Genomic DNA, 115343 nt, shown 5'->3' on the forward strand with positions numbered 1-115343 from the left:
CTGGCAGTTGCAGAATTTGGACTGACAACTGAGCTGCATAAATCAGCAGCTAGCAGTTGCAGAATTTGGACTGACAACTGAGCTGCATAAATCAGCAGCTAGCAGTTGCAGAATTTGGACTGACAACTGAGCTGCATAAATCAGCAGCTAGCAGTTGCAGTGGGGGGTACATCATTTTTGAGCACTGCGAAAATCAAAACCGTCATCGAAGAAATGGTTCAGCCCTTTTTTGACGAACATGGATTTGAGCTTGTTGATGTGGAATATGTGAAGGAAGGCAGCAACTGGTTTCTTCGCATCTTTGTCGACAAGGAAGGCAACATCGATATTGATGAATGTGGACGAATCAGCGAGTTTATAAGCGAGAAGCTTGACGAGAGTGATCCGATTACCGAGGCTTATTTTCTCGAAGTATCGTCGCCCGGCGCGGAAAGACCGCTTAAGAAGCCTCAAGATGTCAGCAAAGCAATCGGCAAGCATGTGTTTGTTACAACCTATGAGCCGGTAAGCGGAGCCAAAGAGTTTGAGGGTACGCTTCTTTCGTTTGACGGTGAAGAAGTTGTCATTGATATGGGCAAAAAGAAGTACACCATTCCATATGCGAAAGTGGCAAGCGCCCGTTTGGCCATCGTTTTCTAACACAATAGCCGCGCATCTGGTTTATAACTGGCATGACCTAACCACATGGTACGATTCGAAAGGGGGAACTCATTTCCAATGAGCATGGATTTTATAGAAGCACTGTCGGAAATCGAGCGGGAAAAGGGAATAAGCAAAGATATTTTAATAGAAGCGCTGGAAGCTGCTCTTATTTCCAGCTACAAACGCAATTTTAACACCGCCCAGAACGTGAGGGTTGATATTAACCGGTTTACCGGAGTGATTAAAGTCTACGCCCGCAAGACGGTTGTGGATGAGGTTTTCGATCCGCGCCTGGAGATTTCGGTTGAAGCATCACGCGAGCTGAACCCGCATTACCAGCTGGATGATATTGCCGAAATTGAAGTGACGCCGCGTGACTTTGGACGCATTGCCGCACAAACGGCCAAGCAAGTGGTAACCCAGCGTATCCGCGAAGCGGAGCGGGGGCTCATTTACAATGCGTTTATCGATAAAGAGGAAGATATCGTCAACGGTATCGTGCAGCGTCAGGATGTCCGCAATTTGTTCATTGATCTGGGCAAAGTTGAAGCTGTACTGCCGCTTACCGAACTGATGCCGACAGATAAATTCAAGCATGGCGACCGCGTCAAGTCGTTTATAACCAAGGTTGAGAACACGACAAAAGGACCGCAAATCTTTCTTTCACGTACGCATCCGGGATTGCTAAAGCGTCTGTTTGAGCTGGAAGTACCGGAGATCTATGATGGCGTTGTGGAAATCCGTTCAGTAGCCAGGGAAGCGGGCTTCCGCTCGAAGATAGCCGTTCATTCGCGCAATGACGAGGTGGATCCGGTTGGTTCCTGCGTAGGACAAAAAGGGATGCGCGTGCAAATGATTGTGACGGAGCTCAAAGGCGAGAAGATCGACATCGTCCGGTGGTCGGACAGCGTGGAAGAGTATGTGGCGAATGCGCTTAGTCCTTCCAAAGTGCTGGAAGTTATCGTATACGAGCAGGAAAAGATGGCGCGTGTCATTGTGCCGGACTATCAACTATCGCTCGCCATCGGCATTAAAGGACAAAACGCCCGGTTGGCAGCCAAGCTGACAGGGTGGAAAATCGATATAAAAAGCGAAACGCAAGCCGAGCAGGAATATGGTCGCCCGAAATCTGCAATGAGCACCATGCATCAGGATTCCGTCTCCGTCGACTAGCGTAAGCTTTATACGGCGTTTGCTGTTTGAAGCGCCTGACGCCACAGGAGGGATGGAAGATGAGACCCAGAAAAATTCCACTGCGCAAATGCGTGGCTTGCCAGGAAATGAAGCCCAAAAAGGAATTAATTCGCATTGTCCGTACTCCGGATGAGCGGATATTGATTGATTTGAAGGGCAAACAGGCAGGACGCGGCGCATACTTGTGCGGCAAAGTCTCCTGCTTCAAGCTGGCGAAGAAGACCAAGGCGCTTGACCGGGCTCTTAAACAGCCTGTTGTGATGGACATTTACGATCAGCTTGAACAGGATTTTATTGCCGTGGAGGACCGCTTTAATGCGGAAAAAGATCGGATGGATGATGATGATGATTCGGAAGGCTAAGGCCCTGTCGTCGCTGGGTATGGCGATGCGTGCAGGAAAAGTCATTTCCGGCGATGAGATCGTACTAAAGGCGGTTCGCCAAGGCAAAGCAAAGCTTGTCATTGTGGCTGGCGACGCTTCGGATAATACAAAGAAGAAATTCCAGGACAAGTGCGGAACTTACAATGTGAAGATGGTGGAGCTGTTTGACCGAATCACGCTGGGAGAATCAATCGGCAAGTCGGAGCGGGTGATCATTGCCGTAACGGAAGCGGGGTTCTCCAAGATAATTATACAAAGCTTAACCCAACCTTCGGAGGTGGAGTATATTGACTAAACAAACAGACAGTAAGGACAATAAAGATAAATTAAGGGTTTATGAATACGCAAAATCACTTAATATGAGCAGCAAAGAAATCATCACGATTCTGAAGCGTCTCAATCTGCCGGTCAACAACCATATGAGTGTTATGGAAAATGAAATGGTAGGTAAAGTCGAGGGTTTTTTCCGCGACATCAAATCCAATGCGGCTGCCAAACGCGCCCAAGAGAATGCGACAGTATCCGCAGCGGCACAATCCACTAACCGTCCAGCCCAACCGCAGCTTGAGCGCAAGCCACAGCAGAACAGCTTGCCTGCCCAGCCGCAGAATGCGGGAGCGGCGCAACAAGGCTCCACAGACCAGTCAGATGCCAACAAAAATACAAACCAGGAACGACAGGGGAATATGAACATAACCAGACCAAGTACGCCAACAGCCAGCACGAACCAGTCGCAACCGTCGCAACAGCCGCAGCAGTCTAGTCAGCCGCAGCAATCCCAGCAACCACAACAGCAGCGTCCATCTTCCTATCAAGGCAATAACCCGCGTCCAAGCGGCCAAGGCCAAGGTGGTCAGCGTCCATCCGGCGGTCAAGGAAGCAGCCAGGGCGGCCAGCGACCAAGCGGCCAAGGCGGTCAACGTCCATCAGGCGGTCAAGGAAGCAGCCAGGGCGGTCAGCGTCCAAGCGGCCAAGGCCAGGGCGGTCAGCGTCCATCCGGCGGTCAAGGAAGCAGCCAGGGCGGTCAGCGTCCGAGCGGCCAAGGTCAAGGCGGTGGACAACGTCCGTCAGGTCAAGGCAGCAGCGGCAGCCCAGGAGGCCAGCGTTTCGGTCAGAGCAGCAGCGGCGGCAGCACAGGCGCACAAGGCAGCGCGCGTTCCAATACGCCGCCGCAGAACCGTGGTACACAAGGGCGTGCATTTGACTCCCGTCCGGCACCGGGCTCGGATGACAGAGGCGGCGCGAAGAAGAAACCTGGCGGTCCTGGAGCAGGCGGCAAACGGTTTGACGACAGCCGTTCCAGCAATTTCAAAGGCAGCCGCGGCGGCAAAAACCAGCGCGGAAGAGGCAACCAGCAGCAGGAACGCAGAGAGAAAATCGACAATACGCCGAAGAAAATCATTGTACGCGGTACAATGACGGTAGGCGATCTGGCCAAATTGCTTCATAAGGATGCTTCTGAAGTCATCAAGAAGCTGATCGTCCTGGGTGTCATGGCAACCATTAACCAGGAGGTCGATCTCGATACGGTTCAACTGATCGCCAGCGAATACGGTGTAGAGGTTGAAGTGAAGATTCCGGTTGAAGAGGATGCTTTTGAAACGTTTGAAGAAACGGATGAAGCGGAGGATCTGGAATCCCGTCCGCCGGTTGTTACGATCATGGGTCACGTCGATCATGGTAAAACAACTCTGCTCGATGCCATTCGCCATACTAGCGTAACCAGCGGCGAGGCAGGCGGTATCACCCAGCATATCGGTGCTTATCAAGCCGAAATCAATCACAAGAAAATAACCTTTCTCGATACACCGGGCCATGAAGCGTTCACGCTCATGCGGGCACGGGGTGCGCAGGTAACGGATATTACCATTATCGTAGTTGCAGCTGACGATGGCGTTATGCCGCAAACGGTAGAGGCAATCAACCATGCCAAAGCTGCAGGCGTGCCGATCATCGTAGCGGTTAACAAAATCGATAAACCGGATTCCAACCCTGACAAAATCAAGCAGGAGCTGACTCCGTACGAGCTTATCCCGGAAGAGTGGGGCGGCGATACGATCTTTGTTAATGTATCGGCCAAACAGCGCATCGGACTTGAAGAACTGCTGGAGATGATCCTGCTCGTTGCTGAAGTGAACGACTACAAATCGAACCCCAACAAACGGGCTCGCGGTACCGTTATTGAAGCTGAGCTGGATAAAGGTAAAGGTCCGGTAGCACGTATTCTCGTGCAGCACGGCACATTGAAGGTCGGCGATGCCTTCGTAGCAGGCAACTGCTTCGGACGCGTACGCGCCATGGTCAATGATAAAGGCAGACGGCTGAAGGAAGCCGGACCGAGTACGCCTGTGGAAATTACGGGCTTGACTGAGGTTCCGCTTGCCGGCGATCCGTTCCTCGTGTTCGAGGATGAGCGCAAAGCAAGAGCAATCGCCGACCGCAGAGCGATCAAACAACGTGAATCCGAGCTGGGCGCCAACTCGCGCGTAACGCTTGAAGATTTGTATAAACACATTGTTGAAGGTGAAATCAAGGACCTGAATGTCATCATCAAGTCCGATGTTCAAGGTTCTTCCGAAGCCCTCAAAGGCTCGCTTGCGAAGATCGATATTCAAGGCGTCCGCGTCAAAATCATTCACAGCGGCGCAGGTGCGATTACCGAATCCGATATTAATCTGGCCTCCGCTTCCAATGCGATTGTGATCGGGTTTAACGTAAGACCAGAGCCGCAGGCGCTTGCGACAGCTGAGCAGGAAAAGGTTGATATTCGTCTCCACAGCATTATTTACAATGTAATCGACGAAATTGAGCATGCTATGAAGGGGATGCTGGATCCGATATTCAAAGAAGTCGTTATCGGCCAGGCGGAAGTCCGCAATATCTTCAAAGTCAGCAAAGTGGGTACGATTGCCGGTTGTATGGTTACTTCGGGAAAAATTGCCCGATCTGCCAAAGCCCGCTTGATCCGCGGCGGAATCGTCGTATTCGAGAGCGAGATCGAATCGCTCAAACGCTTCAAGGATGATGCCAAGGAAGTTGCGCAGGGCTACGAATGCGGAATTACACTTGAGCGGAACTTTGAACTCAAAGAAGGCGACGTGATCGAGGCCTACGTTATGGAAACAGTAGAGAGGTGATTGACCTATGGCGAAGGTTCGCGTAGGACGTGTAGGTGAACAAATCAAGAAAGAGCTGAGTACACTTATCCAGATGGAGCTTAAAGATCCGCGGATCGGCTTTATCACCGTTACCGGAGTTGAAGTGACAGGCGACTTGTCGCAGGCTAAAGTGTATTTAAGCGTACTGGGCAATGATGAGCAAAAGGAAGAAACACTCAAAGCTTTGGCACGCGGCACCGGCTTTTTACGGTCGGAGCTGGGCAAAAGAATCCGTTTTCGCCATACGCCCGAGCTGCTGTTTAAATTCGACAGCAGCATTGAGTACGGGAGCCGGATTGAATCCCTGCTCGAACAAATCAATAGCGGCAGCGGTGGCAAATGATCGCGGGGCAAGCAGCAGCTTTCCCGGCTGATTATACCAAGCAGCTGGACCAGGCTCTGCAATTCCTTCAAGGGGCAGACCGGTTTCTGATTGTTTCACATGTTCAGCCTGACGGTGATGCCATCAGCTCCACGCTGGTGGCAGGCTGGATTCTGCGTCAGCTTGGCAAGCAGTACGTCATGATGAATGAGGGAGCTGTGCCGGTAAGACTTGATTTTATGGAACAATCGGCTGCTGTTATTAATTTGAACAAAGAGCAGCCTCTCTCAGAAACGTATAACCGGATCATCGCGGTCGATTGTGCCGATTTTCGGCGCATCGGCCTCGTATCCGGTCTATTTGCCGAAGGGGCTATGCTCCTCAATATTGACCATCATCCTACCAATGACGCGTTCGGTGCAGTCAATCTGATTCGCACGGATGCAGCGGCAACTGTTGAGATCTTATACGATTTGATTATCCATGCAGGATTTGCGCTTGATTCTGAAGCGGCAACAGCTATTTATACTGGATTGCTTACGGATACGGGAGGCTTTCGCTATTCCAATACAAGCCCTTATGTGATGCAGGTGGCTTCGCAGATGCTGGCGATTGGCATTCCCAGTCATTCTATTGCAGACCGGTTGCTGGAACGTATGACCAAACCGCAGCTTTTGCTGCTGCAGCGCGGGCTTAGCCGGCTGATCTTCTCCGATGACAGCCAGATCGCATGGCTTTATATCGCCTATGAAGATATGGCGCAAACCGGAGCGATAGGCGATGATCTGGAAGGCCTGGTGAACTACGCGCTCAATGTAGAAGGCGTTGAGGTTGGCGTGTTGTTCAAAGAAACCGCAGATGGAAACGTTAAGGTAAGCATGCGTTCCTCCGGTAAAGCGGATGTTGCGGCTATCGCCAAATCATTCGGAGGCGGCGGGCATATCAGAGCAGCCGGCTGTCAGCTTGAGGGACCCCTTTCAGCTGCAATGACTAAACTGGTGAATGCGGTCAGTGAGGCGTTGGCCCAATGATGGAGGGAATTCTACCCGTTTGGAAGCCGGCTGGATGGACCTCTCATGATGTTGTTGCCAAGGTAAGAGGGATACTCCGTGTGAAAAGAATTGGTCATGCCGGCACGCTTGACCCTCAGGTTACAGGTGTCCTGCCGCTATGTATCGGACGCGCAACGCGTGTCGTTGAATATGTCCAGGAGCGGCCAAAAGCCTATGAGGCTGTTCTGCAGCTTGGTTTGGCGACAGATACGGAGGATTTGACAGGCGCTGTCATCTCGCAGGTGGACAACATTACCATTGATGAATCAGAGATCCGCCGTACACTGGCCTCCTTCGTAGGCGAGATTATGCAGGTTCCACCGATGTATTCAGCCGTTCGGGTCGAGGGGAAGAGGCTTTATGAGCTGGCTCGGGAGGGTCATATCATAGAACGCCAAGCGCGTCCCGTAACCATTTATCGGCTTGACTTGCTTGAGCTTGAGCTTGGAATGGCGCATCCCCGGATCCGTTTTTCCGTTCAATGCTCCAAAGGCACCTATATCCGCACCTTGTGCGTGGATATCGGTAAAGCGCTGGGAGTTCCTGCGGTTATGGCTGAACTTACACGTACGATGTCAGGCGGGTTCACGCGGGAGCACTGTCTGACCATGGAAGAGATTCAAAAGCTGCATGCCGCGGGAGAACTCGAGCCTAAACTGCTGCCGGCCGACTCGGCGCTGAGCCATCTGCCCAGCGGATCAGTAAATGCAGCTACCGCTCAGCATGCTTTTCAAGGCAAGCGTATTCCGTTACAAAATATTCAGACGCTGCAGCGTATAGATGACCAGTCGTTAGTTTGTCTGTATCGTGATGACGGATTGTTTCTTGGTTTATTTGAAGCAGATAAGGACACAGGCTCGTTGAAAGCGGTCAAAGTATTTACGTCCGTTTAAAATGAAGTGAAGCTCATAAAGCAGGTGTGACGGCAGTGAAAATAATCTCATTACAATATCCGGTTCAATCCTCTGAGCCCGCAAAATCAGCCCTTCCCAAGACGCTTGCCATCGGTTATTTCGATGGTGTCCACAAGGGGCATCAGAATGTCATCCGCCGCTCTGTCGAAGCTGCACGCAGTACAGGCATTGAGGCTGCGGTAATGACCTTTTACCCGCATCCGAAGGAGGTGCTGGGGCAGGGAGATCAGTATGTGAATGGCCTCACTCCATTAGAGGAGAAGATCAACCGTTTCCGTTCCCTCGGTGTGGATGTCGTGTATATCGTTCAATTCGACCTGGAATTCTCCGCAGTAACGCCGGATGAATTTGTCGAGCATGTACTGCGTCCGCTGCAGGTCAAGAAGGCAGTCGTCGGTTTTGATTTTGCATTTGGATCCCGGGGTGCGGGAAAAGCGGACACGCTTGTCGCTCTTGGCGATCCGGATATCGCTGTGGAAATCGTAGAGCCGCTAATGATCGACGGCAAAAAAGTCAGCAGTACCCTTATCCGCGAAGCGCTGGCAGAAGGCAAACTGGAAATGGCCGAGCAATTCCTCGGGGAACCCTATCATTTACAGGGAACTGTCGTCCATGGTGAAGGCAGAGGCAGCAAGATCGGATTTCCGACCGCCAACCTGGATCCGGAAACGGCTTATGTGGTTCCCCGTCAGGGTGTATATGCCATCATGGCGGAGGTGGACGGAGCGCGGATTCCCGGTGTATTGAACATCGGAGTGAAGCCAACCTTCCATGAGAATCTGACGCAACCGGTCATGGAAGCCCATTTATTTGACTTTGACGGCGACCTCTATGGCAAGTCGATTGCGATCCATTTTATTTCTTTTCTCCGCACAGAGAAGAAATTTAATTCGATTGATGAGCTGGTTGGTCAAATTCATGCCGATGCTGATAAGGCCAGAGCGATTTTGTCCCAAGGGCAGCGTTAGCCTATCATCATCTCATAAATAACCCTGCTCCATTTACTTTATATGGGCGATTATGATATACTTCTAGTCGTTGCGGAGAGATGATGCATTTTTGCACATCGCATAAGCGGCAAGAACCTTGGCTTGGCCTGCTCGATCTCACCGACGGCGGCGAGGCTAATGGCGATTATGATAAAGGAGGTGAACAAGGATGGCACTTACTCAAGAACGTAAGAATCAATTGATCGACGAGCACAAAACCCATGCGAACGACACCGGTTCTCCGGAAGTTCAAATCGCTATCCTGACGCAAAACATCGTCAATTTGACAGACCATCTTCGGGTGCACAAGAAAGATCATCACTCCCGTCGCGGCCTGCTCAAAATGGTCGGTCAACGTCGTAAGCTGTTGGCATATCTGAAAAATAAGGATGTACGACGCTACAGCGCATTGATCGAAAGACTCGGCTTGCGCCGATAAAAGATGCGAGGATAAAAGCAACCTGGTTGTCCAGCCGTCCGGGGTTCCGGTTTGGCTGCTCCGGGTTGCTTTTTGTAAATGTAACGGTATTTTGTATATAACCTCTCAAGAAACTTGCCCCATTTCTGTTATCCTAAAAAGTCTTCTTGCAGCAGGAGAACCTATATAGCTGTCGAATGAAAATCTAATAGACCATGCAGCCCGGCCCTTTATTGGCCTACCGGTTGCAGTGAGGAGGGATTCAATGTTACAACGTGTAGAAATGACGTTAGGCGGACGCCCGCTCGTGCTTGAGACGGGTCGACTTGCCAAGCAGGCAAACGCAGCAGTTACGGTTAAATACGGTGAAACTGTCGTACTCTGTACGGTCGTGGCGTCCAATGAGCCTAAGCCGCTCGATTTTTTCCCGTTAACCGTCAATTATGAAGAACGTTTATATGCGGTCGGTAAAATTCCCGGAGGATTCATTAAGCGGGAGGGACGTCCGAGCGAGAAGGCCATTCTTTCCAGCCGACTGACAGACCGTCCGATTCGCCCATTGTTTCCAGACGGATTCCGCAATGATGTGCAGATCGCCAATATCGTGATGAGTGTGGACCAGGATTGCGCTCCGGAAATCGCAGCCATGATTGGAACATCCGCAGCCTTGACGATTTCGGATTTGCCGTTTAACGGACCGATTGGCGGGGTCATTGTCGGTCGCATCGACGGGGAGTTTATCATCAACCCTACGGTTGAGCAGGAGAAGAAGAGCGAGGTTTATGTAGTCGTTTCCGGTACGAAGGATGCCATCATGATGGTTGAGGCGGAAGCGAATGAAGTGCCGGAATCGATTATTCTGGAAGCAATCATGTTCGGCCATGATGAGATCAAGAAAATCGTTGCGACGATAGAAGAACTCCATGGTTTGGCTGGTAAAACAAAAATGGAAGTCAAGCTGCACGCCAGTGATGAGCAAGTGAACGCAGCGGTTCGCGCTTTTGCGTCGGCCCGTCTGGTCGAAGCTGTCCGCATTATTGAGAAGCATGCCAGACAAGAAGCAATTGACCTTGTCAATGCTGAGACTGTTGCTCATTTCGAAGAGCAGTATGCTGATACACCGGAGCTTCTTGGCGATGTGAAAGAAGTCCTCTACGATATTGTCAAGGAAGAAGTAAGGCGTCTGATCACGCATGATAAAGTACGTCCGGATGGACGGGCATTGAGTGAAATCCGCCCTATCGATTGCGATGTTGCTATCCTGCCGCGCACACACGGATCGGGATTATTCACGCGTGGCCAAACGCAGGCGCTTAGCATTTGTACACTTGGACCGCTTGGAGATGTACAGATACTCGACGGTATCGATTTGGCTGAAACCAAACGCTTCATGCACCATTATAATTTCCCTCCATTCAGCGTAGGCGAGGCCAGACCGCTTCGTCCGCCGGGACGTCGTGAAATCGGACATGGTGCGCTTGGAGAGAGAGCCTTGTCGAAGGTCATACCTTCGGAAGCGGAGTTCCCTTATGCGATTCGTCTGGTGTCTGAGGTGCTGGAATCCAACGGTTCGACAAGCCAGGCGAGTATTTGCGCAAGCACGCTGGCAATGATGGATGCAGGGGTACCGATTAAAGCGCCTGTTGCGGGTATTGCAATGGGGCTGATCAAGGACGGAGACCATTTCGCGATTCTCAGCGATATCCAGGGGATGGAAGACCATCTCGGGGATATGGACTTCAAGGTAGCTGGAACAGCCAAAGGCGTTACCGCGATTCAAATGGATATCAAAATTGACGGTATTGACCGTGCTATTCTTGAGGAATCACTTGAACAGGCGCGTCAGGGGCGCATGCACATTCTTGGCAAAATGCTTGAGGTTATGCAGCAGCCGCGCAAAGAATTGTCCCCTTATGCTCCTAAAATCGTGATTATGAATATTCACCCGGACAAAATCCGTGATGTTATCGGTGCCGGCGGTAAAGTCATTAACAAAATCATTGACGAAACCGGCGTAAAAATCGATATCGAACAGGATGGCACTGTCTTTATCGCCTCCTCGAACGCGGAAGCCATTGATCGGGCCAAACAAATCATTGAAGGCATTGTCCGCGAGGTAATTGTCGGCGAGATTTATTTGGGAACGGTCAGACGCATCGAGAAATTCGGCTGCTTCGTCGAAATTTTACCGGGTAAGGATGGACTGGTGCATATTTCGCAGCTGTCGACTGAGCGTGTCGCCAAAGTTGAGGATGTCGTCAAAGTCGGCGATCAAATCACAGTTAAAGTGACGGAAATCGATCAGCAAGGACGCGTTAATCTTTCCCGTAAAGCAGTTCTGACGGCCGAGGCTCCTGCTCAATCGTAACAAGTATACTTACAAACCAATAATTTTTGGATATTCAAGAAGAGAGAGCCAGATTTCATCTGTCTCTTTTTATTTTGTACATAATATCAGCCGTAATAAAGAAACATCGTCCGGCAGCTCTGTTCTTCTACACCTCTTACATATTGTGGACAAAGCCATAATATGATGAATAAGAAGGGTGGGACAAAGCGATGAAGCTGAAGAAAGCGATCATAATGACGGTTTTCATGTGTGCGCTGCTGCTGGTTTTCGGGTTAAGCGGTGATTTATCGGCCTACCTGGCTGAATTGAAACAGGGAAAGGCTGCTACAGCTTTGGGAATTGATATTTCCTCAGATTCTGTCAGGCAGCAGTTGAAGGACGCTATAGAGAATGAAGCTGTCAAACGCCGCATTGCCCCTGTTGATGCCAGGCTTGACCGCGTATGGAAGGCGATTCCGGGTTATAACGGGCTAGAGGTTGATGTGGATCAAACCTATCGGCTGATGCGCGATGCGCCGGAGAACAGCCCGATCCGTTTCATGTATAAGGAAATTTCCCCAGCGATCAGCCTGGAGCAGTTGGGAAGACAGCCGATCTACAAGGGCAATCCCAATAAGCCGATGGCAGCGCTTATGATCAATGTAGCGTGGGGCAATGAGTTTCTTGAACCGATGCTCAAGACGCTGGAGGAGCAAAATGTAAAGGCGACCTTCTTTTTCGATGGGTCGTGGCTGAAAAAAAATACCGACATGGCCCGTCTGATTCAATCCAAGGGGCATGAGCTGTCCAATCATGCCTATTCTCATCCTGATATGAGCAAGCTTGACCGGCAATCCGCTTTCAATCAAATCGCCAAAACGGAAGCGCTGCTGAAGTCAACCTTCAATGTTTCCAATGTGTGGTTTGCGCCGCCTTCCGGGGATTTTAATCAGATGACGATCGAGGTGGCGGCGGAGCAGGGGTTAAAAACTGTGCTTTGGACCCTCGACACCGTGGATTGGCAGCATCCTCCGGCCGCATCGATCGTGAACAAAATCCGGACCCGTGTCGAGCCGGGATCACTGATTCTCATGCATCCCACCGATTCTTCAAGTCAGGCGCTGCCGGGTATAATTGCCGCAATCAGGCAGAAAGGACTTTCCTTAGGAACGGTCAGCGAAACATTATCCCCCACGCGGGTGCATTTAGTTGAGGCGGGGCCTTAATTTTGTTATAGTGAAATCACTGATTTTGGCGATATGAACGAGTACTGCGCTTTCGAAGTGATTTTTCTGCTTGCAGAGAAGCGGTTCCATGAAGAAAGCAGAAAACTCAAAGCAAATGCTTACGAGGCCAGTTTTGCAAGCAAAACTTTTAGGAGGAAAATAAGTGAACAATTATACACTCAGCAACGGGATGCGGGTAGTGGTGGAGTACATACCAACCTTTCGTTCCGTGGCTTTCGGGATATGGGTTAAGACGGGTTCGCGTAATGAGACGCCAGTCAATAACGGAATTTCCCATTTTATTGAGCACATGCTTTTTAAAGGAACAGCCAGACGAAGCGCGAAGGACATTGCCGATTTGTTTGATGGCATAGGCGGCAACATCAATGCATTCACAGCCAAAGAATATACATGCTATTACGCCAAGGTGCTGGATCAGCATCTGCCTATCGCGGTTGATGCTTTAGCGGATATGTTCTTTGAGTCGGTGATGGACGCCGGTGAATTAAGCAAAGAGAAGAATGTCATTCTTGAGGAAATATCCATGTACGAGGATACGCCTGATGACAAGGTGCATGATGAAGCATCACGCGCTTCTTACGGGGACCATCCGCTTGCCTACTCGATTCTTGGGCTGGAGGAGCGTCTGAATGCCATGGATGGCGATACACTCCGCGGCTATATGCGCAATCATTACCGGATCGACAACACTGTAATCAGTGTCGCGGGCAACGTCGAGGAAGGTCCTCTGCTTGAGCTGCTGGAGAAGCAGTTCGGCGGATTTAAGAATAAAGGCTCGGAAAGCATTTTGGAAGCACCTGACTTTAACGGCCAATATTTATTTCATAAGAAAAAAACAGAGCAAAATCACATCTGCCTGACCTTTCCCGGGTGCTCGATCGCCGATCCTCAGCTGTACGCGATGATTCTGCTGAACAACGCGTTGGGAGGCGGAATGAGCTCCAGGCTTTTTCAGGAGATTCGCGAGAAACGCGGTTTGGCTTATTCGGTGTACTCGTATCACTCCTCCCATGCGGATAGCGGCTTGTTTACGATTTATGCCGGAACCGCACCGAAACAAACGAAGGAAGTGCTCGATCTCACGCTGGAGCAATTGCATGACTTGGCAGCCAAGGGCCTCTCCGACAGCGAGCTGCATCGGGGCAAGGAACAGCTCAAGGGCAGTTTGATCCTCAGTCTGGAAAGCACAAGCAGCCGAATGAACCGGCTGGGGAAGAACGAGCTTATGATCGGCCGTCATTATACGCTTGATGAGATGCTGCTACGGATCGATTCTGTACAAATGAGCGATATTCAAGCCGTTACCAAGCAAATGCTCTCCGTTCCGTTTGCGGTAGCAATGGTAGGATCCAATGATAAAGCGGCTGCCGCTCTCGGGAGGGATAGTCTTGTTTCAAGTATTGTTTAAACGATTGCCGGGCAATGAAGAACTGGTGCTTCCCCGCAGGATGTCGGAATTGGCAGCGGGATTTGACCTGCAGGCGGCTGTTGATGAACCCGTGACGCTCGCTCCAGGCGAACGCAAGCTTATTCCGACAGGTTTCTCAATGGCCATGCCGGCGGAGCTGGAAGCCCAGATCCGCCCGCGCAGCGGCCTGGCATACAAGCATGGAATCACCTGCCTGAATTCACCAGGAACGATTGACGCTGATTATCGGGGAGAAGTAAAAGTGCTTCTCGTCAACCTCGGGGAGGAACCATTCGTCATCGAGCGGGGGGAGCGGATTGCTCAAATGCTGTTTCAGATCGTGCCGGCAATCAAAATTACGGAAGCAGAGGAATTGCCGGATACGGTTCGCGGAGCAGGCGGCTTCGGCCACACCGGAGTTTAACATAACTCAATATTCATCCGATTCATATTAAAAATATTACGGCCATAATAAACCCGGTGCGGATGCATCGGGTTTTATTTTGCCTGTTTTCGCCTTTGGTATCGGCAAAGTGCCAGGCCTTGGGGCTTTCAAACCAATGCGAAAACCTCAAATGGCGTATTTTCCTTTTCACCCCTTTTGGGCCTTGGCATAAGATAATCTATATCCGAGGATACGAATGTCGTGACGGATGAAGGGAGAAAGGAGTGATACCCTTATGCTGACAGGGGTTCAGGTCGTGCTGCTGGGTGGCGATGCCAGACAGCTTGAGGTTATCCGCAAGCTGACGGAGCTGGATGCGGCTGTAACGGTTGCCGGATTTGATCAGCTTCACACCCCGCTGGATGGAGCAGTACACGCGGAATTGAGCGCTGATTTATTTCCAGGCGCCGATGCGCTTGTGCTCCCGGCGGTCGGGACCGATGATGACGGAACGATTCCGGCTGTCTTTAGCGACCGCGAGCTTATTTTGGCGGAAGAACATATTGCTCTTTTGCCAAAACACTGCAAGGTTTATACAGGTATGGCGAAGCCATATTTACGTGAGGCTTGCCAGAGGCAGTCTATCGCGCTGGTTGAGCTTTTCGATCGTGACGATGTGGCGATTTACAATTCAATCCCGACAGCCGAAGGCGCCGTAATGATGGCGATTCAACATACGGACATTACCATCCACAGCTCATCCTGCATGGTGCTGGGTATTGGACGGACGGGAATGACGATGGCCCGGACGCTCCAGGGACTAGGGGCAAAAGTAAAGGTTGGCGTAAGAAGGGAAGAGCATTTTGCAAGGGCTTTGGAGATGGGTTTTGAGCCTTTTTATATCACGGATTTGCAGCAGCATGTGAGTAATATTGACTTGCTTTTTAACACAATTCCGACTATGATAGTCACAGCGCAAATTATAGCGAATTTGCCTTCGCGAGCGGTCATTATCGACCTCGCTTCCAAGCCGGGCGGAACGGATTTTCGCTTCGCTGAGAAGCGGGGCATTAAAGCGTTGCTCGCCCCCGGTCTACCAGGTATCGTCGCACCGAAAACCGCTGGACGCATCATTGCGGATTGTTTGAGTCGGTTGATTACGGAAGATACCAGGCAACGGGGGAATGCGCAATGAAATGGCAGGGCAAAACGGTAGGCTATGCCTTATCCGGTTCACATTGTACGTTTGCGGAAGTAATGCCGGTCATCCAGCGATTTGTTGATGAAGGTGCGAATGTCGTTCCGATTGTGACTCAAACACTTATGACGACAGACACCCGTTTCGGCACTTCAGAGGATTGGCAGCGGCAGTTGAAGATGATTACGGGCAATGATATTATTTCGACTATTGTAGAGGCTGAACCGCTGGGCCCCTCAAAGCTCCTTGATGTGCTGGTTATTGCACCGTGCACAGGAAATACAACGAGCAAGCTTGCCAATGCAATGACAGACAGTCCCGTACTAATGGCTGCCAAAGCCCAGATGCGTAATCTGCGGCCGCTCGTGCTGGCCATTTCCACTAACGACGGGCTCGGACTGAATGCGGCGAATATCGCCAAATTGCTTGTTTGCAAAAATGTTTATTTTGTTCCATTCGGGCAAGACAATCCGGTGCAAAAGCCGAATTCGCTTGTAGCCAAGATGGATTTGATACCCGAAGCCTGCGAAGCGGCTCTTCAAGGTAAACAGCTGCAGCCGTTATTGATTGACCGTTCCCTGGGATAAGCAGGAATGGCCGATGGCAGCTCGATTATAGAATATTTATATTCCCATCCGATATTTATTTCTATAAGCTGCGAGGGAAGAGGAAGAGATCTTTCCTCCAAGTTTCTTCCGGTATTTTAGTATGCAATTGGAGCAATCCTTGACATAAGTTTCATTTTGAGAGGAGACGACATATGTCGAATCAAAAATTGTTTAACGTTGCCGTAGTTGGGGCAACAGGCGCAGTAGGAGAACAAATTATAGGTCTGCTTGAAAAACGGAATTTTCCGATTGCCGCGCTAAAGCTGCTTTCTTCCGCACGCTCAGCCGGTACGAAGATTATGTTCAAGGGTCAGGAGCATATAGTAGAGGAAGCAACGCCGGAGAGCTTTAAAGATGTGGAGATCGCATTATTCAGCGCTGGCGGCGATGTGACGAAGGCGCTTGCCCCTCATGCAATCGAGCATGGGGCGGTCTGCATCGACAATACGAATGCTTTCCGGATGGATCCCGAAACTCCGCTTGTTGTGCCGGAAGTGAACATTGATAAAATAAGCGAGCATAAAGGTCTTATTGCAAATCCTAACTGTTCAACCATTCAGATGGTTGCCGCGCTTAAACCGCTGCTGGACCGTTACGGCATCTCCCGTATTATTGTCTCGACGTATCAGGCCGTATCCGGAGCTGGAAGCCGGGCTATAGAAGAGATGCTGCGCCAGACGCGCGAAGTGCTTGACGGCAATGAGCTTGTTCCGGATATTTTGCCGGTTGGCTCGCTCCCGGTCAAACATCAAATCGCCTTTAATGCAATCCCGCAAATCGATAAATTTCAGGATAATGGCTATACGCTGGAAGAGATGAAGATGATTCGGGAAACCAAAAAAATTCTGGGGGACGATTCGATTGAGGTAACGGCGACCTGCGTGCGCATACCCGTTGTCTACGGCCACTCGGAATCCGTTTATGTTGAATTAAAGAATGATTACGACCTTGAAGATGTCAAAAAGCTGCTGGGAGACGCCCCAGGCGTTGTTCTCGTAGATGATCCGGCCAATCAGCTCTACCCGCTGGCGACGGATGCTGCCGGTATACCGGATGTATTCGTCGGTCGTCTGCGTCGTGATTTTGGCTCCTCCCGCGGCCTCAATATGTGGATCGTTTCCGACAATCTGCTCAAAGGCGCAGCATGGAACGCAGTTCAAATTGCGGAATATATCGCAATCGGCAAATAATAGGATAAGCAGCATGGGCAGCTGGTCAAACATGAATGATCCGGCATCTAAAAAGTGCGGATACGGAGGTTTGACAATGGGCATCCTCGTCCAGAAATTCGGTGGAACCTCGCTGTCCACCGGGGAAGCAAGAGACTTTGTGCTTCGTCATATCGAAAGAGAGCGGCAACGACAGCATCAGCTTGTCGTTGTCGTCTCTGCTATGGGGCGTCAGGGTGATCCTTACGCGACGGACACGCTGCTCTCGCTTCTTCCCGATCATGGAGCGGGTTTGCCGGCCAGGGAGCGTGATATGCTTCTTGGCTGCGGCGAAATCATATCGGCAGCTATGCTTTGCGGACTTTTACGTGCACACTCGATACCTGCTGTTGCTTTGACAGGGGGTGCGGCGGGTATTTTGACCGATAATCAATTCGGTCGTGCACGAATTGTCGAAATACGTACGGAGCGAATACTCCAATTTTTGCAGGACGGCAATGTAGTGATCGTCACCGGATTTCAGGGTATGACGGAAGCCGGTGAGACAACGACGCTGGGACGCGGGGGCAGCGATACTTCAGCCACCGCGATAGGTGCCGCCTTGAAGGCGGACAGAGTCGATATCTATACCGATGTCAACGGCATATTAACGGCTGATCCGCGCCTGGTTGAGGACGCGCGCCCGATTCCGGTTGTCGGTTATACGGAAATTTGCAATATGGCCCGGCAGGGAGCCAAAGTGATTCATCCCCGTGCCGTTGAAATTGCCCAGCAGGCCCGGATCCCGCTTCGCGTCCGTTCAACCTTCTCGGAGGATGAAGGGACACTGGTGACCGACACATTGAATCTTACTCAGTCCGCGATGGTTCGCGACCGCTATGTAACAGGCGTAGCTCATGTTAGCGGAGTTACGCAAATTACGGTTCATGCGCAAGACGGGCATAATGATGTTCAGCTTCAGGTATTTCAGGCGATGGCGCGGCATCATATCAGTGTGGATTTTATTAATGTGACACCTGGCGGAGCGGTTTATACGGTTTTTGATCAGGATGCCCGGCAGGCGGTTGCGGTTTTGCAGGCGATCGGATATGCACCGATCGCAGTTAGCGGCTGCGCCAAAATATCTGTAATCGGCGGGGGAATGAACGGTGTTCCCGGGATTATGGCCAAAATCGTGGAGGCGCTAACAGCTCAGGGAATTCCGATTCTGCAATCGGCCGACTCCAACACTACGATATGGGTGCTGGTCAGCGAGAGTTTCATGGTAGACGCCTTAAGGGCCCTGCATGCGAAATTCTCGCTGCACGAATAAATGTTTGAAACGATGTTTAGGAGGAGTCATAATGGATTTCGGAAGATTGGTTACCGCCATGGTAACTCCGTTCGATGCGGAAGGAGCGATTGACTGGGAAGCGACCGGCCGCGTTGTCGATTATTTGATTGATGAACATTTGAACGACAGCATCGTGGTTTCCGGAACCACCGGAGAATCACCGACGCTGACGGATGATGAGAAAATTGCTTTGTTCAAATACGTTGTTAAGCACGCTAACGGCCGCTGCAAGGTCATAGCGGGAACCGGCAACAATGATACAGCCCACTCCCTTCAAATGACCCAGCTTGCTGAGCAATGCGGCGTAGATGGCGTTCTGCTCGTGGTTCCTTACTACAACCGGCCAAGCCAAGAAGGCATTTACCAGCACTTTAAATGTATTGCCGAGGGCACTTCGCTGCCGGTTATGCTTTATAATGTTCCTGGCCGTACGGTCGTGAGCATGACAGCCCAAACGACGCTGCGTCTGGCGCAAATACCTAATATCGTGGCAACCAAGGAATGTGCATCGACAGATCAGGTGACCCAAATAGCTGCTGCAGCTCCGGAAGGCTTCCGGGTGTACAGCGGTGACGATGGCGCGGGACTACCGATGATGTCTGTCGGCGCATATGGTATCGTCAGCGTAGCCAGCCACATTATTGGCCGTGAAATGAAACAGATGATTGAGTCCTTCGTCAACGGAGACGTTGCGGCAGCAGCCAGGATTCACGCATCCTGTCATCCGATTTTCAAAGGCTTGTTTGAACTGCCGCATCTCGTTCCCAATCCGGTTCTGGTTAAAGCAGCACTGGCGATTCGCGGCATTCCTGTCGGCGGAGTGCGCTTGCCGCTCGTGGGACCTACGGAAGAAGAGCTTGCTGCTCTTCGTGAGTTATTGAATTCTTGAGTTGCTTGCAGCTCTTTATGCAGCACTCACCAAAAACCGGTGCGTTTGCATCGGTTTTTTTATTGTCATAAATATAGCTTTAACATCGGGAAGAAACTAACTTCGACGCCGGAGAGTGGCGAGAGCCGGTTCTTCCTGCATACATGATCGAAAGTAATTCATGACGTCAGTCCGGACAGATAAACGATCCTGTTTAACCTATATTTTCTAAACAGTTCTTCGCCTTTACTTGTGTTTCATAAATTCAATCATGTATAATGGGGACAAGTGATGGTGTGCGGCAAATAATAATGAATCCTTTCCCTTGTTTTGAGCGGCATACAACAGCATAAGACACGGCTTCCTTGATAGAATGATGCGAATCTGATCAGGCAGGCTGATGTCCGCTTCTATCAGGCATTTTGCAATCGGAAGCATTCCATGTCCCGCCCAAGCATGAAGCTGGGTCACCGGACATTGTTTTGCTTTGCTTATTCACTAAAGTTTTATAAGTTTCATTAACATTTGACCATGGTTACGAAGATTTTCTTCGTAAAAAATATAACATGCTAACGAAGCGACTTTATTTCGTGAGGGTGATTGATTCTACACTTATGAATTTGGTTTTACTTCGTAAAAATTAGGAGGTACGGATACAATTGTCAAAGAAAAACAGCCAAGATAAGCTGCTCATATTTGCTTTGGGCGGCGTCGGCGAAATCGGAAAAAATATGTATGTCGTTCAGTATGGGAACGATATTGTCGTAGTCGATGCAGGTTTGAAATTTCCGGAAGAAGATATGCTCGGTATTGATATCGTGATTCCGGATATTACGTATTTAACGGAAAATAAGGACAAGGTACGGGCTATTCTTATCACGCACGGACATGAGGATCATATTGGCGGACTGCCTTATGTATTGAAGCATCTGAATGTTCCTGTTTATGCCACAAAGCTGACACTCGGATTGATTGAAGGCAAGTTGAAAGAGGCTGGTCTGCTTGGCGAAACGAAGCGGATTCTGATTAATGCCGATTCCGAAATTCAGCTCGGCACGATCAAGGCATCATTCTTCAAAACCAATCACAGTATTCCGGATTCGGTTGGTGTTTGTCTCGATACGCCGGAAGGCACGATTGTCCACACAGGCGATTTCAAATTCGACCATACGCCGGTTAATAATCAATATGCGGATCTTCAGCGTATTGCGGACATTGGCCGACGGGGCGTACTCGCTCTATTGTCGGACAGTACGAATGCGGAACGCGCAGGGTTTACACCGTCGGAGAGCATGATCGGTCCTTCTCTTGAGGATATTTTCCGCAAAGCTACACAGCGTGTAGTTATCGCTACCTTTGCTTCCAACGTGCACCGGATTCAACAGGTTATTAACGCCGCTATGGCTACGAAACGCAAAATCGTTGTCGTTGGCCGCAGTATGGTGAACGTGGTGTCTATAGCTTCTGAACTGGGTTATTTAACCATTCCGGAAGGCATGCTGATCGAGCCTGAAGAAATCAACAAGATGGCGGCTGACCGCGTCGTTGTGCTCTCCACAGGAAGTCAAGGCGAGCCCATGTCGGCTCTTACGCGTATGGCTCGTTCTACGCATCGCAAAGTGGACATCCTGCCGGGAGATACGGTTATTATTGCAGCTACGCCTATTCCAGGGAATGAGCGTTATGTGGGACGCACGGTGGACGAGCTTTTCCGCTTGGGCGCCAATGTTATTTACGGTCCGGGATCTGTTTCCGGCGTTCACGTATCCGGTCACGGAAGTCAGGAAGAATTGAAGCTGATGCTCAATCTGATCCGTCCAAAATATTTTATTCCGATCCATGGCGAGTACCGGATGCTCCGTCAGCATTCCCTGCTTGCAGAGGCGGTTGGCATCGAACGGGAGAACATTTTCATTATCGACAACGGGGATACGATCGATGTCCAGGGTGGAGTAGCCCGTAAAGGCAGCAAAGTACCTGCCGGTAATGTATTGATTGATGGTTTGGGTGTCGGCGATGTAGGAAATATCGTACTTCGTGACCGTAAATTGCTATCGCAGGATGGTATCCTCGTGGTTGTGGTTACGCTCAGCAAACAAGACGGCGCTATTTTGTCCGGTCCGGATATCATTTCCCGCGGATTTGTGTATGTGCGTGAATCCGAAGGGCTGCTTGAGGAAGCGAACCGCATCGTGACATCGACTCTGCATAAATTAATGAATGATAAGGTGAACGAATGGGCTTCACTGAAAACCAATGTGAAGGACGCGCTCGGCCGTTTCTTATACGAACAGACGCGCCGCCGTCCAATGATTCTGCCTATTATCATGGAAGTATAATGATTTTCAGCCAAGACTGATAAACATGCAAAACGGTTTTCTCCTGTCCGGTTCGTTCCGGGTGGGAGTAAACCGTTTTTTGTTATACATAAACTTGTTCTCACGAAAGCGGCAAAGGGACGTGCCAGACCGTCAATTCCGAATAAACCGTATAATAATTCTCTGTCCTTCCATACTATGCAGAGCACATGAAAGCACAGGATTGATTCCTGGCGAATAGGCATAAGGAGGACAAATCACATGCGGGAAATCGAATGGCTTCAAAAATCGGAACAGCCGGATCCTGAAGGCGGCGACCGGAAAATGGTGAATCCTACGCTGGAAACGCTGCAGCAGCTGGGACAGACGACGATACCCACAACAGAATCTAACGTATTCTGCATGACCATCATTGGGCAGGTTGAAGGGCATATGGTGCTCCCTCCACAAAATAAAACGACCAAATACGAGCATATTATTCCACAACTGGTGGCGGCGGAGCAGAATCCAAAAATCGAAGGCCTGATCATCGTGCTGAATACGGTGGGCGGGGATGTTGAGGCCGGTCTTGCCATTGCCGAGATGATTTCCTCGCTGACGAAGCCGACCGTTACTCTTGTTCTGGGCGGCGGCCATTCCATTGGCGTACCCATCGCCGTAGCAGGAATGAAGTCATTTATCGCCGAGACCGCGACGATGACCATCCATCCTATCCGGATGAACGGCATGTTTATCGGAGTACCGCAAACCTTTGAATATTTGGAGAAAATGCAGGAGCGGGTGGTACGGTATGTGACTTCACACTCGAACATAAGCACCGAGATGTTCAAAGAACTGATGTTCAAGACCGGGGAGCTTAACCGCGATATCGGGACAACCGTAATCGGGGTGGATGCGGTCAAGTATGGATTGATCGATGCGGTCGGCGGGATTGGAGTGGCGCTGCGGGAGCTGGATGGTTTTATTGCGGAACGCAAGAGAATGGGGCCGGGAGGGCTGACGCAATGACGCTGTACACGACGATGCCGCTGGAGCTTGTCCTGGATGGAATGGATGAACAGCCTGGTCCATATGTGGACATCACCATAGGCAATGTAAGAATGCAAATTGAGCCGATCTCACCGGGGATCGGTAAAATCGTCCGGCTGCTCGAGTGTCCATTGGACGCTTATTTGCAGCCGCAGTATTCACCGGGCACGGTTATTTTATTTGGCTCCCGATCTTCCTGAAACAGCTGTTTTTCTCATAGTAAAGCTTCGGGGTGGGGTTATGAGCAGTTGGCAGCTCTACCCTGGATTGGAGATTAGTAGCGGCATCCAGAGGCCTCGTATGGTATAATGGCAACCAGAGGTGACTGAAGTTGGCGAAAAAAAAGCGAAGAAGAAAGAGCTCGATTGGGACGAGCCTAAAATATGAGGTTTATGGTATTTTGTTGATTACGGTGTCCGTCATCGCGCTTTCGGGTGAAGCTACGGTAGGACGTTCATTGTCCAAACTGTTTGGACTGATGCTTGGAAAGTTTTACTTTGCCCTGGCTCTTGTAGGCATTTACGTCGGTCTGACCGTTATGATCAAACGTACCTGGCCATCCGGCTGGTCGACCCGCAAGACCGGGATTTTGCTGCTGGTGCTGGCATTTACGCTGATGAGCTCGATTACGGTAATGGATCAGAAAACAGAGCCTACCGGGGGGTTGACTTCCGGTTACATATTAAGTCAATTAGGCGGCGATATTCGTGCTTCGTTAATTGATACTCCTGTCCTGGATGACGGCAGCGTTGCTCCGAGAGCAATCAGCGGCGGTTATGCAGGGGCAATCCAGTATACGCTGCTTTATTGGTTATTTGGTTATTTTGGCGCCAAATTCATTATGATCGTCATGTTTGCCATTTCTATTATGTTGATGACAGGCCGGTCCTATGTGGATTTGATGAAAGCCCTGCGCGTCCGGGGCGGACGTTTCTGGTCGCTAATGCGGGCGAAGCTGGCTGCCAGACGATCAGCGCAGCTTGCAGCAGCTCCGGCAAGAGGGGGCAAGGGCGCAGCCCCTATTATTCAGGATGATGATTTGGAAGATGATGAGGATGATCTTTATCAGCCGCGTCCCCGGGCGGCAAGGAGGAAAATTCCTTTTTTCTCCTGGTTTAATGAAACATCGGATCCCGAGGAGCACTCAAGCAGCGACAAGGACGATTGGCAGATGGATGACGACCATCTGGTTCAGCCTGCCGGAAGCAGCCGCAGCAGAGTACCGCAGTGGAATGACGATGATGAAGAGGGCAGCGCTGAATGGCAGGCTTATAATGCCGGCAAAGGCAGTCCGGCAGTGGTGCCGGAGGTTTTTGATCCTTCAGGCGAAATCGAGCTTCCTCCTGCAATAGACAGCAGCAGGGGACTGATCGATAATACGGCTTTCCAAGGAGAAGATCTGGAACCGCATCTTGTCGATGGGGAAGAAATAGATCATGAATTTACCAGCATCTCTTCTCCAAGCTCGCCGCCCGTAAGTCCGGCAATCGAAACTGGCGAACTGGCAGAGGGCTCCGCCGCTGCAAATCCTGTTCCCCGTGTGCCTGCCGTCAAGCCTTATCAGCTGCCGTCACTCTCGCTGCTGACCAAGCCGAGCGGCAGCGGCAGAGCGGGGGAAGCTGCGGATGCGAATGACTCCCGCCGGAAACTGGAAGCTACGCTTGAAAGTTTTGGGGTACGGGCGAAGGTTTTGGATGTTGTGCGCGGTCCGGCCGTAACCCGATATGAGGTACAGCCCGCGACAGGCGTCAAAGTAAGCCGGATAGTCGGACTGACCGATGATATCGCCCTCGCGCTGGCTGCCAAGGATATCAGAATGGAAGCGCCTATTCCAGGCAAATCCGCCATTGGCATCGAGGTGCCCAACACCGAGGTATCCGTCGTCACGATGCGCGAGGTTATGGAGATGCCTGCATTCTTGAATGCGCCTTCGAAGCTGTCCATCGCCTTCGGAAGGGATATTTCCGGCCAGACGATAGTGGGAAATCTTGCGAAAATGCCCCATCTTCTCGTTGCCGGGGCGACAGGTTCGGGTAAATCCGTTTGCATTAACGGTATCATTACCAGCATTCTATACAAGGCGCGACCGGATGAAGTCAAGTTTCTGATGGTCGATCCGAAGATGGTTGAGCTTAATGTGTACAACGGCATTCCCCATCTGCTGGCGCCTGTTGTCACCGATCCGAGACGGGCGTCGCTTGCCTTGAAGAAGATCGTTGTGGAGATGGAGAAACGTTATGAGCTGTTTTCCAAGTCGGGCACGCGCAATATAGAAGGCTATAATAATCTGATGGCGGAGAATCCATCCGCGGTTCTGCCTTATATTGTCGTCATCGTGGATGAATTAGCCGATTTGATGATGGTCGCCGCCAATGACGTCGAGGATGCGATCTGCCGTCTCGCCCAAATGGCCCGTGCCGCCGGCATCCATCTGATTATCGCGACACAGCGCCCGTCCGTTGATGTCATCACCGGACTGATCAAGGCGAATATACCATCCCGGATCGCCTTTGGCGTTTCGTCTCAGGTCGATTCCCGGACGATTCTGGATATGGTTGGAGCGGAAAAGCTGCTGGGACGCGGGGATATGCTTTTCCTGCCTGTTGGAATGTCCAAGCCCATCCGGGTGCAGGGGGCGTTCCTTTCCGACCAGGAGGTGGAAGCCGTGGTAAACTATTCGCGCGGTCAGGCCGAAGCGGAGTATACGAATGATCTGGTACCCGAAGTGGATGATTCCATGCCGGAAGCGGATGAACAGATGGATGAGCTGTATGATCAGGCTGTCCGTATTGTTCTTGAAGCCAAGCAGGCATCCGTATCCCTGCTTCAGAGACGCATGCGAGTAGGCTATACGCGCGCGGCCCGGCTGATTGACCAAATGGAGGCACGCAGCATTATAGGGCCTTATGAAGGCAGCAAACCGCGTGAGGTTCTGCTGACAGTGGATCAGTATGATGCAGGAAAGATTAGCTCGTAAGTCAAATTCGTGCATAGAAGGCAATCCGATTTCTCATACTAGGAATAAGCTTCGCTTGCTTTTAGAATCCGCAAGAGAAAGGCAGATTCCAAAGATGAGAAATCGATTAATAATGGTGACCGTCGTCATCGTTCTTCTGTTGTTCGGCGCGTTCACGCTTAAGCATGGCAACAGCGGGAAAACCGCTGAAACTTTCAGCAGCGCCACGTTAAAGCCCGGATCATCCGGAAAAGATGTCAGTGAACTGCAGGGCCGTCTGAAGTATTTGGGATTTTTTGATGGCAAGGTGGATGGCCAGTTCGGGTCTACGACGAAAAATGCCGTCACGTGGTTTCAATGGAAATTCGGAATGAAATCCGATGGCGTTGTCGGGGCAAAAACCAAGCTGAAGCTTTGGGAGGCTACAAAGAGCTGGAAGCCAACCGCCGCGGACGCTCCGGCTCCTGCATCAGGCGGAGATGGCGGGAATACGGGTTCCTCGGGCGGAGGATCCAATGAAACGAAGTCCTCGAAGCTGGGACTATCCGCAAATGATTTGAAGCTGATGGCCAACGCCGTATATGGAGAATCCCGCGGTGAGCCGTACGTCGGTCAGGTTGCCGTTGCCGCTGTTATTCTAAACCGCGTCAAATCGCCAAGCTTTCCGAATTCGATATCGGGCGTTATTTTTCAGCCGGGGGCATTCACGGCAGTTGCGGATGGACAAATCTGGCTGACTCCCAACGAGAGCGCCACAAAAGCCGTCAATGACGCCATTAACGGCTGGGATCCATCAGGGGGCTGTACCTATTATTTCAACCCTGAGACAGCGACATCCAAATGGATATGGTCCCGTCCGCAGGTCAAAACGATTGGCAAACATATTTTCTGCATGTGATGCATGTTCACCCGAAGCAGCCCGTTTATGAACGCGGGTTGCTTCTTCCATTTCTCATCAGTTAGAATGGAATAGAGCTTTGAAAAATGGAATAGATTGACTTAGGAATAAGAAACTATTAGCGGAAGGGGACGCGAGGCGTGACCAAATCTGCATTTGAACGAGGACAGCTTAACCGTATACGTTTGCACGTCTTACCGACACAACGATTCAAGACATTCTCCATTTCGCTTTATATGGGGTCTCCCTTAACGGAAGCAACAGTGACAGCCAACGCATTGATACCATTCGTGCTGCGGCGCGGCACCGCTTCTACACCCGAGACTATCGCATTCCGCGAACGTCTGGATGAGCTTTATGGCGCAGGTTTCGGATTCGACGTGTACAAGCGTGGAGATTCGCAAATCATCCAGTTCCGGATGGATGTTATCAATGACCGGTTTGTTTCTTCCGAGCAGCCGCTTCTGGCTTCCTCGCTTAAATTTCTTGGTGAGGTGCTGACTGCACCGGCAGTGGAGAATGGATATTTTCGCGATAAATACGTCCAGGCCGAGAAAGAGACGCTGCGCAAACGTCTCGAAGCGATCATTAACGATAAAATCCGTTACGCAGCGGAGCGCTGTCTGGAGGAAATGTGCCGCGACGAGCCTTACCGCCTTCATCCGCTTGGCCAAATGGCCGATATTGATGCCATAACGCCGCAAAGTTTAACAGAGAGATATCAATCCTTATTATCCGAAGCTGCTTTCGATTTGTATGTGGTTGGGGATACGACGCTTGAAGAAGTCAAATCGCTTGTAGCAGAAGCTTTCCAGACAGGTTCAGGGACACCGTCGTCTTACACGATGCCGCCTGTTGCGCGTAAGGTTGCCGATGTGCGAACCGTCATTGAGCGGATGGATGTCAGTCAAGGCAAGCTCAATATGGGCCTGCGGATCAATACCTCGTACGGTGATGAGGATTACCCTGCAGCGCTGATGTATAACGGGATACTGGGCGGTTATCCGCATTCCAAGCTGTTCCTGAATGTCAGGGAAAAAGCAAGCCTGGCCTATTATGCGGCTTCCCGTCTGGATGGGCATAAAGGCATCTGCACCATACAATCCGGTATTGAAATCGATAATTTCGACAAAGCGACCGCTATCATTGAGGAGCAGCTGGCGAGCATGCGAACCGGTACCTACAGCGATCTGGAAATGAATCAGACCAAGGCGATGATTGCCAATCACCTTCGTGAGCTGCAGGACTCCGCCAATGAGATGATTGGGTTCGATTTCAATGCAATTTTAACCGGGCGCGAGCGTTCTGCAGATGAACTGATGCGCCAGGTGCAGGCGGTAACTGCCGGGCAGATTGCGGCTATTGCCCAAAAAACAGAGCTGGATACGATATATTTCCTGCGCGACGGGAAGGAGGACTAAGCCTGTGGAAACATTAGCTTATCCAGGCGTTCAAGAAACGATATACCGGGAAGTTCTGCCGAATGGACTGGAGGTTGTTATTTTACCGAAAGCAGGCTTCAGCAAAACCTACGCCACATTTTCAACGCGTTATGGTTCGGTAGACAACCGCTTTTCAGTTGGCGGAGAGGAGCCGGTGTCCGTACCGGATGGAATTGCCCATTTTCTTGAGCATAAAATGTTCGAGGAGCCAACGGGCGATGTGTTTGCCACATTCGCTTCCCAGGGAGCGTCGGCCAATGCGTATACCAGCTTTGACCGTACGGTGTACTTGTTCTCCGCAACGGAGCAGATTGAGGCGAATCTGGAAACGCTGGTGAATTTCGTACAGAACCCTTATTTTACCGATGAAAATGTGGAGAAAGAAAAAGGCATCATCGAGCAGGAAATCAACATGTACCGCGATAATGCGGACTGGCGTGTTTATTTTGGACTGATCGACGCCTTGTACAACAATCATCCGATTCACATCGATATCGCCGGAACGGCGGAATCCATCGGAAAGATTGACAAGGAGACCCTTTACCGCTGCTATGAAACCTTTTACCATCCATCCAACATGTTTTTATTCATTGTTGGAGGAGTTGATCCAGGCAAGGTGATGGAGCTTGTACGGAGTAACCAGGCCCGGAAATCCTTCGAGCCGCAGGGGGCGATCAACCGCTTTTTTGATCCCGAGCCTACATCCGTCAAGAAAGCACGCAAAACAGCTGTTCTGCCCGTATCCATGCCAAAATGCATGATCGGTTTTAAAGAGGACCCCAAGCCGCTGGAGCCGGCCGGACTTCTCCGCAAAGAGCTGACAACCAAATTGATGCTGGATGCGTTGCTCAGTTCCAGCTCTCCGATCTATAACACACTGTATGACGATAAATTGATTTCCGATTCCTTCGGTCATGAATATAACAGCAGCGAGGATTATGCATTCTCAGTGATCGGCGGAGAGACCCCAGACCCTGACGAGCTGCTGGCGCGGCTCAAGGCAGCGATTGAAGCAGCCCGTGCAAGCGGACTTCAGGAAAGTGCTTTCGAACGGACACGCCGCAAAAAGATCGGTGGCTATCTCCGCATGCTGAATTCTCCCGAAGCGATTGCCGGAGAGTTTACACGTTATCGGTTCCGCGGCGCCGATTTGTTCAAGCTGGTGCCTATATATGAGAGCATTACTTTAGAGGAAGTCAACGAACGGCTGCGTGAGCATTTCAATTGGGACCGCATGGCAGTTTCGATCGTGGCCAAAGCTCCACTTTGAAAACATTAAATGAGATGACGGTGCTCGTGACCGGGGGAAGCCGCGGGATTGGCGCGGCAGTGTCGCGTCGCTTTGCCAAGGAAGGCATGAATGTCGTGATCCATTACAATGAAGCTCATGAGGCGGCCAATGAAACAGCCAGAAGCTGCATGCTTCTTGGTGCGGCTAATGTGACCACCGTCTCGGCTGATCTGCGCTCAAAGGAGAATTTGCTGCGGATGCAGGAGAAGCTGGATGCTCGCGGCATGATACCGGATATCCTCGTCAACAATGCTGGTATATCCCATAATGGGATGCTTGCCGATGTGTCGGAGGAAGAATGGGACGACGTGATGGCGGTTAATTTAAAAGGCATGTTTTTATGTACCCAGCTTTTTATGCCCGCTATGGTAACCCAGCGTTTTGGGCGCATTATTAATGTGTCTTCGATTTGGGGGTTATCGGGAGCGTCGTGCGAGGTGCTGTATTCCACAACCAAAGGCGGTATGAATGCATTTACGAAGGCGCTGGCCAAGGAGCTTGCGCCTTCCGGCGTGACCGTTAATGCAGTCGCTCCGGGCGCTGTCAATACAGTGATGCTCGATAACCTGGAGGCTGAAGAGATTTCAGCGCTGGAGATGGAAATCCCGGCGGGAAGACTTGGACAACCTGATGAAATTGCCTCTCTGGTCTATTTTCTGGCCCTGCCGGAATCGGCGTATATTACAGGGCAGATCATCAGTCCCAACGGCGGATGGCTCACTTGACCAACTTGGAATTAACTTTGAGTTCAAGGGGTCATATGGCGAATTTTCAAGGAATCGAAACTTTATGGCGGTTAAATTCGTCGTATAAGAAAGAACCTTTGCGCGCAAAATACGTTATGTTGCCGGATAACGGCTAACACGCAGAGGAGGCGTCAAACACATGTCAAACGTCCTTTCTAATTTCGACACATGGAAAAAGTTCTTGGCCGGTCGGGTGGAGCAGGGAAAGAAAATCGGTTTGAGCGAGGAATCCATTTCGGATCTTGCTTATGAAATCGGGGCTTTCCTTGGCGAGAAGGTCGATCCCAAGAATGAGCAGGAGCAGGCGCTCAAAGAAATTTGGGAAGTCGGCAATGAAGAAGAACGCAAAACCATCGCCGGGCTGATGGTCAAGCTTGTACAAAGATCGTAAGCAGATTGCTTGCGGAAGAGCCTCCCTTGAAGGGGGCTTTTCTGCAATCTTTTATAGATGTGTTGCAGGAATATGGCGAATATTGTAGAATAATCTTTCTTGAACGATTGAACTTATTTCCTCGAATGAGGTGTCAAATTTGGAAGTTAAACAATGGTATATGGAATATAAAATACATAAAAACCGACCGGGACTTTTGGGGGATATCGCTTCATTGCTTGGTATGCTGGAAGTCAATATTGTCACGATTAATGGGGTAGAAAATAGGACGCGAGGCATGCTGCTGCAGACGAATGATGAAGAGAAGATCGAAATTCTTGGCAGAATGCTGCAAAAGGTCGACAATATCACCGTGCTGAAGCTCAGAGAGCCCAAGTTAGTTGATATATTGGCTGTACGTCATGGCCGTTATATTGAACGTGATTCGGATGACCGCAAAACATTCCGGTTTACAAGAGACGAGCTTGGGCTGCTGGTGGATTTTCTGGGTGAAGTGTTCAAGCGTGACGGCAATCAAATCATCGGGCTTCGCGGCATGCCGCGGGTAGGCAAAACGGAGTCTATCATTGCGGGCAGTGTATGCTCCAATAAACGATGGACATTCGTTTCTTCAACCTTGCTGCGTCAGACTGTCCGCAGCCAATTGTCCGAGGAAGAAATGAATCCGAATAATATTTTTATTATCGATGGGATCGTCAGCACGGTGCGTTCCAATGAGAAACATCATGCTCTTCTTCAGGAGATCATGGCTATGCCCTCAACGAAGGTAATTGAACATCCCGATATGTTTATTAAAGAGTCGGAATATGATTACAGTGCTTTTGATTATATTATCGAACTGCGCAATACGCCGGATGAAGAGATTTCATACGATCTGTTTACATCCGGATTTCATGAATTTTAAGAATAGGAGGTGTGGTCATGTCGGATTTGGGCGCTTTACTCCGCAAGGCGCGTGAGCAGCGCGGGCTGTCATTGGATGATATTCAGGATTTGACAAAGATACGCAAGCATTACCTGGAAGCTATTGAAGAAGGAAATTATTCCGTATTGCCGGGTACATTCTATGTGCGCGCTTTTGTAAAAAATTATGCCGAAAATGTTGGTCTTGATGCTGAAGAAGTGCTGCGCTTATATCAAAGGGAAATTCCATCGGCAGCTCCAGAGCAAATTGCCGAACCTGTACAGCGGCCGCGCCGCGCCCAAACCCAAGCCTCCGACCGCTGGAGCCGGTTTGGGTTCCGCGTTCTCATGTGGTCCTTTCTGCTGCTTATTGTTGTGGTTGTGTACATTTTCGCTATCAACCGACCCGGCGGGGACGGTACCGAATCTGTTGATCAAACAGGAATGACGGACAAAACGGAGCCGCCAGTTACGGGAGGCGCTGCCGATCCATCGGGGACGACCAACACGAACGAGCCTGGTCAAACCACGGACCAGGGAAATGGTACGAATACGGGCACTGATGACTCAACTCCGAATAACACTCCAGAAACGCCTGAAAAAATTGGACTGACATTAGACCGTTCTTCCGGAAAAACCGATTATTTCTTCTACTCTCCGAGCGCAGGAACGCACACTGTGACCTTCAAGCTCACAGGAGGAGGCAGTTGGGTGGGAATTAATCAGAACAGCGTATCGGGCAAAAGCCTTTACCAGAAAACCCTTCAGGATGGGGAGACCGGCTCAGCCGAAGTTGAGGGTAAAATTTATATCAATATAGCCCATGCCAACCTCGTCGAGGTGACGATTGACGGCGTTCTGATCGATGACAAGGATCAAACCGGATCTCACAAAATGCTGTTAACCCCTGCTGATGATTCCGGTGAAAACGGGCAATCGCAGGATATAGCAGAGGGAACACAGGATGACAGCCAGGAAAGTGAATAAATCAGATTGAAGACATCCAATCCTTGTGGACTTCCAGGATGGATGTCTTTTCTTATACATAAGGATCGGTTATAATACGGTTCAAGTAATAATTGGAAAAAGGAGCTGCTTACGAAAATGAGTTCGGAAAGTGCATTCGATATTGTTTCAAAGGTGGATATGCAGGAATTAGCCAATGCGATCAACCAGGCAGAGAAAGAGATTGAGACCCGATTTGATTTCAAAGGAAGCAAAAGCAAAATTTCGCTTGAGAAAGAAGACATCATGCTTGTCTCCGACGATGAATACAAGCTAAAGAGCGTCATTGATATATTGCAATCCAAAATGATCAAACGCGGCGTGCCCATCAAAAACATGGATTTTGGCAAAGTCGAATCTGCTTCCGCCTCTTCGGTCAGGCAGCGGGTTAAATTGCGTCAGGGGATTGAGCAGGATATTTCAAAAAAAATCAATATCCTTATCCGGGATTCCAAGCTGAAGGTGAAGAGCCAGATACAGGGAGATCAAATCCGGGTTACCGGCAAAAGCCGCGATGATTTACAGGCTGTAATGGCGCTGCTCCGCGGTGCGGATTTGCAAATAGAATTGCAATTCACAAACTACCGATAACTTTTTTTGCTGTGAACGTGGATGAAGTCCTCTTTAACGCCTGAGAGCGCGTGGGAAAGGACTTTTTCCTGTTTTGACACGCCTTGGGCCTTGTATTATACTTGTTGAGATAGCTTTTCGGAGGAATCTGGGGGATACATGATGACGGAACGAGTGAAAGTTGTAACATTAGGTTGTGAAAAGAATTTGGTCGATTCAGAGATTATGTCTGGATTAATCGATGAACGCGGTTATCAGCTTGTCGATCAGGCTGATGAAGCTACTGTAATTATTGTCAATACATGCGGATTTATTGACGCGGCCAAGGAAGAATCGGTTAATACGATTCTGGATATGGCGGAGTTCAAGCAGACGGGCCGGCTGAAGGCGCTTATCGTTTCCGGGTGTTTGACTCAGCGTTATAAGAAGCAGTTGATGGAAGAGATGCCGGAAATAGACGGCATCGTTGGAACGGGTGATTTTCATCACATTACCGATATCGTTGATGAGGCACTCCGCGGGAAGAGACCGGTCAAGGTAGGCAATCCTGCTTTTGACTATGACCAGAAGCTTCCTCGTCTGGTTACCACTCCCCGTTATACCGCTTATGTGAAAATCGCGGAAGGCTGCGATAATGCTTGCACATTCTGCTCGATACCGATTATGCGGGGCAAGTTCCGCAGCCGGTCTATCGAATCCATTGTAAACGAAGTTCAGATGCTTGCAGATCAAGGCGTGAAGGAAGTCAGCTTGATTGCACAGGATTCAACGAACTACGGAACGGATTTGTATGACAAATTCATGCTTCCGGAGCTTCTTAATCGTGTCAGCGAGGTGGAAGGCATTGCTTGGGTCCGGCTTCATTACGCCTATCCGGGATTTTTCACGGATGAGCTGATTGATACGATTGCATCCAATTCAAAGGTTTGCAACTATATTGATATGCCTTTGCAGCATAGTGAGGATTCCATCCTGAAGCGGATGCGCAGACCTGGCCGGCAGCGTGATACAAGGGAGCTCGTAGCCAAAATCCGCTCCAGAATTCCGGATGTCGCCCTGCGTACTTCAATTATCGTTGGTTTTCCAGGGGAAACCGAGGAAGACTTTAACCGCCTGTGCGATTTTGTCCGGGAAATGAAATTTGACCGGCTGGGTGTGTTCTCCTACTCAAGCGAGGAAGATACGCCGGCTGTCCGGCTTCCGGATCATGTGCCAAGCGAAGTGATCGAGTGGAGAGCCAATACCCTGATGGAAATCCAGCGGCAGGTATCCAAGGAAATCAGCGGCAAATACGTTGGCAATGATATTGAAGTGCTTGTTGAGCGCTACGATGGCCGCAGTGACGTCTACGTGGGTCGTTCGCCTTATGATGCGCCGGAAATTGACGGTGAAGTTTTTATTTCCAACTGCACGGCTGGAATTGGCGAAATTCAAAGAGTGCGCATTACGCATGCCTATGAATTTGATATGTCCGGGGAGGGGCTATAATCGTGAATTTAGCCAACCGGATCACATTGATTCGCATATTTTTAGTCCCGATTATTATGTTTTTGCTGCTCATCAATGTGGATTTAAAGCCGCTTAGCTTTGATGACTTCTCGATAACCTGGAATCAGATCCTGGCTGCATTAATATTTATCGTTGCGGCCAGTACGGATGGACTAGACGGTTATATCGCACGCAAGAACAAAATCGTGACTAACCTGGGCAAGCTGCTTGATCCATTAGCCGATAAGCTCCTTGTGGCGGCGGTGCTTATTTCGCTTGTCGAAATGGATAAGCTGGATGCCTGGATTGCAATTGTGATCATAAGCCGCGAATTTGCGGTGACCGGGCTTCGCCAAATTGCGCTGCTGGAGGGCAAGGTGCTGGCGGCGAGTACGTGGGGCAAGTGGAAAACAGCCGTGCAAATTACGATGATCATCGATTTGCTGCTGAATAATTTTCCGTTTACGTTTCTCGATTTCCGATTCGATCTTATTTCAAGCTGGGCTGCTGCCCTTATTACGGTCTATTCGGGAATTGATTATTTCATCAAGAATAAAAATCTTATTCCGCTTACGGAGTAGGACAATTTGTTTGTAAAGCATCATTCTCTGTCATTACATGGGAATGGTGCTTTTCATTACCTAATGGAATGGAGCGGATTATATGCGCGCTGAAATTATAGCAGTCGGAACGGAACTATTGCTGGGTCAAACGGTGAACACCAATGCCACCTATATTTCAACAGGCCTTGCCGAGCTGGGAATCGATGTCTATTTTCAGACGGTAGTGGGGGATAATGCCGTCCGTATTGTGCAGGCGGTCGAGATTGCCCGCACACGGGCCGATCTGATCGTATTTACGGGCGGACTTGGACCGACCCAGGATGACCTGACCAAGGACGCGCTTGCCGGTTACTTGAACCGCGGAATTTCGATTCATCAGCCGTCCATGGTGAAAATTGAGAATCTGTTCACTTCGCGCGGCATGCATATGGTGGAAAGCAACCGCAGGCAGGCGAATCAGATTGAAGGCAGCGATCCGCTCGTGAATGACGCCGGTCTTGCTGTAGGCAACGCTTTTATTGTCGAGGGTACTTATTATGTGCTGCTGCCAGGGCCGCCCCGGGAAATGAAGCCGATGTTTGACGGTCCGGCCAAAGCCTGGCTGCGAAGCGTAATGGGCGAGGAACGCAGGCTCTTCTCCCGTCTGCTGAAATTTGCCGGCATTGGAGAATCCAGTCTGGAGCAGGCGATTATTGATTTGATCGAGGTCCAGTCCGACCCTACAATTGCCCCGTATGCCAAAGAAGGTGAGATAGCCATCCGACTTTCCACCAAAGCGCTCTCCTTGCATGAGGCGGACTCCAGACTGGATCAGGCGGAGCTGCAGATAAAGGAGCGTGTTGGCCAATATTTGTTTGCGAACGAGGATATTCCCCTCGAGGAAGCGGTCATACGCCTGCTTAGAGTAACGGGACGCAAATTTGCCAGTGCCGAAAGTCTTACAGGAGGGCTGCTGGCTGAGCTTGTGACCACGCTGCCGGGAAGCAGCGGCGAATTCGTCGGTGGCGTCGTTACCTACACCAACGAGATGAAGCAGCTGCTGCTGGGCATCCCGTTGTCCCAGCTGGAAGGAGCAGGCGCGCCTGGCGCCATATCTGAATCAACGGCAGCACTTATGGCGGAGCGGGTGCGAGATTTGACGGATTGCGACTTCGGCTTGTCGCTCACCGGGGTTGCAGGCCCGAGTGAAGCTGAAGGCAAGCCTGTCGGTCTGGTCTATTTTGGGATTGCCGAGCGCGGCAAACCGACAATTGTGCATAAGGCGCAGCTGAGCGGAACGCGCGATATTATAAGAGTGAGATCGGTGAAGTCGCTCCTGTACAGGTTCTGGCAGCTGCTGTCTGCCGAACAGCCGGGCAGATGATGATTTATGCTTGTCAGAATACGGAAAATGAAATATAATCGTCATTAGTTGACGGAAGAACCGTGGCGAAGATCACTTTGCTGCGGTTCTTTTTTTCATTCATCGGCCGATGAAAAAAATAAGAATATATGTTCGTAAAAACTATTGTCATTAGAGGAGAAACAAGGTATCATTACATTATAAATAATGAAGGATGTGAACGCGTTGTCAGATCGTCGCGCTGCGCTTGAAACGACATTACGTCAAATAGAGAAACAATTCGGGAAAGGCTCCGTCATGAAACTCGGGGAGTCGAATCATATGAAAGTGGAAACAGTATCCACTGGTTCCCTTGCCCTGGATATTGCTCTTGGTATCGGCGGCTTGCCCAAAGGCCGGATTATTGAAGTGTACGGACCGGAATCCTCCGGTAAGACGACAGTAGCTCTTCACGCCATTGCTGAGGTACAGCGTGTGGGTGGACAAGCCGCTTTCATCGATGCGGAGCATGCTCTTGATCCGCTGTATGCCAGCAAGCTTGGCGTTAATATCGATGAATTGCTGCTCTCCCAGCCCGATACCGGTGAGCAGGGACTCGAAATCGCTGAGGCGCTCGTCCGCAGCGGCGCAGTGGATATTGTTGTTATTGACTCGGTTGCGGCACTTGTGCCCAAAGCCGAGATCGAGGGTGAAATGGGAGATTCCCATGTCGGCCTGCAGGCGCGATTGATGTCGCAAGCACTGCGTAAGCTGTCAGGCGCCATCAGCAAATCCAAGACCATCGCGATTTTCATCAATCAGCTGCGTGAGAAAATTGGCGTTATGTTTGGTAATCCAGAGACGACCCCTGGTGGACGCGCATTGAAATTCTACTCCACAATTCGACTTGATGTGCGCCGTATTGAATCCATCAAGCAGGGTAATGACATTGTCGGCAACCGGACCCGTATCAAGGTCGTTAAGAACAAGGTAGCCCCGCCTTTTAAACAGGCTGAGATTGATATCATGTATGGCGAAGGTATTTCCAAGGAAGGCAGCATTGTCGATATCGGCGTTGAGATGGATATTGTACAGAAGAGCGGAGCCTGGTTCTCGTATAACGGAGAACGTTTGGGACAAGGCCGGGAGAATGCCAAGCAGTTCCTGAAGGATCACGCTGATACTTCAACAGTAATCGAGAATCAAATTCGGGAAGCAAGCCATTTGTCAGCCGCCGCGCTCACAGCTTCTGCCGTGGATGATGAGGACGAAGACGAGCTGGATCTTGATCTCGAGTTGGAATAACTATTTACCCTTGGCTGTGAATAGATTCGGAAGAGCACCTTCGCAGGTGCTTTTCTGCATGATATAGAACATGAACTTATTTATTTGATGCCATTCATTTTAGGGAGAAGCTCAAGGGAAATGGCAGGGAAGGAGCAGCCATAAGATGAAGGATGATGAACGGGTGCAAGATGAGCAAGAAGAGCAGGAAGAACAAACCGAGGCAGGTATGTTGCTTATAACCGCTATTGAACAGGAACGCAAGGACAAGCGGCGTTACCATTTGTATATGGATGGCAATGATGAGCCCTTTACCTCTGTTCACGAAGATTTAATTGTCACGCACAGGCTTTTGAAGGGGAGGCAGATTGATCCGCATGAGCTGAAGCAGATTGTGGAGAAGGACAATGATCATCGCGCTTATATTTTGGGATTGATTTATTTGGGGCCAAGGCCACGCACCGAGAAGGAAATCTCGCGTTATCTTTCTGGCAAAGGGCTTGATGAATCCGCAATCGGCAAAGCTCTGGCGAGATTGCAAGGCGAGAGGCTGGTCGATGATATCTCCTATGCCAATCAGTTTGCCGAGCAGCGAATGCGAAGCCAATTAAAGGGAAGACGACTGCTGCAGCAGGAGCTGACGCATCGCGGCATAGCCAGCGGTACAGCTAAGGAGGCCGCTCAGGGACTTGATTCGCAGATGGAGACCGAGGTTGCAATACGCGCAGCCAAGAAGAAATGGCCTTATGTGAAAGGGGAAATCCGGGACCGAAAACGGAAACTGATGGCATTTCTGCTGCGCAGAGGATTCCCGAGCGCGGTGGTTAAACAGGCCGTTAACGAGGCAAGCCGGTCCGGTGAAGACGACGAAAACGGGCATACCCTTGACAATTGATTTTCACAAAAGATAAAATGAGTGTGTATTCCTTCTTCCAGAGTCGATTTTTCTTCCAAAAATTGATTCGAAACGATTTATTTCGTCAAAATGCTATGTATGGATCGGGTTAAAAACCGGCTGGAAAAACAAAATAGTCCCAAGCGTTTGCTTTGGTGAGCAACGAGGAGGTGAGAAGATGCCAGATTGGATTTGGATCCTGATCGCTCTCGTTGTTGGTGTGATTTTCTTTGGTATCGGGTATTTTATTCGAAAGTCAATCGCCGAGGCCAAGATTTCTAGCGCCGAGCAAGCCGCAAGTCAGATCGTTGACAGTGCGCGTAAAGAAGCAGAAGCGCTCAAGAAAGAAACAGTGGTCGAAGCGAAAGACGAAGTCCACAAGCTCCGTACCGAGGCAGAGAGAGATATTCGCGAACGTCGCAATGAGGTACAGCGTCTTGAAAGACGGCTTGTTCAAAAGGAAGAGTCGTTGGATAAAAAGATAGAAACGCTGGAGCGCAAAGAAGAACAAGTAGCCAACAAAGAGAAACGGATCGAGGAGACGCAAGAACAGATCGATTCTCTCTACAAGCAGCAGCTTAGTGAGCTTGAGCGTATTTCGAACTTGACGATGGATGAGGCCAAACAGATCATCCTGAACAATGTCGAATTGGAAGTTCGTCATGAAACAGCGCAAATGATTAAAGAAATTGAACAACAAGCAAAAGAGGAAGCCGATAAGAAAGCCCGCAATATCATTTCGCTTGCGATTCAACGCTGCGCAGCAGATCATGTGGCTGAAACAACCGTATCCGTCGTTACCCTGCCTAATGAAGAAATGAAAGGCCGCATTATCGGGCGTGAAGGCCGCAATATTCGTGCCCTGGAAACGTTGACCGGTATCGATCTCATAATTGACGATACACCGGAAGCGGTCATCTTGTCCGGATTTGATCCGATACGCCGCGAGATTGCCCGGACATCGCTTGAGAAGCTGGTTGCAGATGGACGAATCCATCCAGCCCGCATCGAAGAGATGGTCGAGAAATCGCGTAAGGAAGTGGATGAACGAATCCGCGAATACGGGGAGCAGGCTACCTTTGAGGTTGGCGTGCATGGCTTACATCCGGACTTGATCAAAATTTTGGGCCGATTGAAATATCGGACGAGTTATGGTCAAAACGTATTGAAGCATTCCATGGAAGTCGCCTATTTGACAGGACTTATGGCAGCGGAGCTAGGGGAAGATATCACGCTCGCCAAACGTTCCGGATTGCTTCATGACATCGGTAAAGCACTCGATCATGAAGTGGAAGGCTCTCATGTGGAAATTGGCGTTGAGCTGGCCAAGAAATATAAGGAACATCCCGTTGTTATCAACAGTATTGCATCCCATCACGGCGATTGTGAAGCGACATCGGTTATTGCGATGCTGGTTGGAGCTGCAGATGCTCTGTCCGCTGCAAGACCGGGAGCAAGACGTGAAACGCTCGAAACGTACATCAAGCGTCTGGAGAAGCTTGAGGGCATCTCAGAATCGTTTGAAGGCGTTGAGAAGTCGTATGCTATACAAGCAGGACGCGAGGTTCGCGTCATGGTTCAACCGGACAAGATTGATGATACCGAAGCATTCCGCTTGGCGCGTGATATTACGAAGAAAATTGAGAGTGAGCTCGATTATCCGGGTCATATCAAGGTGACAGTCATTCGCGAAACGCGTGCAGTCGAGTATGCCAAATAACAAAATCAGAAAGAAACTAGAAAAGTGGCTGCTTGTCGGCCACTTTTCTAGTCTATATAAGCGAGGTTATGAGATGAACGTCTTATTTATCGGTGATATCGTCGGCAGCGTCGGCCGCACAGCGGTCAAAAAAATACTGCCGTCGCTCAAGAGCAAATACAATCCCCATATCATCATCGCAAATGGTGAGAATGCAGCAGCAGGAAGAGGAATTACAGCCGCGATTGTTAAGGAATTATTGGATGCAGGCGTTCATGGCATCACCATGGGGAACCACACATGGGATAACAAAGATATATTTGAATGGATCGATGATCAGCCGCGTATCATCCGTCCCGCCAATTTTGCTGATGAGGCTCCTGGCAAAGGGGCAGCGATTATAAAAGCGAATGGCAAGGAGCTCGCGATTATTAATCTTCAAGGCCGGGCCTTCCTGCCTCCGATTGATTGTCCATTCCGCAAGGCGGATGAGCTGGTGGATCAGATGCGAGCGGAAACCAAATGCATTCTCGTAGATTTTCATGCGGAAGCGACCTCGGAGAAAATTGCCATGGGCTGGTATCTGGATGGCAGAGCTTCTTTTGTTGTAGGTACACATACCCATGTACAAACCAATGATGATCGGATTTTGCCTGGGGGCACTGCATATTTAACCGATGTCGGCATGGTGGGCTCCAAGGAAGGCGTTCTCGGTATGGAACGTGAAGCGGTTATTTACAAATTCAAAACGCAGCTTCCGACCCGGTTCGTCGTGGATGAAGGAGACTGGCATTTTCATGCGGCCCTGATTGATATCGATGAATCTACTGGGCAAGCGAAGCGGATTCAGAAAATACGCATGACCGAGACAGACTTGGCCATGATGTAATCATAACGGCTTCCAATGTGAATCATTGAAAATTCTCATAATTCAGAACATTTTGTAAAGTGTTCGCCAATAAAGAAGGAATTTTATTGCCTCTCTCGAATACTATTTAAATAGTGGTATCCATCCATCATTCCCGAGGAGGTACTTTACATGGACGTAAATGTATTAAAAGTTTCAGCAAAGTCCAATCCTAATTCCGTTGCAGGGGCGTTGGCGGGTGTACTGCGTGAGCGCGGAGCGGCCGAACTGCAAGCCATCGGGGCTGGTGCTTTGAACCAGGCGGTAAAAGCGGTTGCTATTGCCCGTGGATTTGTGGCTCCCAGCGGGGTGGATCTGATCTGCATTCCGGCTTTTACAGACATCGTCATTGATGGAGAAGATCGTACGGCAATCAAGCTTATTGTGGAGCCGCGATAAGGATACTGCCTAAATATTCAATTTGAAACCTGTTTACGGCGTAGACAGGTTTTTTTGCATGCAAATATGGGAAAGCTTGGGAGGAAAGCTTATATGAAAATGATACCCGCCGTTGATTTTCATTGCGATGTGCTGTGGAAGATGCTTGAAAATGACCGGTTGTCCTTCATAGATAATCCCGATTTGACGCTCGATGTGTCATTGCCAAGATTGCAGCAGGCGGATTCGATCCTCCAGATCTTTGCTATCTATGTCTCCGAGCGCAGCGAGAAAACAATGGTTCCAATCCTGCGAAGCATCGATTTGTTTCATCAAAAGGTGCTCGCGGCACCCGGTATGCGCTTCGTGCGCTCTCCGGAAGATGTGCGGAATTTGCGCAAGGACGGGGTAATCGGCGCTATGCTTTCACTCGAAGGTGCAGATGGACTGCAGGGAGATATGGCTATGCTGCGCATCCTGTTTGAGCTTGGCGTTCGCGCGGCGGGTCTGACCTGGAATAATGCCAACTGGGGGGCTGACGGTGTCATGGAGCCCAGGCAGGGGGGGCTAACGGCCAAAGGCGGAGAGTTTGTAGCGGAATGCAACCGATTAGGCATACTGCTGGATGCTTCGCATTTGAGCGAGCGCTCTTTTTGGGATGTGGTGGATGCTTCAGGCAGACCCATTATTGCTTCCCATTCCAACTCCAGGGAGATTTGCAACCATCCTCGCAATTTGTCGGATGATCAGATAAGAGCTCTTATTGCGATGGACGGATTGATCGGTATAACTTTTGTGCCGCAGTTCGTGCGTGAAGGCGGCCGCGCTGATATTAATGATGTCCTGCGGCATGTGGAGCGGATATGCGGGCTGGGGGGCGGAAAGCAATTGGTTTTTGGTTCCGATTTTGATGGTATCGATACCCATGTGGCGGGCCTATCGAATCCCGGGGAGCTGGTGAATTTGAAAGAAACGCTGCTGAAACAGTATAATGCAGAGCAAGTTCAAGATTTTTTTGCTGAAAATGCGCTTCGTTTCTTAACGAAACATCTGCCTGCCTGAATAATTATTCGCCATTCGATCTCTTTCCGGTATGGATTCCATCGAAAAGAGTTATATTAGAAAATAGCGTTTACATCTTGCTTTTTAGTACCTGTCATCATACTATTTATGAGACTCTATATAATTTCCATGAACATACAGCATGTATTTCGTTATAATTTGTCGAGAAAGAACGTTCATCAAAAAGAGGAGATGGGCATTTTGATCAGTCAATTGTCTTGGAAGATCGGTGGACAACAAGGGGAAGGCGTTGAAAGTACGGACCGTATTTTCTCTACGGCGCTCAACCGACTTGGCTACTACTTGTACGGGTATCGTCACTTTTCTTCCCGTATTAAGGGCGGGCATACGAATAACAAAATTCGGATCAGCACGAATCCGATTCGGGCGATATCCGATGATTTGGACATTCTGGTCGCGTTCGACCAAGAAAGCATCGATTTGAACGCACATGAACTTCGTGCAGGCGGCGTAGTCGTAGCTGACGCAAAATTCAGTCCCGTTCTGCCGGAGGGTACCAACGCCCGTTTGTTTCCTGTTCCAATCACATCGATTGCAGAGGATCTTGGCACCTCCCTTATGAAAAATATGGTGGCGTCCGGCGCATCCTGGGCGCTTCTTGGTCTGCCTATCGATGTATTTAATAAAGCGGTAGAAGAGGAGTTCGGACGCAAAGGTCCGGCGATCGTCGAGAAGAACGTGGAGGCGGTCAAGCGCGGCTCGGATTTTGTACTGGATCTGGCCGGTGGTCCGCTGGAGGAATTCCAGCTTGAGCCTGCAGACGGCAAGCAAAAGCTGTTCATGATCGGCAATGAAGGAATCGGACTCGGCGCTTTGGCCGGCGGATGCCGCTTGATGGCCGCTTACCCGATTACCCCCGCTTCGGAAATTATGGAATATTTGATCAAAAAGCTGCCCAAGCTCGGCGGGACTGTTGTCCAAACCGAGGATGAGATTGCAGCAGTAACGATGGCGATCGGAGCCAATTACGCAGGTGTGCGTACAATGACCGCTTCCGCGGGACCTGGCCTGTCGTTGATGATGGAGGCCATCGGCCTTGCGGGCATGACGGAAACGCCGCTCGTTATCGTGGATACCCAGCGCGGCGGACCTTCGACTGGGCTGCCTACGAAACAGGAGCAATCCGACTTGAACGCCATGGTTTACGGAACGCATGGGGAAATTCCGAAGATTGTCATTGCTCCTGCTTCGATAGAGGACTGCTTCTATGACACTATTGAATCCTTCAACTTATCCGAGGAATATCAGGTTCCGGTCATTCTGATGACGGACCTGCAGCTTTCGCTGGGCAAGCAGTCCTGCGAGACGCTTGATCTGGACAAAGTGAAAATCAGCCGCGGCAAGCTTACCCGAGACCTGCCGGAGCTTGAAACCAATCAGTTGTTCAAGCGTTACGAGCTCACGGAAGATGGTGTTTCACCGCGCGTTATTCCAGGCGACAAGAATGGTATCCATCACGTGACAGGCGTTGAGCATGACGAGACCGGGCGTCCATCCGAGAGCGCCGTCAACCGCAAGAAAATGATGGACAAACGACTTTCGAAGCTTGACAATATGCTGATCCGGGATGCGGTCCGGGCTGATGCTCCACATGAGGAAGCAGATCTGCTTGTCATTGGAATGGGTTCCACTGGCGGAACGATAGACGAAGCGCGCACCCGACTGGATAAGGATGGACATACAATCAATCACATTACGATTCGCCAAATCCATCCATTCCCTACCGATCTGGTAAACTCGTACATGCAGAGCGCGAAAAAAGTGGTTGTGCTTGAGAATAACGCGACAGCTCAGCTTGCTTCTCAAGTGAAGCTGCACGTCGGCCAAGCCGAAAAAATACACAGCCTGCTGAAATATGACGGCAATCCGTTCCTGCCTTCCGAAGTTTACAAAGCTTGTAAGGAGTTGGTCTAGAGATGGCGACATTCAAAGAGTTCCGTAATAACGTAAAGCCTAACTGGTGTCCCGGCTGCGGCGACTTCTCCGTACAAGCGGCGATTCAGCGAGCAGCAGCGAATGTGGGCCTGGAGCCTGAGAAATTGGCAGTCGTTTCCGGCATCGGCTGTTCCGGCCGGATTTCCGGTTATATCAATGCCTATGGGCTGCATGGGATCCATGGCCGGTCGCTCCCGATCGCGCAGGGTGTGAAGCTTGCCAACCGCGAGCTGACCGTTATTGCCTCAGGCGGCGACGGGGACGGCTTTGCGATTGGTATGGGACATACCGTGCATGCCATTCGCCGCAACCTGGACATTACTTATATTGTTATGGATAACCAAATATACGGTTTGACAAAGGGGCAAACTTCCCCGCGCAGCGCGGAAGGCTTCAAAACCAAGTCAACGCCTGAAGGATCGATCGAGTCGACGCTGTCCCCACTTGAAATTGCAATGTCGGCAGGAGCAACATTCGTAGCCCAATCATTCTCGAGCGATTTGAAGCAGCTGACTGCATTGATAGAAGCAGGCCTGAATCACAAAGGCTTCTCGCTGATCAACGTATTCAGCCCTTGCGTAACCTTCAATAAAGTCAACACCTACGACTGGTTTAAAGAGAATATCGTCAATCTGGAACAGTTTCCTGAATATGATTCTTCCAACCGGATGCTGGCGATGAACAAAATCATGGAGACCGGCGGCATGCTGACCGGACTGATATATCAGAATAAAGAGCGGAAAGCCTACGATGACCTGATTGTCGGCTTCAAAGAAGAGGGCTTGGCCAACCAGGATCTGACGCTGCCGCAGGATCAATTCGAGAAATTGCTTGCCGAGTTCAAATAAGACGGCGCAGCAGCTTAATGAAGGCATACAACCCATTCGGGCTGTATGCCTTTTATACAAGATAAGCGGATCAATACTTTTTAGATGAATAGGAGAATTCAGCATGAGAACAGTACCTGTAGGTGTTTCCGCCCGGCATATTCATTTATCTCCAGAAGATTTGGTCTTGTTATTCGGCGAGGGTGCCGCGCTTACCGAGTTTAAACCATTGTCACAACCCGGCCAATATGCGGCAAACGAAACCGTTGAGGTCATCGGACCAAAAGGCAGCTTCCCGAAGGTCCGCATACTTGGACCGGTACGCAGGCGAACGCAGCTGGAAGTGTCGCGTACGGACGCCTTTGCTCTCGGAGTGAATCCGCCGGTGCGGGAATCGGGCAATATTGCCGGATCTGCCGGTATTGTAATTAAAGGTCCGGCGGGGGAAGTGAAGATAGAAGAAGGCGTTATAGTGGCCGCCAGACATATTCATTTTCACACAAGCGATGCCGAGCGTTATGGAATAACGGACAAGCAGCGGTTATCCGTGCGATTGCACGGCGAAAGAGGCCTTGTGCTTGACCAGGTGATCGCCCGCGTATCACCGGACTATTCGTTGGATATGCATATTGATACGGATGAAGCCAATGCGGCCGGGGCAAAGACAGGAGATCAGGCGGAAATCATCGGATAAGAAGACTGATGATGGTACGTGAGGGCCCGAATGCGGGTCCTCATTTTTCTTTATAAACAGACGGCAGTTTGATATAATCAGGGAATGGACCGATACAATCAAGCAATTGGTGCACGTATATTGGAAGGAAGTGAAACACAACGTGAGCAAGGAGAGCCAGAACGCTGCGGAACTGCAATCCGTGAAGAGCGAAAAAGACTACTCCAAATACTTCGATTTCTCAGGCGCCAAAGTCATCAAGGAGACTGAAGGCAAGACGACATACCGGATTAAGGGCCGGGATATTACGATCAACTCTGCGCCAAGCTACAAGAATGAGAAGAGCCGCGGCAAGGAAGAGATTCAGGTGCACTACGATTTTGTTATACCTCCCCAGATTGCCAAGCTTGGTCAAGGAAAGTTTTATTTGATCGCCACCTATGGCTGCCAGATGAATGAGCATGACACGGAAGTGATGAGAGGCTTGTTCGAGGAGATGGGCTATCAGGCGACAGAAGACCGTCAGCAGGCCGATGTAATCCTGCTCAATACCTGCGCGGTAAGAGAGAATGCGGAGGATAAAGTATTCGGCGAGCTTGGTCATTTGAAGCATTTGAAGATTGAGAAGCCAGGGCTGATACTTGGCGTTTGCGGCTGCATGTCCCAGGAGGAATCAGTGGTAGGCCGCATTATGCAGAAGCATCCGTTCGTGGATATCATCTTCGGTACGCATAATATTCATCGGCTGCCGCAGCTGCTGCAGGATGCCATGTTCAGCAAGGAAATGGTCGTCGAAGTGTGGTCCAAGGAAGGCGATATTATCGAGAACCTTCCGAAGAAACGCGAAGGCATGCGGGCCTGGATTAATATCATGTATGGCTGCGATAAATTCTGCACCTACTGTATTGTACCGTATACGCGCGGGAAGGAACGCAGCCGCCGTCCGGAGGATGTAATCGCCGAAGTGCGGGATTTGGCCCGTCAAGGCTTTAAGGAAATAACGCTGCTTGGCCAGAATGTGAATGCCTACGGCAAGGATTTTGAAGATATCCAATACCGATTCGGGGATCTTATGGCGGATATCTCGAAGATCGATATTCCGCGTGTGCGCTTCACGACAAGCCATCCGCGCGACTTTGACGATCATCTGATTGAAGTTCTGGCCGGAGGCGGCAACCTGGTGGAGCATATCCATCTGCCGGTACAATCGGGCAGTTCGGAAGTCCTGAAGCGGATGAGCCGAAAATATTCGCGAGAGATGTATCTGGAGCTGGTGGGCAAAATCAAACGGGCGATTCCGGATGCCGTGTTAACGACGGATATCATTGTCGGATTTCCCGGCGAGACTGATGAGCAGTTTGAGGATACGCTGTCGCTTGTGAGCGAGGTCGGATTTCATTCCGCCTATACGTTTATTTATTCGCCCCGTGTAGGGACTCCGGCAGCCGATATGGAAGATAATATCCCCATGGAGATCAAGAAAGCCCGTCTGGCTCGTCTGAACAGTCTGATAGCCGAGCTGAGCCGGGTCAGCCATGAGAGAATGGTCGGCCAACTGGTGGAAGTGCTCGTGGAAGGCGAAAGCAAGAACAATGCCCATGTATTGTCCGGAAGGACGCGCACGAATAAGCTGGTTCATCTGGAAGGGCCCAGGGAATGGATCGGACAGTTCATCCAGGCACGTGTTACCGATTCACAAACCTGGTATATCAAAGCAGAACCGATTATAGAACCGTCTGCGCAAGAAGCGGTGTCATAGGGACAATGGCTGCGCAAAAAATTGAGGAGTTGGAATGAACATGGCAAACGAACAGACAGCAGCAAAACATGAGCATGGACACGAGCATGATCATGCGCACGGAGAAGGTTATAATGTACCTTCGTTTAATACGGAAGATATAATCGTTCGTAAAGATATTATGCTCAAAACCAAGGAATTGGCCGACATGCTGTATACTTCCGAGGAAGTTCAGCATTTCCGCCGCGCGGAGAAGCAGATTCAGGGCAATACGCGCATTCAGGATCTGATTGCGCTGATCAAGAAGAAGCAGAAGGAAATCGTAGCATTTGAAACCACGTTCAAAAATACGGATATGGTCGCCAAGATTGAAAAAGAAATAGAAGTGCTGCAGGATGAGCTGGATGGAATTCCAATTATTACGGAATTTCAGCAAAGCCAAGCGGATATCAATTATCTGCTGCAAACGGTCGTGTCCGTCATTCGTGACACAGTCGCCGAGAAAATCAATGTTGAGGATGCATCGCCTGCCGATGATCCGGAGGAATGTATCGAATAAGAAGGAACACCCGTCCCGATCCCCGCAAAAAAGCTGGCCCGATTCTTATCGGCGCCAGCTTTTCTAAAATATAAAGTTTACTGTGTTTTGCGCCGGGGGAGCAAGCTTTGCAGCGCTGCCGGGAGACAGCTGTGTTCCATCGCCGCTTTACCCGCTGCATAGAAGTAAAGCGGCGGTAAAAAAGATAGACAGACATACTTCCAAAGCTGCAGGCAAGCTGACAGGAAGGCTGCCGTTTGGTAAAATAAAGAAAGCTTTGTTAACAGCCGAAGAATTGCAGCTGTTATGAAATGGAGCAGCTTTTAACGAATGGTTTGATTGGGAGAGCGTTTCCAGATCAAGGTAAGTATAACGGCGCTGAGCGCAAATGCCCCTCCCAGCCAAAATCCGTAATCCCGGCCGAAGCCGTCATTAACAAAGCCGGCAAGAAAAGGTCCTGCGAACATGCCTATGGAATATACCGCCTGGTAGAATCCCATGGCCGTCGCCCGTTTAGACGGCTCAAACGGCTGTATGGCGAGTCCCAGCAGGAGCGGGAAATGAAGGCCCTGGGCAAAGCCGTTCAGCGCCTGTGTGGCTGCCAGCCACCCCAGTGACGGCGAGTATGCGATGGCCACCGTGAACACCGCGCTGAGCGCGAATCCGGCTGCAGCAACATTCCAGGTTCCGAAGCGGGGCGCAATAATTCGTCCGCTTAGCAGGGATGTGATTGCATGCGGCACCATGAACGCAATAACGATAATCGTGAGTTGGCCGCTTGTCGCTCCCAGCGAGGTCGCTTTCAGCGGCGTGAAGCCAAACATGGTAATAAACAGCACGCTGTGCGCCAGAATGGATAGTATGGATACCTGCAGCAGGGTCGGATTCCGAACGATCTCCCGCAAGTATTTGAGCGATATCGGGGCACGGGCGACACCGCCCTGCGGCTCTTTTACCGCAAAGGTCAGAATCAAACCCAAGAGTCCAAGTCCCACACCTGTAATAAAAGCCGCATTCCAGTTGTAAGCGCCAGCCAGCCAACCGCTTAACGTCATTCCGATCAATTGACCGATGACCGTCAGGAAGCTGATGTTGCTCATCGCTTTGGTCGCTTCATTAGCAGAGAAGTAGGCGGCATAGAGCACTGTAAAGGCAACCCAGGCGGATGCGCATACGCCGGACATGATCCTTCCAGCCAGCGGCCACATCCATGAACCCGGAATCATAAACAAGAGACAGCTCAGGGCTCCGCTCAACAGACCCAGCATCATGAAGGGCTTGCGCTTGTGCATCTTGTCCGACAACAATCCAAGTGGGAAACGGATGAACATCTGTGTAAAACCGTAACTCCCGAGCACAACACCGATCAGGATGTCCGAATAGCCGCCTTCCTTCATAAAAGGTGTTAATATAGGAACATAAACGTACAGAGTCGACCAATAAAGTAATGTAACGGCGATAAAGACAGCATGATCAAACCGGCTTAAGGCCATGCTGGTCCGGCTCAGGCGGGCGGCAGTTTCAACTTGCAAGCTGTTTCACTCCTTGGCATAGAAGGTTTTGTCTCTATACTCTATCGCATGGCGCTTAGGAGGGGCAATCCTTTTTTTATTGAAGATTTGGTTGTGCAAAGCAACTAATTACCAGGTTCAATCGTATTAATGATAGATGCTTAGCCTGGATATCCTTGTAGGACAGAGAGGAGAATGGAAGTTGAAAGTGGATCCGGAGCAGCCAAGGACCAGGAAATGGGTACGCGAGGTCAGAGACTGGTTATTATCATTAACGATCGCAGTGGTCGCAGCACTTCTCATTCAGAATTATGCATTTGCCCAAACCGAAGTTAGAAATGTGTCCATGCAGCATACCCTTTTTGAAGGGCAGCGGCTTATCGAGGACAAATTGTCCTATCATTTTGATCAGCCTAACCGTGGTGATATTGTCATTATTTCGGGGCCTGAAAGCGATAAAAGACTGGTTAAACGGGTCATCGGACTGCCCGGGGACATGCTCGATATCAAGGATGGACACGTTCTTATTAATGGAACCGTGCTGGAAGAGCCTTATGTAAAAGGGTTGACATTCAGCAACGGGTTGAGTATCCCCTATACCGTTCCGGACAAAAAAGTATTCGTGATGGGTGATAATCGCGAGAACAGCCAGGACAGCCGGGAGCTCGGCCCGATCTCCATATCAAGCCTGGAGGGCAGAGCGGTGTTCCGCTTGTGGCCGCTTAATAAATTCGGACTGCTGAATTGAATTTTTAAAAAAAGGGGGTAGACGATGCCTTTTACATTCGCGCATCCGTTATATGCAGCACCGCTGCACCGCATTGCCCCGAAATGGCTAAGTGTGACTGGACTTGTGCTTGGCAGTATGGCGCCTGATATGGAGTATTTTATTGCCATGGAGCCGTACCGTACCATCGGTCATTCCCTGAAAGGGTTTTTGCTGCTCGGAATGCCGTTGTCAATCGCGCTTGCTTTTGTATTTCATTTGGTCGTAAAGCCTGTTCTGCCAAAGTTTATGCCTGCCCGGGGAGGCCTTGATCATTTCGTTCAAAGCATGCTCAAGGATTGGCGTGTCCGTTCCTTTCGAGAATGGTCGGTCCTTCTCGTGTCGCTGTTTATCGGCTTCCTGACCCATATCTTCATGGACGGCTGGACACACACAGGAGGGTTTGTCAGCGATTTCCCTGCTTTGCGGACCATAATAGCGGGTAAAGGCGTTTACTCATGGCTGCAGTATGGATTTTCTGTTCTGGGGCTGCTTGTTCCGGCACTGGTGCTGCTCCGGCGTTATTTCGTATGGTTAAGGTCTGTTTCCCTCATCACGCTGCAGCCTTTGGCCATCCCCATGACGCGCAAATTACTATGGGGTTGTGCGGTGGTCCTTGGGGCTTTCCTGTTTCTGGCCAAGGGCCTCTCCGCCGATAATCTTGATTGGGTCGGGGTATGGATCGTGGCTCCCATGTCAGCGATGCTGTTCGGCTGGTTTGCCTCCTCGCTGCTGTATATCGCGGCCAGAAACAACCGGATCATCGCTGCTGTTGCATCACTTGTGCTTATCGGAATCACGATTCTTTCCTATAAAGCGGCACAGGTCTGGCTGGAGCATCGGCTGATGGCAAGCCGTACCATCCTGGATTGGCGGCATGTTCAGAATGAACAGCAGGTTATCTGGTTTTGCTTTTACCTGGCCTGGGCAGTTCTGCTGATTATATCCTGCATGTTATGTGTAAGGGCCAACGGCAAGAACGGAGACCAAGGAAAAGCCTTGAAACAAAGAGTAACCTTTCCCGGGAAGTACTAGACATTCAACTGACGGTTCACGAATAGAATAGAGCTTGTGCGGGCACTCTACTTTCCAAATAGTGGAGGTGTCCTTTTATGAAAAAAACAATGATTCTAACAGCGGCACTGCTGATTCTGATGGTCTGCCGTACGCACGCGGCTTCAGCTGAACCCGATTATGCCAAATGGGGAAGACTTGCCGTGAAGGAAACCATCAAACGGTATCATGCCGATATAGTGGACTATAAGCATTTGGGAAGACGAACCGAGCAGGCAGGCGTTCTCTCCGAATCTTTCCGTTTAATTGTTGATAAAGGCAACCGGAAGCTCAGTGTAAAGGTGAGCATCTGGTTCGATCGCAAGACCGAGAAAGTTATTATGATCCGGTTTACGGAGGATGGCAAGCCTGCCAAGCAGGCCGCTCATTATAAAATAATTTGAGCCTGGGAGAGTGAAGAATGATATTCACAACAACGCCGACGATTGAAGGAAAGCCGATTCAGGATTATTTGGGTGTCGTAACTGGCGAAGCCATTATGGGAGCCAACATCATGCGCGACTTGTTCGCATCCATTACCGATATTGTCGGGGGGCGCTCAGGAGCATATGAAACCAAACTGAAGGAAGCGCGCGATGTAGCCTTCAGCGAAATGTCCGCTAATGCCTCGCGTATGGGAGCCAATGCGATTGTCGGGATTGATATCGATTATGAGGTGGTCCGTGAAGGAATGCTCATGGTTGCCGTGAGTGGAACGGCAGTCCGCGTGTAGTGATGGATAAATAGAATACGCGATCAAGCATCTGCCTTTTCTGGCGGGTGCTTTTTTTGATAACAGCCGTTTCTTTTCGATTTGAGGCGTAACGCGCGTTTTACGGATGACTGGACATCGGCAGCGGACAACGGTACAATGCAAATGTGATTGCTGAATAAACTTCAATCCTGAATGGACCTATAAGAAGGAGATGCTTGTGTATGTATGGGGAAATAATGGCAAGCGAGCTTGAAACACGTCTGCGTGAAGGGGAGAAGCTGAGCGTTATCGATGTCAGAGAGCCGGATGAGTGGCAATCGGGCCATATCGCCGAAGCGGTCAGCATCCCGTTGTCCGAGTTCGTGGAGCGTGTAGGAGAATTGACTGATTTTGAGGAACCGATCTATCTGGTTTGCCGGAGCGGCAACCGCAGCGGCAAAGCCTGCGATTATTTGTCCGCTCAGGGCTACGAGGTTGTGAATATGGCTGGCGGGATGCTGAGCTGGCCTGGGGAAGTAGTAACAGGAGAGTAAGGCAAGCTTTGATAACAGGTTTGATAGCCATAGCAGTATATAAGAGGAGCATCGGCGTAATTGCCGGTGCTTTTTTGTTTGTTCAGGAACGGCGAATTGAATAAAGCCGGGATCCCGGGAGCAGCCAGCCTGGAAAGACGACGTATCGAACGGTGATGGCTCGTGAATCAGGCAAGATTATCGCCGGGATAATCATGAGGAGCGGAATTCTGCCATATAGTGAGGAATAGGACAATCCTTGACGGTTTCGCAGATAGCAGACAAAGTTTTGATCTGGGGAAGGAGGGATGCATGGTGCAAGAGTATGCCGCAGAGGAAGTGCTGGATCTACGCATTGAGGGGATGAGCTGCACCGCGTGCGCGGTCAGAATTGAGAAGGCTGTGGGCAAGATGGATGGCGTATACGGAGTCTCCGTCCATTATGCCGGAAAATCAGCCAACATCCGTGTCGCCCAAGGGCTGGTGAGCTCATCCTCCGTTATTGAGCGCATTGCCCAACTCGGGTTCCATGCGTTCCCTTTCGGCGAGGAACAGACAGGTTTATCCGAAATCGGTTCTCTGCGTATGCGTTTTATTATTTCTGCGCTGCTCACACTCCCTCTGCTCTGGACTATGGCGCATCATTACAGCTGGCTGCATGGGGTTCCCCTGCCTGTCATGCTGCAGGAGCCGCTGCTGCAGTTTGCGCTTGCATCCATCATACAGTTTTTCATCGGCATGCCTTTTTATTTTGGTTCCTATTATGCGCTGCGGGAGCGGACAGCTACGATGGATGTGCTTGTAGCCATCGGGACGACGGCTGCCTTCGGATACAGCTACTATGCGATGATGGCCGGCAAACCGCTATATTTTGAAACCTCGGCTGTTGTCATCACTGCCGTTCTGCTGGGGAAGCTGTTGGAAGCCGCTGCTTCCGAGAGGGTGATGTCGGAAGGAGAGGCATTTGCACAGCTGCAGCCCAAGGACGCGGTTATCGTGCGCGGAGGCATCCAGGAGAGAGTACCGCTTGCGCGAATCCGGACTGGCGAACATCTGCTGACTGAAGCGGGTATCCCATTACCTGCTGACGGAGTATTGCTGGACGGAGAGACGGAGATCAATGAATCCTTTCTGACCGGCGAAAGCATGCCGGTGGTGAAAACAGCCGGCGACCAGATATTTGCCGGTACGACGGCTGCGGTCTCCGGGCTGCATGTGCGAATCACAGCTTCCGGTGACGATACGCTGCTGAGCCGAATCGCGGCATTGACCCGCCAGGCCCAGTCGACCAAATCGACGATCGGCCGGAGAGTGGACCGCCTTTCCGCAATTTTCGTACCCGTCATGCTGGGGTTGTCCCTTGCAACACTGCTGCTTTGGCTGTTTGTGCTGCGCCCGGGCGACGCAGGTGCAGCGGGAATCCACGCGCTCGCGGTACTGCTGGCGGCCTGCCCTTGCGCGCTCGGGCTGGCTGCGCCCATATCGCTTGTTCTGGCCTCAGGCAAGCTTGCGCGGCGTGGAATTGTGCTCAAAGAGGCAGGCGCTCTGGAGCGTTTGGCGCAGCTGAATACGATTGTGCTTGACAAGACGGGCACACTTACCGAAGGACGTCCTGCCATTACCGCGATATTTCCGCTGCGCGGCTCCCGAAACGCGCTGCTGCGGCTTGCCGCCGCCGCGGAATCCCAGGCGCAGCATCCTTTTGCCGCGGCGATCAGAACCGCAGCGGAGCGGGCCGGGATTGACGTGCCGCAGGCGGACGCGTTTCATTCTATGCCCGGCAAGGGCATTGGGGCGGTTGTGGAGGGAGAGCAGGTCCAGATCGGCAATGCGGCCTTTGCCGCAGAGCAGGGCTGGCAAATTAGCCCGAGCACAGCCATGTTCGCCAGCCATAGGGAGCTGGCCGGCGAAACCATTATCTACGCGGCGCGGGACGGGGTATGCGCTGGCGCGTTTGCTTTCGCCGATCCGGTGAAACGGTCGGCTCCGGAGGCAGTCCGTTTGCTGCAAGCCGCGGGGGTCTCCGTCTTATTGGCGACGGGCGACCATTTGCCCGCTGCCAGGCATGCCGCGCATGCTGTAGGCATTGCGGATTTCCATCCGTCCATGCTGCCGGAGCATAAGGCGGAGCTTGTCCGCAGTCTGCAGAAGAAGGGACAGGTAGTAGGCATGGCGGGAGACGGCTGGAACGATGCGCCAGCGCTGGCCGCAGCCCATGTCGGCATGGCTATGGGCAGCGGGACCAACGCTGCGCTGGATGCGGGCCATCTGACGCTGCTGCGTCCGAGACTTACCGGTATACACGAGGCATTGGTCATCAGCCGTTTGACGGTGAGGAATATCCGCCAGAACCTTGGCTTTGCCTTTGTTTACAACATGATTGTCATCCCTTTTGCGGCCTTCGGCGGACTGGAGCCATGGATGGCGGGAACGGCGATGGCGCTTAGTTCGGTATCTGTTGTCGGCAACGCGCTTCGGCTTAACGGGCAGATGAAGAGGGCTTTGGGAAAAAACAGCGATGCCAGGAGGGTCGATCAGCAGCCTGTATAGACAAGCAGCGTATGAGAGTGATATATTTACACATGCACAACTGAATAGGATTAAAAACAGGTGCCGCAATCCGCTTTTTTGTTTAAGATTCTCTGCGATTCGGCTTAATAGGGGAAGACCGGTGAGAAGCCGGCACGGACCCGCCACTGTAAGGAGCTCCCGATGATCCGCTTGGATTCGGGCTTGCTTCAAGTCAGACTACCTGCCTGTTTTTATATAAACGCTACCTACGAGGACTTAGGGAGGTGCTTAAAGATTGGCTTTGACACGGGTTCTTATTATGAACGCTCCGCCTGACGAGGCGTTCCGTCAACAAGCCGCTGTTCGAAAGAACTAGAGCATTTCTGACATTTCCATGTCGGCGATGCTTTTTTTGATATAAGGAAGTATAAATCCCACCATACTTTGCTTATAGTTCTGAGGTGAAGAAGCTTGGCATAGCCGCCAGAAGGCCGCGGCAGCCGTTTCTTCTTAGTTTGAGTTGTACAAAATTATATTTTTTTAGGAGAGAGACGAATTGATGAATACTGTAAAACGAATATCCTGGACGAAATATTCTCTTATGCTGCTTCTCGCAGCCATGCTGCTGCTTACCGCAGCTTGCGGAAACAGCAATACCAATAACACGGGCGGGTCCGGCACAAGCGTGGAAGATCCGGCAACGGCGACAGAAACCACGGCAAACGGCGGTACGGATCAATCCGGAACGGAAGAAGCGGCCAATAACGGTGCGGCCGATGCGGAAACAGCCGCAGGAGCAACCGTTTATCCGTTGACCGTCAAGGATGCAACAGGTACAGAGCTTACTTTTGCCCAGGCGCCTTCCAGAATCGTGACGCTTGTACCAAGTGAAACGGAAATCGTTTATGCTATTGGAGCAGGCGAGCAGGTCGTGGCTGTGGATGATTTCTCCAACTACCCGGAGGATGCTGCAGCCAAAGAGAAAATCGGCGGCATGGAAGCGAATGTTGAGAAAATCGTCAGCCTGAAGCCGGACCTGGTGCTTGCTTCTTCGGGAATGAACCAGCCGATTGTTGATAAGCTGCGTTCACTGAAGCTGACTGTATATGCAAGCGATCCGAAAACGTATGATGATGTCATAGCTAAAATTACGCAAGTCGGTTCCATTATGGATAAGACCAAGGAAGCGGCTGAAGTAACCGGGCATATGCAGGACGTTCGCCAGCAGGTGACAGATGCGGTAAAGGATGCGCCAAAGCCTAAGGTATTCCTTGAATTCTCCCCTGGCTGGACGGTAGGGAAAGGCGAATTTCTTGACGAGCTGCTTACGATCGCAGGAGGCACCAATATTGCCGATCAACAGGGCTGGTATGAAATCGATCCCGAATCGGTCGTGAAAACGAACCCGGATGTGATCATCTACGCTTCCATGATCGTCAAGGAAGGCGAGAAAAATCCGATCCTCACAGGAATTGAAGGCCGTCCGGGCTGGAACACGATTGCGGCGATCAAGGACAAGAAGATTTACGAGGTCGACCAGGACCCTCTCGTGCGGGTAGGCCCGCGTCTTGCGGAAGGACTGCGGGAGGTAGCCAAAAAGCTGCATCCTGACCTGATCAAGTAAATGAAACTTAAACTGTACGTATTCGGAGGAGCAGCCATGCTCCTCCTTGTCGCATCTATTGTGGTCAGTATGTCGATCGGTTCAGCCGGACTTCCGCTGCGCAACGTATGGGGCATTCTCGTTCATCAGCTTCCCTGGATGGGCGGCGCGGAGGGCAAATGGGACGAAGGGGACATTGCTATTGTCACACAGCTCCGCCTCTCTCGCGTGCTGCTTGCAGTAATGGTCGGGGCCTGCTTATCCTTGGCCGGGGCCGGTTTCCAGGGTGTGCTGCGCAATCCGCTCGCAGACCCATTCACGCTAGGCGTGGCATCGGGCTGCGCGGTCGGCGCATCCTTCCTGATTCTCTTCGGCTATCAGACGGTTATCGGGATTTGGTCCATACCGCTGGTTGCTTTTATTACCGGCATCATAACGTTGATTATTGTGTTTGCCCTTTCGCGTGCGCGCGGAGCGGTGAATGTGGAGACCCTGATTTTATCGGGCGTGATCGTGCAGGCTTTTCTTGGCGCCTTCGTCACATTTATGGTTTCCTTGTCGCAAGGGGTTGTCAATGAAATTATGTTCTGGCTGATGGGCAGTCTGAGTGCGCGCGGCTGGGAGCATGTGCAGCTCATTTTTCCTTTTCTGATCATTGGTCTTCCTGTGCTCATCCGCTATTCACAGCCGCTTAATATGTTTGCTTTTGGCGAGCGCCACGCGGCTTATATGGGGATTGACGTGGAGCGGACGAAGATTATTGTACTTATTGTCTCTACGTTACTGACCGCTGTGGCGGTATCAATCTCCGGCGTGGTCGGGTTTGTTGGACTGGTTGTTCCGCATCTGCTGAGGCTGCTGGTCGGACCGGATTACCGTATTATTATTCCGCTGTCGGCCGTTGGCGGCGGCATCTATCTGCTGTGGGCCGATACGCTGGCGCGGACGGCGCTGAGTCCCAAGGAGATATCGCTGGGTGTAGTCACAGCCTTGATCGGAGCGCCATTCTTCGCCTATCTGTTGTACAGGCGCAAGGTGCAGCGGGGAGGGGCATTATGATCGAAGCGATCGGGCTTGAGAGATCAATCGACGGGACACGCATCCTGAACGGAATATCGTTCAAGCTGGAAGCCGGGCGGATGTACGGGATTATCGGTCCGAACGGCGTTGGCAAATCGACTCTGCTGCAGCTCTTGGCTGGCGTTGAATCGCCGACTGCCGGGAAGCTGCTTCTTGAAGGTATTCCTGCGGAGCGGTACGGCCGCAAGTCCTTGGCCAAATGGCTCGCAGTGCTGCAGCAGGGCGGCCTAGCGGCTGTTGGCTTCACAGTCCGCGAGGTAATCGGCATGGGACGGTATCCCTTCCAGAACTGGATGGGCGATGAGAAGACAGATACCGGGCCGCTGATCGATGAGGCTATTTCCGCGATGGGGCTTGACGAGCTGCAGCATCGGCGGATAGATCAGCTGAGCGGCGGGGAGCGGCAGCGCGTTGCTTTGGCCAAGGTCATGGTGCAGCAGCCAAGACTTCTGCTGCTTGATGAGCCGACTACCTATCTGGATATCGGCTACCAGATGCAGATGCTGGATACGGTAAAAAGCTGGCAGCAGGAACGCGGGATGACGGTGGTGGCTGTGCTGCATGATTTGAACTTGGCAGCCCAGTATTGCGAGGAACTGCTCGTGCTCAGCGAAGGACGAGTTGAAGCATTTGGGACACCGGCAGCTGTCATGAGCGAGGACATGATCCACCGCGTGTATGGAGCAAGGTCCGTTGTGATGCCGCATCCTCAGACCGGTGTGCCGCAGCTTCTATTGCTGCCGGGCAGAGCGTCTGCCAAGCAGGGATAAAGGAAGGGAGATAACGAAAAATGAATGAAGCGAAGCTGAATATGCTCATCCAGGGCATTGATCCTGTGAGCAAGGAGGCGGTTGAGGCTGCGGAGCAGCATCTGAGCAATCTGACCAAGCCTCCGGGAAGTCTCGGCAGGCTTGAGGCGATAGCAGCTCAAATAGCCGGAATAACCGGCGAACTGGCACCGGACTTGTCAAAGCGGGCGGTTGTTGTGATGGCAGCCGACCATGGGGTTTGCGAAGAGGGCGTAAGCGCGTTCCCTTCCGAGGTGACAGCCCAGATGGTTTTGAATTTTCTGGCAGGAGGAGCGGCAGTTAATGTTCTGGCACGTCAGGCAGGAGCGCTGGTTAGCTGCGTCGATATCGGCGTAAAGTCAGAGCTTGAACATCCGCATCTGATCAAGCGGAAGGTACGCGCGGGCACGGCTAATATGGCAAAAGGGCCAGCCATGTCCCGTTCGGAGGCCCTGCAGGCGATTGCAGCAGGCGCAGAACTGGCGAATGAGCTGGCCGCGGACGGGTATCGGATGTTTGCAACGGGCGAGATGGGAATTGGCAATACGACGGCAAGCGCAGCTATATCCGCGCTGCTGGCCGGAATGGATCCGGATGCCGCGGTCGGACGGGGGACCGGTATCGATGAAGAACGCCGCAGGCATAAGGTCGAAGTGGTTCGCCGCGCGATCACGGTCAACAAGCCGGATCCATCAGATCCGCTTGATGTGCTGGCCAAGGTCGGCGGACTCGAGATTGCCGGTCTGGTCGGCGTCATTCTCGGGGCAGCAGCCAGCCGCTGCCTTGTCCTCATTGACGGATATATTTCCTCGGCTGCCGCGCTGGTGGCCTGCCGGCTGGCGCCGCAGGCGCTTCCCTATATGCTGGGCTCCCATCTCTCCAACGAGCAGGGTCATGGCGAGCTGCTGGGACGCATCGGGATCTCGCCGATGATTCACTTGGACATGCGTCTGGGTGAAGGAACCGGGGCGGTGCTGGGTTTTCATTTTGTTGATGCTGCGCTTGCTGTAATGAGAGAGATGGCGACTTTTGAGAGTGCCGGAATCTCTCGCGGGTAAGTCCGGTTCACGAGGATGGGACAGAGAAAGGAAGAATAGCAATGGCGGTAATGATTACAGGCGGCGCACGCAGCGGAAAAAGCGATTTTGCCGAGCGCTATGCCATGCAGATGACGGACAGCGGCATCTATATTGCCACCTCCCAGAGCTGGGATGACGAGATGACGCAGCGGATAACGCAGCATCAACGCTCGCGTGAAGCGGCCGATTTTCGCTGGCAAACCATCGAGGAGCCGCTTGAGCTTGCCCCGGTTTTGCTGCGCTTGGAGAAGGATGCCGCAGAGAGAGGGCCAGACTGGCGGAGGCCTGCCGTCCTGGTGGATTGTCTGACCTTGTGGCTGACTAATTGGATGCTCCGGCTGGATGCCGCCGGACAGAATGCTTTCGCAGCGGACGCTGCCGATGAAAGAGAATACGGAGGTTTGATGCAGCCGGATACCATTGAAGCCGTTGTTGACAAGCTGCTGGCCGCGATTGCTGCATACAGTGGCCCGCTGCTGCTGGTAACCAATGAAGTGGGGAGCGGCATTGTTCCGGCTTATCCGCTCGGCCGCCGGTTTCGCGACGAAGCGGGCCGCCTCAACCGCAGGCTGGCGGCGCAATGCGATCAAGCCTTTCTTGTTGTGGCCGGTTTTGCGCTGGATTTGAAAGCATATGCTTTCCGATTGGAGGAGCGCTGAAGGTGCTGTTCTATTCGCTGCCTGAAACCCTGCTCCTGGTCGCGGCCGCGATTGTCATCGATTGGATTATTGGCGATCCGAAATGGCCGACGCATCCGGTCATCTGGATTGGGAAGTTCATCAGCGCCCTGGAGAAACGGCTATACCCGACAGGGGCGGAGCTTCCTCCGCTTACGCTGAAGGGGCGGGGGATTCTGCTTGCGGCAGTCACCACGCTGTTGTCTTTCGCCATCATGTGGCTGATTACGGCTGTGGCGGATTGGATCCACCCTTGGATGGGATATGCCGTATCTTGCTGGTTTATTTCCACGACGATTGCTGTAAAGGGGCTCAAGGACGCCGCGATGCAGGTTCATCGTCCTCTTGTGTCGGGGGATCTTGAGCAGGCGAGAAAATACGCTGGCTATATCGTCAGCAGGGATACCAAGGCGATGACGGAAGCCGACGCTGCCAGAGCTGCGGTGGAAACGGTCGCGGAGAATACCGTGGATGCGTTTGTTTCTCCTTTATGCCTCGCCCTCATCGGGGCGGCTCCGCTTGCGATGCTGTACAGATCGGCGAATACACTGGATTCCATGGTCGGCTACCGCAATGACCGCTATCTTTATCTGGGCTGGGCGTCCGCCAGGCTGGACGATATCCTGAATTTCATTCCGGCCCGGATATGCGGACTGCTGCTGGCTCTGGCTGCCTGGCTGACGCCAGGCTTGTCGGCAGGCAGAGCGCTCGGAGCGATCCATATTTTTGCCAGCCTTCATCCAAGCCCAAACAGCGGAATTCCCGAATCGGCTGTCGCAGGAGCGCTGGGGATCGAGCTTGGCGGGCGCAATGTTTATTTCGGAAAAGTCAGCGAACGGGCGCGTCTAGGTTGGCCCTTGCGGACTCTCGAAGCAGGGGATATTATCCTGACCATCCGGCTGCTTTATCTGGTAAGTCTATTTTGGTTTGCGGGGGTGGTTCTGCTATGGTGCGGGATTCGCTGAAAGCGCAGCTGCAGGCTGTCGGGGCCGCTTTTCAATTCATGACACGTATTCCGGTTCCCGTTGAAATTCCCTTCACTCCTGCCGTACTGGCAAGAAGCACAGTCTATTATCCGCTTGTCGGGCTTGTGATAGGAGGCATTACCGCTGCTGCCGGATGGCTTCTGACGCTGGCTGTTCCCGCACTTCCAGCTGCCGTATTAATCCTACTGATCTGGACGGCGCTCAGCGGCGCTCTTCATCTGGACGGACTGATGGATAGCGCGGATGGCGTGCTCAGCCATCGCCCGAGGGAGCGGATGCTGGACATTATGAAGGACAGCCGGGTTGGGGCTATGGGCGTCATGGCTGCTATTTTTCTGCTGCTGCTGAAATTTGCCACGCTCTCGGCGCTTCTGGAGGGTGAGGGCGGGTGGGTGGAGGCTGCGCCTCTAGTGGTTATGGTATGCGGCTGGAGCCGGCTGTGGGTGGTGTGCTCGATGGCGGGATGGCCGTTCGCCAGACCGGGCGAAGGGCTTGCCGTGTTATTCCGGGCGGTGTGCAAAAAGCACGTAACAGCTGCGTCTGCAATGCAGCTTACTTTTGTTATCATTATCGGCATTGCGTGCGGCTGGTCATGGCTGGATATCGGACTGATTTTCCTTGTCCACGGGGGGCTTGCGCTGTTTTGCGGGACGTTGCTTTCCCGGTACTTCACCCGCAAATTAGGCGGATTGACCGGTGATACCTATGGTGCGCTCAATGAAATATTGGAATGCATGCTGCTTTTTGCCCTGCTTTGGCTGGTTCGATAGCTGAGGCTGCTGCGGTCAGCGAGGCAGTCAAAGTTGGACTGATCCATCATTAAATAATATCTTTGCTCATATAAGGAGGCCAGTCCTGGATGCTGGAGAGATTCGGTCATGGCGGAGACCTGTTAACCGCCCAGGAGCTGTTCGGCATCGGGGCCGGGAGCTTTACCGATTTAAGCGCCAATATGAACCCGCAGGGTCCGCCTGCCTGTGTTGCCAGTCTTCTGGCGGATTACGCACGAACGATTGGACATTATCCCGATCCCGCAGCAAGAGGGCTCATTCACAAACTTGCCAATCATCACGGGGTAAGCGGGAGCGCAATTCTGGCTGGCAACGGTGCTGCGGAGCTGATCGACCTGACGGTGCGGCTGCTGCGGCCAAAGGTGACGATCGTGACTGCTCCGAGCTTCGTCGAATACAGCGATGCTGCCATAAAATGCGGAAGTGCCGTCAAGAAGCTCGCGCTTTCGGAGGAAGAGGGATTCAGGCTGACGCTGCAGCAGGTATCCGATATGCTTGCTTCCCTGCGCGCGGAGGGAGTCGGCGCCGGGGAAGCATTATGGTTTCTGGGCTCTCCCAACAATCCGACCGGCCAGCTGTCAGATCCTGCGATTATCCGGGAGCTTCTGGGAGAAGGCGAGAGGGTTGTCGTGGACGAGGCTTTTATGGATTTTGTTCCGGAGGCGGCGGCATTCAGCTTACTAAAGGAAGCGGCCATTCATGCGAATTTGATCGTCATCCGTTCACTGACCAAATTCTACGCGATTCCCGGTATTCGATTGGGCTATATGGTCGCAATTCCGGCAACGATTGACCGGCTCAAGGCGCTTCAAGTGCCCTGGAGCGTTAATTCGCTGGCTCAGCAAATCGGCGAAGCGGTGCTTGGCGAGATGGAATACCGGCGAAGCACCATGGATTGGCTTGCGGAGGAGCGCCCATGGCTGGCCGTGCAATTGAAGCGACTCGGTCTGGCGGTTTACGAAGGAGCCGCAAATTACATTTTATTTGCATTGCCGCGGCAGCATTCGCTTGATGCAAAGTCCCTTCAGCAGCAGCTGGGGCTTCGCGGCATACTGATCCGTGACGCCTCGCTCTTCGACGGTCTGGATGAGCGCTACTGCCGGGTAGCGGTGCGGTTCCGGGAGGATCATATCCGGCTGCTGGAGGCGTTGAAGCCTTTGCTGGAACGGGGATGAACGGAACGCTTGAGAGGACCTGTTACCGAATATATAAATACCCGGACCGGTGCAAATTGGATGAGCAGGAGTATACTCGCCGATCAGATCAGTCTGCAAAAAAAAGAAGGGACAGGTGAAGATGGACGACGACAAGGCATTGCCGAAACAAGCGCGAACCATTATGCTGCAGGGAACCGCTTCAGATGTGGGCAAAAGCCTGCTTACTGCTGCCCTGTGCCGCATTTTCAAAGAAAACGGCTGCCGCGTGGCACCCTTCAAATCACAAAATATGTCCTTGAACTCCTATGTGACCTGGGACGGCAAAGAGATTGGCAGAGCACAGGGCATGCAGGCAGATGCCTGCGGGATTTTGGCCACAACGGATATGAACCCGATTCTGCTGAAGCCCAAGAAGGAAATGGTGTCGCAGGTTGTTCTGCACGGCAAGCCGCTGGGGGATTATGCAGCCGCCGTATACCGGGAGAAGTTTCTCCTAAGCGCCGGACCCATTATACAAGAGTCGCTGCGCACGCTGCGCGGGTCTTATGACGTTGTCGTTCTGGAAGGCGCCGGAAGCCCTGCGGAAATCAATCTGAAGGATCGGGACATTGTGAATATGAAGGCTGCGAAGTGGGCGGAAGCGCCTGTCATTCTCGTGGCGGATATTGATCGCGGCGGCATGTTCGCTTCCATCGTCGGCACGCTCGAGCTTCTGGAGGAGGACGAGCGTGAACGCGTCTGCGGGTTTATCGTAAACAAATTCCGCGGCGATGTTTCGCTGCTGCAGCCCGGGCTGGATTGGCTGAAAGCCAAAACCGGCAAGCCGGTGCTTGGCGTGGTGCCTTATCTGCCGGATGTCGGGCTGGAAGATGAGGATTCGTTATCGCTTGATAATGCGGTAAGGGGAATGGCGGCGGCAGCTCAGGCATACCCCGCTGCAGAAGCTCAAGGCAAACTGGATATCGCCGTGCTTCGTCTGCCGCATATTTCGAATTTTACGGACGTTGATCCGCTGCGCAGCGAGCCGGATGTACAGCTTCGGTTCGTCTCCTCGGCGCAGCAATGGGGCGAGCCGGACGCGGTAATCATCCCCGGCAGTAAAAACACGGTCGATGATCTGCTATATTTGCGTGAAAGCGGGCTCGCCGCGCGTCTGGAGGAGCATGTCCGCAGCGGCGGGTATGCAGTCGGAATATGCGGAGGATATGAGATGCTCGGAGAACGGCTGCTGGACCCGCTTCATACCGAATCCGACCGCGGCGAGACTCATGGCTTTGGCTGGTTTGGTTTCGACGTGACGTTCGCCGCTGAGAAACGGACGGAGAGAGTGAAGGGGAGTGCCTGGCTTCCCGGCCTGGAGCGCGATTATCCAGTGGAAGGCTTTGAGATCCATACGGGCCGGGTGAATTGGCGCACGGTTGGGGCTCTGGTGGAAGCCGGAAGCAGGATATCTTCAGGAGGACGGCTCAACCCGGCGGAACGAAGGCCTTTTAAGCTGATACCCGCCGTGCTGGAGGCATCAGGTAATGGAGCGGTCCGGCTGCCCCGGCAGCCGGCAGGAGAAGGCCAGCTGACTCGGTACGAGTCGGAAGGCGTAAGATCCGTCGATAAAGTGAACCAGCTGTCAAGGCGTCTTTCGGATGGCGGACAAGCCTGCGGTGAAGAGGCTCACCTGTCCGGGCGTCATTCGGTTGGTGAACAAGCTTGCGGTGAAGAGGCTCACCTGTCCGGGCATCAGTCGGATGGTAGACAAGCCTGCGGTGAAGAGGCTCACCTGTCCGCGCAACAGTCGGCTGGGGAACAAGCTTGCGGTGAAGAGGCTCAATTGTCCAGGCATCAGTCGGATAGTGAACGAACCGTCGGTGAAGAGGCCGCCTTCGAGTATGACGGCTGCGTATCTGCGGACGGCCGCGTATGGGGAACCTTTCTGCATGGCGTGCTGCATAATGATGATTTCCGCAGAGGCTGGTTGAATCTGCTGCGCTCGGTGAAAGGCTGGGAGCCTTTATCCGTCGGCGTACGTGTCAATGAGCTTCGCGAGGAAGCGTTCAACCGGCTTGCCGTTCATGTGAGGGCGCATGTGGACATACCAAAGATCATAGCCATTATGGGACTGAAGGAGCCGGAGACAGACAGAGGAGGCGAAGCGTAAATGCCCCAGCCTTTTCGAAGTGCGGATAGACGCAGTTATTTATCGGAGTGCTGGCGGGAGATCCAGATCAGGCATGTAGAAGATGCGATTATCATTACATGCGCCAGGCCGCTGGAGACGATCAGCAGCGCGGTGCTCGGCGGTGGTTTCTCGATAACCGAAAGGATCATCAATTGGAAGGTTCCGCTCGCCTATGACTGTTCGGATCCTGTACATGATCTGCATATGATGCTGAGCGAGCGGGGATATCCGCCGCAATCCACGGTGGGTCTGCTGACAGCTGCGAAGCTGACGCATGCCTCCATTACCGAGATGAGGGGCGATGAATTCACCATCGTATGCTGCACCACCGCAGGCACTAGCAATGCGGCAAGAGCAGGATTGCTTCGCCCTGCCTTCTCCTCCTATACAGCGGGAACGATAAATTCGGTTGTGCTGATTGACGGACGGATGACGCCGCCTGCAATGGTGAATGCCGTGATTACCGCAACGGAAGCCAAGGCGGCTGCGCTCGCCGACCTCGGTATTGCCGATTCGCTTCATGGCCTTGCCGCCACAGGCACGACAACCGACGCGATCGTGATTGGCGCAAGCCAGTCGGAGCGTTATCTCGGACTTCATGCCTATGCTGGAGCAGCGACAACAATTGGCAATGCGGTTGGACGAATGGTTTATGAAAGTGTGTACGAGGCTGTCTCAACGCAGAAGGAATAGCATGCCTTCTGGAACCGTCCTTGAATATGGATAAGAGGCGTCTTACCTTTATGACCAGCCTGTCAATCTTGCGGGAAGCACAAAAAGAGCAGGAACCGCGGTTCCTGCTCTTAATTTAGATTGCATAACATTCATAAGTGGCGGAGCTGACGGGATTCGAACCCGCGGTCTCCTGCGTGACAGGCAGGCATGTTGGGCCACTACACCACAGCTCCATGCAATAAGACAAGGCATATCATACCATGCCAGCCTGCCCATGTGCAATGTCTTTTTATTTATTATATTTTTAGAAAGTGTCTAATGGGCGATACGTCGCTTGCATGGCATGATTGATTATCTCTTCCGGTTGTGAAACACTATAATAGAAATATTGATTTGACCATAAGCATGGCAGCCATGCTGATTTGATAGAGGAGAATGAAATGGATGGATCTTCAGCATACAAATCATGTCAATGAGGTGCTCCCGATCGATGCCCTGCTCCCGGAGTTGAGGGAACATCTGTCGATCGGGCACAGCGCGGTGCTGATTGCCGCTCCCGGCGCCGGGAAGACAACGCGTGTCCCGCTTGCGCTTCTGGATGCGCCATGGCTTGGGGGACAGCGTATCTTGATGCTGGAGCCCAGGCGTCTGGCGGCCCGCGCGGCGGCCCGCTACATGGCAGCTTCGCTTGGCGAGCAGCCTGGCGAAACCGTCGGCTATCGGGTAAGAATGGACACGAAGGTGGGGCCGGCAACCCGTATTGAAGTCATTACCGAGGGCGTGCTGACACGAATGCTTCAATCGGATCCTTCGCTAGAGGGCGTCGGGATTGTTATATTTGACGAGTTTCATGAACGCCATCTGCATGCCGATCTGGGACTTGCACTCTGTCTTCAGATGCAGTCGCTCTTGAGGGAGGATCTGCGGCTGCTTGTCATGTCCGCCACACTGGAAGGAGGGCGGGTATCGGCATTGCTCGGCGGCGCTCCGGTTGTCCGCAGCGAGGGACGCGCTTTTCCGGTCGAGACGCATTATGCTCCAAAACGGCTGGAGGGCCGCATCGAGGAAGCTGTCGCACGAACCGTAACGGACGCTGTCCGAAGTCATGACGGGGATGTGCTTGTCTTCCTGCCCGGGGCGGGCGAGATCCGCCGTGTCCAGGGACTGCTTGGCGGGGCATCATCGGCACTTGGAGCCTATGTGCGGGTGATGGCGCTCCACGGCAGCATGCCCTCGGAGGCGCAGGATCTGGCGATTGCCGCATCCCGGCCGGGCGAGCGTAAAATTGTACTGGCTACCACCATAGCTGAATCCAGCGTGACGGTGCGGGGTGTGCGTATTGTTGTCGACAGCGGTCTTAGCCGGGTGCCGAGATTCTCGCCGCGGACGGGCATGTCGCGGCTGGAGACGGTTGCTGTTTCGGCCGCGTCTGCCGATCAGCGGCAGGGCCGGGCAGGGAGGGAAGCGCCGGGCGTCTGCTACAGGCTGTGGACGGAGCATGAGCACCGGCAGCTGAGGCCGCAGAGCGAGCCGGAGCTGCTGGAATCCGATCTGGCACCGCTGGCGCTGGAGCTGGCGGTTTGGGGCGCTGCCGAGCCGGACGATCTCGCCTGGCTCGATCAGCCTCCGGCTGCGGCGTATGCGCAAGCGAGGGAGCTGCTGCGCGAGCTTGGCGCTTTGGATGCCGGGAACAAGCCAACCCGGCATGGCCGGGCTATGGCCGAGCTTGGCATGCATCCGCGGCTGGCCCATATGGTGCTGGAGGCGGACAAGCTGGGCTATGGCGCCACCGCCTGCGAGCTGGCTGCGCTGCTCAGCGATCGTGATCCGCTTCGCAGCACTGTCCGCAGCATTGATATGCGGCTGCGGCTGGAAGCGCTGCATGGCCATCCTCCGGGCGCAATGGATGATGCGGTGATGAGGCGAATTGCCTCCGAAGCCCGGGAATGGAGGCGGGCGGCGGGGATTTCTCCCCCCGCGGCAGGCGCGAATTCCGCTGCCGGCGGTGTAGACAGCTGCGGGCTGCTGCTGGCGCTGGCCTATCCGGACCGGATTGCTCAGCGCCGCAGCGACGGCCGCTTCCTGCTTCGCAGCGGGCGCGGCGCAGTCGTCCGGGAGCTGCAGCCGCTGTCGGGAGCGGCCTATCTGGCTGCGGCCGAGCTTGAAGACAGCGGGACGGACAGCAGGATGCTGCTCGCCGCACCGGTCACCCTGACAGAGCTGGAAGAGATAATGGGCAAGCAGATTATTGACGAAGCCGAAGTGCTATGGGACCGTTCGGCTCAAGCTGTCCGCGCCAGGCGCAAGCGGCGGTTGGGCGCGCTTGTGCTCAAGGAAAGCCAGCTGGCTGATGCGGATCCTGCCCTGGTAGCCCAGGCGCTCATGAACGGCATAGCCGAGCTTGGGCTCGAGGTCCTTCCCTGGACGAGGCAAGCCAGACAGCTCCAGGCCCGTATTGAATTGATGCATGCGCATAACGGAACCTGGCCTGATGTTTCCGACCAATCGCTTCTGGCAGGGATGCAGAAGTGGCTCGCCCCTTATATTGGCGGGATGCGCAGCCGATCGGATCTGGCAAGAATCAATCTGGTGCCGATCCTCGAATCCCAGCTTTCCTGGCAGGAGCGTCAGGAGCTGGACCGGGAAATTCCGACCCATATGACTGTGCCCAGCGGCTCGCGCATTCCCGTCGATTACAGCAACCCGGCAGCTCCCGTGCTCGCTGTCCGCCTGCAGGAGGTGTTCGGCTGGCAGCAGACGCCCCGGATTGCCGGCGGCAAGCTGCCGCTAACGATCCATCTTCTGTCGCCCGCCCAGCGTCCGGTGCAGGTGACAAGCGATCTGGCAAGCTTCTGGCAGGGAGCCTACTTCGAGGTCAAGAAGGATCTGAAGGGGCGTTATCCCAAGCATTATTGGCCGGATAACCCTCTTAAAGCCCAACCGACGAACCGGACCAAACCGCGGATGTAAGAAAATACTTGTAATCGTTTAAAATTCGGAGGTTCAAAGAATGCAGCTGCTTGGGCTTTATCTGGTCATTATAAATATAATTGCGTTTGTTCTTATGCGGGTGGACAAATCCCGCTCCGCAAGCGCACGCGGCCGCAAACACCGCATTCCCGAACGGAGGCTTCTGGGAATCGGAGCAGCCGGCGGCGCACTCGGCGGCTGGCTGGCTATGCGCATGTTCCGCCACAAAACGAAGCATATCGCTTTTGCAGCAGGCCTGCCTGTCATGGTTGTGATTCATGCCGCCATCCTGATAGCAGTGTACCGTTACCTCATCTAGCAAATCATAAGATGAGAACGGGCAGGCGGGAAAGCAGCTCATGGTGGATCCGGAGCATAACGCCGCAATTCAGAGGTTCTGCTGCTTAAACGTGCTTATTTGCTGTATCAGGCTGCCGGATATCTTCATTATCATTGACTGCCGGCTCTATATATGCTATATTTCTAATTCGTGTTATAAGCGATTGATTCCCATGGCTAGAAGCCTGATGCGGAGACCTCATAAAGAAGAACGAACAAGCCGCATGCGAATGCGGCTTTCTTGACCTTATCGAATTTATAGCGCTTCATTTCTATAAATTCCGTTCAGGTTTGAGGTAGAATCCTGCTTTGCACCGAAGAGGTTGGCGTCAGCCGTCTTGCCCCATGTCTCATGCCGGGTCTCAAGGATCAACAACTATAAACTTTCAGGAGGGTAACTGACATGTCTGTTCAAAGTGCCTTTCAAGACGAAGCGGTGCGGATCGACGAGGTGCTCCGGCACATTCGCGGCCAGCTGCTTGCGATCGGGCCCCGTTACACGGGCAATGATTTTACGGAACAAATGCTGCAATTGCAGCGCGAACAAAGGCAGCAGCGGCTGGAGGTCGCCGAGCGCGAGCCTTATTTTGGCCGGATCGATTTCCAGGAGCATTCGCACAGCGATCCCAAGCCGCTCTATATCGGCAAAGCCGGCGTGGCGCACGAATCGAGCAAGGAGCTGCTGGTGGTGGACTGGCGGGCTCCCATTGCGAGCCTGTTCTACGCGTTCAGCGGAGGGGAAGCTCCGGTAGCCTATGAGTCTCCTGAAGGGGACGTAGAGGGAACCGTTCATCTTAAGCGCAATCTGATGGTCCGCGCCGGAGTGCTGGAACGAGTCGTTGACAGCTATATAAGAGGCCAGGAGGAAGAGTCGGTCACGGATGAATTCCTCTTGTACCGCCTTGGCGAGAACAAGGACAACCGGCTCCGGGATATTGTCTCGACCATTCAGCAGGAGCAGGACCGGATTATCCGGACGGAGAAGAACAAGACCGTCTTTATCCAGGGGGTAGCGGGAAGCGGAAAGACGACGGTTGCCCTTCACCGGCTGGCCTATTTGCTGTATCGGTATGCGGACCGGATTCGGGCCGAGCGGATGGTTATTTTTGCGCCCAACAGGATGTTTCTCGATTATATCTCGGGGGTGCTGCCGGAGCTCGGAGTCGGTGATATTCTGCAGACAACCTACAACGAGTGGGCGATCGAGCGGCTCGAGAAGTCGGTCCGTCTGGACGAATCGACGGATACGATGGCGTACTGGTTCGAGCATCCGCGGACAAGGGAAGAGATGGAGCAGGCTCCCGGCCGCATCAAGGGAAGTCTGGCGTTCAAGCAGGTTGTGGACAGCAGGCTGCAGCAGCTGGAGTCGACGCTCCTGCCGGAGCTTCCCTTTGAGCCAATTGACGGTCTGACGCTTCATCCCGAGGCGATTCGTGAATGGCTGCTGATCGAGGACAGCTATGAACCGTTTATGAAGCGCCGCGAACGGCTCGTTAACCGGATCAAGCGATGGCTGGAATCGGAATGGAAGGCGCGCCGCTTCACGGACCGCCAGCTGAAGAGCAAGGCCAATACAAGGCTGAATGCCTACTGTAAAAAGATTTCCTCCTATACCGCCGCACAGCTGTATGGCGATCTGCTGGGCACCCCGGAAGCGGCTGAGCTCATTCCGCTCAAGGCGCGTACGGCAACAATGAAAGCGCTGAAGCAAAAGCTCGTGCAGCCGGAGGATCTGGCCCCGCTCGTTTATATTCAACTGCGGCTGTACGGTCTGGATCAGCCTGTTTACGATCATATCGTAATCGATGAGGCCCAGGATTACTCGCCCTTCCAGCTGGAGGCATTGAAGCTGTGCCAGCTGCACTCTTCAATGACCATCCTTGGCGATTTGCAGCAGGGGATTCACCGGTATGCGGGCATTACAAGCTGGACCGAGCTGACAAATGTGTTCGATGAGCAAGAGCAGGGCTATTTCGAGCTGGACCGCAGCTACCGTTCCACGATGGAAATTATTGATTTTGCCAACCGTATTCTCGGAAGCATGGGAGACGGTGTGAAGCCTGCCGTTCCGGTATTCCGCAGCGGCGAGCCTGTGGAGACGATAGAGCATGGGACGGACAGGGGGCGACTCGCGGAAGCTGTGCGAACCGTGCGGGATTGGCAAGAAGGAGGCAGCTATCGCACCGTTGCGGTACTTGCCCGAACTGCCAGATCCGCTTTGGAGCTGGCCGAATATTTCGCAGCGGAAGGAATCGAGGCCTCTCTGATCCAAAGCAGGCAGGAGGCCTACGGAGGCGGTCTGACCATTGTACCGGCTTACTTGGCCAAAGGGCTGGAGTTTGACGCCGTTCTGATTGCCGACGCGGACGCGGCAAGCTTCGGAGACAATGACGCGAAGCTGCTTTACGTGGCCTGCACCCGCGCGCTTCACAAGCTGAAGCTGCTGCACCGCGGTCCGCTTACGAATCTGCTGGCAGCAGAAGGATGATGCGGTTTTTTACCCATAAGGCGGTAACAAAACCTGAAGCTGGCGGACATGAACTGTATGCCGGCTTCAGGTTTTGTTAATGATGATTGGGGAGTGGGAAATGAATATGGAACTGGATTATTTGCTTCGCGTAGTAATAGCAGGCGCCTGTGGAGCGATTATCGGGTACGAGCGGAAAAGCCGGATGAAGGAAGCGGGCATCCGGACCCATTTTATTGTGGCTGTGGGCGCTGCGCTGATGATGGTCGTTTCCAAATACGGATTTCAGGATCAATTGAATTGGGATAATCTCTCTCTTGATCCCGCGCGGATAGCCGCACAGGTCGTCAGCGGGATCGGTTTTCTGGGAGCCGGAATGATTTTCATGCAAAAGCAAACGGTGAAAGGACTGACAACAGCCGCGGGCGTTTGGGCGACTTCGGGCATTGGCCTGACGATTGGAGCCGGGCTCTACACGGTGGGTGTCGGTGTCACTCTGCTGATCTTCATCGGACAAAAGCTGCTCCACCTGAAGCTCAGCTGGCTGAGAAGTCCGCGAACCGAGCAGGTTTTCATCCGGGCGGACAACGAGACCGGCATGCTGGACCTCATTTTGCAGGAAATTGAGAAGCAGGGCATCCGGATTGCCGGTTTTCATGTGGTGAAAAATGAAGCGGCCGAAATCGAGATCGATATCCAAATGATACTGCCTCCCTCATTCCAGATCAATCAGCTGATTCTTGTTATTCAGAATTTACCGGCTGTGCGTACCATTGATTATCAGTAAGGGTCCGCCGCACAGCAGAGGAGTTGCTATGCTTCATGACGATTGAAACAAAAGAGGAGCTTGTAAGCGTCCTTGCGGAAATCGAGAAATGGGAAAGCTCGCAGAAGGACCTCTGGTTCTGGGAAAAACTGGGTCGGCTTCCCTTCGTGCTGCTGGACAAATTAACCCCGCGTTTTCTGCAGGACAAAATCGGGTTGGCCATTGACGAGATCGGCAGCTTCGTCCAGCCCGGCGGAAAATATCTGATCGCCGAGAATATGGTGCTCCGCAAGCTTGGTGTGGATACGCTGGAGGAAGCTGCGTCCAGCCCGCTTGCGGTTATGGACAAGTCCGCGGAAGAAATTTCGCAGAGCAGGGCAGCCTTTGCCACCGTTCAGGGAGCGACGACGGGAATTGGCGGCATCTTCACATTGGCCATCGATATTCCGGTGCTGCTGGGCATTTCGCTCAAAGCGATTCAGGAGGTTGCGGTCAGCTACGGCTACGATCCCAGGCTCAAGGAAGAACGGGTATTTGTAATCAAATGCCTCCAGTTTGCTTCCTCCGACATTGTCGGCAAAAAGGCGATACTGGAGCAGCTCGGACATTTCGGCCAGCCGGAATCCCATAATCAGATGGCTTCGCAGATTCAGGGCTGGCGGGAGGTTGTGGCCACCTACCGGGACAATTTTGGCTGGAAGAAGCTGTTTCAGCTCATTCCCGTGGCAGGTATCCTGTTCGGAGCCTTTATCAACCGGGGCATGCTGAAGGATGTGGCGGAAGCGGCAACAATGCTGTACCGCAAACGCCGGGTGCTGGAGCGGTTGAACGCGTTTGAGGATGTCCAGCATTAGAAAACCGCGGAGCCGCAAATGAAATGGGAGAAGCCAGGTCAAACCCCTATGGGTTTCCTGGCTTCTTTTCATCTCAATGCAGGCAGATGATGATCCGCCAGCTGCTCCTGTTGCATTTCTTATACCCGGGGACGCGAAAGCCTTTGAAAATAGCGTACTTGCGGTCATAAGGAAGAAAACAGCACTGGAATCCGGCTGAAAAATTATGCTATGCTATTGGCTTGGGTTTGCAGCTCCGACACAGCAGTTATTTACAAGTGCTGCAAGCAAGTTATTATGAGCCGCAAAGGGGAAGGACGCACCTATGGATTTTATTGTGCATCATCTATCTTTTTTTGTTATTCAGGCAGACGGAGCGGATAATGCCGCCAAGACGTTCAAGCATTTTCAAACCATGGACCAGCACGATTACGCCGACAGTGAGCTGAAAGCTTTTCTGGATGGCGAGTTTCAGCGGATATGCAAGCGCAAGGCGGAGCGCCATCCCAATACGGAGAACGCGCCAACCAAAATCGGACGATTTATCGCTGAACCCGGATATGATCTGGACAGTAACCCGAACTATAATTTGTTTCAGCGGCTTCGTGAAGCGGATAACAACCAGGATTACCATAGCTACGCGGATGAGCTTGTCCGTCTCTATATGGATGCCGCAGCCGTCCGCGGAGGCGCATTGATCGTTGTGAAGGCAACGCCGAACCGGCATACGGACGAGCCCCTGCTGTTTATCCTGAAATGCGATTTTGAACCGAAGATAGCCCGGATCTCGGATGAGAAAAGCCTGATTTCACATGTGGAAATGGCCATCAGCGCACGCAATATGAAGTCCATTCAATATCCCTTCATGCCGGAGGAGGGGATGCTGGAGCCCTGGGAGCTGAAAATCCATCAAGCCTCGCATGCCCGGTATTTCGAGGATTTTCTGCGGTTTGTAAGCTACGAGAAAGCGATGCCGGAGCTGATGAGCGAACAGATGATTACCATGGTGCATGACTATATGGATGAGAAGTGGCAGGGCCAGGACGGCGAGGAGCGGGAGCAGGAGGCTCAGCGCTTCGAGGCATGGGCGGCAAGCGAGAAGAGGGAGCTGCAGGAGAGCTGGACCCATCAGCAGGTTGCAGCGGCCGCGGAGCAGCTGGTAGAGCAGCAGCCGAACCTGAGCGTGGCCTTCAAGCTGGATGGCGTTTCGGTCAAGGGACCGCTGTCGGAATTCGGGCGCGCGATTCATTTTGCCACATATAATGGCCGATATATTGCGCTCATTGAAGGCGACGCGTTTCAGTTTGACCGCAGCGTATCGCCGGTGGAGCTGCTGCAGCCACCGGATTTGCTCGAAGTGCTGGAGCTGGTTGGTCGTGCACAAGAAGAGCGGAAGAGCGGCGATAGCCAGCAGGCAGATATAACTCGTCCAGAAGACAACGAGCTGCCATATTAACAGTCGGTCTCATCCATAGCAGCAGGGGGTAAGGGGATTCCGGAATGACCGGGATTTCCTTTTTTTATGAGAAGTATAGCGCTTAACCTTTTGATCCCCCTAAGGGTGCGAATCAACTTTATACCCATATAATAGGAAAATAATTGTTTCTTCCAGTCTCTATTGAATTCATCACTCGACAAACCGATAAAAGAAAGAGCAGCCCTTTTTTAAGAAGCACGGCTCTTCCTTGTCTAAAAAAATCGGGCTTGTTTTACATTTTCCGAACAACTACAATCTGTATTGACAGCAATCGAGTGTATGCGACAGATTCATCTCGCATCCTTGATACACTTCATAAATGATGAACAAGCCAATTTGAAATTGGCTGCAATATGATGTCTTACGCTCGAACATGGCATAGGGGTGAATACAATTGAAGGCGATACTGGTTGATGATGAAGCGCTGGCAAGCCACTATTTACGCAGACAATTGGAGAAAATCGGGGGCATACATATACTCGCTGAATTACGGGACGCGCAGGAAGCGGTCGATCAGGCGGAGAGCCTTAAACCGGACGTCGCTTTCCTGGATATTGATATGCCGGCTCTGGGCGGTATTGAAGCGGCTGAGATTCTGCAAATGCGCGATCCGAACCTGAAGGTTGTGTTCGTTACCGCATACGACGATTACGCGATCAAAGCCTTTGAGCTTAACGCGATCGATTATCTGCTAAAACCGGTGAATGCCGAGCGGCTGAAAAGGACTGTGGAGCGGCTGCAGCTCTCATTGCCGCAAGCTGTGGCAGCCGGTAGGCCTGAAGCGTCCGATATTCAACCCGTATCACCCGTCTCAGCTTCACCGGCTATGCTGCGCTGCTTCCAGACGCTGGAGCTTGACAACGGCAAACTGGAGTCCATTCCGTGGCGCACTTTTAAAGCGCAGGAGCTGTTCTCCTTCCTGCTTCTGCACAGGGAGCAGCTGATCCGCAAGGATATGCTTCTGGAGCTTCTATGGCCGGAGGTCGATTACAAGAAAGGCTATACCCAGCTCTACACAACTGCCTATCAGATCCGCAAAACCATCGCGGCGCTGGATGTCACGCTTGTTTTGAAAAGCAATGAGAAGGGCTACAAGCTTGAAGTAAACGGGCTTCCCCTTGATATCGAGGTGTGGGAGCAGGGCGTAATGGGGACACCGGCGCTGACGAAGGATACGTTGGATCATCATCTTGCCCTTACGGAACTGTACCGCGGCGACTATTTGGCGGATTACGATTATTTATGGGCCGAGAGTGAACGCCAGCGCCTCCGCTATTTATGGTTCCGGCATACATCGGAGGTGGCGATGCTGCTGGCGCAGGTGAATCGCGTATCAGAAGCGATCCATCTCTACAACCAGCTGTTAGACAAGTTTCCCCACGCCGAAGAACTCCACTTCGAATTGATGAAGCTGTACCGGCAGTGCGGGGATGCGGAAGCGGCCAGAATTCAATACGGCAAGCTGGTGCAGATCCTGGCCGAAGAGGTGGGGGGAGCGCCGCGGGCAGACATCATGGAATGGATAGGCGCCTGAAGGCGACTGTATGAGGTTCATACCATTAACTTCAGGCAGCTATCAGGAGAACAAACGCAGCGCCGGATTCCGGTGCTGCGTTTGTTTTTAAGCTTAGCTCCGCCGCAAGGTTCATGAAGCGTTCCACAATCTGTTATAATCAAGAAAAAACAAAGGTGGAGGAATCAACGTGGACAATGTCTTTTTCATAGAGCTGGGTATGGGTACCGACTTGCATGGACAGAACATCACGAAAGCGGCAGTGAGAGCCGTTCAGAATGCAATCCACCACAACTCTATGCCGGGTCTCCGCTCCGTGCTTCCGGGCAATGATTTGCAGGCGATGAAGGTTCATGTCAGACTGGCCGTCCCCTGCGACCGTGAACGACTGGACGAGGAAGCGGTCAGATCGGAGCTCCCATATGGTCAGGTTACGATTGAGATCGTCGACGGCGGAATGGTAACTTCAAGCGGAATTGTGCTGCCGGATAAAGAAGACAAGAATGATCTGATCTATGTTGTTATCGCTTCGGTAGAGGTAGGGTATTAACTGCCGGTACAGACGCCCCAACGACGGCAGGACTGACAGGAAGGACAGCAGACAGGATTTGAATCCTGTCTGCTGTCCTTTTTTTGACCGAGCCTCCCGTTAAACTTGTTTTCGTTCAGGAATGCCTGTCATCTTAACTCATCCCGCGGCAAAGTGGCATGCGCATTGGAGGACAGTGTCATTGCTCACAAATAATCGGGTCTTCGGGGATTGACCTTCACCCCGGGTCAACGCTTACCGTACTTGTGAAGGCCATGCGGAAATGGCTTACTCTATGAAGCGTTAGGGAGAGTGGTTGCATGCGGACGTTGATTAAAGGCGGTACGATCTTGACGATGGAGACTGGAGCCCAGCCCTTTCAGGGAGATTTATGGATTGTGGACGAACGGATCGCATCGGTAGTCAGGTATCCGCACAAAGCCGGGGAAGGCCGGGGAAGGACCGAAGAGCAGAGAAGGGAGAATTCACAGCCGGATAGGATTATAGAAGCGAAGGGAATGGCCGTAATGCCCGGCCTTGTCAATTCCCATCAGCATACGCCCATGAGCCTGCTGCGCGGATTTTCGAATGATTTGAAGCTGATGGACTGGCTCGATCAGAAGATGCTGCCTGCCGAGGCCAACATGAACCGGGAAGATATCTATTGGGGAGCAAAGCTGGCCATGGCCGAGATGATCCGTTCGGGAACGACTGCCTTTGCCGACATGTATATCGAAATGGACAGCATCGCAAATGCCGTGGCAGAGACGGGGATGCGGGCGTCTCTTACCCGGGGGCTGGTGTTTATGCAGGATGACGGCGGAATCCGTATGCGGGAGGCAGTGGATCTGATCGACCGCTGGTCAGGAGCGGCGGACGGCCGCATAACGACGATGATCGGTCCGCATTCACCCTATCTGTGCCCGCCGCAGCCGATGCAGGAGGTGATTGCCTTTGCCAGGGAACGCGGAATTCCGGTTCACATCCATTTGGCAGAGACCCGGGAAGAGGTTGTACGCATTCGGGAAAGGTATAACCTGACACCTACGGAATACTTGCATCAGCTTGGGCTGTTCGATTCGCTGCATGTGCTGCTTGCGCATGCGGTTCATTTGACGCATAAGGATATTCGTCTGCTGGGCGGGATGAAGGGAGGAGTCGCTCATAATCCGGTCAGCAATCTGAAGCTGGGATGCGGAATCGCTCCTGTCAGCGAACTGCTGAGGCAGGGTGTTGCGGTGGGGCTTGGTACGGATGGCGCGGGCAGCGCGGCAACGCTCGATATGTTCGAGGAAATCAAGGCGGCTGCCTGGCTGCAAAAGCTGGATTTTGGCGATCCAACGCTTCTGCCGGCCGCTCAGGCACTGCGTATGGCAACGATAGAGGGCGCAAAGCTGCTGCGTATCGATGGGGATGTGGGAACGCTTGAAGCCGGGAAGCGGGCGGATCTGATCCTGATTGATCTAAAGAAGCCGCATCTGCAGCCCATCCATGATGCTGAAGCACTGCTGGCATACAGCGCAAACGGGGCGGACGTCGACAGTGTACTGGTTGACGGGGTACTGTTGATGCAGGGAAGAAAGCTGCTGACGATAGATGAGGATGAGCTGTACAGCCAGGTCGCGAACAGGGCTGCCAGAATTGTCAAAGGTGTTTAGCGTTTGTCCTTATTCTTCGTTCATGTTCTGTTCATAAATTGATCTTATACTACATTTCAAAGCGGCGCCGGCGCTCCATCTGCAAGGTTATGGAAGTGCCCGTTGGCTGATGTTGACGAAACAGCCGGTTAACGCCATTATTGGAATAATTGATCATGAAAGCACGAACAGTATATGGATATGAGCTGGAACAGTTATAGGATATCCTCTTGTTCATCTTATAGCATGTATAAGTTTTACTCCTCTTTATGTCTATAAGGTCTATGGGAAGAAACTAACTGCGCCGCCAGAAGGACAACGGCAGCCGTTTCTTATTACGCGGGCAGGAATCGGAGATGAATGGAAGATATGACGAAGCTTCTGATTGTAGATGATGATCCGCATATCCGCGAGCTGGTGTGTCTGTTTTTGGGTCGCGAAGGCTTTGAAACCATTGAAGCTACTGACGGCGTGGAGGCGCTGGCGCTGGTGGAGAAGGAGCGGATCGATATGGCCATAATCGACGTGATGATGCCTAATATGGATGGCTGGCAGCTGTGCCGGGAGCTTCGGGATTATGCGGATCTGCCGGTTCTCATGCTGACGGCCAAGGGAGAAACCTCGCAGAAGGTCAAAGGCTTCGAGCTTGGAGCAGATGATTATCTGGTCAAGCCCTTTGAGCCGCTGGAGCTGATTGCCCGTGTCAAAGCGCTGCTTAAGCGTTACCGGATCGCCACCTCCCAGACGGTACAGATTGGCGAGGTCCAGCTTAACCGCAGCAATCTTGAAGTCATTGCAGGCAGCTGCAGCATGACGATCCCGCTCAAAGAGTTTGAGCTGCTGTTCAAATTAGCCAGCTATCCGGGTAAAACATTCTCCCGCGAGCTGCTTATTGAGCAGCTGTGGGGATTCGATTATGAAGGCGATGAGCGGACCGTCGACGTTCATATCAAACGGCTGCGCGAGCGGTTCCCCGAGGAGCAGTGCCGGTTTCGCATTCAGACGATACGCGGGCTCGGCTACCGGCTGGAGGTATAGCCATGCCGAACTGGCTCAGAGTGGTGTTTGGCCTGCTTGGTTTCTTGCTTATGATTTCAGTCAGCTGGAGCATCGCCTATACCGTGGTTAGCTATGTGGCAGAGAAGGGAAACGAGTCTGAATCGCTTGCCATCATCCAGCATGACGGGGAGATGATGACTGGCTTGGCTGCGGCCGGGCAGCCGGTCTCTGACCAGGTCTGGAAACAGATTGCAGGGCATAACGGGTACCGTATTCTGATTGCGGATGAAGCCGGCAAAGTCCGGATCTATGGCAGCAAAGCCGACCGTTTTCCCGAAAACCTGGAGGAGCAAGATATCCGGGCTGTACTCGCCGGAGGCATCGTCAAGCATATCAAGCGGCCGAATCTGTTCAAGACGGCGGTTGCCACAGTCGGCCAGCCGTTCGCCGTGCAGGATAAACAGCTGGCTTTGTTCATTCAGAGCGAAGCCCCGGGATTATATAATCACTACGGCAGACAGATGATCATTCAGTTTGCCAGCCTGGTCGTGATGTTTCTCCTGATCCTGTGCTTCCGCCCTTGGCGGCAGGATATGAGGGGCTGGGTTCAAATTCTTGACGCCATTCGAAGAATTGCCAAGGGAGACTTCAAAGTGGTTATTGGTACAGGCAAGCCTCTGCCCGGCCAGCTTGGCCAGCTCGTGAACAGTCTCAATGATATGGCGGTGGAGCTGGATGTGATGGAGCAGATGAGGCAGACCTTTATTTCCAATGTCTCTCACGAAATCCAATCTCCGCTGACTTCCATTCGCGGTTTTGCCCAGGCTCTGCAGCAGGAGGAAGGCCTGGGTCTTGACCAGCGCAAGCATTATTACACGATTATCGAGACGGAGAGCGCCCGTCTGTCCAAGCTCAGCGACAATCTGCTTAAGCTGACCTCGCTGGAATCCGACAAGCATCCGTTTGAAATCAAGCGCTACCGGCTGGACAAGCAGCTGCGCAGCATGATTCTTGCCTGTGAGCCGCAGTGGGTGGAGAAGGATATATTAATGGACGTGGATTTGGGGGAGATTAACATTACGGCCGATGAGGATCTCATGTCCCAGGTGTGGATGAATATGCTCAGCAACAGCATTAAGTTTACGCCTGAAGGCGGAACCATTACGATCGAAGCCGAAGATGCGGAGGACGGAGCCGTTATCCGGATTTCGGACAACGGAACGGGTATTGCCCAGGAGGATCTCCCTTATATTTTTGAACGCTTCTTCAAGGGAGACAAATCGCGCAACCGCCAGACGAGCGGCAGCGGGCTGGGACTTTCCATTGTGAAGCGGATTATTGATATGCATGGCGGGGAAGTCTCGGTAAGCAGCACACGCGGAATTGGAACGACGTTCACGGTCATGCTTCCGGCCCCCGGGGAATCCAGTCCGGCATGAGCCTAGTTAGAATCAGCGGCAGATGGTTAATAAGTAGGAAAGGAGGCGGTAATCATGCTAAGCAGGATAGATCAAAGGGTATCAGACAATCAAGAGCCGAATAGTCCCCCAGAGGTTCCACCAAAGGTCATACCGGAGATCAAACCTGATCAACCTCCGGAAATCAAGCCGGATGTCATTCCGGAGCTTCCGCCGACGGATCTGCCGGAAATTCCGCCGGACCCCGCACCGGAAATTCCGGACAATGAAGTTTAGCCGCCGCTGACTCCAATTCCGGATGGTTAATAGGATCAGGCGGCCCGTAAGAACTGATAGACAGCCGCTCACGAAAACCTGCTTTTGATCAGCCCGGCCCCGCAGCTTTGATGCGGGGCCGGGCTTTTTTTCGAAATATCAGAAAGTACAAAATTTGGCCTCGCCTTTTTTGATATTTTTGGGGAATAAGCTAACTTTGCCGCCAAAAGACGGCTTCAGCCGTTTCTTCTTACGGGGATTAGCGCCAGGAACAGGATTCTTCGTTGACAGCCTGCGAAGCTTGCTTATAAGATAAGAACCATCCCATCGCAGGCTGGCCGTGCTGCGGGGGGCACTTTATAAAAAGGAGGCGTATCCTTGCTTTCGATGAAAGCGCTTTACCGAAATCTCCGCATCAAATACAAGCTGTTTGTTCTCATCTCGGCAGTGATGCTGACCGTGGGGATTCTGATCGTGGTGGTGCAGCAGGTGGCGTTCGAGGTGTACGACGGAGAAATTTATGAGCAGTCAGCGAAGGCGCTTCATCTGACCTCCTTCAGTATCGAGAACGAGCTGAAGAAGATGGAGCAGCTGACTTACCGGATCGCAACAGACGGGCTGATGCAGTCGTATCTGACCACAATCAAGCATGGAGGTACGGAGTATGACCGCTTCATCCTGGCGGCCAAAATTCGCGAGCGGATGATTAACCTGGGCGGTCTCGACACCTTTGTTTTGTCGCTGCAGATTTTTGATTACCGGGACGATGAATATGCTACAGGCGCCAAGCAGATCTCCACTTCGAAGGAACGCGCAGAGGCAATCAAGCGGGAAACCGGCCTCCTCATGGGCGGCAATACGTGGATTCTGCCTGATAAATCCGACAAGGTATTGAGCGCGGCCCGCTTAATCCGCTCTTATGACCAGCTGAATCTGGAGACGCTTGGCATGATTGCGATCCGCATCGATATGGATAAGCTGTTTGGCGATTTTATGAAGGGGCTTGACACGAGCTCGGCCGAATTTATAATTGCGGACGGCGATCATTTCGTCTATCCCGAGCAGCCGTCCATCACAGGCAGCGAGCTGAAAACCTATATGCGGTCGAATCAGGGTTATGCGGTCGCAAGCCGCGGCGGCAAACAATTCTTCATCACTTATGTGCCCTCTGCCAACACAAGCTGGACGTATATCAATGTCATTCCTTACGATGGTATTTTTAAGCGGATCGGCGATGTCAAGCATTATGTGTACCTGATTTACGGCCTGCTCGTCATTCTGGCGCTGATCTTCTCCTTCCGTTTGTCCAAGGGCATTACCATTCCCATCGAACGGCTTAACGACAAGATGAAGCGGGTGCGTCTGGATAATTTCGAACGCTTCGAGGAACAGGACGATATCCCGATGGCGATGGATGAAGCCGGACAGCTTCACCGGAATTTCCGGATCATGGTCAGGAGGATCGACGATCTCATACAGGAGAATTATGTGAAGCAGATCACGATCAAGGAATCGGACTTCAAAGCGCTGCAGGCGCAGATCAACCCCCATTTTCTTTACAACACCCTGGATACGATCAACTGGTCCGCCAAGATGAGCGGTCAGTCCCACATTTCGAGCATGGTAGAGTCACTTGGTTTTCTGCTGCGCAGCTCCATCAACCTGAAGGAACCGCTGATCCCTTTGAGCCATGAGCTGGAAATTATCCGGAATTATATTACCATACAGCAATTCCGCTTCGAGGAGAGGCTGGACTTCCGGCTGGATATCGCGGAGGGGCTGCTGGACTGCGCCGTTCCGAAGCTGTCGCTGCAGCCCATTGTCGAGAACGCGGTAAACTACGGTCTTGAGCAAATGATAGGGGTCTGTACGATTCATGTGCATGCAAGCCTGGCGCCGGATGGTGCGGGTATTGCCATCACGGTAACGGATAACGGCCCCGGAATGGAGAAAGACGTCCTCGTGCTGCTGCAGAGCGGCGAGCTCAAGCCGCAGGGTTCGGGAGTCGGTTTGCGCAATATTGAGGAGAGGATCAAGCTGCTCTTCGGAGAGACTTACGGATTGTCCATAGAGAGCGTCAGAGGAGAAGGTACGAAGGTTATGCTCCGGCTGCCGCTGGATAAAGAGGAGGGAAATGATCGTGTATAAGGTGCTGCTTGTCGATGATGAACGCATTATTCTGGAGGGAATATCCCGGATTGTCGATTGGAATGGCTGCGGAACCCGCCTTGCCGCAACCGCACGCAACGGTTTGGAGGCCAAGGCGTGGGCGGAGCAGGAGCGGCCTGATATCGTGATCACGGATATTAAAATGCCGGGCATGGATGGGCTGCAGCTGGTTCAGCATCTGTACGAAATGGACCCTTCCATCCGGTTTATTATGCTCTCGGGCTTCAGCGATTTCAATTACGCCCGCACGGCCATGCAGCTTGGGGTCAGGCATTATTTGCTTAAGCCGTGCAATGAGCGGGCCATTATGGAGGCGTTGAACGAACTCGTCGGGGAACTGAATCAGAGGCTCAGCAAGGAGCAGTTTCTGCAAACCATGGAGCAGGAACTGAAGAAAGTCAAGCCGCATGCGCGGGAGCAGTTCCTGAGAGAGCTTGTGACCAACAAGACGTACGGCCGGGAGGAGTGGGAGGATTTCAGCAGGCTGCTTGGCATCGCAACAGGAAGCGGGGAGGTCCGGCTGCTTCTGCTTCTGGCGGAAGGAGTCTGCGAATATGAGCAGCTGTTCGCGCTCAAAAATATTGCCGAGGAGCTGCTGGCCAGACGGCTGCTGCTCAGCGCCATCGTTGGCAAGCAGGTGCTGCTGCTGATCAGGGAAGCGTCAGAGCCAGAGCTGCTGCTTGCGCTTATTCATCAAATCAGGCGGATATTCACCGCCTATTATAAAATCAAAGCCGCCGCTGCCTTGAGCGATCCCGGCGACATTACAGCTGTCAGGCAGCTATACAGGAATACGCTGGAATGCCTGTCCTTCCGTTTCTATCTGGGGGAGGACAGTCTGATCACCAGAAAGGATATTGCCGCTGCGTCAAGACCGCAAGCGGAGCCTGCGCTTCCTGACGAGGAGAGCGTGTGTCTCGCGGTAAAATCCGGGCAGTGGCAGGAAGCGAAGGCGGGGCTGGATCTTTATTTCGAGGCATTGTCCCAGCCATATCTCGCGACGGCTCTCGTCAAATCTTATCTCGTTCCCCTTTATGTCGGTATTGTCCGGGCGGGCGGGCCGGAGAAGCTGGGCGGCTATTTGCAGGAGCTGGCGAAATGGGATGAGCTTGATACCATGCAGGCGATGCGGGATTTTATTGTCGCAACGGCCAGGCAGATTTGTCTGGCGAATGAGGCGGTCCATCAGCATGCCAGATCGGATATTATCGCCAAGGTCATCCGCTGTATTGAGGCGAATCTGGCCGATCAAAGACTCTCGCTGCTCTGGGTGGCAGGCGACATGCTCTATATGAACGCCGATTACTTGGGAAAGTTGTTCAAGAAAGAAACCGGGGAAAAATTCTCCCATTACGTCACCAGATTGAGAATGGAGAGAGCCATTGCGATGATCGACCGGATGGATGACGTCAAGGTGTTCGAGCTTGCGGACCGCCTCGGCTTTGGCGACAACCCGCAGTATTTCAGCCAGGTATTCAAGAAGCATACCGGTTATGCGCCTTCGGAGTTCAAGCGGACCTTGTAAAGACTGTTTTTTGAACAAAGGACACGGTTTATTACATTCCCCTTCATCTCTAAATTCTTATAATTGGATATGTAAGGGCTACCAAATTCTATTGCCTGGGGAAGGGGAACTGTTCATATGAGGAAGAGTATGATGCTTCTGCTTGCACTCACGCTGCTGTTCGTGCTTGCAGCCTGTGGAGGCGCAAACGGAAACAATACCGGCGCATCCAATCCGGAACCGGCCAATGCCGGAACCACGAACAACACGGGAAATACCGGCGATGAGACGGTTGCGGAGAAGACGGCAGACGACAAACCGGTCACGCTTCGTATGACCTGGTGGGGCAGTCAGCCAAGACATGATTACACATTGAAAGTTATTGAAATGTATGAAGCCCAGCATCCCAATGTGACGATTGAGCCGGAGTTTGCCAACTTCGACGATTACTGGAAGAAGCTTGCGCCGCAAGCGGCAGCCAACGAGCTTCCGGACATTATCCAGATGGATATTTCCTACCTGTCGCAGTACGGTGAGAAAGGACAGCTCGAGGATCTGACACCTTATTTGTCGAACATCATCAATGTAGCGGATATCTCCGACAATGCCGTATCCGGGGGGAAAGTGGGCGACAAGCTGTATGGCTTCAATGCCGGCGTTAACGTCGTCAACTTTCAATATGATCCGGCGCTGCTCAGCAAGCTGGGCGTCGACAAGCTGGACCCTGACTGGACGTGGGACGATTACGTGACGCTGGCCAAGAAAGCCAAAGCAGCAGGCCTTTATTTCGACACAGGCATGCGACCGGAAGTGTTCTTCGGCTATTATCTGCGGACAGTGGGACAGCATCTCTACAATGCCGAGGGAACGGCGCTTGGTTATGAGGACGACCAGCTGTTCGTCGATTTCTTCGGGAAGCTGGCTGATCTTGTTCACAGCGGCGCGGTGCCGAACCCCGATTATATGGCCCAGGTCAAAGGCGTGGAGGACGATCCCGTGGTGAAAGGAAAATCAGTCGGCATCTGGCAGTGGACGAACCAATTCGTCGCTCTGCAGCAGGTGGCGGCAAGACCGCTGGAAATGCAGCATATGCCGGGGCCTGACAGGGAAGCCGGGCTGTATCTGAAGCCGAGCATGTATCTGTCCGTCTCCAAGAACTCCAAGCATAAAGAGGAAGCGGCAAAATTCATCGACTTCTTCGTCAACGACATCGAGGCCAATAAGCTGATTAAAGGCGAGCGCGGCGTGCCGGTGTCCTCCAAGGTGAAGGAAGCGCTCAAGCCGATGCTCGAACCCGCGCAGGTGCAGGTATTCGACTATGTCGCCTGGGCGGAAACGAACAGCACGCCGGTTGATCCCCCGGATCCGGTAGGCTCAGCCGAAATCATCAATATATTCAAAACCTACAGCGAGCAGATGGCTTTCGATCAAATCAAGCCTGAAGAGGCGGCCAAACGGTTCCGCGAAGAAGCAAATGCCGTTCTGGAGAAGAACAAGTAACCGCTCATGACGCACGCGAAGCGGCTGTCCACGTACCAAGCAGCCGCTTCGCGGATTCATGAAAGCCTTTAAACAGTAGGGGTTGATGATTTGAAAATCGCATGGAAGCAGCATCTCACCGGCTATGCTTTTATCGGGCCGTTCGTTCTGGGCTTTCTTATATTTACGCTTGTTCCCATGTTCGTTTCCCTGTACCTCTCCTTCACCGACTACGATCTTTTCTCGGCCCCGGAATGGGCGGGATTAGCCAATTATAAAAAAATGTTTCTGCATGATCCGAAATACTGGAATTCGCTGAAGGTAACCTTTCTCTACGTATTGGGAGGCGTGCCGCTGCGGCTGCTGTTTGCGCTGATGATCGCGATGCTGCTCAACACGGCTTCCAGAGCCATCGGGTTATACAGGACCCTGTTCTATTTGCCCTCCATTATCGGAGGCAGCGTCGCGGTATCGATCATGTGGCGCAATTTGTTCGGCGACGAGGGCGTGGTCAACATCCTGCTGGGATCGCTAGGGCTGGAAGCCGTCCGCTGGTTCGGCAGCCCGCTCGCGGCGCTGTGGATGCTGATATTCCTGTCCGTGTGGCAGTTCGGCTCCTCCATGCTGATCTTTCTTGCGGGGCTGAAAAATATCCCGTCCAGCTACTACGAAGCGGCCAATGTTGACGGGGCAGGGGCGTTCTCCCGCTTCTTCCGGATCACACTGCCGCTGCTCAGCCCGGTTATTTTGTTCAACGCGATCATGCAGACCATCGGGGCGTTCATGACCTTCGTACCGGCTTATATCATTTCCAAAGGCGAGGGAGGTCCGCTGGACGGTACGCTTCTCTATTCTCTCTATCTGTTCCGCCAGGGCTTCGTATTCACCAATATGGGCTATGCCTCGGCTATGGCATGGGTAATGCTGATTATTATTGCGATTCTGACCGCGATATTGTTCAAGACCTCCCGGTTCTGGGTTCATTATGAATCGAAGGGGGATCAATGATGATGCTGTCCAAACGCTTCAAATGGTCCCTCTATCATGTGTTCACTGCAGGCGGGGCGATTCTTCTGCTCTATCCGGTTCTGTGGCTGGTTATGAGCTCTTTCAAGCAAAGTGAGCGCATCTTCATCACGGCGGGTTCCCTGATTCCCTCCCCCTGGATATGGACCAATTTCAAGGAGGGCTGGGAGGGTGTGGGGGGATATACCTTTGCTACCTTTACGCAAAACTCGCTGATCATCGTCATTCTCTCGACGATCGGGGCGGTGCTGTCCTCGGCGCTGGTGGCCTTTGGCTTTGCCAGACTGCGGTTTGCCGGGAAGACGTTCTGGTTCACGATCATGATGATTACGCTGATGCTGCCGCATGATGTGGTGCTGGTGCCGCAGTATATCCTTTTCGCCAAACTCGGCTGGCTTAATTCCATCAAGCCAATCGTTATACCGAGCTACTTCGGCGCGCCGTTCTTTATTTTTCTGCTGATTCAGTTTATCCGGACAATTCCGGCGGAACTGGATGAGGCGGCGACCATCGACGGCTGCGGCAAATTCAAATTATTTTACCGGATTATTCTGCCCCTGGTGGCTCCGGCGATGGCGACGGCGGCGATCTTCTCCTTCTATTGGAGATGGGAGGATCTGCTTGGCCCCGTGCTCTATCTGAACAAGCCGAGCATGTATACCGTGTCCATGGCCTTGAAAATGTTTCTCGACAGCGACTCATTGTCCAATTGGGGAGCGATGTTCGCGATGTCCACGTTCAGTTTGCTGCCTGTCGTTATCGTCTTTTTTACATTTCAGAAATTTATTGTTGAAGGAATCAGCACAAGCGGTTTGAAGGGCTGATCAGGAAGGGGATGTCTTAAATGCCGCCACTGGTATTTGAAGAGGAGCAGGTCGCAAGCGCGATCGACCGGGTTGTCGAGCGCATATTCCGGATGGATTTCAATTGGGATTGGCCTGCGGGCGTCGCCTTCTATGGCGTTGCGGAAGCGTACGAGGCAACCGGCAAAACAGAGTATCTGAATTTGCTGAAGGCATGGGTGGACGAGAAGCTTGAGGACGGTCTGCCCAAGCTTTCCGTCAATGGAGTATCCGTCGGACATACCCTGATTACCCTCTACAAGGCGACGGAGGACAAATCGTATCTGGAGGTCGCCGAGCAGATGGCCGAATATTTGCGGCTCGATGCGCCGCGCTTCGCAGAAGGAATATTCCAGCATACCGTGAACTCTGTCACCTATCAATTCCCGGAGCAGGCATGGGTCGACACGATGATGATGGCGGGTTATTTTCTGATCCGCATGGGCGCGCTGCTGGAGAGGAAGGATTATTTGGAGGATGGTCTGCTGCAGTATCATGGACATGAGCGCTGCCTGCAGGACGGCATCACGAATCTGTATTATCATGGCTGGGATAATCTGGCCGGCAATCATATGTCCGGGATTTATTGGGCAAGAGGAAATGCATGGGCCGCGCTCACGATGGCGAAGGCGCTGCCGCATATTCATGTCACCCATCCCTCCTTCATGATGATTGAGGGCTCGCTCCGCGATCAGCTCAGCGCCCTGGTGCGGCTGCAATCGGAGGAAGGGATGTGGCATACCGTGCTGACTGACGATTCCTCCTACCTGGAAACATCGGGCTCGGCAGGGATCGCCGCGGCGCTGCTTCATTCCGGGACGCTGTATAACAGATACGTGAACAAGTCGATACGCGGCATTATGGAGCGGATTACCGATGACGGGTCGGTGACCGGCGTTTCGGCGGGAACGGCTGTGATGCGGGATGCCGAGGGCTATCGAGGCGTATCGCATAAGCGGGTGCAGGGCTGGGGACAAGGCCTGGCGCTTGTTTTCCTGGCTGATCTGCTGCGGACCAGAGACCGGGTGTACGGCTGAGCGGTATCTTGGAATGGCGACAGTCGGGAGGCTCGCTGCGCCGCATTGCAAGCGCGGCAAGTTTTTTGGAATTATAAGAACATATAAAATTATCCTATACTCTGAATGATATTTCCAAGGGAAGAAACTTACTGTGCAGCCAAAGGAATGCGAAGCCGTTTCTTCTTGCCTTATAGAACGGGAACAAGTTTCAAGCCGTACAAATCCATAAGATTTAAGGGAAGAGACTAACTTTGCCGCCAGAGGACGGCGATAGTTGGTTTCTTTCTTTTTTTGCAACTTTTGGACATGGATTCTCGTCTATAAAATGTTAATCTGTTCCAATTGTCATCGTGCTGCCTTTCCCCCGATTATTCACAGTCAAGGAGTTGTTATTGATGTCTCTTCATACCGACCCGCTGGTGAAGAAAAACATGAGCCGGCGGCATTTTGCGCTTCGTTTGAACCTGTTTTTCTTTGTTTCCTTTATCCTGTTTGCCATTCTCATTATTCAGCTGGCTGTTCTGCAATTCGTCAGAAGTCCCGCTCTCCAGGAGGAGGAAAGCAAGTCGGGACAAAGAGACATTGAAATTCCGCCTGCGCGCGGCAATATACTGGATTCATCCGGTCAGCCCATTGCATATTCCATCTCCTCGCAGTCCCTTTATTTCACGATTCAGCCGGGCTTCCAAGAAGAGGATGCCGAGGCCCTTGCCGCGAGGCTGAGCGAAGCTTTTGCTGAATACGGCAGCAAGGAAGAGCCTGCCATGACTTCCGGAGACATTATCCGTCAGATGGATCTGGGCCATACCCGGAATTCGTATACGGTGCCCCGGCGGATCAAATCAGGCTTGTCGCAGGGGGAAATCGCTTATTTCTCCGAGAACCGGGATCTGTATCAGGGAATCGATATCGTGGAGGAAAGCGTCCGCCATTACGATCAAAGCACGATTGCCGTGCAGCTGGTCGGCTATTTGAAGAAATATAAGGGTGTACGGGAGAGCGTGGACAAGTATAAACAAAAGCAGGAAGAGACAGACCCGGCGCTGCAGCTTCTGGACGATGAGGATGTAGGCATGGACGGGCTTGAATATATGTATCAGGATCAGCTGCGGGGCAAAAACGGCTTGAAAACCTATCCGGTTGATGCCAGCAGCCTGATTATCGGACCTCCCAAAATTACAAAACCGGTGCGCGGCGATGATATCTATCTGACCATCAACCGGAATGTCCAGCTGTCAACGGAGCAGGCGATTACGGATCAGCTGAAGACGCTCCAAACTGCCGCAAGCTCGCCTCTGAACGAAGGCAAAAATGCTAGGACCGGCTATGCGGTAGCCATGGAAGTGAATACGGGCAAGATTGTCGCCATGGCCAGCATGCCGGATTATAACCCGAATGTATGGGCAGGCGGGAAAATATCCGAAGAGGATTTGAAAAATATCGAATATTATCAATACAACGGCACGATCCGGCAGGTCTATGCTCCCTATGATTCCAAGAAGGAGCGGGACCGGCATCCGCCTTCGCTCGTATATTTGGGTTCGACGCAGAAACCCTTATCAGTCATGATTGGATTGCAGGAGGGCTTGTTCACGACCGGCTCCGTCTACTCCGATACGGGGGTATATTATTTTGGCAAGAAAGGCCATGAGGTGCCGATCCATAACTCCGACAACCATGCTTACGGTCAGCTCCACCCTTATCAGGCGATCGCAAAATCGTCCAACACCTTCATGTCGGCCATGGTCGGAGACAGGCTTCTGGAAAAGTACGGCGCGAAAAGCGTGGATGTATGGGACAGCTATATGAAGCAGTTCGGATTGGGAGTATCTACAGAGAGCGGCCTTCCGGGGGAATCGGCCGGCGTAATCGATTATTATCACGAAGCCGAGGCAGCAAGCAGGCAGTCGGCGCTTGTCCGGGCTTCGTTCGGCCAGCAGGGGCGGTACACCGCGCTTCAGCTTGCCCAATATGCCTCAATGCTGGCCAATGGCGGGAAGAGAATGCAGCCGCAATTTGTGAATGAAATCCGCGGCACGGATGGTAGCATCATTCAGGGCTTTGAGCCCAAAGTATTGAATACCATCAGTTTCCCCCAGAAGTACTGGGATGAAATTTACAAGGGGATGTCCCAGGTTAAGGTCGAGGGCTTTGAGGGCGTCAACTATACCTTTCTGCGCAAGACCGGCACGTCCGAGCAGGACGCGGGAGACCGCAAGAAAGTGGAAAATGCGGTGCTGATCGCTTTCGCGCCGGCTGAAGACCCGGTGCTGGCAGTGGCGGTCATCGTTCCCGACGGCGGGTTCGGCGGCTGGGGGGCGGCTCCGATTGCCCGGCAAATTTTCGATGCCTACGATGCGGAGACCGGCAGATTGTCCGGAAAGAAATGAGGCAGCGCTTTGCAAGCCCTGCCGTTCTACCGGCAAAAACAAGAAAGCGGAGCGCTGCATGAGCGCTCCGCTTATTAAGCGTAAGTAATGAATTGATCTTCTGATGACAGTCTGGTAAAATCTATAGACGGACAGAAAAGAAAAAATCATAAATTTTCGTAGTTATCCACTATAATTATATCATAATAATTGTTGGAATGTCAATAGTTTTTTTTGGATGAGAGGGCGATTAGACGATGAACGAAACCAATCAGGATTGGACAGAGGAACAGCGGCGCGTGGATGAGGTCGTAGAACAGATCGATACACGCATAGATCTGCTGGAGCAGGAAACATTGGAGTCAAAATCCGAAATGGTCGAAATACGGAAAAATTTCTGGGAAGACGTAACCGTCAACTTTGAAGATACTGCGGAAGTCGCAGAAACCTTTGCCAGCATGAAGCAGCAGGCCGAGCTGCTGTCCGAGCGTGAGCGTACTCACGGCCAGGCGTCCGTACAGCTTAGAACACTCAGGAAGCTGCGGAATTCCCCCTACTTCGGACGGATTGATTTTATGGAAGACGGGGAGCAGCAGGAGGATTGTATCTACCTGGGAATTGCCTCCCTTCGTGACCGCGCGGATGAGAATTATCTGATCTATGATTGGCGGGCTCCCATATCCAGTCTCTATTACGACTATCCTCCTGGTCCTGCAGAGGTCGAGACTCCATCCGGAACGATTCATGGCGAGCTGAAGGTGAAGAGACAATTTGTAATCCGCGACGGCATTATTGTCAGCTTATTCGATACCGGTGTGACTATAGGGGATGAACTGCTCCAGGAGGTGCTGGGCAAACAATCCGACGCGCAGATGAAGAGCATCGTGGCGACCATCCAAGGGGAGCAGAACCGGATCATCCGCAATGAGCGCAGCCGCCTGCTGGTTGTTCAGGGCGCCGCTGGCAGCGGCAAGACCTCTGCCGCGCTGCAGAGAGTAGCCTATCTGCTTTACCGGTACCGGGGCATTCTGAAAGCCGATCAAATTGTGCTGTTCTCGCCAAATCCGATGTTCAACAGCTATGTTTCTACCGTTCTTCCCGAGCTTGGCGAGGAAAATATGGAGCAGACGACCTTCCAGGACTATCTGGCCTACCGGATCGGGAGGGCCTTCCGGCTGGAGAATCCGTATGCCCAGCTGGAATACGCGCTGACGGGAATGGATCAGCCGGGCTACGAAGCCCGCATTGAAGGGATCCGGTTCAAGGCTTCGGGCGGCTTCGTCGCGCTGATGGATCGCTATTTGGCTGAACTGGGCAGTCAGGGACTGCTATTCCGCGATCTTGTCTTCCGCGGGAAGGCCGTCGTAACGGCAGAGGGCATAGCGGAGTCCTTCTATTCGCTGGACCCGTCAATGGCTGTTCCGAACCGTCTGCGCCTGGTCGCCCAGAGGCTGCTGCAGCGTCTGAGCGAGCGCCAGAAGGAGGCGCGCGGGGAGGATTGGGCGATGGATGCCATCGAGCTGCTGGATAATGAGACCTATGCCCGGATTTATCAGAACCTGAAACGAAAAAAACAATACTCCGGCTCGACCTTTGATGACCATGACCTTGAACGCGAGGAGCTAATTGATTATGTCCTTGGCGAGAGCTTCAAACCGCTCCGCTCGCGGGTGAAGAAATTTGCCTTCGTCAATCTGAAAGCGACCTACCGGCAGCTGTATGCCGATCCGGCCTTTGCCCGGAGATTTGCCTCCGAAGTTGAGGGCGGCCTTCCGGAGCATTGGGAGGAAATATGCGCGGCAACGATTGCGAGGCTGGACAAGGGTGAAATGGCCTATGAGGATGCAACTCCATATTTGTATCTGGTCGAACGTGTGCGCGGCTTTCATACGAATACCTCCGTACGTCATCTGCTGATTGACGAAGCGCAGGACTATACCGCTTTTCAGTTCGCCTTCCTGAAGCGGCTGTTTCCGCACAGCAGAGTAACGGCGCTCGGGGATCTGAACCAGTCGATTAATGCCCATAACGCGGCAGGAAGCAGCGGATTCAAGGCATTATCCGCTCTCTATGATCCGGAGGATACGGAAACCATCACGCTGACCCGAAGCTACCGCTCGACGCGGCAGATCGTGGAGTTTACGAGCCGCTGCATCGAAGGAGGAGAGGTTATTCAGCCGTTCAACCGGGATGGCGAGGAGCCAGCGCTGACGCTTGTCACTGGCGAAGAGGAGCTGCACAAGCTCATTTCCGGCACGGTTGCCGGTTTACTTCAAGCCGGACATCAGACGGTTGCGATTATTTGCAAAACAGCCGCGGAGAGCATGCTGGCCTACCGGGCCTTCAGCGAAGTGATCCCGGGGCTTCATCTTGTTGAACGGGAATCCACGACCTTCGAATCCGGCGTAGTGGTCATTCCCTCCTATCTGGCCAAGGGGGTGGAGTTCGACGCTGTCATTGTCTATAATGCGTCAGCTGTCCAATATGGCCGGGAGAGCGAGCGGAGGCTGTTCTATACAGTGTGCACGCGGGCGATGCATGAGCTGCATTTGTATGCGATAGGGCAGTGGAGCCCCTTTATTCAATTGGAGAGTTAGCAGCAGACAGCAGGACATAAAAGTCCAATTTTTGCCGCCCGTGTGATTATTTGCTGTGCCTGAAGGGTAATATACGTATCGTAGGTGGGACCGTCTTCGCAGTATATCATGACAAAGAAGGAGCTGGTTTTCGATGGCTAGAATTGCTTTTCTATTAGGTCAGGAGTTCGAAGACTCCGAAATGTCAGAGCCCTATGAGGCTGTCAGGCAAAAAGGGCACGAAGCGGTAATTGTCGGTTTGAAAGCAGGAGAGACCTTGAAAGGGAAGCAGGGGAAGGCGGGCTATACCGCGGATAAAGCGATTGGCTACGTTAAACCCGAGGAATTCGATGCGGTCATCATTCCCGGCGGTTCGTCCCCGGAGAATATCCGCCTGGATGCAGGTATGAAAAAATTCGTCACTGCCATGTTGCAGGCGAACAAGACCGTTTCGGCGGTCTGCCACGGCCCGCAGCTGCTGATCAGCGCCGGGCTGCTCAAAGGGCGCACGATCACCAGTGTTCCGGTGCTGCAGGATGATATGCGCAACGCCGGCGCTACTTTTGTAGATAAGGAAGTTGTCGTTGACGGCAATCTGATCACTTCGAGAACGCCGCAGGACCTTCCCGCCTTTATCCGTGAAACGCTGCATGCGGTTGAAGTCACGAACGGGGTTAGGTCTTAATCCGGACGTTGCTGCTGCCGATAATGTGAAAATATATGTATATTGAAGGGGCCATATCGGACACGCTCCCCCGCGTCCGGTATGGTTTTTTTTGCGGTTCAGTAACTGTAGGAGAGATTATCGGGGCAAGCAGCTGACGGCATGTATGAAAACTACGCGAAAATCGCTCCGACCTATTCTTTCGCCATGTCCGGTACTGATGGGCGCAAGGCCCTCCGGATGCTGGGCGGGCTGCTGAACAAGTCAGAAATGGCCGAGAGGGCAATTGCCGATTATGAGGCCAAAGCGGCCAAAGCCAAAGAGCGGCTGCAGGCTGCAATCGGTAACAAGCCTGTGGCGATTGTAGACATTTCCGGCAAAATATTTCGCTGCTGGGAGATCAATTTTACAGCGGAGCGGTGCTTTACAAGGATCTGGGGCTTACTCAGACCAAGCTGGTGAAGGATGCGGGCGGAGAACACGGTCTGCAAGGGATCGCAGTTTTATGGAAGATAGGAAACCTGGCTGCCCAGGCCCTGATAGAAGAATCGGCAGGCACCTCTCGGAGCGAGAGAGGTGTTTTGCTATGCCTGCGCTCCAGGCAAGGGCAATATCTTATACATGCGGAACAAGCAGCTTGTCCGGCTCAGAGGATGGCTGATAAGCCAATTCTTTAGCTGAAGATGTATAGACAAAGGAGAGAAATTTTGCTATATTTAGCTCAACATTAATTCTTATTGGAATACTAGGTATTTGTCGTGAATAAATGATATCCATCATATGCAGAAGTGCATGCTCAAGGAAGCAGGTATTGTCTCCTTCGTCCTAAAAACTTTCAGGAGGTCATTCAATGGCACAAATCGTGATTATATCAGGCAGCACGAACCGGAGCTCGAGATTGTACGGACTCATTCAATATAGCCAGCCCAGGCTTGAGGCATGGGGACATGAGATCAGAACGATCCATGTCGCCGATCTGCCGGCGCAGGATCTGATTCAGGCCAATTTCAACAGCCCCGAAATTATCGAGGCGGTTGGCTGGGTAGAACAAGCGGATGCCGTAATTATCGGCAGCCCGGTCTATAAGGCATCCTACACCGGCGTTTTGAAGACCTTCCTGGATCTGATACCGATGAAGGGTCTACGCGACAAGATTACGCTGCCTTATTTCATCGGAGGCTCCATTGCGCATTTGTTGGCCATCGACTATGCCCTGAAGCCTGTTATTGCCGCATTGGGCGGGCATCATATTCTGGGCGGCGTCTACGCGGTAGACCAGGCGATCAGCCGCTTCGATAACAATGTCTTTGAGGTATCGGAGGAAATCCGCCAGCGTCTGGATGATGCGCTGGGACAGCTGCATGACGAGCTGCAGTGGAAGAAAGCACGCAATAAAGAAATTGCTGCGGGATGAATGGCTATGGGAACCGGTATCGATAAGCAGGTGCTGCAGCGTCCCGATCTGGCCTTTTACGAGTACTGCCGGGTTCATTTCAAGCTGAACAGGGGCATCTACAATACAATCGACCAGCGGCTATTCGATTATGGACTTGAGGATATTATGGATAGACGAAGAGCAATTATACAATTTCTTAAATTTGCTGCGCGTGATCAAGGCGTCAGTACAGGCAAGTTTATATCCTTCGGAAGAGGGAAGCTTGCGGATGTTCTGGATTCCTTTCTGGAACGTACGCAGCAGGCGGTTTGATAAACCAGAGCTGAAACCATTCTAAAAAACATTCCGGTCCATACAGACGGAATGTTTTCTTTTAATCCAGGGAAGACAGCGGGACGGCATTACGCCTCCGTTTCTATCGAATCAAGGGGGATGAACGGCAATGAATATAGAAAATATGGAAGCTTTCGTTTATGTCATTCACTATGGGGGATTCAACAAGGCTGCCGAAGCCTTGTATTTGTCGCAGCCGTCCGTAACGGCCCGCATTCAATCGCTTGAGCGTGAGCTGAACTGCAAGCTGTTTGACCGGATCGGCAAGCAAATCCAGGTTACGGAAGAAGGCAAGCGGTTCCTGCCTTATGCCCAGCAGCTGCTTCTGATTTATCAGAAGGGCAAGCAGAATATCAACCAGAAGAAATCGCTCCCGGATGAATTCAGAATCGGCTGTACGCTGTCGGTTTCGAATTACCTGATTCCGGAGCTGCTTCCGCTGCTGAATCGGGTTTTTCCGTCAACCCGGTACAAAATCGTCACAGGTGTGACAGATGATATTGTCAATAAAGTGCTTAACAAAGAGGTGGACATCGGCTTTGTCCGCAATGTTTCCCACCCCAATCTGCAGTCGGTCAAATTATATGAGGACCCGATCCAGCTGTATACGTATGAAGGCCACCCGTTTCTGGGTGAAACGATGCTTACGATCGAAGCAATTGCCGGGCAGCCGCTTGTTTTCTTCGAGTGCGGGGCTCTGGACTGGCTGCGAATCCACCGGATCTTCGATAAACTGGATCAACCGCCCAATATCCAGATCCAGACGGACAACTCCGAAATGGCCAAGAAGCTCGTCATCGAGAAAGCGGGGATGTGCTTCCTTCCGGGTTGGTGCGTGCGTCAGGAAATCCGCAGCGGCAAGCTGTTTCCAATTTATTTTCCAGAGACGGACGGCATTTCCATGCAGACGAATCTGATCGCCAATCTTGGCGAGCATGCGGCGTTTATTGACGCTATTCTGGACATTGGCAAGGAGCTTTCGATCCGCTGAAGCCCCGCCGCTGCAGGATGATTGGATATTTGAATGTTCATATAGAACCTTTCTATAAGCGCACCTATTGACGATGCCCGGGGCGGGGTGTAAAGTAAATCTCAACTATAATCCTTACTTATCCGGTAGGAATTATAAACATAATATATGAACATAATCGGAGGGGTTTGAAGATGAAGAAATTTACTGTGTTTTCCCTGATTCTCGCTATCGTCCTGGTCATCTCGGCATGCGGCAGCAAGAACAACACAAACGAAGGTTCCGCCAACGGAACGAATGCCGCCGCTAACGTAAACACCACCGATACCGCCGGTACGGATGCTTCGCAGGAGGTTAAAAAAATCATTGTCGGAACGGGAACGCAGTTCCCCAAGGTCTGCTTCCTGGACGAGAACGGCAAGCTTACCGGGTTTGATGTGGAGCTTGTGAAGGAAATCGACAAACGACTTGCAGGTTATGAATTTGAACTGCAAACGATGGATTTTGCCAACCTGCTGCTCAGTCTGGATACCAAGAAAATCGACTTCGTCGCTCATGAAATGGAGAAAAATCCGGAGCGCGAAGAGAAATATCTCTTTAACAAAGAGGCTTACGCACATTGGAAAAATAAAATCGTCGTCGCGAAGGACAATGACACCATCAAGACGCTGGATGATCTGGCAGGAAAAAAAGTACTGACGGGCGCCACCAGCGCGGAGGCTCAAATTCTGGAGAATTACAACAAGGATCATGACAAAAAAATCAACATCGTCTACCAGAGCGGCGCAGCCAATGATACGGTGAACCAACTGACCACAGGCCGCGTCGACGCTACGCTTGCAGCTGATTTCTCGCTGTCTCTGATCGATCCGCAGGGCAAGCTCAAAACCGTTGGCGAGCCGCTCAGCGATGCTGAAATTCTGTTTGTATTCCGCAAGAACGACGCCGATGACCAGAAGCTGTCCGATGCAATCGACGAAGCCATCAAGGAAATCAAAGCTGACGGAACGCTTTCCAAACTCAGCACCACCTGGCTTGGTCAAGATTACACCTAGATCAAGGCTGAATAACCTTATGAAAGGTGAGATCGCAGATGGGCGAGCCCTTTGATATTTCCTATGTCTTCGAGTATCTGATCAAGCTTCTGCCTACGCTGAGAATCACCCTTCTCATTGTGGCCAGTTCGATTCTGCTGGGGATTGTTGTCGGATTTCTCGTCGCGCTCCCCAGATTGTACCGGATTCCGGTCCTGCAGCGTTTCTCGCAGGTGTATATTTCCTTTTTTCGCGGCACGCCTGTTCTGATCCAGCTCTTCCTGTTCTACTACGGGCTGCCGGAGATTCTGAAGCTGATTGAACTGGATGTATCCCGTGTCCCTGTCCTGTATTTTGTCATTCTGACGTATTCCCTGCATGGCGGGGCATATATGGCCGAGGCGATCCGGGGAGCCGTGACGGCCGTGGACAGGGGGCAGGTGGAGGCAGCCTACTCGGTGGGCATGACGGGTTATCAGGCATTCTCCCGCATCATGCTGCCGCAGGCGCTCGCGATCTCCGTTCCCGTGTTCGCCAATCTGGTTATTGCCACGCTCAAGGACACGTCCCTGGCGTTCACGCTTGGCATTATGGAAATGACCGGCAAGGCGCAGACGCTTGGGGCGCTGTCGCAGCATTTTATCGAAACGTATATTTCACTGGCGATCATCTATTTTATTATCAGCTTTATTCTGGAGAAAATGTTCAACAAGTTGGAAAGCAGGCTGCTCCGGCACGAGAATCAGGCTGTTGAGAAGACCCGGAGGCGCAGAGGAATAAACATGGTCTACCGCCACGTTACGGGCGCATTCGGCATTGGCAGAGGGGAGACGAGACTATGAAGCTGGACCCGTCATTCATCTGGACCGCCGTCGTGGGACTGCTCGCGGCGCTGCCGACAACCCTGTACATTACGATTGTCTCCGTGAGCTGCGGCTTTATTATCGGGACGGCCATTGCTCTGATCCGCATCTATAAAGTGCCTGTGCTCTACCCTATCGCGGCATCCTATGTGACCTTTATTCGGGGCACGCCGATGCTGACGCATCTGCTTCTCATCTATTTCGGGCTTCAGCTGATCATAGACAGCCTGGCTGAGCAGTTCGGCTGGTCCTTCAACTCGGCTTCGATCCCGATGATCGGTTTTGCGTATATCTCCTTCTCCATCACAGCCAGCGCCTATATGTCGGAGGTCATACGGTCAGGCCTGCTGGCAGTCAACAAAGGGCAGATGGAGGCGGCCTATTCGGTGGGAATGACCACCCCGCAGGCGCTAAGGCGGATTTTATTCCCGCAGGCGCTCGCCGCTTCACTGCCGAATCTTTCGAACAATGTCATCGGCATGCTGCACGGTTCAACACTCGCTTTTACGGTATCGGTTGTGGATCTTAACGCCAAGGCCCAGATCGTCGCCTCGACGAACTGGAAGTTCGCAGAAGCCTATATTGCGGCCGCGCTGATCTTCTGGGCACTGACCTTCCTGATCGAGCGGGCAACGGGTCTTATCGAGAGAAGGATCAACGTTTACAACAAGGGGGGAGTAGCATGATCAGGCTTACCCAAATCACCAAGTCCTTCGGCCGCCACCAGGTGCTCAAGGGCATCGATCTGACGGTCAAAAAAGGCGAAGTCGTTGCCATTCTCGGGCCAAGCGGCTCCGGCAAAACCACTCTGCTGCGCTGCATCAATTATTTGGAGAGAGCAAGCGGCGGGGAAATTTCCATTGACGGCTTCACTGTCAACTGCAGGAATCCGGCAAAAGCGGATATTCACCAGCTTCGGCAGAAGACGGCTATGGTCTTCCAGCAGTACAATCTGTTCCGCCATAAAACAGCTCTTGAGAATGTTATGGAAGGCCTGATCATCGTCAAGAAGCTCTCCAGAGAAGAAGCCCGCAAAATAAGCCTGGAGCATCTGGAGAAGGTGGGCCTTGGAAACAAGCTGGATGCCTATCCGAGCCAATTATCGGGCGGGCAGCAGCAGCGGGTGGGAATTGCCCGGGCGCTGGCGCTCAATCCAGATGTTATATTGTTCGACGAGCCGACCTCGGCGCTTGATCCGGAGCTTGTGGGAGAGGTTCTGGCCGTCATCCGCAAGATTGCCAGGGAAGGCATTACAATGATTATTGTGACCCATGAGATGAGCTTTGCCCAGGATGTCGCAAACCATGTCGTCTTTATGGATGACGGCGTCATTGTGGAGGAAGGCACGCCAACAGAGATTTTCGGCTCGCCCAAAGAAGAGCGGACCAAGCAGTTCCTGAAGCGCATTACGCCGGAAGGCGTGTATTCCATATAACGATTGGAGCGGATGCAAATGGCTGTAAAATTTGGTATTTTAGATCAAAGCATTGTGTTCCCGGGGCAAACGCCGGGCGAGGCTCTGGCCAATACCGTCAAACTGGCGCAGCTGGCGGAATCGCTTGGTTTTGAGCGTTTCTGGGTGTCTGAGCATCATGATTCGCCCCTGATGGCCGGCTCCTCCCCGGAGGTGCTGATTTCCTATCTTCTGGCCCGGACAGAGAAGATCCGGATCGGATCGGGAGGCGTCATGCTGCAGCATTACAGCCCTTATAAGGTAGCCGAAAATTTCAACGTGCTGGCGGCGCTGGCGCCAGGCCGCGTGGAGCTCGGCATTGGCCGGGCGCCCGGCGGACTGCCGCGTTCCACCAAAGCGCTGCAGAAGGGGCAGACGGAGTCACCGTCCCTAGCCGAGAAGCTGACAGAGCTGGAGCAGTTTCTCCACAGTCCGGCAGGGGAGGATCACCCGCTCGCAGGTCTTCAGGCGAATCCGCTCACTCAGCAGCCGGCTGCCATTCATATGCTTGGCACCAGCGTAAGCAGCGCCGAGCTGGCCGCCGAGCGCGGTTACCCCTATGCCTTTGCCTTATTTATCAACAATGATCCGGAAACGGCTAAGAAGGCTTTTGAAGTCTATCGGAGCCATTTCAATCGGGAAACCGGCGCACAGCCGAAAACCATCCTTGCATTGTCCGTCATCGCGGCGGATACTCATGAGGAAGCCGTGGAAATGGCGGGAGAGTTCAAGAATGTCCGGGTAACGCTGGCCAGCGGCAAGACCGTGAATGTCGGCACGCTTGAGCAGGCAGAAGAATTCGCGAGGCAGGCCGGGGAGACCTTTACTTATGAAATCCGGGATGCGGATATTACGAAAGGCACCAAGGAAACCGTCCGTGCAAGGCTGCTGGAGCTGAAGGAAATCTATGGCGTGGATGAGTTTATTTTCACCACGATTGTGAAGGAGTTCGACAAACGGATTCATTCGTTCAAATTATTGAATCAGGCGTTTACCGAGCTTCCTGTATAAAGCTTTAAGGAGGATGTTGATATGAGTTTGTCTTCTGCAGAACCGTTGGTGGAGCAGTTGATTGCGATACGCCGTCATCTTCATGAGAATCCCGAGGTGTCGGGCGAGGAATTCGAGACTACCGCATCGATACGCCGGTGGTTGACGGAGGCCGGCATCCGCATCGCCGACTATCCGCTCAAAACCGGACTCGTCGCGGAAATCGGCGGTCTGCATGGCGGGCCTGTTGTTGCCGTGCGGGCGGATATCGACGCGCTGCCGATTCAGGAAGAGACCGGCTTGCCCTTCGCGTCCCGCATTACCGGCAGGATGCATGCCTGCGGACATGATTTTCATACCGCATCCATTATCGGCACGGCGCTGCTGCTCAAAAACAGGGAGAAGGAGCTCCGCGGAACGGTGCGCTTCCTGTTCCAGCCCGCCGAGGAGAAGGCGAGAGGCGCGCAGCAGGTTATCGCAAGCGGCGCTCTGGAAGGCGTTCAAGCCGTATTCGGCATGCATAACAAACCGGACCTGCCGGTGGGAACCATCGGTATCAAAGAGGGCCCGATTATGGCTGCCGCCGATGGATTTGAAGTTGCGGTGGAAGGGCTGGGCACACATGCGGCGGTTCCGGAAGCCGGTCTTGATCCGATTGTAACGGCAGCGCATATGATTACCGCCCTGCAGTCGATCGTCAGCCGCAATGTGAGCGCGCTGGGCAGCGCCGTCGTCAGCGTGACCCGTCTCCACAGCGGGACGGCCTGGAATGTAATTGCCGACAGGGCCATCTTCGACGGCACCATCCGCACCTTTGACGAGGATGTGCGCAGCAGGGTGCTGGAGCGTTTCGAGCAGGTGGTCAGCGGCGTGGCCGCAGCCTTTGGGACCAAAGCCAGAGTCAACTGGATTGACGGGCCGCCGGCGGTGATTAACGATCGGAAGTGGGCGTCCCAGGCGTCGCAGACAGCGGAATCGCTTGGCCTGACGGTTGTCCGGCCCGCTCCGTCCCCGGCTGGGGAGGACTTTGCCTTTTATCTGAAAAAGGTGCCCGGCGTGTTTGTGTTCATGGGGACATCGGGGCCGCAAGAGTGGCATCATCCCGCTTTTGATGTGGATGAAGCGGCACTGCCGGTCGCCGCATCTTTCTTTGCGGAGCTGGCTGTTGACGCCATCAATCGATTGAGCGGGCAGGAGGGTTCACCATTATCATTCAACGAACATATGACGCGATCGTGATTGGAGCCGGCTCCATGGGGATGAGCGCAGGTTACGAGCTTGCCCGCCGCGGTCTGAAGACGCTGCTGATCGATGCATTTGATCCACCGCATGCGCTGGGCAGTCATCATGGCGAGGCGCGTCTCATCCGTCACGCCTATCATGGCGGCGCAGCTTATGTATCCATGGCGCTGCGCGCCGATGAACGGTGGCTTGAGCTGGAGAAACTGACCGGGGAGAAGCTGCTGGAGCGCTCGGGTGTGCTCAATATGTCCGATCCGAATGTCTATTCCTACGACGTCCGCCTTGATGATGCCGCTGCGCTTGGGGTAACCACAGAACTGCTCAATGCCGCGCAAATTCGCAGCCGCTGGCCAGGAGTGCGGCTGCCGAACGGCTTTGAAGGCATGTATGAGCCGAATGCCGGTTACCTGTACAGCGAGAGATGCGTTGCCGCCTATAAACGCGCTGCTTTAGAAGCAGGCGCCGGGCTGCTCACGAATACATTCGTTACGGATATTGTGCCGGATGCGGGTGGAGTTACCGTCCGTTCCAAAGACAACATCTTTCACGCCGGCAAAGTATTGATCAGCGCCGGAGCGTGGTTCAAGCGTCTGGAACCGTTCATTTCCCTGCCTATCCGATCCGTCCGCAAGGTCGTCGGCTGGTTTGAAACGGAAGGGAACGGATTTGATTCCGGTGTATTTCCCGGATTTACGCTTGGAACCAAGGACGGCGGCTATTATGGATTTCCAAGCATAGACGGTAAAGGTCTCAAGATCGGAAGGCATGACACCGGAGTGGAATGGAAGCCCGGCGAGGAGCTTGCTCCATTCGGCTTCTATCCGGAGGATGAAGGCGATCTGCGCAGGGCGCTCTCGGCATTCATGCCGGGGGCTGCAGGGAGGCTGCTGAGCGTCGCGGTATGCAAATATGAGATGACCCCGGACGAGGATTTCATCATCGACACCCATCCGGAGCATCGGAATGTGCTGCTCGCCGGCGGCTTCTCCGGACATGGGTTCAAGTTTGCCAGCGTGGTCGGCGAAATTGCGGCTGACTTGATCGAGAAGGGCAAGTCAGTACAGGATATTGGATTATTTTCGTTATCCCGGTTTGCTTTGCGTTAGGTGAGGGCTAAAAACCGGATACTTATAAGGAGGAATTAAGATGAGTCAGACGACTATTAATATAGAATCCTATCTGGAGACGTATGAGCAGTTGAAGCAGGCCGTTGCCGGCCTGACAGAAGAACAATTGACTGAAAAAGAAGCCCCCGGCAAATGGAGCATCACCGAGGTGCTTGCCCATTTGGCAGACCATAATATCGTCGTGTCCTTCCGGCTCCGCGAAATACTGGCAGGCTCGGAAGCCCGCTTGCCCGCCTTCAATCAGGATAACTGGGTGGCCGGGCAAACGCCCAATGCCGGTCATGCTTCGGATATTCTCGATGTATTCCATGCGCTGCTGGTCTATAACAGCCTTCTGTTTCGCCGTTTGTCCGCTGAGGATTGGGAGAAGACGGCTTTGAATTTCAAGGGAGATCCGGTGGCATTGTCGACGATTATCCAATCCTTTATCAATCATGCAGGTAATCATATTGGTCAAATCGAGCGCATCAAGAGCAAAGTTCTTTTACCACAGGCTTAATAGGTGGGATTGCATGATGCACATACAGTTGTGAGAACTTCGGGAAGCAGGTGAATGCGATGTCAACGAAAACGATTGTCATTCGTGAGGCGATAGACACGGATGCGGATGCTGTCCAGGCGGTATTATTGGATGCATACGGCCAGTATGAACAGACGCTCCCCGAGGATCGCTGGGAAGCATATAAGGAGAATATTATCTCCTCCGTGAGCGAGGCGGCAACGAAATTGCGTTTGGTTGCGGAGCTGAATGGGGAAATTGTCGGCAGCGTATTCCTGTTTGATTCCTCCGAAGCCGCTTATGGGAGAAGCGATCTGGATATCCAAAATCCCGTTATCCGGCTGCTTGCGGTTTCCCGTAAAGCGCGCGGGCTTGGAGTCGCGACTGAGCTTATCCGCGCATGCGCCAGAGAATGCAGGGAGTGGGGCGCCCAAACGGTTCATTTGCACACATCCGATATGATGGATTCCGCAGTGCGATTATATGAGCGCCTTGGCTTCGAAAGGGCGTTTGACAAAGATATTATGAACGGCAATCTGCTGGTAAAGAGCTACCGGCTGCAGCTGAACGAAACCGCGTTGTTATTATAGAGGCTGGTCAAAATACCGGCGATGAACTGGCGGAATAGGCGGAAATCGTCTAGAGAAGCGTAAGCAGCAACAGAGCAGACGGTTCCGCCTGCGCCGCCTGTTTATTTCACCGGAAGTCCACAGAGGAGGAATTTGGCATGGCAAATCGCAAGCTAATCAAATTTGGCGCACTGATTCATGGGGTGGGCGGCAATGTGTCCGTATGGCGGCATCCCGAGGTCCCGGTAGATGCCAGCGTGAATTTTGAGTTCTACAAGCAGCAGGCGCAAACGGCAGAGGCGGGGAAATTCGATCTGGTATTTATCGCCGATGGTCTCTACATCAATGAGAAATCCATCCCGCATTTTCTCAACCGCTTTGAACCGATCACGATTCTGTCCGCGCTTGCCGCTGCTACCTCGCATATCGGCTTGGTAGGAACATTGTCCTCCTCGTACAGCGAGCCCTTCACGGTTGCCAGGCAGTTCGGCTCGCTGGACCATATCAGCGGCGGCCGGGCCGGGTGGAATGTGGTGACATCGCCGCTTGAGGGCTCCGCCAAAAATTATGGCAAAACCGAGCATCCGTCCCATGATGAACGGTACAAAATCGCTGAGGAATATCTAGAGGTTACGCAGGGACTGTGGGATTCGTGGGAGGATGACGCGTTCATCCGCGATAAGGAATCTGGCGTTTTCTTCGATCCTTCCAAGCTGCACACGCTCAATCATAAAGGCACTTATTTCTCTGTACAAGGACCATTGAATATTGCAAGATCCAGACAGGGGCAGCCGGTTATTTTCCAGGCCGGGTCATCCGAGAGCGGGAAGAAGCTGGCGGGCAAGGCAGCCGATGCGGTCTTCACCGGACATGAGAGCATAGAGGAAGCCAAACAGTTCTACAAGGAAATTAAGGACAACGCCATTGCGAACGGCCGTTCCGAGGACGATATTGTGATTCTGCCGGGCATAGGGCCCATCATTGGGGCAACAGAAGAAGAAGCGGAACGCAAATACGAGGAAATTGCCGGACTTGTCAGCATTGAGAATGCGCTCAATTATTTGGGACGTTTCTTCGAGCATCATGATTTTTCACAGTATCCGCTTGATGAGGCATTCCCGGATGTGGGTGATTTGGGCAAAAACAGCTTCCGCAGCGGAACGGATAAAATCAAAAAACAGGCCAAGGAACAAAGTCTTACCCTGCGGCAGGTTGCCCTCCGCTCGGCAACGCCGCGTGGTGCCTTCATCGGCACGCCGGAGAAAATCGCCGACTTGATCCAGCAGTGGCATGAGGAAAAGGCTGCCGACGGATTTATCATCCATACTCCCATTCCGAGCGGCCTGAAGGATTTCGTTGAACTGGTGGTGCCGATTCTGCAGGAGCGCGGATTGTACCGTACGGAATACGAATCGGATACGCTACGCGGCAATCTGGGCATTCCGATTCCGGCCAACCGCTATGCGGCCGCGAACAGGACCGCTGATGTCAATGGCTGAGAATGAAGCAGCTGGCGTTTGAAAGGCTTGCAGATAACCCCGCATTGATGCTGATGCGGGGTTATTGCGCTTGACGCATGGCAGCGGTGAAGCTACAATTAGATTCAAGTTCATATTGTGACGGAAGAATCGGAGAAATTCACATAGACACTCCTGCGCCTCGTGCGCGAGGGATGATTTTATGTGTTTTTTTGTTTATTTGCAAGATAGCAATGCGATTCGAGGCTTGGGGGGACGGATTCGGAATGCCATTTCAGCAACAGCTCATTTTGCCTGCCGCCAGAAATATAAAGGATTTCGAGAAATTGCTGAATTTTTCCTATCAGTACATCGTGCTGCTGGACAGCCATATCAGTCAGCTTCAGTCGCTTGTTCAGCTGGCCAAGTCCTGCGGCAAGCAGGTGCTCATTCATGCGGATCTGATCGAAGGCCTCAAGAATGACGAGTATGCGGCTGAATTTCTCTGCCAGGTGATTCAACCGGCAGGCATCATGTCTACACGCGCCGGCGTCATCACCAAAACCAAGCAGAACAAGCTGCTGGCGATTCAGCGACTGTTCCTGCTGGACTCCGGTGCCCTCCAGAAGAATTATGCGCTGCTTCGGCGCACGCAGCCGGATTATATTGAAGTGCTGCCCGGGATTATGCCGGACATCATCAAGGAAGTGCATGAGGAGGCGGGCATTCCCATACTTGCCGGCGGCTTCATCCGGACGGCGGAGGATGTGGAGAGAGCGCTTACAGCGGGTGCGACTGCCGTCACCACAAGCAATGCGGCATTGTGGAAGCATTTTATGTAAAACGGAACTTGCTTCGAAAATAAAGCCCCGGAAAGGATTGTGGTTAAGGATGAACCAGGCGGAACATTCTACGGAATCTTACATATTGGCATTGGATCAGGGTACCACCAGCACAAGAGCCATTTTATTCGATAAGCAGGGATTGATGAGAGGGATCGCCCAGCAGGAATTTACGCAGCATTTTCCCCAATTGGGATGGGTGGAGCATGACGCGGAGGAAATCTGGGAGTCAGCCCAGTCGGTGCTTCGGCGCGTTCTGGAGGAGAATGACATCGGACCGGAGCAAATTGCCGGAATCGGGATTTGCAATCAGCGGGAAACGACCGTCATCTGGGATAAAGATACAGGTATTCCGGTCTATTCGGCGGTAGTCTGGCAGTCGCGCCAGAGCGTGGGAATTTGCGAGCAGTTGAAGGCGGATGGTCATGAGAGGCTCATCCGGGAGAAGACCGGGCTGATGGTGGACGCTTATTTCTCAGCAACGAAAATCAAATGGATTCTGGAGCATGTCGAGGGGGTGCGCCAAAGAGCGGAGGCCGGGGAGCTGCTGTTCGGCACCATCGATACCTGGCTGATCTGGAAGCTGACCGGCGGCGCCGTCCATGTAACGGATTATTCGAATGCGGCGCGCACGATGCTGTACAACATTCATGAGCTGAAATGGGATGAGGAGCTGCTGGCGATTCTTAATATACCGCCGGGGCTGCTGCCGGAAGTCAAGCCTACTTCCCATCTATATGGACACACGACAGATGAGCTGTATGCCGGACACGCAATCCCGATTGCTGCCGCGGCCGGGGACCAGCAGGCTTCCCTGTTCGGTCAGGCATGCTTCGAGAAAGGCATGGCCAAAAACACATACGGCACCGGCTGCTTCATGCTGGTGAATACCGGCAGCGAAGCCGTCCGCTCGGAGCATGGGCTGCTGACGACGATTGCCTGGGGGATCGACGGGAAGGTGGAGTATGCCTTGGAGGGCAGCACCTTCGTGGCGGGATCGGCGGTGCAGTGGCTTCGCGACGAGCTGCAGCTGATCGGCTCCGCCCAGGAAAGCGAGCAGGTCGCTGAGAAAGCCGATTCGACGGACGGGGTGTATGTGGTGCCCGCATTCGTCGGGCTGGGCACCCCGTATTGGGACAATGAGGTTCGCGGAGCCGTATTCGGGCTGACAAGAGGAACCAGCAAAGCGCAGCTTGTCCGCGCTACGCTGGAGGCGATCGCGTATCAGGCGAAGGATGTCTTCACGGTGATGGAGCGGGAAGCTGGGCTGTCATTTGCCAGCTTTCGCGTCGATGGCGGCGGTTCCCGGAACAATCTGCTGATGCAGTTTCAAAGCGATATGCTGGGAATCGCTGTGGAGCGCCCGACAGTCAGCGAGACGACGGCAAGGGGAGCGGCCTTTCTGGCCGGTCTGGCGGTTGGCTTCTGGGGCTCCAGGGCAGAGCTTGCCAGCCTCTGGAAGCTGGATATCCGATTCGAGAGCAGAATGGAGGAATCGCTCCGCGAAGCGAAATACGAGGGCTGGGGCAGGGCTGTCCGGGCAGCTCAGGCTTTCAAATAATTGAAATGTGTGGTAGGATGAAAGCAAGTTAATAATGGGTCGGAGATATGGAGAAGCCGTGATAACCTTTCGCAAATTTGCGGGAAGGTTTTGTCGCGGCTTCTCTTTTTTCTAGCCTTTTTGTCAGAGTGCATGAGCTTCACGCCTATAAATTCTACAAGGTTTGAGGGAAGAAACGAACTTCGCGGCCCAAAGGACGGAGAAGCCTTTTCTTCCTAATTGACGGGAAATGGGAGAGACAACTTTATGACGGCTAACTTTTCAGGCTTTAACCGTGAGGATATCATCAGGAAACTGGAGGAAACACGCTGGGATCTGCTTGTCATCGGAGGAGGGATCACTGGGGCGGGGATTCTGCTTGATGCGCAAAAACGCGGCATGCGGGCTGCTCTGGTGGAGATGCAGGATTTTGCGGCGGGCACTTCGAGCCGCTCGACCAAGCTGGTCCATGGCGGGCTCCGGTATCTGAAGCAGCTTGAGATCGGCGTTGTGGCCGAAGTCGGGAAAGAGCGGGCGATCGTGTATGAGAATGCGCCCCATGTGACGACACCGGAGTGGATGGTGCTGCCAATCTATACGGGAGGAACCTTCGGCTGGTTCTCGACGTCGCTTGGTCTGCGTCTGTACGATTGGCTCGCTGGAGTGAAACGCGGCGAGCGACGCCGTATGCTGAGCCAGGCCGAGACGTTGAAACGCCTGCCGCTCTTGAAGCGCGAAGGACTGAAGGGAAGCGGCTATTATGTCGAATACCGCACGGACGATGCGCGCCTTACGCTTGAAGTCATGAAGCGGGCTGTTGCCGAGGGTGCCAGGGCCATTAATTATATGAAGGTTGTTGATTTTCTATATGAAGCAGGGCAGATGGCTGGCGTTGAGGCAAGCGATCAATTGACGGGGAAACGGGCGGTTATTCATGCCGCACAAATTGTCAATGCAGCCGGTCCGTGGGTGGATACACTCCGCGAGAAGGATGGTTCGCGCCAGGGCAAGACGCTTCATCTGACCAAAGGCGTCCATCTGGTCTTCGACCAGTCCCGGCTGCCCCTGCATCAGGCCGTTTATTTCGATACACCCGACAAGCGGATGGTGTTCGCTATTCCCCGTGCGGGCAAGACTTATGTGGGGACTACCGATACGACCTACACTGGCAATTACGAGAAGCCGCGGATGACGAAGGAGGACAGGGACTATCTGCTGCGCGCGGTGAATGCCTTGTTTCCATCAGTCCGCTTAACCGCTATGGATGTGGAATCCAGTTGGGCAGGTCTACGTCCCCTCATTCACCAGGAGGGCAAAGACCCTTCGGAAATTTCCCGCAAGGATGAGATTTTCCGCTCCCCATCGGGCCTGCTGTCCATTGCCGGGGGCAAGCTGACCGGTTACCGCAAAATGGCCGAAGCAGTCGTGAATAAAGCGGCGGAGGAGCTGACCCGCCAGCAGGGTTCAGCTTTCCCCGCCTGCCTGACCAGGCACGCGGCTCTCTCCGGAGGCGATGTCGGAGGCTCGAAAGGCTTTGGCGCATTTATTGCCGATCAGACATCCCGGGGCGTCAAGCTTGGTCTGTCAACGGAAGCGGCGGAGCGGCTGGCCAGTTTCTACGGCTCCAATGTCGGCTCGCTGCATCAGATCATGAAAGACCGGAAGCAGGAGCATGAGCAATCCGGACTTCCTTTGGAGCTGTTTGCGTCCGTGGAGTATGCGCTCAATGAGGAAATGACCCTCACGCCGATGGATTTCTGGATCCGCCGGACAGGTGCGCTGTTCTTCGATATCTCGCGGGTGTACCGCTGGAAGGAAGCCGTTCATGCCTGGATGGGCAAACGTCTGAACTGGACGGAATCCCAGTCTTCAAGCTATAAAGCGGAGCTTGACGCCGGGCTGGAAGCGGCGGTCGCAACGGTCAGCGCGGATGCGGACAACGCATAAACTTGCCGTTCTGAACGGTAATTATTTGAATACCGCATTTTACCTATCACTTCCTGAACATGAGTGAACAGACCAGAAAATAAGAGCTCAAAAAGAACCAGTCCAAGTTGACTGGTTCTTTTGTTTGCATTCTACGGAAACCGTCTGCGCCTATAAATGAAACACGCCGATCGCGATGCCGCCATAGGCAAATGCACAGAGAATGACAAGTGCAGGGTGGATCTTCCTGCGCTGCATCAGCCAGAAGGCAACCGCTGCGATGATTAACGCCTGCCAGATGCCGATAAGAGAAATCGACGAGGAGGCGATCTGCCAGGTCAGGGTCACCATCATGATGGCGATAACCGGCTGCACAAGTATTGTAATGCCCTTCACCGCATTGGATTTGCGGAAACGCTGCAGCAGCTGCAGCAGCAGAATGAGTGCTATTGCCGAGGGCAGGATGGTGGCGGCCAAGGCAATAACAAGGCCGGCCCAGCCAGCCAGTTCATAGCCGACATAAGCGGCAATCTTGGTCGCAATAGGGCCGGGAAGGGCATTGCCGAGCGCCAGCATATTGGAAAATTGCGGGTCTGTCAGCCATCCGTAATGCGTGACAATCTCCTGATACATCAGCGGTATGGAAGCCGGACCGCCTCCGTAGCCTAATACATTGGAAATCAGAAAGCCCAGAAAAAGATGAATCCATTCTATCCAGTTCATGCGCTACATCCTTTTTTCGTTACTTTACTTAATCTGCTAGGGGTTTAAAAGTCCGGTGATTAACTGGCGGAGCAGGCGGAAATAGTCTGGAGAAGCGTAAGCGTTCGCCTTTGTACCCCGAATTTATCAGATACAGGTATCCAAAATAAAAAAAATTCAGGGGTACAACAGCGATCGGAAGACGTTTCCGCATGCGCAGCCTGTATTTTCACCGGACTTTTAAAACCACTGTTATTTTCCCTGATCCGGCATTCTCACTTTCCGTTTGCTCTTCAGATAGGCTACTGTCCGGATATGGACAATCCCGTATGCTATGAAGAGGGCAATGACAATAGCCGGATGAATATGGATCACGTTCATCATCAGGAAAGCCAGCAGGAAGAAGAACAGGCCTGCTGTCATGCCAAGCCCCTTGACCGCCCTGTTTGCGAACTCATAGGCCATGACTCCAAGCATAACCGCGATCACCGGGGTGACCGCTCCGATCATACCGGCAATTACAGCCGAGCCGCTGAGCCACCGGACAATGGAGATGAGCGCTACCATGGCAAGGGCTGTAGGCATAATATGCGACAGCAGAGCGATTAAGGCGCCGGGGCTTTTACGCAGCCGGTATCCCAGATAAGCGGCCATTTTGGTAGCAATAGGGCCCGGAAGCGCATTGGCAAGCGCCAATATCTCGCCGAATTCACTTTGGTCCAGCCATTTGTACTTGGTTACAGCTTCATACTGGATGAGCGGAATAACGGATGGACCGCCGCCGTATCCGATAATGCCGGTTTTGAGCATGGCCCATGACAAATCCCGATAATCCTGTTTGCTGGTTTTCTGAATAGAGTCTGTCATCGTTTATAGCCTCATTCCCATCCGGCTTTTGTATCGGTTGATCAGTACCTGGCAATCCACGCTCATGATTCCGGGAAGCTTATAGAGCACGTCCTTCATGAACTGCTCCATCTCCTGGTTATTCGTAAAGAGGCCGTGCATGTGAAGCTTGCTGGGACCCGTCATATGGTAAAGACTGGTTACGACAGGTTCATCGGCAAGCGCCGTCGCGGCCTCGTGCAGAAACTTGGGCTCCACTTCCACGTTGAAAAAGGCGGAGACGAGGATGCCGATTTTCTCCGGATTAATGACGGCGGTGAAACGTTCAATCACGCCGTTCTCCATGAGGGCATTGATTCTGGATTGCACCGCAACCCGGGAAAGTCCGATATCCTTGGCCAGATCGGTGTATGAAATTCTCCCGTTCATGTTGAGGGCTTTAATAATCTTACGGTCTGTTTCATCGATCTGAATCGCGGGATTCCCTGCGTTTGGCGAGATTTGCATAATGGAGGCTCCTTTCAATAGATGTATAGGGATGGTTAAAAGAAGTACTGTCTGTTATATGACTTTTTGAATGCAAAATGACATGTTTAATTACTATATGTTCAAATATACATGGAATATCATACGTTATCAATTAAAATTTATATCATAGCTTACGAATTACAAGTCTATATCTGAGGAATCGGCTTGGCGTAAGGTGCCGGGATTGACTTTGCCATGGGGATGGGTTATTTTATTTGCAGGTCTTGGGAAATGGTCAGGGTTTGGCTCCCAGGCATAATTAACAACGATTATCAAGGATATGAGCAATAGATTGCATACTTGCCGTCCTTAACGGGTGGTAGTGAAGCATCATGAAAAGCTTGCGGCCTGCGTCCAGAGAGGGAATTCATCGGCTGAAAAATTCCCGGCATCCGCCTGTTGCTCCCCGCCTTGTAGTTGCTGCAGGGAAATCATAGTATCTGCAGCCGGGATATTCCCGTTATCCGCTAATGAGAGCTGTGCCGAATCTTGGCATAGTCAAATTAGGGTGGTACCACGAGACAGCGCGCTCGTCCCTTTCCGGGGACGGGCGCGTTTTATTGTATCCGATGGATTCTGAGAACTTCAATAGTAGCGGAGGTGCTAAAGCAATGAGACAAAGTCATTCGTTTATCCCGACACTGCGAGAAGTTCCTGCCGATGCCGAGGCGGTCAGCCACCAGCTGATGGTGAAGGGCGGATTTATCCGGCAGCTCGCCGCAGGAGTTTATTCGCTTCTGCCGCTTGGCAGGAAGGCGCTGCGCAGGGTAGAGACGATCGTCCGCGAGGAGATGGACAAGGTTCAGGCGCAGGAAATCCTGCTCCCGGCGCTTCAACCGGCCGACTTATGGCGTCAATCCGGAAGATACGATAGATATGGCCCCGAATTGGTCCGGCTGCATGATCGCAGCGGAAGAGAATTTGTACTGGGACCGACTCATGAAGAAGTCATTACGACGCTCGTTCAGCAGGAAGTGAACTCCTATAAACGGCTGCCCCTGCTGCTTTATCAAATCCAGACCAAGTTCCGGGACGAGCGCCGCCCGCGCTTTGGTCTGCTGCGGTGCCGCGAGTTTGTCATGAAGGATGCTTATTCCTTCGATACCGATTGGGAGGGGCTGGGCCGGACTTACGATGCCATGTATGAGGCGTATCACCGCATTTTCGAACGCTGCGGTCTGAATTTCCGGGCGGTGGAAGCGGATGCCGGCTCCATTGGCGGTGAAGGCGGCACACATGAATTCATGGCCCTGGCCGAATCGGGCGAGGATGTCATTATGTCATGCCGCTCCTGCGGCTACTCCGCCAATCTGGAGAAGGCCCAGTTCCAAAGCTCCGGCTCTGCCGCCATCAAGGGATCAGTCACTCCCGCTGCAGAGAGATTCCATACTCCTGGTATCAAGACCATTGATCAGCTTACCGCTCACACCGGCCAGCAGCCGCAGGAGATGATCAAAACACTGATTTATGCCGCCGCAGATGGGCGCCTTGCCGCCGTGCTCGTGAGGGGCTGCGATGAAGTGAACGAAACGAAGGTCAAGCTGTGGCTGAACGCGGAAAATCTGGAGCTGGCCAGTCCCGCAGCTGTTCAGGCCGTGACCGG

At 52.6% G+C, this 115343-nt stretch carries 104 protein-coding genes, 1 tRNA gene and 1 riboswitch (1 of these 106 running past the window's edge); of the genes, 100 read left to right on the top strand and 5 right to left on the bottom strand.

The annotated features are described in order from the left end of the window. Nucleotides 1–177: 177 nt before the first annotated feature. The 45 genes from rimP (at nt 178) to AC0YOA_RS32605 (ending at nt 48516) form a co-directional block, all read left to right on the top strand. Nucleotides 178–639, top strand: coding sequence for a ribosome maturation factor RimP (gene rimP / locus AC0YOA_RS32385; protein ID WP_210041131.1), 462 nt, complete (start codon nt 178–180; stop codon nt 637–639). A gap of 78 nt (nt 640–717) precedes the next feature. After that, nucleotides 718–1815, top strand: a complete 1098-nt coding sequence (nusA, locus tag AC0YOA_RS32390) for a transcription termination factor NusA (protein WP_210041129.1) — start codon at nt 718–720, stop codon at nt 1813–1815. A gap of 59 nt (nt 1816–1874) precedes the next feature. Further along, nucleotides 1875–2198, top strand: coding sequence for an RNase P modulator RnpM (gene rnpM / locus AC0YOA_RS32395; protein WP_475790118.1), 324 nt, complete (start codon nt 1875–1877; stop codon nt 2196–2198). Then, entirely contained in the window at nt 2152–2514 is a 363-nt protein-coding gene (locus AC0YOA_RS32400; protein ID WP_475790119.1) for a L7Ae/L30e/S12e/Gadd45 family ribosomal protein, read from the top strand. Before rnpM ends, AC0YOA_RS32400 begins: the two co-directional genes overlap by 47 nt. After that, nucleotides 2507–5356: a translation initiation factor IF-2 gene (gene infB / locus AC0YOA_RS32405; RefSeq protein WP_475790120.1), complete on the top strand. Its 2850-nt coding sequence runs from the start codon at nt 2507–2509 to the stop codon at nt 5354–5356. Before AC0YOA_RS32400 ends, infB begins: the two co-directional genes overlap by 8 nt. Before the next feature lie 7 nt (nt 5357–5363). After that, on the top strand, nt 5364–5720 hold the full coding sequence (rbfA, locus tag AC0YOA_RS32410) for a 30S ribosome-binding factor RbfA (protein ID WP_210041123.1): 357 nt from the start codon (nt 5364–5366) through the stop codon (nt 5718–5720). Continuing rightward, nucleotides 5717–6730, top strand: coding sequence for a DHH family phosphoesterase (locus AC0YOA_RS32415; protein WP_475790121.1), 1014 nt, complete (start codon nt 5717–5719; stop codon nt 6728–6730). The genes rbfA and AC0YOA_RS32415 overlap by 4 nt, the downstream gene beginning before the upstream one ends. Then, nucleotides 6730–7644 (top strand): tRNA pseudouridine(55) synthase TruB, encoded by a 915-nt coding sequence (gene truB, locus AC0YOA_RS32420; protein ID WP_475790231.1) that lies wholly within the window; start codon nt 6730–6732, stop codon nt 7642–7644. Before AC0YOA_RS32415 ends, truB begins: the two co-directional genes overlap by 1 nt. A gap of 35 nt (nt 7645–7679) precedes the next feature. Continuing rightward, nucleotides 7680–8633, top strand: coding sequence for a bifunctional riboflavin kinase/FAD synthetase (locus tag AC0YOA_RS32425; protein WP_475790122.1), 954 nt, complete (start codon nt 7680–7682; stop codon nt 8631–8633). Between the two features lie 190 nt (nt 8634–8823). Then, nucleotides 8824–9093, top strand: a complete 270-nt coding sequence (gene rpsO, locus AC0YOA_RS32430; RefSeq protein WP_188992490.1) for a 30S ribosomal protein S15 — start codon at nt 8824–8826, stop codon at nt 9091–9093. A 244-nt stretch (nt 9094–9337) separates the two neighbouring features. Beyond that, on the top strand, nt 9338–11440 hold the full coding sequence (pnp, locus tag AC0YOA_RS32435; protein ID WP_210041117.1) for a polyribonucleotide nucleotidyltransferase: 2103 nt from the start codon (nt 9338–9340) through the stop codon (nt 11438–11440). Between the two features lie 191 nt (nt 11441–11631). After that, nucleotides 11632–12627 (top strand): polysaccharide deacetylase family protein, encoded by a 996-nt coding sequence (locus AC0YOA_RS32440; protein ID WP_475790123.1) that lies wholly within the window; start codon nt 11632–11634, stop codon nt 12625–12627. Nucleotides 12628–12790: 163 nt separating this feature from the next. Next, nucleotides 12791–14056 (top strand): M16 family metallopeptidase, encoded by a 1266-nt coding sequence (locus AC0YOA_RS32445; protein ID WP_475790124.1) that lies wholly within the window; start codon nt 12791–12793, stop codon nt 14054–14056. Continuing rightward, nucleotides 14001–14480, top strand: coding sequence for a dUTP diphosphatase (gene dut, locus AC0YOA_RS32450; protein WP_210041111.1), 480 nt, complete (start codon nt 14001–14003; stop codon nt 14478–14480). Before AC0YOA_RS32445 ends, dut begins: the two co-directional genes overlap by 56 nt. A 256-nt stretch (nt 14481–14736) precedes the next feature. Further along, nucleotides 14737–15636, top strand: a complete 900-nt coding sequence (gene dpsA, locus AC0YOA_RS32455; RefSeq protein ID WP_475790125.1) for a dipicolinate synthase subunit DpsA — start codon at nt 14737–14739, stop codon at nt 15634–15636. Beyond that, entirely contained in the window at nt 15633–16226 is a 594-nt protein-coding gene (locus AC0YOA_RS32460) for a dipicolinate synthase subunit B (RefSeq protein ID WP_210041107.1), read from the top strand. The genes dpsA and AC0YOA_RS32460 overlap by 4 nt, the downstream gene beginning before the upstream one ends. A 173-nt stretch (nt 16227–16399) precedes the next feature. Then, nucleotides 16400–17437, top strand: a complete 1038-nt coding sequence (locus AC0YOA_RS32465) for an aspartate-semialdehyde dehydrogenase (protein WP_475790126.1) — start codon at nt 16400–16402, stop codon at nt 17435–17437. A gap of 76 nt (nt 17438–17513) precedes the next feature. Further along, complete coding sequence (gene dapG / locus AC0YOA_RS32470; protein ID WP_475790127.1) at nt 17514–18728, top strand: aspartate kinase; 1215 nt, start codon at nt 17514–17516, stop codon at nt 18726–18728. A 31-nt stretch (nt 18729–18759) separates the two neighbouring features. Further along, nucleotides 18760–19638 carry a 4-hydroxy-tetrahydrodipicolinate synthase gene (gene dapA / locus AC0YOA_RS32475; protein WP_475790128.1) on the top strand — a complete coding sequence of 293 codons (879 nt, stop codon included), beginning with the start codon at nt 18760–18762 and terminating at the stop codon, nt 19636–19638. A 638-nt stretch (nt 19639–20276) separates the two neighbouring features. Beyond that, complete coding sequence (locus tag AC0YOA_RS32480; protein ID WP_210041099.1) at nt 20277–21956, top strand: ribonuclease J; 1680 nt, start codon at nt 20277–20279, stop codon at nt 21954–21956. A 240-nt stretch (nt 21957–22196) separates the two neighbouring features. Then, complete coding sequence (locus tag AC0YOA_RS32485) at nt 22197–22943, top strand: ClpP family protease (protein WP_475790129.1); 747 nt, start codon at nt 22197–22199, stop codon at nt 22941–22943. After that, complete coding sequence (locus AC0YOA_RS32490; protein ID WP_210041097.1) at nt 22940–23164, top strand: YlzJ-like family protein; 225 nt, start codon at nt 22940–22942, stop codon at nt 23162–23164. The genes AC0YOA_RS32485 and AC0YOA_RS32490 overlap by 4 nt, the downstream gene beginning before the upstream one ends. A 131-nt stretch (nt 23165–23295) precedes the next feature. Further along, the gene (locus AC0YOA_RS32495) at nt 23296–25941 is read left to right on the top strand and encodes an FtsK/SpoIIIE family DNA translocase (RefSeq protein WP_475790130.1); all 2646 of its coding nucleotides are present in this window, start codon (nt 23296–23298) and stop codon (nt 25939–25941) included. Between the two features lie 94 nt (nt 25942–26035). Beyond that, a complete protein-coding gene (sleB, locus tag AC0YOA_RS32500) occupies nt 26036–26818 on the top strand; it encodes a spore cortex-lytic enzyme (RefSeq protein ID WP_475790131.1) in 783 nt (260 codons plus the stop codon). A gap of 140 nt (nt 26819–26958) precedes the next feature. Further along, nucleotides 26959–28239, top strand: coding sequence for an EF-P 5-aminopentanol modification-associated protein YfmF (yfmF, locus tag AC0YOA_RS32505; RefSeq protein ID WP_475767668.1), 1281 nt, complete (start codon nt 26959–26961; stop codon nt 28237–28239). Between the two features lie 4 nt (nt 28240–28243). After that, nucleotides 28244–29530: an EF-P 5-aminopentanol modification-associated protein YfmH gene (gene yfmH / locus AC0YOA_RS32510; protein WP_475790132.1), complete on the top strand. Its 1287-nt coding sequence runs from the start codon at nt 28244–28246 to the stop codon at nt 29528–29530. Nucleotides 29531–29544: 14 nt separating this feature from the next. Continuing rightward, entirely contained in the window at nt 29545–30276 is a 732-nt protein-coding gene (gene ymfI / locus AC0YOA_RS32515) for an elongation factor P 5-aminopentanone reductase (RefSeq protein ID WP_475768398.1), read from the top strand. 160 nt (nt 30277–30436) lie between these two features. After that, nucleotides 30437–30688 carry a DUF3243 domain-containing protein gene (locus AC0YOA_RS32520; protein WP_210041089.1) on the top strand — a complete coding sequence of 84 codons (252 nt, stop codon included), beginning with the start codon at nt 30437–30439 and terminating at the stop codon, nt 30686–30688. 139 nt (nt 30689–30827) lie between these two features. After that, nucleotides 30828–31592 carry a DUF3388 domain-containing protein gene (locus tag AC0YOA_RS32525; RefSeq protein ID WP_379112710.1) on the top strand — a complete coding sequence of 255 codons (765 nt, stop codon included), beginning with the start codon at nt 30828–30830 and terminating at the stop codon, nt 31590–31592. 17 nt (nt 31593–31609) lie between these two features. Beyond that, the gene (locus AC0YOA_RS32530; protein ID WP_475790133.1) at nt 31610–32578 is read left to right on the top strand and encodes a RodZ domain-containing protein; all 969 of its coding nucleotides are present in this window, start codon (nt 31610–31612) and stop codon (nt 32576–32578) included. Nucleotides 32579–32695: 117 nt separating this feature from the next. Further along, the gene (locus tag AC0YOA_RS32535) at nt 32696–33187 is read left to right on the top strand and encodes a YajQ family cyclic di-GMP-binding protein (RefSeq protein ID WP_475790134.1); all 492 of its coding nucleotides are present in this window, start codon (nt 32696–32698) and stop codon (nt 33185–33187) included. 141 nt (nt 33188–33328) lie between these two features. Further along, nucleotides 33329–34654: a 30S ribosomal protein S12 methylthiotransferase RimO gene (gene rimO, locus AC0YOA_RS32540; protein WP_475790232.1), complete on the top strand. Its 1326-nt coding sequence runs from the start codon at nt 33329–33331 to the stop codon at nt 34652–34654. 2 nt (nt 34655–34656) lie between these two features. Then, a complete protein-coding gene (gene pgsA, locus AC0YOA_RS32545; protein ID WP_210041083.1) occupies nt 34657–35235 on the top strand; it encodes a CDP-diacylglycerol--glycerol-3-phosphate 3-phosphatidyltransferase in 579 nt (192 codons plus the stop codon). An 82-nt stretch (nt 35236–35317) separates the two neighbouring features. Next, nucleotides 35318–36580, top strand: coding sequence for a competence/damage-inducible protein A (locus AC0YOA_RS32550; protein WP_475790135.1), 1263 nt, complete (start codon nt 35318–35320; stop codon nt 36578–36580). A 204-nt stretch (nt 36581–36784) separates the two neighbouring features. Beyond that, the gene (gene recA, locus AC0YOA_RS32555; protein WP_210041079.1) at nt 36785–37843 is read left to right on the top strand and encodes a recombinase RecA; all 1059 of its coding nucleotides are present in this window, start codon (nt 36785–36787) and stop codon (nt 37841–37843) included. A gap of 145 nt (nt 37844–37988) precedes the next feature. Beyond that, nucleotides 37989–38717, top strand: coding sequence for a RecX family transcriptional regulator (locus AC0YOA_RS32560; protein ID WP_475790136.1), 729 nt, complete (start codon nt 37989–37991; stop codon nt 38715–38717). A 178-nt stretch (nt 38718–38895) separates the two neighbouring features. After that, a complete protein-coding gene (gene rny, locus AC0YOA_RS32565) occupies nt 38896–40437 on the top strand; it encodes a ribonuclease Y (protein WP_210041075.1) in 1542 nt (513 codons plus the stop codon). Nucleotides 40438–40510: 73 nt separating this feature from the next. Then, nucleotides 40511–41305, top strand: a complete 795-nt coding sequence (locus AC0YOA_RS32570; protein WP_210041073.1) for a TIGR00282 family metallophosphoesterase — start codon at nt 40511–40513, stop codon at nt 41303–41305. 150 nt (nt 41306–41455) lie between these two features. After that, entirely contained in the window at nt 41456–41722 is a 267-nt protein-coding gene (locus AC0YOA_RS32575) for a stage V sporulation protein S (protein ID WP_188992461.1), read from the top strand. Nucleotides 41723–41815: 93 nt separating this feature from the next. After that, a complete protein-coding gene (locus tag AC0YOA_RS32580; RefSeq protein ID WP_475790137.1) occupies nt 41816–42763 on the top strand; it encodes a dipeptidase in 948 nt (315 codons plus the stop codon). A gap of 201 nt (nt 42764–42964) precedes the next feature. After that, nucleotides 42965–44698, top strand: coding sequence for a 2-oxoacid:acceptor oxidoreductase subunit alpha (locus tag AC0YOA_RS32585; protein ID WP_475767652.1), 1734 nt, complete (start codon nt 42965–42967; stop codon nt 44696–44698). 2 nt (nt 44699–44700) lie between these two features. After that, nucleotides 44701–45567 (top strand): 2-oxoacid:ferredoxin oxidoreductase subunit beta, encoded by an 867-nt coding sequence (locus tag AC0YOA_RS32590; protein ID WP_210041063.1) that lies wholly within the window; start codon nt 44701–44703, stop codon nt 45565–45567. Nucleotides 45568–45670: 103 nt separating this feature from the next. Next, entirely contained in the window at nt 45671–46240 is a 570-nt protein-coding gene (gene pduL, locus AC0YOA_RS32595) for a phosphate propanoyltransferase (protein WP_475790138.1), read from the top strand. A gap of 142 nt (nt 46241–46382) precedes the next feature. After that, on the top strand, nt 46383–47978 hold the full coding sequence (gene miaB, locus AC0YOA_RS32600; RefSeq protein WP_475790139.1) for a tRNA (N6-isopentenyl adenosine(37)-C2)-methylthiotransferase MiaB: 1596 nt from the start codon (nt 46383–46385) through the stop codon (nt 47976–47978). A 40-nt stretch (nt 47979–48018) separates the two neighbouring features. Beyond that, complete coding sequence (locus AC0YOA_RS32605) at nt 48019–48516, top strand: YlbF/YmcA family competence regulator (protein WP_475790140.1); 498 nt, start codon at nt 48019–48021, stop codon at nt 48514–48516. A 302-nt stretch (nt 48517–48818) separates the two neighbouring features. Here the strand turns inward: AC0YOA_RS32605 and AC0YOA_RS32610 are convergent, their stop codons facing one another. Then, entirely contained in the window at nt 48819–50027 is a 1209-nt protein-coding gene (locus tag AC0YOA_RS32610; RefSeq protein WP_475790141.1) for an MFS transporter, read from the bottom strand. Between the two features lie 187 nt (nt 50028–50214). On the opposite strand from AC0YOA_RS32610, the gene lepB reads away from it, so the two are divergent. From lepB to AC0YOA_RS32690, 16 genes are all read left to right on the top strand, one after another. After that, nucleotides 50215–50754, top strand: coding sequence for a signal peptidase I (lepB, locus tag AC0YOA_RS32615; RefSeq protein ID WP_475790233.1), 540 nt, complete (start codon nt 50215–50217; stop codon nt 50752–50754). A 24-nt stretch (nt 50755–50778) separates the two neighbouring features. Then, nucleotides 50779–51807: a DUF4184 family protein gene (locus tag AC0YOA_RS32620; RefSeq protein ID WP_475790142.1), complete on the top strand. Its 1029-nt coding sequence runs from the start codon at nt 50779–50781 to the stop codon at nt 51805–51807. 77 nt (nt 51808–51884) lie between these two features. Next, entirely contained in the window at nt 51885–52229 is a 345-nt protein-coding gene (locus tag AC0YOA_RS32625) for a DUF3889 domain-containing protein (RefSeq protein ID WP_475790143.1), read from the top strand. A 17-nt stretch (nt 52230–52246) separates the two neighbouring features. After that, nucleotides 52247–52558, top strand: a complete 312-nt coding sequence (locus AC0YOA_RS32630) for a heavy metal-binding domain-containing protein (RefSeq protein ID WP_210041049.1) — start codon at nt 52247–52249, stop codon at nt 52556–52558. 203 nt (nt 52559–52761) lie between these two features. Beyond that, nucleotides 52762–53073 (top strand): rhodanese-like domain-containing protein, encoded by a 312-nt coding sequence (locus tag AC0YOA_RS32635; RefSeq protein ID WP_475790144.1) that lies wholly within the window; start codon nt 52762–52764, stop codon nt 53071–53073. A 291-nt stretch (nt 53074–53364) separates the two neighbouring features. Then, nucleotides 53365–55602 (top strand): heavy metal translocating P-type ATPase, encoded by a 2238-nt coding sequence (locus tag AC0YOA_RS32640; protein ID WP_475790145.1) that lies wholly within the window; start codon nt 53365–53367, stop codon nt 55600–55602. A gap of 54 nt (nt 55603–55656) precedes the next feature. Continuing rightward, a riboswitch (cobalamin riboswitch) is annotated at nt 55657–55815 on the top strand. Between the two features lie 307 nt (nt 55816–56122). Further along, a complete protein-coding gene (locus AC0YOA_RS32645; RefSeq protein ID WP_475790234.1) occupies nt 56123–57187 on the top strand; it encodes an ABC transporter substrate-binding protein in 1065 nt (354 codons plus the stop codon). After that, the gene (locus tag AC0YOA_RS32650) at nt 57188–58225 is read left to right on the top strand and encodes a FecCD family ABC transporter permease (protein WP_475790146.1); all 1038 of its coding nucleotides are present in this window, start codon (nt 57188–57190) and stop codon (nt 58223–58225) included. Next, entirely contained in the window at nt 58222–59016 is a 795-nt protein-coding gene (locus AC0YOA_RS32655) for an ABC transporter ATP-binding protein (protein WP_475790147.1), read from the top strand. The genes AC0YOA_RS32650 and AC0YOA_RS32655 overlap by 4 nt, the downstream gene beginning before the upstream one ends. Before the next feature lie 20 nt (nt 59017–59036). After that, a complete protein-coding gene (gene cobT / locus AC0YOA_RS32660) occupies nt 59037–60092 on the top strand; it encodes a nicotinate-nucleotide--dimethylbenzimidazole phosphoribosyltransferase (protein ID WP_475790148.1) in 1056 nt (351 codons plus the stop codon). A 41-nt stretch (nt 60093–60133) separates the two neighbouring features. Then, nucleotides 60134–60772, top strand: coding sequence for a bifunctional adenosylcobinamide kinase/adenosylcobinamide-phosphate guanylyltransferase (gene cobU, locus AC0YOA_RS32665; protein ID WP_475790149.1), 639 nt, complete (start codon nt 60134–60136; stop codon nt 60770–60772). Nucleotides 60773–60774: 2 nt separating this feature from the next. Continuing rightward, complete coding sequence (gene cbiB, locus AC0YOA_RS32670) at nt 60775–61755, top strand: adenosylcobinamide-phosphate synthase CbiB (RefSeq protein WP_475790150.1); 981 nt, start codon at nt 60775–60777, stop codon at nt 61753–61755. Continuing rightward, the gene (gene cobS / locus AC0YOA_RS32675) at nt 61737–62546 is read left to right on the top strand and encodes an adenosylcobinamide-GDP ribazoletransferase (protein WP_475790151.1); all 810 of its coding nucleotides are present in this window, start codon (nt 61737–61739) and stop codon (nt 62544–62546) included. Before cbiB ends, cobS begins: the two co-directional genes overlap by 19 nt. 89 nt (nt 62547–62635) lie before the next feature. After that, nucleotides 62636–63742 carry a threonine-phosphate decarboxylase CobD gene (cobD, locus tag AC0YOA_RS32680; RefSeq protein WP_475790152.1) on the top strand — a complete coding sequence of 369 codons (1107 nt, stop codon included), beginning with the start codon at nt 62636–62638 and terminating at the stop codon, nt 63740–63742. Nucleotides 63743–63863: 121 nt separating this feature from the next. Further along, entirely contained in the window at nt 63864–65876 is a 2013-nt protein-coding gene (locus tag AC0YOA_RS32685; RefSeq protein ID WP_475790153.1) for a cobyric acid synthase, read from the top strand. Continuing rightward, nucleotides 65877–66590, top strand: coding sequence for an adenosylcobinamide amidohydrolase (locus tag AC0YOA_RS32690; RefSeq protein WP_475790154.1), 714 nt, complete (start codon nt 65877–65879; stop codon nt 66588–66590). Between the two features lie 138 nt (nt 66591–66728). On the opposite strand, the gene AC0YOA_RS32695 is transcribed toward AC0YOA_RS32690, so the two are convergent. Beyond that, a tRNA-Asp gene (locus tag AC0YOA_RS32695) sits at nt 66729–66805 on the bottom strand. Nucleotides 66806–67016: 211 nt separating this feature from the next. Between AC0YOA_RS32695 and hrpB the strand changes: the two genes are divergently transcribed. The 38 genes from hrpB (at nt 67017) to AC0YOA_RS32885 (ending at nt 111685) form a co-directional block, all read left to right on the top strand. After that, entirely contained in the window at nt 67017–69542 is a 2526-nt protein-coding gene (hrpB, locus tag AC0YOA_RS32700) for an ATP-dependent helicase HrpB (RefSeq protein WP_475790155.1), read from the top strand. Nucleotides 69543–69582: 40 nt separating this feature from the next. Then, a complete protein-coding gene (locus tag AC0YOA_RS32705; protein ID WP_210039680.1) occupies nt 69583–69861 on the top strand; it encodes a DUF1294 domain-containing protein in 279 nt (92 codons plus the stop codon). Between the two features lie 423 nt (nt 69862–70284). Continuing rightward, entirely contained in the window at nt 70285–72369 is a 2085-nt protein-coding gene (locus AC0YOA_RS32710) for a HelD family protein (RefSeq protein ID WP_475790156.1), read from the top strand. A 106-nt stretch (nt 72370–72475) separates the two neighbouring features. Beyond that, entirely contained in the window at nt 72476–73135 is a 660-nt protein-coding gene (locus AC0YOA_RS32715) for an MgtC/SapB family protein (RefSeq protein WP_210039990.1), read from the top strand. A 35-nt stretch (nt 73136–73170) separates the two neighbouring features. Then, nucleotides 73171–73968: an EcsC family protein gene (locus AC0YOA_RS32720; RefSeq protein WP_475790157.1), complete on the top strand. Its 798-nt coding sequence runs from the start codon at nt 73171–73173 to the stop codon at nt 73966–73968. A gap of 304 nt (nt 73969–74272) precedes the next feature. Continuing rightward, entirely contained in the window at nt 74273–75403 is a 1131-nt protein-coding gene (locus AC0YOA_RS32725) for a DUF3900 domain-containing protein (protein ID WP_475790158.1), read from the top strand. Between the two features lie 415 nt (nt 75404–75818). Next, nucleotides 75819–76958: a response regulator gene (locus tag AC0YOA_RS32730; RefSeq protein ID WP_475790159.1), complete on the top strand. Its 1140-nt coding sequence runs from the start codon at nt 75819–75821 to the stop codon at nt 76956–76958. Between the two features lie 169 nt (nt 76959–77127). Further along, complete coding sequence (locus AC0YOA_RS32735) at nt 77128–77487, top strand: Lin0512 family protein (RefSeq protein ID WP_210039685.1); 360 nt, start codon at nt 77128–77130, stop codon at nt 77485–77487. A gap of 299 nt (nt 77488–77786) precedes the next feature. Continuing rightward, complete coding sequence (locus tag AC0YOA_RS32740) at nt 77787–79124, top strand: amidohydrolase (protein WP_475790160.1); 1338 nt, start codon at nt 77787–77789, stop codon at nt 79122–79124. A gap of 348 nt (nt 79125–79472) precedes the next feature. Then, the gene (locus tag AC0YOA_RS32745) at nt 79473–80141 is read left to right on the top strand and encodes a response regulator transcription factor (protein WP_210039991.1); all 669 of its coding nucleotides are present in this window, start codon (nt 79473–79475) and stop codon (nt 80139–80141) included. 2 nt (nt 80142–80143) lie between these two features. Continuing rightward, nucleotides 80144–81541, top strand: coding sequence for a sensor histidine kinase (locus tag AC0YOA_RS32750; protein ID WP_475790161.1), 1398 nt, complete (start codon nt 80144–80146; stop codon nt 81539–81541). Between the two features lie 54 nt (nt 81542–81595). Then, nucleotides 81596–81796 (top strand): hypothetical protein, encoded by a 201-nt coding sequence (locus AC0YOA_RS32755; protein ID WP_475767606.1) that lies wholly within the window; start codon nt 81596–81598, stop codon nt 81794–81796. A gap of 366 nt (nt 81797–82162) precedes the next feature. After that, nucleotides 82163–83923, top strand: a complete 1761-nt coding sequence (locus tag AC0YOA_RS32760) for a cache domain-containing sensor histidine kinase (RefSeq protein ID WP_475790235.1) — start codon at nt 82163–82165, stop codon at nt 83921–83923. Beyond that, nucleotides 83910–85469, top strand: coding sequence for a response regulator transcription factor (locus AC0YOA_RS32765; RefSeq protein WP_475790162.1), 1560 nt, complete (start codon nt 83910–83912; stop codon nt 85467–85469). Before AC0YOA_RS32760 ends, AC0YOA_RS32765 begins: the two co-directional genes overlap by 14 nt. Nucleotides 85470–85586: 117 nt before the next feature. Next, the gene (locus AC0YOA_RS32770; RefSeq protein ID WP_475790163.1) at nt 85587–86948 is read left to right on the top strand and encodes an ABC transporter substrate-binding protein; all 1362 of its coding nucleotides are present in this window, start codon (nt 85587–85589) and stop codon (nt 86946–86948) included. A gap of 90 nt (nt 86949–87038) precedes the next feature. After that, entirely contained in the window at nt 87039–87935 is an 897-nt protein-coding gene (locus tag AC0YOA_RS32775; RefSeq protein ID WP_475790164.1) for a carbohydrate ABC transporter permease, read from the top strand. 2 nt (nt 87936–87937) lie between these two features. Further along, nucleotides 87938–88777 (top strand): carbohydrate ABC transporter permease, encoded by an 840-nt coding sequence (locus tag AC0YOA_RS32780; RefSeq protein ID WP_475790236.1) that lies wholly within the window; start codon nt 87938–87940, stop codon nt 88775–88777. Nucleotides 88778–88797: 20 nt separating this feature from the next. After that, a complete protein-coding gene (locus AC0YOA_RS32785; protein WP_475790165.1) occupies nt 88798–89832 on the top strand; it encodes a glycoside hydrolase family 88/105 protein in 1035 nt (344 codons plus the stop codon). A 377-nt stretch (nt 89833–90209) separates the two neighbouring features. Further along, nucleotides 90210–92204, top strand: a complete 1995-nt coding sequence (locus AC0YOA_RS32790; protein ID WP_475790166.1) for a peptidoglycan D,D-transpeptidase FtsI family protein — start codon at nt 90210–90212, stop codon at nt 92202–92204. A 236-nt stretch (nt 92205–92440) separates the two neighbouring features. Beyond that, nucleotides 92441–94780, top strand: coding sequence for an RNA polymerase recycling motor HelD (gene helD, locus AC0YOA_RS32795; protein ID WP_475790167.1), 2340 nt, complete (start codon nt 92441–92443; stop codon nt 94778–94780). Between the two features lie 133 nt (nt 94781–94913). Further along, complete coding sequence (locus AC0YOA_RS32800) at nt 94914–95444, top strand: type 1 glutamine amidotransferase domain-containing protein (protein WP_475790168.1); 531 nt, start codon at nt 94914–94916, stop codon at nt 95442–95444. Between the two features lie 141 nt (nt 95445–95585). Further along, nucleotides 95586–95885: a hypothetical protein gene (locus AC0YOA_RS32805; protein ID WP_475790169.1), complete on the top strand. Its 300-nt coding sequence runs from the start codon at nt 95586–95588 to the stop codon at nt 95883–95885. Between the two features lie 388 nt (nt 95886–96273). Beyond that, nucleotides 96274–96837: an NADPH-dependent FMN reductase gene (gene ssuE / locus AC0YOA_RS32810; RefSeq protein ID WP_210039697.1), complete on the top strand. Its 564-nt coding sequence runs from the start codon at nt 96274–96276 to the stop codon at nt 96835–96837. Nucleotides 96838–96843: 6 nt separating this feature from the next. Next, entirely contained in the window at nt 96844–97131 is a 288-nt protein-coding gene (locus AC0YOA_RS32815) for a hypothetical protein (protein ID WP_475790170.1), read from the top strand. A 130-nt stretch (nt 97132–97261) separates the two neighbouring features. Beyond that, nucleotides 97262–98143, top strand: a complete 882-nt coding sequence (locus tag AC0YOA_RS32820; protein ID WP_475790171.1) for a LysR family transcriptional regulator — start codon at nt 97262–97264, stop codon at nt 98141–98143. Between the two features lie 173 nt (nt 98144–98316). Beyond that, a complete protein-coding gene (locus AC0YOA_RS32825) occupies nt 98317–99177 on the top strand; it encodes a transporter substrate-binding domain-containing protein (protein ID WP_475790172.1) in 861 nt (286 codons plus the stop codon). Between the two features lie 38 nt (nt 99178–99215). Further along, complete coding sequence (locus tag AC0YOA_RS32830; RefSeq protein WP_475790173.1) at nt 99216–99998, top strand: amino acid ABC transporter permease; 783 nt, start codon at nt 99216–99218, stop codon at nt 99996–99998. Then, on the top strand, nt 99995–100705 hold the full coding sequence (locus tag AC0YOA_RS32835) for an amino acid ABC transporter permease (RefSeq protein WP_475790174.1): 711 nt from the start codon (nt 99995–99997) through the stop codon (nt 100703–100705). The genes AC0YOA_RS32830 and AC0YOA_RS32835 overlap by 4 nt, the downstream gene beginning before the upstream one ends. After that, on the top strand, nt 100702–101454 hold the full coding sequence (locus AC0YOA_RS32840; protein ID WP_475790175.1) for an amino acid ABC transporter ATP-binding protein: 753 nt from the start codon (nt 100702–100704) through the stop codon (nt 101452–101454). Before AC0YOA_RS32835 ends, AC0YOA_RS32840 begins: the two co-directional genes overlap by 4 nt. Nucleotides 101455–101472: 18 nt before the next feature. Continuing rightward, nucleotides 101473–102483, top strand: coding sequence for an LLM class flavin-dependent oxidoreductase (locus tag AC0YOA_RS32845; RefSeq protein WP_475790176.1), 1011 nt, complete (start codon nt 101473–101475; stop codon nt 102481–102483). 21 nt (nt 102484–102504) lie between these two features. Then, complete coding sequence (locus tag AC0YOA_RS32850; RefSeq protein WP_475790177.1) at nt 102505–103701, top strand: M20 peptidase aminoacylase family protein; 1197 nt, start codon at nt 102505–102507, stop codon at nt 103699–103701. 14 nt (nt 103702–103715) lie between these two features. Further along, nucleotides 103716–104810 carry an N-methyl-L-tryptophan oxidase gene (gene solA / locus AC0YOA_RS32855; RefSeq protein ID WP_475790178.1) on the top strand — a complete coding sequence of 365 codons (1095 nt, stop codon included), beginning with the start codon at nt 103716–103718 and terminating at the stop codon, nt 104808–104810. 40 nt (nt 104811–104850) lie between these two features. Further along, a complete protein-coding gene (locus tag AC0YOA_RS32860) occupies nt 104851–105330 on the top strand; it encodes a DinB family protein (RefSeq protein ID WP_475790179.1) in 480 nt (159 codons plus the stop codon). A gap of 59 nt (nt 105331–105389) precedes the next feature. Continuing rightward, the gene (locus AC0YOA_RS32865) at nt 105390–105920 is read left to right on the top strand and encodes a GNAT family N-acetyltransferase (protein ID WP_475790180.1); all 531 of its coding nucleotides are present in this window, start codon (nt 105390–105392) and stop codon (nt 105918–105920) included. A gap of 137 nt (nt 105921–106057) precedes the next feature. Continuing rightward, nucleotides 106058–107398, top strand: a complete 1341-nt coding sequence (locus tag AC0YOA_RS32870) for an LLM class flavin-dependent oxidoreductase (RefSeq protein WP_475790181.1) — start codon at nt 106058–106060, stop codon at nt 107396–107398. A 245-nt stretch (nt 107399–107643) separates the two neighbouring features. Beyond that, nucleotides 107644–108198 carry a glycerol-3-phosphate responsive antiterminator gene (locus tag AC0YOA_RS32875; RefSeq protein ID WP_210039709.1) on the top strand — a complete coding sequence of 185 codons (555 nt, stop codon included), beginning with the start codon at nt 107644–107646 and terminating at the stop codon, nt 108196–108198. Between the two features lie 49 nt (nt 108199–108247). Beyond that, nucleotides 108248–109759 carry a glycerol kinase GlpK gene (gene glpK, locus AC0YOA_RS32880; protein ID WP_475790182.1) on the top strand — a complete coding sequence of 504 codons (1512 nt, stop codon included), beginning with the start codon at nt 108248–108250 and terminating at the stop codon, nt 109757–109759. A gap of 246 nt (nt 109760–110005) precedes the next feature. Beyond that, nucleotides 110006–111685: a glycerol-3-phosphate dehydrogenase/oxidase gene (locus AC0YOA_RS32885; RefSeq protein WP_475790183.1), complete on the top strand. Its 1680-nt coding sequence runs from the start codon at nt 110006–110008 to the stop codon at nt 111683–111685. A gap of 150 nt (nt 111686–111835) precedes the next feature. Here the strand turns inward: AC0YOA_RS32885 and AC0YOA_RS32890 are convergent, their stop codons facing one another. The 3 genes from AC0YOA_RS32890 to AC0YOA_RS32900 form a co-directional block, all read right to left on the bottom strand. Then, on the bottom strand, nt 111836–112387 hold the full coding sequence (locus AC0YOA_RS32890) for a chromate transporter (protein WP_475790184.1): 552 nt from the start codon (nt 112385–112387) through the stop codon (nt 111836–111838). Nucleotides 112388–112618: 231 nt separating this feature from the next. After that, a complete protein-coding gene (locus AC0YOA_RS32895) occupies nt 112619–113233 on the bottom strand; it encodes a chromate transporter (protein WP_475790185.1) in 615 nt (204 codons plus the stop codon). A gap of 3 nt (nt 113234–113236) precedes the next feature. Then, nucleotides 113237–113719, bottom strand: a complete 483-nt coding sequence (locus AC0YOA_RS32900; RefSeq protein WP_475767563.1) for an Lrp/AsnC family transcriptional regulator — start codon at nt 113717–113719, stop codon at nt 113237–113239. 632 nt (nt 113720–114351) lie between these two features. Between AC0YOA_RS32900 and AC0YOA_RS32905 the strand changes: the two genes are divergently transcribed. Then, a protein-coding gene (locus AC0YOA_RS32905; RefSeq protein ID WP_475790186.1) for a proline--tRNA ligase crosses the window boundary here: on the top strand, nt 114352–115343 show its 5' portion. 730 nt of this gene lie beyond the right edge of the window; the window shows 992 of its 1722 coding nt (coding positions 1–992); the start codon lies at nt 114352–114354; its stop codon lies off the right edge, out of view.

This window comes from Paenibacillus sp. JT22N12 (genome assembly GCF_056269365.1).

Excerpts from the sequence above, each read along its gene's own strand:
- cobT (WP_475790148.1), top strand. The coding sequence starts at position 59,037 with ATGAATGAAGCGAAGCTGAATATGCTCATCCAGGGCATTGATCCTGTG.
- AC0YOA_RS32740 (WP_475790160.1), top strand. The coding sequence starts at position 77,787 with ATGCGGACGTTGATTAAAGGCGGTACGATCTTGACGATGGAGACTGGA.
- AC0YOA_RS32630 (WP_210041049.1), top strand. The coding sequence starts at position 52,247 with ATGATATTCACAACAACGCCGACGATTGAAGGAAAGCCGATTCAGGAT.
- AC0YOA_RS32725 (WP_475790158.1), top strand. The coding sequence starts at position 74,273 with ATGGATTTTATTGTGCATCATCTATCTTTTTTTGTTATTCAGGCAGAC.
- AC0YOA_RS32710 (WP_475790156.1), top strand. The coding sequence starts at position 70,285 with ATGTCTGTTCAAAGTGCCTTTCAAGACGAAGCGGTGCGGATCGACGAG.
- AC0YOA_RS32900 (WP_475767563.1), bottom strand. The coding sequence starts at position 113,719 with ATGCAAATCTCGCCAAACGCAGGGAATCCCGCGATTCAGATCGATGAA.
- AC0YOA_RS32635 (WP_475790144.1), top strand. The coding sequence starts at position 52,762 with ATGTATGGGGAAATAATGGCAAGCGAGCTTGAAACACGTCTGCGTGAA.
- AC0YOA_RS32685 (WP_475790153.1), top strand. The coding sequence starts at position 63,864 with ATGGACGACGACAAGGCATTGCCGAAACAAGCGCGAACCATTATGCTG.
- rbfA (WP_210041123.1), top strand. The coding sequence starts at position 5,364 with ATGGCGAAGGTTCGCGTAGGACGTGTAGGTGAACAAATCAAGAAAGAG.
- AC0YOA_RS32815 (WP_475790170.1), top strand. The coding sequence starts at position 96,844 with ATGGGAACCGGTATCGATAAGCAGGTGCTGCAGCGTCCCGATCTGGCC.
- AC0YOA_RS32770 (WP_475790163.1), top strand. The coding sequence starts at position 85,587 with ATGAGGAAGAGTATGATGCTTCTGCTTGCACTCACGCTGCTGTTCGTG.
- AC0YOA_RS32570 (WP_210041073.1), top strand. The coding sequence starts at position 40,511 with ATGAACGTCTTATTTATCGGTGATATCGTCGGCAGCGTCGGCCGCACA.
- AC0YOA_RS32440 (WP_475790123.1), top strand. The coding sequence starts at position 11,632 with ATGAAGCTGAAGAAAGCGATCATAATGACGGTTTTCATGTGTGCGCTG.
- AC0YOA_RS32765 (WP_475790162.1), top strand. The coding sequence starts at position 83,910 with ATGATCGTGTATAAGGTGCTGCTTGTCGATGATGAACGCATTATTCTG.
- cobD (WP_475790152.1), top strand. The coding sequence starts at position 62,636 with ATGCTGGAGAGATTCGGTCATGGCGGAGACCTGTTAACCGCCCAGGAG.
- AC0YOA_RS32520 (WP_210041089.1), top strand. The coding sequence starts at position 30,437 with ATGTCAAACGTCCTTTCTAATTTCGACACATGGAAAAAGTTCTTGGCC.
- pnp (WP_210041117.1), top strand. The coding sequence starts at position 9,338 with ATGTTACAACGTGTAGAAATGACGTTAGGCGGACGCCCGCTCGTGCTT.
- AC0YOA_RS32460 (WP_210041107.1), top strand. The coding sequence starts at position 15,633 with ATGAAATGGCAGGGCAAAACGGTAGGCTATGCCTTATCCGGTTCACAT.
- AC0YOA_RS32580 (WP_475790137.1), top strand. The coding sequence starts at position 41,816 with ATGAAAATGATACCCGCCGTTGATTTTCATTGCGATGTGCTGTGGAAG.
- AC0YOA_RS32895 (WP_475790185.1), bottom strand. The coding sequence starts at position 113,233 with ATGACAGACTCTATTCAGAAAACCAGCAAACAGGATTATCGGGATTTG.
- AC0YOA_RS32860 (WP_475790179.1), top strand. The coding sequence starts at position 104,851 with ATGAGTCAGACGACTATTAATATAGAATCCTATCTGGAGACGTATGAG.
- AC0YOA_RS32820 (WP_475790171.1), top strand. The coding sequence starts at position 97,262 with ATGAATATAGAAAATATGGAAGCTTTCGTTTATGTCATTCACTATGGG.
- AC0YOA_RS32485 (WP_475790129.1), top strand. The coding sequence starts at position 22,197 with ATGCGGGAAATCGAATGGCTTCAAAAATCGGAACAGCCGGATCCTGAA.
- rny (WP_210041075.1), top strand. The coding sequence starts at position 38,896 with ATGCCAGATTGGATTTGGATCCTGATCGCTCTCGTTGTTGGTGTGATT.
- AC0YOA_RS32465 (WP_475790126.1), top strand. The coding sequence starts at position 16,400 with ATGTCGAATCAAAAATTGTTTAACGTTGCCGTAGTTGGGGCAACAGGC.
- dpsA (WP_475790125.1), top strand. The coding sequence starts at position 14,737 with ATGCTGACAGGGGTTCAGGTCGTGCTGCTGGGTGGCGATGCCAGACAG.
- AC0YOA_RS32755 (WP_475767606.1), top strand. The coding sequence starts at position 81,596 with ATGCTAAGCAGGATAGATCAAAGGGTATCAGACAATCAAGAGCCGAAT.
- AC0YOA_RS32530 (WP_475790133.1), top strand. The coding sequence starts at position 31,610 with ATGTCGGATTTGGGCGCTTTACTCCGCAAGGCGCGTGAGCAGCGCGGG.
- AC0YOA_RS32800 (WP_475790168.1), top strand. The coding sequence starts at position 94,914 with ATGGCTAGAATTGCTTTTCTATTAGGTCAGGAGTTCGAAGACTCCGAA.
- AC0YOA_RS32805 (WP_475790169.1), top strand. The coding sequence starts at position 95,586 with ATGTATGAAAACTACGCGAAAATCGCTCCGACCTATTCTTTCGCCATG.
- hrpB (WP_475790155.1), top strand. The coding sequence starts at position 67,017 with ATGGATCTTCAGCATACAAATCATGTCAATGAGGTGCTCCCGATCGAT.
- dapA (WP_475790128.1), top strand. The coding sequence starts at position 18,760 with ATGGATTTCGGAAGATTGGTTACCGCCATGGTAACTCCGTTCGATGCG.
- rnpM (WP_475790118.1), top strand. The coding sequence starts at position 1,875 with ATGAGACCCAGAAAAATTCCACTGCGCAAATGCGTGGCTTGCCAGGAA.
- AC0YOA_RS32590 (WP_210041063.1), top strand. The coding sequence starts at position 44,701 with ATGGCGACATTCAAAGAGTTCCGTAATAACGTAAAGCCTAACTGGTGT.
- helD (WP_475790167.1), top strand. The coding sequence starts at position 92,441 with ATGAACGAAACCAATCAGGATTGGACAGAGGAACAGCGGCGCGTGGAT.
- AC0YOA_RS32550 (WP_475790135.1), top strand. The coding sequence starts at position 35,318 with ATGCGCGCTGAAATTATAGCAGTCGGAACGGAACTATTGCTGGGTCAA.
- AC0YOA_RS32655 (WP_475790147.1), top strand. The coding sequence starts at position 58,222 with ATGATCGAAGCGATCGGGCTTGAGAGATCAATCGACGGGACACGCATC.
- AC0YOA_RS32870 (WP_475790181.1), top strand. The coding sequence starts at position 106,058 with ATGGCAAATCGCAAGCTAATCAAATTTGGCGCACTGATTCATGGGGTG.
- AC0YOA_RS32650 (WP_475790146.1), top strand. The coding sequence starts at position 57,188 with ATGAAACTTAAACTGTACGTATTCGGAGGAGCAGCCATGCTCCTCCTT.
- AC0YOA_RS32850 (WP_475790177.1), top strand. The coding sequence starts at position 102,505 with ATGAGTTTGTCTTCTGCAGAACCGTTGGTGGAGCAGTTGATTGCGATA.
- AC0YOA_RS32785 (WP_475790165.1), top strand. The coding sequence starts at position 88,798 with ATGCCGCCACTGGTATTTGAAGAGGAGCAGGTCGCAAGCGCGATCGAC.
- AC0YOA_RS32720 (WP_475790157.1), top strand. The coding sequence starts at position 73,171 with ATGACGATTGAAACAAAAGAGGAGCTTGTAAGCGTCCTTGCGGAAATC.
- AC0YOA_RS32825 (WP_475790172.1), top strand. The coding sequence starts at position 98,317 with ATGAAGAAATTTACTGTGTTTTCCCTGATTCTCGCTATCGTCCTGGTC.
- dapG (WP_475790127.1), top strand. The coding sequence starts at position 17,514 with ATGGGCATCCTCGTCCAGAAATTCGGTGGAACCTCGCTGTCCACCGGG.
- nusA (WP_210041129.1), top strand. The coding sequence starts at position 718 with ATGAGCATGGATTTTATAGAAGCACTGTCGGAAATCGAGCGGGAAAAG.
- AC0YOA_RS32750 (WP_475790161.1), top strand. The coding sequence starts at position 80,144 with ATGCCGAACTGGCTCAGAGTGGTGTTTGGCCTGCTTGGTTTCTTGCTT.
- AC0YOA_RS32620 (WP_475790142.1), top strand. The coding sequence starts at position 50,779 with ATGCCTTTTACATTCGCGCATCCGTTATATGCAGCACCGCTGCACCGC.
- AC0YOA_RS32780 (WP_475790236.1), top strand. The coding sequence starts at position 87,938 with ATGCTGTCCAAACGCTTCAAATGGTCCCTCTATCATGTGTTCACTGCA.
- AC0YOA_RS32865 (WP_475790180.1), top strand. The coding sequence starts at position 105,390 with ATGTCAACGAAAACGATTGTCATTCGTGAGGCGATAGACACGGATGCG.
- AC0YOA_RS32560 (WP_475790136.1), top strand. The coding sequence starts at position 37,989 with ATGAAGGATGATGAACGGGTGCAAGATGAGCAAGAAGAGCAGGAAGAA.
- AC0YOA_RS32645 (WP_475790234.1), top strand. The coding sequence starts at position 56,123 with ATGAATACTGTAAAACGAATATCCTGGACGAAATATTCTCTTATGCTG.
- pduL (WP_475790138.1), top strand. The coding sequence starts at position 45,671 with ATGAGAACAGTACCTGTAGGTGTTTCCGCCCGGCATATTCATTTATCT.
- AC0YOA_RS32575 (WP_188992461.1), top strand. The coding sequence starts at position 41,456 with ATGGACGTAAATGTATTAAAAGTTTCAGCAAAGTCCAATCCTAATTCC.
- AC0YOA_RS32875 (WP_210039709.1), top strand. The coding sequence starts at position 107,644 with ATGCCATTTCAGCAACAGCTCATTTTGCCTGCCGCCAGAAATATAAAG.
- AC0YOA_RS32490 (WP_210041097.1), top strand. The coding sequence starts at position 22,940 with ATGACGCTGTACACGACGATGCCGCTGGAGCTTGTCCTGGATGGAATG.
- truB (WP_475790231.1), top strand. The coding sequence starts at position 6,730 with ATGGAGGGAATTCTACCCGTTTGGAAGCCGGCTGGATGGACCTCTCAT.
- solA (WP_475790178.1), top strand. The coding sequence starts at position 103,716 with ATGGGGATGAGCGCAGGTTACGAGCTTGCCCGCCGCGGTCTGAAGACG.
- ymfI (WP_475768398.1), top strand. The coding sequence starts at position 29,545 with ATGACGGTGCTCGTGACCGGGGGAAGCCGCGGGATTGGCGCGGCAGTG.
- sleB (WP_475790131.1), top strand. The coding sequence starts at position 26,036 with ATGAGAAATCGATTAATAATGGTGACCGTCGTCATCGTTCTTCTGTTG.
- AC0YOA_RS32690 (WP_475790154.1), top strand. The coding sequence starts at position 65,877 with ATGCCCCAGCCTTTTCGAAGTGCGGATAGACGCAGTTATTTATCGGAG.
- glpK (WP_475790182.1), top strand. The coding sequence starts at position 108,248 with ATGAACCAGGCGGAACATTCTACGGAATCTTACATATTGGCATTGGAT.
- AC0YOA_RS32745 (WP_210039991.1), top strand. The coding sequence starts at position 79,473 with ATGACGAAGCTTCTGATTGTAGATGATGATCCGCATATCCGCGAGCTG.
- AC0YOA_RS32840 (WP_475790175.1), top strand. The coding sequence starts at position 100,702 with ATGATCAGGCTTACCCAAATCACCAAGTCCTTCGGCCGCCACCAGGTG.
- AC0YOA_RS32830 (WP_475790173.1), top strand. The coding sequence starts at position 99,216 with ATGGGCGAGCCCTTTGATATTTCCTATGTCTTCGAGTATCTGATCAAG.
- rpsO (WP_188992490.1), top strand. The coding sequence starts at position 8,824 with ATGGCACTTACTCAAGAACGTAAGAATCAATTGATCGACGAGCACAAA.
- rimO (WP_475790232.1), top strand. The coding sequence starts at position 33,329 with ATGACGGAACGAGTGAAAGTTGTAACATTAGGTTGTGAAAAGAATTTG.
- AC0YOA_RS32760 (WP_475790235.1), top strand. The coding sequence starts at position 82,163 with ATGAAAGCGCTTTACCGAAATCTCCGCATCAAATACAAGCTGTTTGTT.
- AC0YOA_RS32790 (WP_475790166.1), top strand. The coding sequence starts at position 90,210 with ATGTCTCTTCATACCGACCCGCTGGTGAAGAAAAACATGAGCCGGCGG.
- AC0YOA_RS32885 (WP_475790183.1), top strand. The coding sequence starts at position 110,006 with ATGACGGCTAACTTTTCAGGCTTTAACCGTGAGGATATCATCAGGAAA.
- AC0YOA_RS32640 (WP_475790145.1), top strand. The coding sequence starts at position 53,365 with ATGGTGCAAGAGTATGCCGCAGAGGAAGTGCTGGATCTACGCATTGAG.
- AC0YOA_RS32605 (WP_475790140.1), top strand. The coding sequence starts at position 48,019 with ATGGCAAACGAACAGACAGCAGCAAAACATGAGCATGGACACGAGCAT.
- AC0YOA_RS32415 (WP_475790121.1), top strand. The coding sequence starts at position 5,717 with ATGATCGCGGGGCAAGCAGCAGCTTTCCCGGCTGATTATACCAAGCAG.
- AC0YOA_RS32625 (WP_475790143.1), top strand. The coding sequence starts at position 51,885 with ATGAAAAAAACAATGATTCTAACAGCGGCACTGCTGATTCTGATGGTC.
- AC0YOA_RS32400 (WP_475790119.1), top strand. The coding sequence starts at position 2,152 with ATGCGGAAAAAGATCGGATGGATGATGATGATGATTCGGAAGGCTAAG.
- cobU (WP_475790149.1), top strand. The coding sequence starts at position 60,134 with ATGGCGGTAATGATTACAGGCGGCGCACGCAGCGGAAAAAGCGATTTT.
- AC0YOA_RS32535 (WP_475790134.1), top strand. The coding sequence starts at position 32,696 with ATGAGTTCGGAAAGTGCATTCGATATTGTTTCAAAGGTGGATATGCAG.
- cobS (WP_475790151.1), top strand. The coding sequence starts at position 61,737 with ATGGTGCGGGATTCGCTGAAAGCGCAGCTGCAGGCTGTCGGGGCCGCT.
- AC0YOA_RS32705 (WP_210039680.1), top strand. The coding sequence starts at position 69,583 with ATGCAGCTGCTTGGGCTTTATCTGGTCATTATAAATATAATTGCGTTT.
- AC0YOA_RS32845 (WP_475790176.1), top strand. The coding sequence starts at position 101,473 with ATGGCTGTAAAATTTGGTATTTTAGATCAAAGCATTGTGTTCCCGGGG.
- AC0YOA_RS32835 (WP_475790174.1), top strand. The coding sequence starts at position 99,995 with ATGAAGCTGGACCCGTCATTCATCTGGACCGCCGTCGTGGGACTGCTC.
- AC0YOA_RS32890 (WP_475790184.1), bottom strand. The coding sequence starts at position 112,387 with ATGAACTGGATAGAATGGATTCATCTTTTTCTGGGCTTTCTGATTTCC.
- dut (WP_210041111.1), top strand. The coding sequence starts at position 14,001 with ATGATAAAGCGGCTGCCGCTCTCGGGAGGGATAGTCTTGTTTCAAGTA.
- AC0YOA_RS32715 (WP_210039990.1), top strand. The coding sequence starts at position 72,476 with ATGGAACTGGATTATTTGCTTCGCGTAGTAATAGCAGGCGCCTGTGGA.
- ssuE (WP_210039697.1), top strand. The coding sequence starts at position 96,274 with ATGGCACAAATCGTGATTATATCAGGCAGCACGAACCGGAGCTCGAGA.